General features: G+C 35.6%; 92 protein-coding genes, 1 pseudogene and 1 riboswitch (1 of these 94 running past the window's edge). Of the genes and pseudogenes, 39 read left to right on the top strand and 54 right to left on the bottom strand.

The features are described from left to right. Positions 1-1,478, bottom strand: partial view of a TonB-dependent receptor gene (locus BN1226_RS08925; protein WP_082041923.1) — the 5' portion only. The gene continues 1,084 nt to the left of window position 1, outside the view; only the first 1,478 of its 2,562 coding nucleotides appear in the window; it begins with the start codon at positions 1,476-1,478; its stop codon lies beyond the left edge, outside the window. A 267-nt stretch (positions 1,479-1,745) separates the two neighbouring features. On the opposite strand from BN1226_RS08925, the gene adk reads away from it, so the two are divergent. Further along, a complete protein-coding gene (adk, locus tag BN1226_RS08920; protein ID WP_044470903.1) occupies positions 1,746-2,390 on the top strand; it encodes an adenylate kinase in 645 nt (214 codons plus the stop codon). Between the two features lie 139 nt (positions 2,391-2,529). On the opposite strand, the gene BN1226_RS08915 is transcribed toward adk, so the two are convergent. The 7 genes from BN1226_RS08915 to mepM all read right to left on the bottom strand — a co-directional run bounded on the left by BN1226_RS08915 (position 2,530) and on the right by mepM (position 18,442). After that, complete coding sequence (locus tag BN1226_RS08915; RefSeq protein ID WP_005759995.1) at positions 2,530-3,441, bottom strand: siderophore ABC transporter substrate-binding protein; 912 nt, start codon at positions 3,439-3,441, stop codon at positions 2,530-2,532. A gap of 55 nt (positions 3,442-3,496) precedes the next feature. Further along, positions 3,497-4,258: an iron ABC transporter ATP-binding protein gene (locus BN1226_RS08910; RefSeq protein ID WP_044470902.1), complete on the bottom strand. Its 762-nt coding sequence runs from the start codon at positions 4,256-4,258 to the stop codon at positions 3,497-3,499. Next, on the bottom strand, positions 4,249-5,232 hold the full coding sequence (locus BN1226_RS08905; protein ID WP_044470901.1) for an iron chelate uptake ABC transporter family permease subunit: 984 nt from the start codon (positions 5,230-5,232) through the stop codon (positions 4,249-4,251). The genes BN1226_RS08910 and BN1226_RS08905 overlap by 10 nt, the downstream gene beginning before the upstream one ends. Continuing rightward, entirely contained in the window at positions 5,225-6,178 is a 954-nt protein-coding gene (locus tag BN1226_RS08900; RefSeq protein ID WP_044470900.1) for an ABC transporter permease, read from the bottom strand. Before BN1226_RS08900 ends, BN1226_RS08905 begins: the two co-directional genes overlap by 8 nt. Before the next feature lie 146 nt (positions 6,179-6,324). Further along, positions 6,325-15,489, bottom strand: a complete 9,165-nt coding sequence (locus BN1226_RS08895; RefSeq protein WP_044470899.1) for a YadA-like family protein — start codon at positions 15,487-15,489, stop codon at positions 6,325-6,327. A 669-nt stretch (positions 15,490-16,158) separates the two neighbouring features. Continuing rightward, on the bottom strand, positions 16,159-16,365 hold the full coding sequence (locus tag BN1226_RS08890) for an ESPR domain-containing protein (RefSeq protein WP_044470898.1): 207 nt from the start codon (positions 16,363-16,365) through the stop codon (positions 16,159-16,161). Positions 16,366-16,942: 577 nt separating this feature from the next. Beyond that, positions 16,943-18,442 carry a murein DD-endopeptidase MepM gene (gene mepM, locus BN1226_RS08880; RefSeq protein WP_044470896.1) on the bottom strand — a complete coding sequence of 500 codons (1,500 nt, stop codon included), beginning with the start codon at positions 18,440-18,442 and terminating at the stop codon, positions 16,943-16,945. A 207-nt stretch (positions 18,443-18,649) separates the two neighbouring features. Between mepM and znuC the strand changes: the two genes are divergently transcribed. The 4 genes from znuC (at position 18,650) to BN1226_RS10910 (ending at position 22,735) form a co-directional block, all read left to right on the top strand. Then, positions 18,650-19,444 carry a zinc ABC transporter ATP-binding protein ZnuC gene (gene znuC, locus BN1226_RS08875; RefSeq protein ID WP_005760036.1) on the top strand — a complete coding sequence of 265 codons (795 nt, stop codon included), beginning with the start codon at positions 18,650-18,652 and terminating at the stop codon, positions 19,442-19,444. Between the two features lie 11 nt (positions 19,445-19,455). Then, entirely contained in the window at positions 19,456-20,241 is a 786-nt protein-coding gene (znuB, locus tag BN1226_RS08870) for a zinc ABC transporter permease subunit ZnuB (protein ID WP_044470895.1), read from the top strand. A 315-nt stretch (positions 20,242-20,556) separates the two neighbouring features. Continuing rightward, positions 20,557-21,948: a prephenate-dependent tRNA uridine(34) hydroxylase TrhP gene (gene trhP, locus BN1226_RS08865; protein WP_044470894.1), complete on the top strand. Its 1,392-nt coding sequence runs from the start codon at positions 20,557-20,559 to the stop codon at positions 21,946-21,948. Between the two features lie 235 nt (positions 21,949-22,183). Then, positions 22,184-22,735 (top strand): BrnA antitoxin family protein, encoded by a 552-nt coding sequence (locus BN1226_RS10910; protein WP_082041922.1) that lies wholly within the window; start codon positions 22,184-22,186, stop codon positions 22,733-22,735. A gap of 56 nt (positions 22,736-22,791) precedes the next feature. Here BN1226_RS10910 and BN1226_RS08855 read toward each other — a convergent pair whose 3' ends face one another. From BN1226_RS08855 to codB, 3 genes are all read right to left on the bottom strand, one after another. Then, positions 22,792-23,937, bottom strand: a complete 1,146-nt coding sequence (locus tag BN1226_RS08855) for a 5-methyltetrahydropteroyltriglutamate--homocysteine S-methyltransferase (protein WP_044470893.1) — start codon at positions 23,935-23,937, stop codon at positions 22,792-22,794. Positions 23,938-24,116: 179 nt separating this feature from the next. After that, on the bottom strand, positions 24,117-25,379 hold the full coding sequence (locus tag BN1226_RS08850; RefSeq protein WP_044470892.1) for a cytosine deaminase: 1,263 nt from the start codon (positions 25,377-25,379) through the stop codon (positions 24,117-24,119). A 50-nt stretch (positions 25,380-25,429) separates the two neighbouring features. Continuing rightward, positions 25,430-26,647 carry a cytosine permease gene (codB, locus tag BN1226_RS08845; RefSeq protein WP_044470891.1) on the bottom strand — a complete coding sequence of 406 codons (1,218 nt, stop codon included), beginning with the start codon at positions 26,645-26,647 and terminating at the stop codon, positions 25,430-25,432. 230 nt (positions 26,648-26,877) lie between these two features. Here codB and BN1226_RS08840 point away from each other — a divergent pair, with 230 nt between their 5' ends. Further along, complete coding sequence (locus tag BN1226_RS08840) at positions 26,878-27,699, top strand: DNA ligase (protein WP_044470890.1); 822 nt, start codon at positions 26,878-26,880, stop codon at positions 27,697-27,699. 40 nt (positions 27,700-27,739) lie between these two features. Here the strand turns inward: BN1226_RS08840 and smrB are convergent, their stop codons facing one another. Further along, positions 27,740-28,246, bottom strand: coding sequence for an endonuclease SmrB (smrB, locus tag BN1226_RS08835; protein ID WP_044470889.1), 507 nt, complete (start codon positions 28,244-28,246; stop codon positions 27,740-27,742). A gap of 126 nt (positions 28,247-28,372) precedes the next feature. Here smrB and prmB point away from each other — a divergent pair, with 126 nt between their 5' ends. Further along, complete coding sequence (prmB, locus tag BN1226_RS08830) at positions 28,373-29,326, top strand: 50S ribosomal protein L3 N(5)-glutamine methyltransferase (protein WP_044470888.1); 954 nt, start codon at positions 28,373-28,375, stop codon at positions 29,324-29,326. Positions 29,327-29,433: 107 nt separating this feature from the next. Here prmB and mdh read toward each other — a convergent pair whose 3' ends face one another. After that, positions 29,434-30,372 carry a malate dehydrogenase gene (gene mdh / locus BN1226_RS08825; RefSeq protein ID WP_044470887.1) on the bottom strand — a complete coding sequence of 313 codons (939 nt, stop codon included), beginning with the start codon at positions 30,370-30,372 and terminating at the stop codon, positions 29,434-29,436. Between the two features lie 210 nt (positions 30,373-30,582). On the opposite strand from mdh, the gene argR reads away from it, so the two are divergent. Then, positions 30,583-31,050: a transcriptional regulator ArgR gene (argR, locus tag BN1226_RS08820; protein WP_044470886.1), complete on the top strand. Its 468-nt coding sequence runs from the start codon at positions 30,583-30,585 to the stop codon at positions 31,048-31,050. A gap of 5 nt (positions 31,051-31,055) precedes the next feature. Next, positions 31,056-31,943, top strand: a complete 888-nt coding sequence (locus BN1226_RS08815; RefSeq protein ID WP_044470885.1) for a TIGR01777 family oxidoreductase — start codon at positions 31,056-31,058, stop codon at positions 31,941-31,943. A 53-nt stretch (positions 31,944-31,996) separates the two neighbouring features. Here the strand turns inward: BN1226_RS08815 and BN1226_RS08810 are convergent, their stop codons facing one another. The 3 genes from BN1226_RS08810 to BN1226_RS08800 are packed head-to-tail and all read right to left on the bottom strand — an operon-like array spanning position 31,997 to position 34,469. Beyond that, the gene (locus tag BN1226_RS08810; RefSeq protein ID WP_044470884.1) at positions 31,997-33,352 is read right to left on the bottom strand and encodes an anti-phage deoxyguanosine triphosphatase; all 1,356 of its coding nucleotides are present in this window, start codon (positions 33,350-33,352) and stop codon (positions 31,997-31,999) included. A 5-nt stretch (positions 33,353-33,357) separates the two neighbouring features. Further along, on the bottom strand, positions 33,358-34,044 hold the full coding sequence (locus tag BN1226_RS08805; RefSeq protein ID WP_044470883.1) for a CidB/LrgB family autolysis modulator: 687 nt from the start codon (positions 34,042-34,044) through the stop codon (positions 33,358-33,360). Further along, the gene (locus tag BN1226_RS08800; protein ID WP_044470882.1) at positions 34,044-34,469 is read right to left on the bottom strand and encodes a CidA/LrgA family protein; all 426 of its coding nucleotides are present in this window, start codon (positions 34,467-34,469) and stop codon (positions 34,044-34,046) included. Before BN1226_RS08800 ends, BN1226_RS08805 begins: the two co-directional genes overlap by 1 nt. 132 nt (positions 34,470-34,601) lie before the next feature. On the opposite strand from BN1226_RS08800, the gene BN1226_RS08795 reads away from it, so the two are divergent. From BN1226_RS08795 to BN1226_RS08785, 3 genes are read left to right on the top strand one after another with little or no spacing between them, the layout of a single operon-like run. Further along, the gene (locus BN1226_RS08795) at positions 34,602-35,129 is read left to right on the top strand and encodes a thermonuclease family protein (protein WP_044470881.1); all 528 of its coding nucleotides are present in this window, start codon (positions 34,602-34,604) and stop codon (positions 35,127-35,129) included. Then, entirely contained in the window at positions 35,129-36,331 is a 1,203-nt protein-coding gene (locus BN1226_RS08790; RefSeq protein ID WP_044470880.1) for a cysteine desulfurase, read from the top strand. The genes BN1226_RS08795 and BN1226_RS08790 overlap by 1 nt, the downstream gene beginning before the upstream one ends. Continuing rightward, positions 36,331-36,720 (top strand): SufE family protein, encoded by a 390-nt coding sequence (locus BN1226_RS08785; protein ID WP_044470879.1) that lies wholly within the window; start codon positions 36,331-36,333, stop codon positions 36,718-36,720. Before BN1226_RS08790 ends, BN1226_RS08785 begins: the two co-directional genes overlap by 1 nt. Positions 36,721-36,764: 44 nt before the next feature. On the opposite strand, the gene BN1226_RS08780 is transcribed toward BN1226_RS08785, so the two are convergent. Further along, entirely contained in the window at positions 36,765-37,727 is a 963-nt protein-coding gene (locus tag BN1226_RS08780; RefSeq protein WP_052506696.1) for a DMT family transporter, read from the bottom strand. A gap of 128 nt (positions 37,728-37,855) precedes the next feature. On the opposite strand from BN1226_RS08780, the gene BN1226_RS08775 reads away from it, so the two are divergent. Continuing rightward, positions 37,856-38,857, top strand: coding sequence for a phage baseplate protein (locus BN1226_RS08775; RefSeq protein WP_044470877.1), 1,002 nt, complete (start codon positions 37,856-37,858; stop codon positions 38,855-38,857). A 59-nt stretch (positions 38,858-38,916) separates the two neighbouring features. Here the strand turns inward: BN1226_RS08775 and BN1226_RS08770 are convergent, their stop codons facing one another. The 7 genes from BN1226_RS08770 to thiB all read right to left on the bottom strand — a co-directional run bounded on the left by BN1226_RS08770 (position 38,917) and on the right by thiB (position 45,768). After that, positions 38,917-39,249 (bottom strand): branched-chain amino acid transporter permease, encoded by a 333-nt coding sequence (locus BN1226_RS08770; RefSeq protein ID WP_044470876.1) that lies wholly within the window; start codon positions 39,247-39,249, stop codon positions 38,917-38,919. Further along, entirely contained in the window at positions 39,246-39,971 is a 726-nt protein-coding gene (gene azlC, locus BN1226_RS08765; RefSeq protein ID WP_044470875.1) for an azaleucine resistance protein AzlC, read from the bottom strand. Before azlC ends, BN1226_RS08770 begins: the two co-directional genes overlap by 4 nt. A gap of 9 nt (positions 39,972-39,980) precedes the next feature. Next, on the bottom strand, positions 39,981-40,910 hold the full coding sequence (locus tag BN1226_RS08760; RefSeq protein WP_044470874.1) for a LysR family transcriptional regulator: 930 nt from the start codon (positions 40,908-40,910) through the stop codon (positions 39,981-39,983). A gap of 114 nt (positions 40,911-41,024) precedes the next feature. Next, on the bottom strand, positions 41,025-42,218 hold the full coding sequence (metC, locus tag BN1226_RS08755; RefSeq protein WP_044470873.1) for a cystathionine beta-lyase: 1,194 nt from the start codon (positions 42,216-42,218) through the stop codon (positions 41,025-41,027). A 293-nt stretch (positions 42,219-42,511) separates the two neighbouring features. Beyond that, positions 42,512-43,141 carry a thiamine ABC transporter ATP-binding protein gene (gene thiQ, locus BN1226_RS08750; RefSeq protein ID WP_044470872.1) on the bottom strand — a complete coding sequence of 210 codons (630 nt, stop codon included), beginning with the start codon at positions 43,139-43,141 and terminating at the stop codon, positions 42,512-42,514. Next, positions 43,134-44,759, bottom strand: coding sequence for a thiamine/thiamine pyrophosphate ABC transporter permease ThiP (thiP, locus tag BN1226_RS08745; RefSeq protein WP_044470871.1), 1,626 nt, complete (start codon positions 44,757-44,759; stop codon positions 43,134-43,136). The genes thiQ and thiP overlap by 8 nt, the downstream gene beginning before the upstream one ends. Before the next feature lie 7 nt (positions 44,760-44,766). After that, positions 44,767-45,768 carry a thiamine ABC transporter substrate binding subunit gene (thiB, locus tag BN1226_RS08740; RefSeq protein ID WP_044470870.1) on the bottom strand — a complete coding sequence of 334 codons (1,002 nt, stop codon included), beginning with the start codon at positions 45,766-45,768 and terminating at the stop codon, positions 44,767-44,769. A 57-nt stretch (positions 45,769-45,825) separates the two neighbouring features. Further along, positions 45,826-45,919: riboswitch (TPP riboswitch) on the bottom strand. A gap of 198 nt (positions 45,920-46,117) precedes the next feature. Between thiB and glnE the strand changes: the two genes are divergently transcribed. Further along, positions 46,118-49,063 (top strand): bifunctional [glutamate--ammonia ligase]-adenylyl-L-tyrosine phosphorylase/[glutamate--ammonia-ligase] adenylyltransferase, encoded by a 2,946-nt coding sequence (gene glnE / locus BN1226_RS08735; protein WP_044470869.1) that lies wholly within the window; start codon positions 46,118-46,120, stop codon positions 49,061-49,063. Positions 49,064-49,244: 181 nt separating this feature from the next. After that, complete coding sequence (gene ytfE / locus BN1226_RS08730; protein WP_044470868.1) at positions 49,245-49,925, top strand: iron-sulfur cluster repair protein YtfE; 681 nt, start codon at positions 49,245-49,247, stop codon at positions 49,923-49,925. Positions 49,926-49,992: 67 nt separating this feature from the next. Here the strand turns inward: ytfE and BN1226_RS08725 are convergent, their stop codons facing one another. From BN1226_RS08725 to BN1226_RS08685, 9 genes are all read right to left on the bottom strand, one after another. Beyond that, positions 49,993-51,399, bottom strand: a complete 1,407-nt coding sequence (locus BN1226_RS08725) for an ATP-binding protein (protein WP_044470867.1) — start codon at positions 51,397-51,399, stop codon at positions 49,993-49,995. A 7-nt stretch (positions 51,400-51,406) separates the two neighbouring features. Continuing rightward, positions 51,407-52,069: a response regulator gene (locus tag BN1226_RS08720; protein WP_044470866.1), complete on the bottom strand. Its 663-nt coding sequence runs from the start codon at positions 52,067-52,069 to the stop codon at positions 51,407-51,409. Positions 52,070-52,248: 179 nt separating this feature from the next. Then, on the bottom strand, positions 52,249-52,839 hold the full coding sequence (locus tag BN1226_RS10460; RefSeq protein WP_082041921.1) for a YgiW/YdeI family stress tolerance OB fold protein: 591 nt from the start codon (positions 52,837-52,839) through the stop codon (positions 52,249-52,251). Positions 52,840-53,009: 170 nt separating this feature from the next. Next, positions 53,010-53,294, bottom strand: coding sequence for a DUF1294 domain-containing protein (locus tag BN1226_RS08710; protein ID WP_044470865.1), 285 nt, complete (start codon positions 53,292-53,294; stop codon positions 53,010-53,012). Further along, entirely contained in the window at positions 53,294-54,556 is a 1,263-nt protein-coding gene (gene glyA, locus BN1226_RS08705; protein ID WP_044470864.1) for a serine hydroxymethyltransferase, read from the bottom strand. The genes BN1226_RS08710 and glyA overlap by 1 nt, the downstream gene beginning before the upstream one ends. A 79-nt stretch (positions 54,557-54,635) precedes the next feature. Then, positions 54,636-55,169 carry a hypothetical protein gene (locus BN1226_RS08700; RefSeq protein WP_044470863.1) on the bottom strand — a complete coding sequence of 178 codons (534 nt, stop codon included), beginning with the start codon at positions 55,167-55,169 and terminating at the stop codon, positions 54,636-54,638. Between the two features lie 147 nt (positions 55,170-55,316). After that, the gene (gene purD / locus BN1226_RS08695) at positions 55,317-56,606 is read right to left on the bottom strand and encodes a phosphoribosylamine--glycine ligase (RefSeq protein ID WP_044470862.1); all 1,290 of its coding nucleotides are present in this window, start codon (positions 56,604-56,606) and stop codon (positions 55,317-55,319) included. Between the two features lie 183 nt (positions 56,607-56,789). After that, complete coding sequence (purH, locus tag BN1226_RS08690) at positions 56,790-58,388, bottom strand: bifunctional phosphoribosylaminoimidazolecarboxamide formyltransferase/IMP cyclohydrolase (protein WP_044470861.1); 1,599 nt, start codon at positions 58,386-58,388, stop codon at positions 56,790-56,792. A gap of 613 nt (positions 58,389-59,001) precedes the next feature. Further along, the gene (locus BN1226_RS08685; protein WP_044470860.1) at positions 59,002-60,690 is read right to left on the bottom strand and encodes a protein-disulfide reductase DsbD; all 1,689 of its coding nucleotides are present in this window, start codon (positions 60,688-60,690) and stop codon (positions 59,002-59,004) included. A 193-nt stretch (positions 60,691-60,883) separates the two neighbouring features. Here BN1226_RS08685 and BN1226_RS08680 point away from each other — a divergent pair, with 193 nt between their 5' ends. Together BN1226_RS08680 and ykgO are read left to right on the top strand one after the other, a co-directional pair. Next, complete coding sequence (locus BN1226_RS08680; protein WP_044470859.1) at positions 60,884-61,150, top strand: type B 50S ribosomal protein L31; 267 nt, start codon at positions 60,884-60,886, stop codon at positions 61,148-61,150. 39 nt (positions 61,151-61,189) lie between these two features. Beyond that, the gene (gene ykgO, locus BN1226_RS08675; protein WP_005760152.1) at positions 61,190-61,330 is read left to right on the top strand and encodes a type B 50S ribosomal protein L36; all 141 of its coding nucleotides are present in this window, start codon (positions 61,190-61,192) and stop codon (positions 61,328-61,330) included. Positions 61,331-61,424: 94 nt separating this feature from the next. On the opposite strand, the gene BN1226_RS08670 is transcribed toward ykgO, so the two are convergent. Beyond that, positions 61,425-61,985, bottom strand: coding sequence for a TetR/AcrR family transcriptional regulator (locus BN1226_RS08670; RefSeq protein ID WP_044470858.1), 561 nt, complete (start codon positions 61,983-61,985; stop codon positions 61,425-61,427). A 145-nt stretch (positions 61,986-62,130) separates the two neighbouring features. Here BN1226_RS08670 and BN1226_RS08665 point away from each other — a divergent pair, with 145 nt between their 5' ends. From BN1226_RS08665 to BN1226_RS08650, 4 genes are read left to right on the top strand one after another with little or no spacing between them, the layout of a single operon-like run. Beyond that, positions 62,131-63,111 carry an HlyD family secretion protein gene (locus BN1226_RS08665; protein WP_044470857.1) on the top strand — a complete coding sequence of 327 codons (981 nt, stop codon included), beginning with the start codon at positions 62,131-62,133 and terminating at the stop codon, positions 63,109-63,111. A 1-nt stretch (position 63,112) separates the two neighbouring features. After that, positions 63,113-65,860 carry a ribosome-associated ATPase/putative transporter RbbA gene (gene rbbA, locus BN1226_RS08660; protein WP_044470856.1) on the top strand — a complete coding sequence of 916 codons (2,748 nt, stop codon included), beginning with the start codon at positions 63,113-63,115 and terminating at the stop codon, positions 65,858-65,860. Next, positions 65,861-66,991 (top strand): ABC transporter permease, encoded by a 1,131-nt coding sequence (locus BN1226_RS08655; protein ID WP_044470855.1) that lies wholly within the window; start codon positions 65,861-65,863, stop codon positions 66,989-66,991. Between the two features lie 39 nt (positions 66,992-67,030). Continuing rightward, positions 67,031-68,434 carry an efflux transporter outer membrane subunit gene (locus tag BN1226_RS08650; protein ID WP_044470854.1) on the top strand — a complete coding sequence of 468 codons (1,404 nt, stop codon included), beginning with the start codon at positions 67,031-67,033 and terminating at the stop codon, positions 68,432-68,434. Positions 68,435-68,666: 232 nt separating this feature from the next. Here the strand turns inward: BN1226_RS08650 and BN1226_RS08645 are convergent, their stop codons facing one another. From BN1226_RS08645 to BN1226_RS08620, 6 genes are all read right to left on the bottom strand, one after another. Continuing rightward, the gene (locus tag BN1226_RS08645) at positions 68,667-71,729 is read right to left on the bottom strand and encodes a type I restriction endonuclease subunit R (RefSeq protein ID WP_044470853.1); all 3,063 of its coding nucleotides are present in this window, start codon (positions 71,727-71,729) and stop codon (positions 68,667-68,669) included. Further along, positions 71,726-72,862: an AAA family ATPase gene (locus tag BN1226_RS08640; RefSeq protein WP_044470852.1), complete on the bottom strand. Its 1,137-nt coding sequence runs from the start codon at positions 72,860-72,862 to the stop codon at positions 71,726-71,728. The genes BN1226_RS08645 and BN1226_RS08640 overlap by 4 nt, the downstream gene beginning before the upstream one ends. Positions 72,863-72,871: 9 nt before the next feature. After that, positions 72,872-74,107, bottom strand: a complete 1,236-nt coding sequence (locus tag BN1226_RS08635) for a restriction endonuclease subunit S (protein WP_044470851.1) — start codon at positions 74,105-74,107, stop codon at positions 72,872-72,874. Positions 74,108-74,167: 60 nt separating this feature from the next. Beyond that, positions 74,168-75,175 (bottom strand): virulence RhuM family protein, encoded by a 1,008-nt coding sequence (locus BN1226_RS08630; RefSeq protein WP_044470850.1) that lies wholly within the window; start codon positions 75,173-75,175, stop codon positions 74,168-74,170. A gap of 207 nt (positions 75,176-75,382) precedes the next feature. After that, complete coding sequence (locus BN1226_RS08625) at positions 75,383-76,294, bottom strand: Abi family protein (RefSeq protein WP_044470849.1); 912 nt, start codon at positions 76,292-76,294, stop codon at positions 75,383-75,385. 87 nt (positions 76,295-76,381) lie between these two features. Beyond that, the gene (locus tag BN1226_RS08620; protein WP_044470848.1) at positions 76,382-77,929 is read right to left on the bottom strand and encodes a type I restriction-modification system subunit M; all 1,548 of its coding nucleotides are present in this window, start codon (positions 77,927-77,929) and stop codon (positions 76,382-76,384) included. 190 nt (positions 77,930-78,119) lie between these two features. Between BN1226_RS08620 and BN1226_RS08615 the strand changes: the two genes are divergently transcribed. The 4 genes from BN1226_RS08615 to parC all read left to right on the top strand — a co-directional run bounded on the left by BN1226_RS08615 (position 78,120) and on the right by parC (position 84,517). Beyond that, entirely contained in the window at positions 78,120-79,067 is a 948-nt protein-coding gene (locus BN1226_RS08615) for a bile acid:sodium symporter family protein (RefSeq protein ID WP_044470847.1), read from the top strand. Between the two features lie 141 nt (positions 79,068-79,208). Beyond that, positions 79,209-81,107, top strand: a complete 1,899-nt coding sequence (gene parE / locus BN1226_RS08610) for a DNA topoisomerase IV subunit B (RefSeq protein ID WP_044470846.1) — start codon at positions 79,209-79,211, stop codon at positions 81,105-81,107. A 15-nt stretch (positions 81,108-81,122) separates the two neighbouring features. Beyond that, complete coding sequence (nirK, locus tag BN1226_RS08605; RefSeq protein ID WP_044470845.1) at positions 81,123-82,214, top strand: copper-containing nitrite reductase; 1,092 nt, start codon at positions 81,123-81,125, stop codon at positions 82,212-82,214. A 47-nt stretch (positions 82,215-82,261) separates the two neighbouring features. Continuing rightward, a complete protein-coding gene (parC, locus tag BN1226_RS08600; protein WP_044470844.1) occupies positions 82,262-84,517 on the top strand; it encodes a DNA topoisomerase IV subunit A in 2,256 nt (751 codons plus the stop codon). Positions 84,518-84,568: 51 nt separating this feature from the next. Here the strand turns inward: parC and hypT are convergent, their stop codons facing one another. After that, positions 84,569-85,474 carry a hypochlorite stress DNA-binding transcriptional regulator HypT gene (hypT, locus tag BN1226_RS08595; RefSeq protein WP_005760148.1) on the bottom strand — a complete coding sequence of 302 codons (906 nt, stop codon included), beginning with the start codon at positions 85,472-85,474 and terminating at the stop codon, positions 84,569-84,571. A 228-nt stretch (positions 85,475-85,702) separates the two neighbouring features. Here hypT and cuyB point away from each other — a divergent pair, with 228 nt between their 5' ends. Both cuyB and BN1226_RS08585 read left to right on the top strand, forming a co-directional pair. After that, positions 85,703-86,395, top strand: coding sequence for a cysteate racemase (cuyB, locus tag BN1226_RS08590; protein ID WP_005760132.1), 693 nt, complete (start codon positions 85,703-85,705; stop codon positions 86,393-86,395). Between the two features lie 36 nt (positions 86,396-86,431). Beyond that, positions 86,432-87,739 carry an anaerobic C4-dicarboxylate transporter gene (locus BN1226_RS08585; protein WP_005760124.1) on the top strand — a complete coding sequence of 436 codons (1,308 nt, stop codon included), beginning with the start codon at positions 86,432-86,434 and terminating at the stop codon, positions 87,737-87,739. Between the two features lie 61 nt (positions 87,740-87,800). Here the strand turns inward: BN1226_RS08585 and BN1226_RS08580 are convergent, their stop codons facing one another. Both BN1226_RS08580 and BN1226_RS08575 read right to left on the bottom strand, forming a co-directional pair. Next, positions 87,801-88,499, bottom strand: a complete 699-nt coding sequence (locus BN1226_RS08580; RefSeq protein ID WP_044470843.1) for a tetratricopeptide repeat protein — start codon at positions 88,497-88,499, stop codon at positions 87,801-87,803. Positions 88,500-88,506: 7 nt separating this feature from the next. Then, the gene (locus BN1226_RS08575; protein ID WP_044470842.1) at positions 88,507-89,223 is read right to left on the bottom strand and encodes a YwiC-like family protein; all 717 of its coding nucleotides are present in this window, start codon (positions 89,221-89,223) and stop codon (positions 88,507-88,509) included. A gap of 79 nt (positions 89,224-89,302) precedes the next feature. Here BN1226_RS08575 and BN1226_RS08570 point away from each other — a divergent pair, with 79 nt between their 5' ends. Next, on the top strand, positions 89,303-89,653 hold the full coding sequence (locus BN1226_RS08570) for a RidA family protein (RefSeq protein ID WP_044470841.1): 351 nt from the start codon (positions 89,303-89,305) through the stop codon (positions 89,651-89,653). Between the two features lie 56 nt (positions 89,654-89,709). Here BN1226_RS08570 and BN1226_RS08565 read toward each other — a convergent pair whose 3' ends face one another. The 10 genes from BN1226_RS08565 to seqA all read right to left on the bottom strand — a co-directional run bounded on the left by BN1226_RS08565 (position 89,710) and on the right by seqA (position 102,456). Then, positions 89,710-90,567, bottom strand: coding sequence for an endonuclease/exonuclease/phosphatase family protein (locus tag BN1226_RS08565; protein WP_044470840.1), 858 nt, complete (start codon positions 90,565-90,567; stop codon positions 89,710-89,712). 15 nt (positions 90,568-90,582) lie between these two features. After that, positions 90,583-92,625, bottom strand: a complete 2,043-nt coding sequence (dnaX, locus tag BN1226_RS08560; protein ID WP_044470839.1) for a DNA polymerase III subunit gamma/tau — start codon at positions 92,623-92,625, stop codon at positions 90,583-90,585. A gap of 24 nt (positions 92,626-92,649) precedes the next feature. Next, on the bottom strand, positions 92,650-93,192 hold the full coding sequence (gene apt, locus BN1226_RS08555) for an adenine phosphoribosyltransferase (protein ID WP_044470838.1): 543 nt from the start codon (positions 93,190-93,192) through the stop codon (positions 92,650-92,652). A gap of 101 nt (positions 93,193-93,293) precedes the next feature. After that, positions 93,294-94,244 (bottom strand): lauroyl-Kdo(2)-lipid IV(A) myristoyltransferase, encoded by a 951-nt coding sequence (gene lpxM / locus BN1226_RS08550; RefSeq protein WP_044470837.1) that lies wholly within the window; start codon positions 94,242-94,244, stop codon positions 93,294-93,296. Positions 94,245-94,253: 9 nt separating this feature from the next. Further along, positions 94,254-95,000 carry a TSUP family transporter gene (locus BN1226_RS08545; RefSeq protein ID WP_420835362.1) on the bottom strand — a complete coding sequence of 249 codons (747 nt, stop codon included), beginning with the start codon at positions 94,998-95,000 and terminating at the stop codon, positions 94,254-94,256. A gap of 40 nt (positions 95,001-95,040) precedes the next feature. Then, positions 95,041-95,904, bottom strand: a complete 864-nt coding sequence (gene mepA, locus BN1226_RS08540; RefSeq protein ID WP_044470835.1) for a penicillin-insensitive murein endopeptidase — start codon at positions 95,902-95,904, stop codon at positions 95,041-95,043. A 55-nt stretch (positions 95,905-95,959) separates the two neighbouring features. Continuing rightward, a complete protein-coding gene (gene aroC / locus BN1226_RS08535; RefSeq protein ID WP_044470834.1) occupies positions 95,960-97,039 on the bottom strand; it encodes a chorismate synthase in 1,080 nt (359 codons plus the stop codon). A gap of 23 nt (positions 97,040-97,062) precedes the next feature. Then, positions 97,063-100,425 (bottom strand): mechanosensitive channel MscK, encoded by a 3,363-nt coding sequence (gene mscK / locus BN1226_RS08530; protein WP_044470833.1) that lies wholly within the window; start codon positions 100,423-100,425, stop codon positions 97,063-97,065. A 5-nt stretch (positions 100,426-100,430) separates the two neighbouring features. Further along, positions 100,431-101,816 (bottom strand): o-succinylbenzoate--CoA ligase, encoded by a 1,386-nt coding sequence (gene menE / locus BN1226_RS08525; RefSeq protein WP_044470832.1) that lies wholly within the window; start codon positions 101,814-101,816, stop codon positions 100,431-100,433. A gap of 1 nt (position 101,817) precedes the next feature. Next, positions 101,818-102,456: a replication initiation negative regulator SeqA gene (seqA, locus tag BN1226_RS08520; RefSeq protein ID WP_044470831.1), complete on the bottom strand. Its 639-nt coding sequence runs from the start codon at positions 102,454-102,456 to the stop codon at positions 101,818-101,820. A gap of 94 nt (positions 102,457-102,550) precedes the next feature. On the opposite strand from seqA, the gene BN1226_RS08515 reads away from it, so the two are divergent. The 5 genes from BN1226_RS08515 to gyrA all read left to right on the top strand — a co-directional run bounded on the left by BN1226_RS08515 (position 102,551) and on the right by gyrA (position 107,481). After that, on the top strand, positions 102,551-103,327 hold the full coding sequence (locus BN1226_RS08515) for an alpha/beta fold hydrolase (protein ID WP_044470830.1): 777 nt from the start codon (positions 102,551-102,553) through the stop codon (positions 103,325-103,327). 121 nt (positions 103,328-103,448) lie between these two features. Further along, the gene (gene ybfE / locus BN1226_RS08510) at positions 103,449-103,733 is read left to right on the top strand and encodes a LexA regulated protein (protein ID WP_005760020.1); all 285 of its coding nucleotides are present in this window, start codon (positions 103,449-103,451) and stop codon (positions 103,731-103,733) included. A gap of 8 nt (positions 103,734-103,741) precedes the next feature. Then, positions 103,742-104,266 carry a flavodoxin FldA gene (gene fldA / locus BN1226_RS08505; protein WP_005760108.1) on the top strand — a complete coding sequence of 175 codons (525 nt, stop codon included), beginning with the start codon at positions 103,742-103,744 and terminating at the stop codon, positions 104,264-104,266. A gap of 18 nt (positions 104,267-104,284) precedes the next feature. Then, positions 104,285-104,713 carry a ferric iron uptake transcriptional regulator gene (fur, locus tag BN1226_RS08500; RefSeq protein WP_005760113.1) on the top strand — a complete coding sequence of 143 codons (429 nt, stop codon included), beginning with the start codon at positions 104,285-104,287 and terminating at the stop codon, positions 104,711-104,713. A gap of 119 nt (positions 104,714-104,832) precedes the next feature. Further along, positions 104,833-107,481, top strand: a complete 2,649-nt coding sequence (gene gyrA, locus BN1226_RS08495) for a DNA topoisomerase (ATP-hydrolyzing) subunit A (protein ID WP_044470829.1) — start codon at positions 104,833-104,835, stop codon at positions 107,479-107,481. 102 nt (positions 107,482-107,583) lie between these two features. Here gyrA and BN1226_RS08490 read toward each other — a convergent pair whose 3' ends face one another. Then, positions 107,584-108,990, bottom strand: coding sequence for a YcjX family GTP-binding protein (locus BN1226_RS08490; protein WP_044470828.1), 1,407 nt, complete (start codon positions 108,988-108,990; stop codon positions 107,584-107,586). A gap of 169 nt (positions 108,991-109,159) precedes the next feature. Here BN1226_RS08490 and BN1226_RS08485 point away from each other — a divergent pair, with 169 nt between their 5' ends. The 6 genes and pseudogenes from BN1226_RS08485 to BN1226_RS10905 all read left to right on the top strand — a co-directional run. Beyond that, positions 109,160-110,863 (top strand): ABC transporter substrate-binding protein, encoded by a 1,704-nt coding sequence (locus BN1226_RS08485; RefSeq protein WP_044470827.1) that lies wholly within the window; start codon positions 109,160-109,162, stop codon positions 110,861-110,863. Beyond that, positions 110,860-111,825, top strand: a complete 966-nt coding sequence (locus BN1226_RS08480) for an ABC transporter permease (protein WP_044470826.1) — start codon at positions 110,860-110,862, stop codon at positions 111,823-111,825. Before BN1226_RS08485 ends, BN1226_RS08480 begins: the two co-directional genes overlap by 4 nt. Then, positions 111,815-112,702, top strand: a complete 888-nt coding sequence (locus BN1226_RS08475) for an ABC transporter permease subunit (RefSeq protein ID WP_044470825.1) — start codon at positions 111,815-111,817, stop codon at positions 112,700-112,702. Before BN1226_RS08480 ends, BN1226_RS08475 begins: the two co-directional genes overlap by 11 nt. An 8-nt stretch (positions 112,703-112,710) precedes the next feature. Next, entirely contained in the window at positions 112,711-113,766 is a 1,056-nt protein-coding gene (locus BN1226_RS08470) for a peptide ABC transporter ATP-binding protein (protein WP_044470824.1), read from the top strand. An 11-nt stretch (positions 113,767-113,777) separates the two neighbouring features. Next, the gene (locus tag BN1226_RS08465) at positions 113,778-114,584 is read left to right on the top strand and encodes a peptide ABC transporter ATP-binding protein (protein ID WP_044470823.1); all 807 of its coding nucleotides are present in this window, start codon (positions 113,778-113,780) and stop codon (positions 114,582-114,584) included. Between the two features lie 47 nt (positions 114,585-114,631). Continuing rightward, positions 114,632-114,775: pseudogene (locus BN1226_RS10905) on the top strand (FAD-dependent oxidoreductase); the annotation flags it as partial. Between the last annotated feature and the right edge of the window lie 568 nt (positions 114,776-115,343).

Raw genomic sequence — 115,343 nt, 5'->3', positions numbered from 1 at the left:
TGTTCCAACGCAAAGAAGCTAAGTTGCTTTTCTGTATTTTCCACTAATGGATGTTGGTCATGTTCATTTCGTTCGCCACTTAAGTTATTAATATCATTAGTGACAATAGAAGCTAAACGAGTTACTTTACTCTTTTTAGTTTGATATTGCACGCCCACTAATCCATTAAAATGCTCGGTAGGCTGATGATAAATTTCTAAACGGCTATTAAATCCTTTATTGTAAAAAAAGGCTTCTGGCTTACCTGACATTAACGCTGCAGTATGTAATAAAGCATTTTTATAGCCTTCGGATTCTGTGCCAGTTAAATGAGCTTTTCCATCATGTTTCTCATCATGATAATAATCCGCATACGCTAAAGCGACTTTAATACGATCAATACCCCACATCGGTTGTCGCCATTCACCACGCAAATCGTAACGCTTAGAATGCATATCAATCACAGGTCCTGGTGCAGAAATATCATGCTTATGTCCATAAACATTACTGTGGCTATGTTTTTCACCACTCAATTCTGTACCACAATGGAAATGTAAATTGCCGATCATATCTTCATCACCCATTAAATGAGGATAAGCCAATAAATAAGATTTTACTTTGGTGATATTAAGAAGGTTTGTGGTATCAAATACATGTCCTGAGCAATAATCAAATTCATGATTATGCCCTGGGATACCATAATGATCACGACGTTCATTATAAGAAACGCCTAGATAACCTTTATCACCAACCCAAGACAATCCCACTGTACCAACCTGAGATTTATTATGGCTATCAGGCAAATAATTGAGTTTCTGTCCTAAATCAATTTCAGGAACACGATAATTATCAGCTTTACGTGTCAAACCTTCTACTCGAGCTACGAAATGTTCGCCTAAATTCAAAGATACACCCGCATTCAGCACACGTTCTTTACTGGCAGTATCAAAACGAGAAACCACTTCACCTTCATAGTTTTTATCTTTAACAGAGGCAGTAGGAATGCGTCTATCCACAATATTCACCACACCAGCAGGCGATGCCATACCATACATTAACGTAGAAGTACCTCTCACTAATTCCACTTGTTGTGCTAATAATGTATCCGCGGCAACAACATGATCTGGTGACATTGATGACATATCAATAATATCAGAACCATTTTGCAATAATTTGATTCTTACCCCTTCCTGTCCACGAATAATCGGTGCACTGGAGCCGCCACCAAAGGGACTAGAATGCACGCCTAATTCAGCGGCTAAGGCATTCCCAAGGGTAGCTGAACGCTTTTTAAATTTTTTTCCTTCAATAGACACATCACTCGCTTTACGTCCTTGCTGAAAAGCTAATGACTGCACATCATCTGAAGTGGTGGTTGTCACAACCACTTCATCCAACATGTCATTGTTATCTTGAGCCATACTCACCCCAACATAGCAAGCAGAAATCACCGCTAGTGCAAGCAAATGAGGGCGAAAAATGTATTTTGGTTTATACATATTATTTATTTAACCTATTTTTTACTAATTATTTACTAAACCTTAATTTACAAAGAAAAATAAGTTTAAATATAAAAAACAAAAAATCAATAAAAAAATAAAAAATTATTAAAATATACCGATTTTAAACTGTCTTATTTCATTATAAAAAATAATGATTTTTAATTAAGGTCAAAATAATTTCATTCAATGCTTGAGTTTATTGACATTGCAATGTATGGTATCGCCACCATAATTCATTATGATTAATTATTTATAGAGGTTAAGATGAAAATTATTCTGTTAGGCGCACCAGGTGCAGGCAAAGGGACTCAAGCTCAATTTATTATGAATAAGTTTGGTATCCCTCAAATTTCAACAGGAGATATGTTCCGTGCAGCCATCAAAGCAGGTACAGAATTAGGTAAACAAGCAAAAGCATTAATGGATGAAGGTAAATTAGTGCCAGATGAATTAACTGTGGCATTAGTGAAAGATCGCATTGCCAAACCAGATTGTGCAAACGGCTTTTTATTAGATGGCTTCCCTCGTACGATTCCGCAAGCGGATGCATTAAAAGATTCAGGTGTGAGCATTGATTTCGTATTAGAATTTGATGTACCTGATGAAGTTATTGTTGAACGTATGTCAGGTCGTCGTGTTCATCAAGCTTCTGGTCGCTCATATCATATCGTTTATAATCCACCTAAAGTTGAAGGTAAAGATGACGTAACAGGCGAAGATTTAATTATTCGTGCTGATGATAAACCTGAAACGGTTTTAGATCGTTTAGCGGTATATCATAAACAAACTCAACCTTTAGTAGATTATTATCAAGCCGAAGCAAAAGCGGGTAATACGCAATACTTCCGTTTAGATGGAACAAAGAAAGTTGAAGAAGTCAGCCAAGAATTAAGTACTATCTTAGGTTAATTGGAAATCAAATGAAGAAGGCGAATACAATATTCGCCTTTTTTATTCTTTTTAGACCCTAAAGTGCAGTCTAATTTTCAGAAATTTTTTATTAATACGGATTAGCTGATTCCTTAGAATTCAACACTAATATCAAATCCTATTTCACCGCATTTTCAATTTCAGTAATCATCGTATCCATAGATTTTAAACCGCCAAAAGCTAAATACCAGTTAGCGGCATTTAAATAAACAATATGATTATTTTTAGCGGCTTTGGTAGGTTTAATTAAATCATTATTAAGTACAGTTTGGGCATTATTGACTTTATCGGTAATCGCCGCTGTACGGTCAACCACTAATAAATAATCTGGATTTTTTTCAGCAATATATTCAAAGCTCACACTGTTACCATGAGTTGAAGCAGCAAGGTTAGTATCAATAGGCGTGAAACCAAATTTTTGATAAACCATACCATAACGAGATTTATCGCCAAAAGCACTGATTCGGCTTTCATTAACAATAGTCACTAAAGCTGTTTTTCCTTGAGTCAATTTTGCGAGTTCTGCTACACGAGTATCTAATTGTGCTAATTTTTCTTTTGCTAATGCCTGTTTATTAAAAATTTGGCTCAATGCAAGAATGTTCGCTTGGAAGCTTGGATAATGGTTAGCATAATCTGTGGTCGAGTAAAAAACTGGGGCGATTTCTTTTAATCGGTCTAACACTTTTTCTTGGCGACCTGAAGCAATGATCAAATCAGGATGAACTTCATTAATTTTCTCAAAAGCGGGTTCAGGTAAGGTTCCTACATTGGCATATTTACTATCATCTGCAAATTCCGCAAGATAGTCTGGCATACGTCCTTTTGAGCTAGCTACAATAGCATCTTTTACGCCTAACTCACGTAATGTATCAAGAGTACCGAAATCTAAGACTACAACTCGTTTTGGATTTTCTGGTACCACTTGTTTACCTGCAAAGTTTTCAACCGTAATATCAGCGGCATTGGCAGTTGCCACACCGAATGCTGCAATAAAACCTGCGGCTAATGTAGTGAATGTTTTTTTCATTGTGTTTTCCTCTATAAATAAAATTTGGGGATTGGGTGAATCGAGTTCATCCCACCTATTTAAAGTAGATAGCAATTTTATTATCGTTAATTTCTTCAATTGGAATATGCATACCATAGATTTCTTGCAATACGGAGGTTTGCATAATGTGTTCAATACAGCCTTGTTGTACTAATTTACCGTCTTTCATAGCAATAATGTAATCAGAATAACAAGAAGCAAAATTAATATCATGAATCACAATTACAACGGTTTTATTCAATTCCGTAACTAATTGACGTAACACTTGCATAATTTGTACAGAATGTTTCATATCTAAATTATTCAGTGGTTCATCGAGTAAGATGTAATCCGTATCTTGAGCTAAAGTCATAGCAATATAGGCACGTTGACGCTGCCCACCACTTAGCTCATCAATATATCGATAACGAAATTCCTCTAGGTTCATATAACCAATGGCATTATCAATAAAAGTGCGGTCATTTTCTGTTAAATTTCCTTTGGAATAAGGAAAACGCCCAAACGACACTAAATCTTCAACTGTCAAACGTAAATTAATATGATTAGACTGTTTTAAAATAGCCAATTGTTTAGCAATATCCGCACTTTTTTGTTCATGAAGTAATTTACCATTAAGATATACTTCTCCACTATCTGCAACCAATAAACGGCTAATAATGGATAATAAAGTACTTTTACCCGCACCATTAGGGCCGATAAATGAGGTAATTTTACCTTCTGGAATAATCACTGAAACTGAATCTACAACCTTTTTGGAGCCATAGCTTTTATTAATATTTTTAATTTCTATTGCCATTTTTTATTTGCTCTCAACAGTAAGTAAATGAAATATACTCCACCCACAAAATTTACAATAATGCTCAATGTTGTATTAAAGCTAAACACTTGTGATACCAACACTTGTCCTATGATTAAAGTTAACACAGAAATCAGCATGGCAGCTGGAATCAATATCAAGTGGTGATAACTACGAATAAATTCAAATGTCACATTCATCACTAATAGCCCAAGGAAAGTTAATGGCCCTACAAGCGCGGTGGAAACTGAAGTTAAAATAGCCACAATAACTAACAATTGTCGGATCATACTTTGATAAGGAATGCCTAAATTAATCGCTTGATCTCGCCCTAAAGCTAGCACATCAAAATAGCGCATATAACGTAAACTATAAAAAATCACAATAAGCAATACCGCTAAAGCTAACCATAAAATATTAATATTAACTCGGTTAAAACTAGCAAAGCCAATATCCTGTGCAATTTGGAATTCGTTAGGATCAATCAACACTTCCATAAAGGTGGTGAGGCTTTGAAAGAAAGTGCCAAAGATAATCCCGACTAATAATAAAAAGAAAATATTTTGTTGTTCACGTTTGAATAAGGCGTAATACAAGCCTAATGCAAACAGCACCATTAATCCTGTACAAATGACAAATAAAATAATCGGATCAATTGACTGCAAAGTCTTCGAGCCAAATAAAAAAATAATCAAGGTTTGAATTAATAAATATAAAGAATCTAACCCTAAAATACTGGGAGTCAAAATACGATTATTCACCACCGTCTGAAAAATCATAGTCGCCAACGCAATGGCAGCGCCTGTCACTATAATTGCAACCAAACTCAGTGAACGATGATGTAATGCATATTCCCAACGATTAGGCAAGTGATAAAACAAATACATAGCAATTGCTACTAATGTCAACAAGCCAAGTATAAATAGCTGACGTGCACTTTTATTCTGCGGTTGATTATTTTTAATTTTAAACATGACGATACCGCTTAAATAACAAATATAAGAAAATTGCACTACCAAATACTCCAACGACAGCATTGATAGCAATTTCATAAGGGAAAATCACTGTTCTACCTAAAATATCGCAAGCTAACACAAATACAGCCCCTAAAAGTGCGGTATGAGAAAGAATTTTTTTCAAATTATCCCCTAAATAAAGAGTCACTAAATTAGGAATAATTAACCCTAAAAAAGGAATAACGCCGACAGAGACAATAATAATGGAAGTTACAGTGGCAACAATGGCTAAGCCTAAATAGAGAACCTGTTGATAATTTAAGCCTAAATTAATCGCAAAATCTTGTCCCATACCAATAATCGAGAATCGGTTAGCAAACATATAGGCAACAATTAATGCTGGAATACTGAAATACAAAATCTCATAACGACCTGACATAATCAACGAGAAATCCCCTTGTAGCCAGCCTGCAAGATTTTGTAGAAGATCTTGTTGATAGGCAATAAATGCGGTTATGGAACTAATAATGTTACCAAACATAATCCCCACTAAAGGCACAAAGATAGTATCTTTAAATTTGAGGCGAGATAAAATACTCATAAACAGTAATGTGCCAAGGAAAGCCACCATAATGGCTATACTGGTTTTTAGCAACATTGAAGCGGAAGGAAACAGCAGCATCGCAATTAAAATGCCAAGTCTTGCACTATCCATTGTTCCTGCGGTGGTTGGCGAAACAAATCGATTGCGACTCAATTGTTGCATCACTAAACCGCAAATACTCAAGGCGGATCCAGCGATCAAAATACTCACTAAACGTGGTACTCGGCTAATCAAAAAGACTTGCCATTGTTCCATATTAAATTGCAGTAAACCTTGTAGATTTACTGTACTTACACCGAGAAACAAAGACAAAAGAGATAAAATCAGTAATAATAAAACTAAATATCGACGACGAATCATATTCTGTAATGATAATTATTTTTAACCTTATATTAGCATGTCAATTTTTTCCTGCAAGCCATAAAATAAAAAAGAGTTGATCCAATAAGATCAACTCTTTTATTTTTATTTATGTCTTAAATACATTTTACTGTATCAGGACATCATTACCATTGGTAACCTACACCAACAGAGCCTCCGACGTCACCACGAGAGTTGGTATTACCTTGAAGTTTCAAGACAAGTTTACCATTATCGCTAGCACGTGAATAACCTACTGCTAATGCACTTTCACCACGGTATGCACCTGCTGAAGCTGCTACCATAGATTTACCTGGCATATAAGCTTGTGGTAAACCAGCTGCAGCATTGGCACCTGCAACACCTGCACGTAATTGTTTATCCACTTTATTCACATGGTTATGAACATCAGCTAAACCACCACGTAATTGGCTAACATTAACAGCGTCATGCTCTTCAACACCATTCGCTACATGTTTAATTTGGCTACCGTTCACGCTAACTGCGTTGATAGTTTTACCATTAGCATCTTTACCCGCTACAGAACTAATTGTTGTGCTTTGAGCGCCATTGTTAATAGTCATACTACCACCATTGATGGTTGTAGATTTATTACCTTGTTTAAATTCAGCACTTTCTAAGTTTTTGAGTTTCTTAGCAAGTTGAATTTCAAGTTTTCCTTTACCATCAGCTTTCACATTCACGTTACCAGCTGCACTTTCAAATTTTTCTGAAGCTGCTTTATTCACACCTTCACCTGCAATGGTGACTGTTGAATTAAGTTTTTGTTTATTCACAACTTCATTATTGCCTTTGAAGTTTAAGCCATCATTTAATGTTGCGATTTCTTCTTTTTCGCCGTTTGGTTTCACGTATTCAATACGGGTTTTGCTTTCACCGTTTTTACCATCGTTACCATCAAGTCCTTTCGTACCATTTTTCACGCTGATATTCGCTGAAGCACCATCTTTACCGTCTGCTCCCTTAGGACCAGTTAAACCGATAGAACCATCCTTACCATTAATTGCAACAGATGAACCATCTTTGCCATCGACGCCGATATAACCATCTTTGCCTGGTTTACCATCTTTACCTTTTTCTCCAACAGTCACAGAATCAGCTTTGATATTTTTATCTAAACCAACCACTAATTTACCATCTTCAACGAAAGTTTTGATGTTAGATGCATCATATTCGCTATTAGCTTTAGTACCTTTACCAACGATATCCACTTGATCACCAAGATTTTTCTTAATTGCCTTACCATCAGTATCTTTCACACCAAATGCATCAGTTTTTAAGGTCTTGATTTCATTATTAACAATATCACCAGCTAAGTATTTCACATCACCAATATTAGCACCGTTAGTATCTTTGTTATAGACACGTGTACCATCTTGTTTGATTTCAGTAGCACCAGAGGCTTGATTAATAATTTGCTTATTACCATTATCTAAACCATTTTTGGTGACACTTACATCGCCCATATGAACACCTTTACCATCTATAATGGTTTTATCACCTTCTTTAGAAGTATAGGTTGTGCTACCTGCGGTAATTTCAGTCTTAGAACCATCCACATTCACAATCGTGTTACCTGCTGCATTCATAGTATTTTTATTACCATTGTCATCAACAGTTTCCACGCTGGTCATATTTTTCAAGTCTTTATTAAGATCATGTTTAACCTTACCATCTGCACCAACAGATGCCTTGATATTGTCATTATCACCATTAGTAAAGTTTAAACCGTCCTTTAATTTAACAGACTGAGCGTTTTCACCATTCGCTTTATATGTTAATTTCGCATTTGCAACAATTGACTCACCATCAACTTTAATATCATAGGTGTTTGTTGTTTCATTATGGTCAACTAAAATTGAACTATCACTAGATGTAACTTTAGTACGTCCTTCATCAACATATTTTTTATTGGTTACAGAGTTAGGGTTATTATCAACATTGGTTACATACATATTTTTAGCGGTAATTTTATCACCTTCAATATGTGTGTCGCCCACTTTAATATCACCAGATTTGATAATAGTATCACCAATAGTCACGCTACCATCTTTACCTAATTTTAAATCTTTAGCTAAACGAACTTTTAAGTTGTTTGTACCATCAGATACCACACCTAAATTATCTTCTTTCGTTAATTTAGTTTCATCTGACACACCACCAATAACATTAACTTGTTCGTTAAGTTTTTTCTTGATTTCTTTACCCGTTGCAGATTTACCATTAGTTAAGTTAGCAGCTTCGGCATCACCACCGTAGATTTGACCATCATCCATAGTCGCTACTTCATGGGTAATATGGTTATGATCTTCGTAAACAATACGATCCATGCCATTTTTACCGTTGTTACCATCGGTACCATCAACACCGTTTTTGCCATTTCTTACAGAAATATCTGCAGAACTGCCATCAACTCCGTCTTTACCATTACCACCGGTTAAACCGATATGACCAACACCATCTTTACCATTGATAGAAACTGCGTTAGTACCGTCCTTACCATCTTTACCATATACGCTGATGCCATCTTTACCATCAATGCCTACACCAGATTTACCATCTGCACCGTTTACACCGATTGTACCGTTTTTGCCATCTTTGCCACCAAGATTAACAGTATTCGACAAACCATAAGTCACTGTAGAACCTTCTTCGGTATCTTCTACAGTCGTAGTTAAGTTACCATCATTTGCAAATTTTACAGTTTCGTTATTGATAATTTTTGCTGTTTTTTTACCATCAGTTACATTGAATGCACTCATTGTACCTAATTTAGAAGTATCAACAGATAAATCATAAGTATTTGTATCCTTATCATACTTATATTTTACTGTCTTATCTGTAGAATCTACTTTAGTACGATGTTCATCAAAGTATTTTTTATTGATAACAGAATTATCATTATCTCCATCAACATTGGTTACATACATATTACCAGCATTGATAGTATCACCATTAATTGTTGTAGCAGTTACACTGTTAAGATTAACTAAATTTTTACTTAGCTCAATCATTAAGGTATCTGTACCATTAGCAATCACAGCAATATTGCCTGTCGCACTTTCGAATACACTACCATCAGCTTTATATGCTTTAGTTTTATCAGAACCAGAAGTTGTGCCTTCACCAACAATTTTCACTGTAGTATTAAGTTTATGAGCATTAATAGTATCAGCATTGTTACCTGTAAAGTTCAACCCATCATTTAAGGTTGCAACTTCTTCTTTATCGCCATTTGGTTTTACATACTCAATACGAGTTTTAGTTTCACCATTTGCACCATCGTTACCATCAAGACCTTTAGGACCTTGAACAACTTTCATAGTGGCAGATGCACCATTAGAACCATCAGCACCTTTTGGACCTGTTAAACCGATTGAACCGTCTTTACCGTTGATAACCACAGAAGCACCATCAACACCGTTCACACCGATTTTACCATTAGCACCATCTTTGCCGTCTTTACCTGTTGCACCTTCAGCAGTAATAGTCACACCGTTTTCGCCGTTTTTACCGTCTACACCGATTTTACCATCAGTACCATTCGTGCCGTTTACACCGTCTTTACCACCAGCAGTTAAGGATTTAGTTGCTAAATCATTATCCATCAATACATTGATGGTTGTTTTACCATCAGCATCTTGAACTACGGTTGTCTTGAGGTTTTCGCCAGAGTAGTTAGCAATATCTTTTGTACCAGCACCTTTGATATCAACTTGGCTATTTAATTTATTTGCAACTGGGTTAGCTGTGCTACCTTGAGCTGCTTCATTAGCACCAAATTTCAAGCCATCGTCCATAGTAGCAACTTCATGAGTCACATGGTTGTGATCTTCATATACGATGCGGTCCATGCCGTTTGTACCATTGTTACCATCGGTACCATCAACACCGTTTTTACCATTTCTTACAGAAATATCTGCAGAACTGCCATCAACACCGTCTTTACCATTACCACCGGTTAAACCGATATGACCAACACCATCTTTACCATTGATAGCAACTGCATCTTTGCCATCTTTACCATCTTTGCCATATACGCTGATGCCATCTTTACCATCAATGCCTACGCCAGATTTACCATCTGCACCGTTGACACCGATTGTACCGTTTTTGCCATCTTTGCCGATTTGAATATCATTGCCTAATGCAATATCGTAAGTACGTACATTAGAAGAATCTAAGTCACCACCTGTTAAGGTAATATTAGAATCAGATGTAGTTACTTTAGTATCATATGCATTCACAGTGTAATCATGATTCAATGAACCATCGGCATTCTTACCTTGATCAACAGTTGCATTGGTACCTGCAAATACTTTAGTTGGTACAACTGTTTCAGGCGTTGGTGCTTTGATCTCAACAGTATAAGTACCAGCAGCATCAGTTTTCACTTTCACCGCAGTGCCTTCAATACCTTTGAAATTCACGGTATTGTTATTCACCACTTTACCAACGTTTTTAATATCGTTTTCAGATTCATCATAACCAATATTCCAACCCATATTATCAGCATATTGTTTATTAACTACGCTAGTATTGGTGGTTGGTGCGTTAGTAACATACATGTTATTGGCATTAATAGTGTCGCCATTAATAGTTGTAGACGTTACTGTATTTAAACCTGTAAGGTTTTTATTTAATTCTACAGTTAATGTATCTGTACCATTTGCAACAACTGCAATATTACCGGTTGCACTTTCAAATACACTACCATCAGCATTATATGCTTTTGTTGCATCAGCCCCTGCTTGAGTACCTTCACCTTGTACTTTAACAGTAGTATTCAATTTATGAACATTTTCTGTCGCAGTATTGTTACCAGTGAATTTCAAGCCATCGTCCATAGTAGCAACTTCATGAGTTACATGGTTATGATCTTCGTATACTATGCGGTCCATGCCGTTCTTACCATTGCTACCATCAGTACCGTCAACGCCATTTGCACCATTCTTAACATGTACATCAGCAGATGCGCCATCTTTACCATTGATACCAATGTGACCATCAACACCATCTTGACCGTCAGCACCAGTAGCTGTAATCGTTACGCCATCTTTACCATTAGCACCTTTAACACCAACAGAACCATCTTTACCGTCTTTACCACCAACATTTACATTGTTAGCTAAACCGTAAGTTACAGTAGAGCCATTAGCATCATCAGTTACTGTCGTTGTTAAGTTTCCATCGTTAGAGAATTTAACAGTTTCAGAATCTGTAATGTTAGATGTTACAGTTCCATCTTTATTGGCTACATTAAAGGAACTCATAGAACCTAATTTAGATAAATCAGTGCTTACTGTATAAACAGTATGGCCATCAGTAGCAGTAGATGTATCAACTTTTACATTGTTACCCGCTTTAACTTCTGTTTTTGCTGCTTTTAATTGGCTTACATTAACCGCATCATTATCATCTACCCCATTGGTTACGTTAGTGATTTTTGCACCACCTACGTTAACAGTATTGGTAGTATCACCTAATGTGATAGTTGTATTACCATTAGAAATAGAAGTAATGCTGGTTAATGCAGAATTAAGACTTGCTTTAACCACACCATCAGCCAATGTTTCCATTGTAATATTTGTAGTATTTACAAAATCTAAACCTTTTTTAAGTTTAACAGTTTTATCTGCGCCACCATTATCTTTATAGGTAAGATCTGTATTTTCAGCAACTTTGTCATAATCTACTTTAATATCGTAATTATTGATTTTTGCATCTGTATTGGTATCTACAACAGAAATACTTTTATCAGAAGAAGTTACGGTTGTACGGCCTTCATCAACATATTTCTTAGTTGTTGCATCCGTATCATTAGTAACATCGCCATTAATAGTCACATTATTAGTAGTAATATGATTACCGTCGATAGTTGTAGTGCCACCATTGTTAGTCACATTGACTACTTTACTATTTACAGTATCACCATTCACTGTAGTTGCATTCACTGTGGTAAAAGTGACATCTTTTTTGGTTGCAATAGATAAACCATTATCGCTTTGAGTTAAAGCAATGTTATCACCTGCATCATAATTAAAAGTTTCATCTAATTTAAGATTATCTGTGGTAATCCCTTTATTTTCACCAGTAGATGCAGAAGAGGTAATAGTCAATCCTTTTTCAACTGTATCCACCGCTTTTTTAGTTTTATCAGAAGCAGTAACAGTGATTGTATTTTCTGCTGCACTGGTATCAATATAATCATCACCAGTCACATTCACTGTAGATCCTAGTTTTTGAACATTGGTTGAACCAGTTTCACCAGCAAATGTTAAGCCTTTTTCCTCAACAGTTGTCACAGCATCTTTCACTTTATTGCTGACATCAACTTTAACCGTGTTAGAATCTTCATCTGCGGTAGTTGTTACAAAATCAGAACCTTTCACAACACCAAATGTTGTAGTATCTTTATCCACAGTTAAAGAACCACTGTCACCAGTTACCGTGAATTTAGATAAAGCATTGTCAATCTTAGTTTTTGTTTCATCATTTAAATCGTAAGAAACATCAATACCTGTTGTACTACCATCTGAAGCTGTTTTAGTTGTGGTTGTTGCCGTTGTGCGACTACCATCAATAAAGTTTACCGTATCAGAGTCTTGGATATTAGCTTTCTTAGTTGCATCTTCTGAGCCATTACTTGTAGCGTTGAACCCACTCATACTACCTAATTTACTTAGGTCTGTACTTACAGTGTAAATAGATTCACCATTTTCACCTTTGGTTTCTTCAACCTTAACATTTTGGCCTTGTTTAACAACAGTTTTAGCTGCTTTGACAGTTTCATTGTTCGTAATGAAAGTATTTAAGTTTGTTTCATCAACACTGTATTTCACGCCATCTGTATTGGTTTCAGATTTAATGATGTTACCATCGCCAACAAATTTAACCGTTGGTACATTGTCTTTTGTTAACGTTACATCTTTTTGATCACCAGATTCAGCAGTGACGCCAAATTTTGCACTGATATTTGTTACAGGAGTATTAGTTGCATTGTTGATATTGTTAATAACATTTTCAGTATTCACTGTGTAAGTTACTGTTTTATCAGTTAATGCCACATCCATATTATTATTGCCAGATTTAAATTCTACTGTTGGTTCTGTTTCGCCACCTAACGCAACATTAGTAGTTGTCTCACCTGCTTTTACATTGAAACCTTTTTGTAATTTACTAATATTATTTGCATTGTTAGTAATATTGGTTGTGTTATTAGTAATGGTTTGTTTAGTTTTATCGTTTAAATCAACAGAATAATCTGTAGTGATTGCGCCTGTTGAATCTGCTGCACCTGGAGTACCAATTACAGTCACACCAAAACCATCAGAACCTGCCGTCTTAGCTGAAACAGTTGTTTTATCTGCACTAACAGTATAAGTTGTAGTGTCATTAGCTTCAGTACTGGTTACATGAGCATTTGTACCAGCAGCTACAGCGGCATTTTTAGCTGAAATAGTGATTTTATTTGCATCTTGCTTAATACCAACATTATTACCTGCAGTATAAGTAATGGTTTCACCTAAAGTAATATTATCTTTTCCGCCAGAAACAGTTGTCGAAGAAGTGCCTGAACCGGTTTTGTCAACAGATAAATTGAAACCTTTATTCACCTCATCAACCACAGCATATAATTGGCTGCCGTTGATTGCATCTGTTGAATTAGATGAAATTAAACCAGGCGCTACATTTTGAATACGACGAGTTTCCACAGTAGAAGAACCATTTGAGCCCACAGAAACTACGCCAACATTAGTTGAACCACCAGCAAAGTTATGGTTATAACCATTCACCATACCAGAAGTATAATCTGTAGATAATCCTTCTGTAGAACTACCTTTCTCTGTATAACCAGATTTATCTCCTAAAATCACAGAACGAGCTGCGGTAGAAGATACATTGTTACCTAATACAAAAGTATTTTCAGTGCTAACCGTATTGCTATTACCAATTACCATTGAGTTGCTACCTGTCACAGTATTGGAATTACCTACTACACGAATAGCATCACCAGAAGTGACTTTATTATTATTACCAAAGATACCAGAATTAGTAGCCGCAAATGCCGTGCCTGCATCTTCAGTACCATTGTCATTACCTAAAGAAAAAGATCCCTCACCTGTTATGTCGGTTGGGTCACCGATAGCAACGGCTTTATTAGCAGTAACTTTATTTTTAGTACCAATAGAAATTGAATTTGTACCTGTTGCAATAGCTTGATCACCGATAGCGATAGAAGCTTCACCTTTTGCTTGAGCAGAAGATGTTGTGCTATCATCATCACCACCAATTGCAATAGAATTCTTACCTGTAGCTTGCGCTGCATAGCCCACGGCAGTCGCGCCTGCACCAGTAGCTTGTGCACTTACCCCAGCTGCAAAGGCATTAGCAGCACTTGCTATTGAAGATGAGCCAATGGCTGCTGTATTAACTTCAATAGCTTTTGCATCTGTACCAATTGCTACAGCATCTTCTTTTGTAGCTTTTGCATTTGTACCAATTGCAGTTGAATCTTCTTCAGAGGCATTTGCCCCTTTACCAAATGCCATTGCATGGGCTTTAGCAGCATTCGCTTCTTGACCAAATGCCATTGCATAAGAACCATTAGCCTCAGCTGAAACACCAACCGCTACTGTTCCTAAATCTTTCGCATTAGCGTCAGAACCAAATGCAATAGAATTAGCCTTTGCTGCAGTTGCATTATTACCACCAGCAATACTATTATCACCTTCTGCAGTAGAACCAAAACCTAATGCCAAAGATTCAAATCCAGAAGCATTAGATTGTACACCTAATGCTGAAGCAAAATGACCAGCAGCATCAGCATTACTACCGATAGCAACAGTTTTAAAACCAGATGCATCAGCAAAAGAGCCTAGAGCCATACTATCCATACCATTTGCTTCTGCATGGTAACCCATAGCTACTGTATTGTCACGGCGACCTTTAGCATAATGACCGATTACGACCGCATCAGAACCTTGTACTCCTGTTTCTGTTGTTTCTTTACCAGTAGTTTCATCTACATCACTTACATAACTAATAGACTTATTGATAATTTTACCTGTTGTAGTATTTTGAACAGTTGTACCAGCTGTAGCCCCTCCCCCCATAACTATAGAACGATCACCTAATGCTTGAGCTGATTCAAAAGGTTGATATAACCCAGAAGATGCGGTGGTTGAATATGAAGCAATATTAGCAGAACCAATAGCAATAGACTGTGTTCCTAAAGCTGTTGCAGACTGACCAATTGCATTAGAAGAATTTCCAATACTGTTTGCCATTGAACCAAAAGATTGAGCATAAGTACCAATAGCCGCTGATTGACGACCTACAGCAGTAGATCCATTACCTTGAGCTAAAGAGCCTGCACCTAATGCTGTCGCAGCAGCCCCTTTAGCTACAGAATATGTACCAATGGCTGTAGTAAGACCTGCGTTAGTGCCATTTTTATTAGGTCCACCAATAGAATAAGCATAAGCATAATCCCCAATCGCAACTGAGCCACCTGTAGCTATTGTTTCATTACCTAAAGCAATAGAAGATGCTCCATGTCCCTTTGTACTAGTAGATACATTATATACATAATGTGGACTTGGAAGATTAAAAGTTAAATTAGTAGTACCGCCACCTTCTGCTGTATCAGAATATTCAATCTCATCCTTGCCTGCTAAACTATAATAAGAAGTATATTCTGCGCCAGTGTTAGATTCATAATTGTTACCTGAATAGTACGTACTATATGGGTTACCATAGTTGTATGCATTAATGTAAGTAGAGCTATTTGTATAAGTAGGAACTGTTGCATAATAGCTGTAGCCATTATCAGCAGTTACAGTAGTATAAGTTCTTGAACCGACAATAACATCCGTTCTAGCGGGAGCGACTAAATAAGTCTCTCCCTCCTCATTTGTTATATAATAATTATTTTTATCTACTGTATTTTTATTAAGTTAAGTCCCTCCAGTTAACCCTGTATAAGCAAAAGCCGAAGGCACGGCTAATAAGGCACCTAAACATACAGCTGAGGCTGAAACTGCGGTTAGTTTTGCAGAAATTTTTCTTGTTTGACGGGATTTCACATGCCCCTTAGCAAATTCAGAAACCGCAATAAACGTTTGCGTAGCATGATTGTAGATGACCTTGTAAATATGATTCATAATTTGACCTATTTGAATAAATTGATTACATGTATCAAAGTAAATGTCGTTTAACCACTAAACTACCATGTAGCATAAAACACAATACCCATACTTTAATGAGGTGTGCAATTATATATAAAATAGGCAATCTTTCTTGTTAATTTACATAATTTTACTTAAAAAATAAGAATTTACTCTTTTTGTTAATTATTAAGAAAATATTAAACACAACATCAGGTTAATTATTAACTATCGGTAAATAATAAAACAAAAAATAAGCAAATTATGTTTACAATGCATGCTAATGTAAATTTTTTGTATCAAAAATACCTCAAAAAATCGCATAAAATACGAATTCTAAAAATAAAGCTAATTGGATTAAGTAGTTATAGAAATAATATGAAGAAGAGTGAAATAAAGAAAAGTATCAGAAATTCTTTTTTCTTTGCAAACTTAACAAAAGTTTTCGTTTTTAAAGATTCTCATCTCTTTATGTGCGATAAAACATGAGTTTGAGTAAAAATAAAAGGGCTTTCGCCCTTTTAATTACCTCTTATCATAATACGAAAATAGATTTACTTACTAAGTATTCAGATTACATTCTCAATTGTTGTTCTGCAGACTTGGCTTTGATTAAGAATTGACGGCGTTCGCTATCACGCATTTCACTGCTTGAACCTGGTAATTTCACAGTGAGAGGGTTAACAGGGCGTCCGTTAATGTGGAATTCATAATGTAAATGCGCACCCGTGGAAATACCTGTATTACCTGATAATGCAATACGTTCCCCACGTTTGATATTTTGCCCTGCTTTAACTAGGGCTTTGCTTAAATGCATGTACACGGTTTGATATTCACGCCCATGTCGCATAACAATATAACGCCCTGCACCACCTGGTTGATAAGCAATTTTCTCAATTACTCCATCTGCGGGTGCGATCACTGGGGTTCCAGCAGAAACGCTAAAATCGACGCCTTTATGTGGGCGAATACGTCCTGTCACGGGGTGACGGCGATGAGGATTAAATGGCGAAGAAACTCTTGCTTGACGTTGTAATGGATAACGAGCGAAGCCTTTACCTAAGGTTTCCCCTTGGCGGTTATAATAACGACCATTATCTGCTTGTACAGCATAATAGCTTTTGCCTTCACTGATAATATGAATGGCTTCTACATTACCTTGCCCAGTTAATTCTCCGCCTAAATATTCTCGGCTCACTAACAAGCTAAACTTATCGCCTTTTTTCAATTTTTTCATACTAAACTGCCATTGAAGTGCGGTATTTAATTGGCTAATTTGCCGCCCGTCCAAACCTAAGGCGCGTAAACCTGCGACAAAAGAAGTGGTGACTTGGCCTTTTAACACTTCTTTTTTCCAAATACTTTTCTTTTCTATAACTTGGCGAGAGAATTTGCCATCTTCTAATCGTTCATAAATGCGTTCTTCTTTTTCAGAGACCAACCAGTTTAAATATTCTAATTCGCCATCCTGATCGAGAATCCAATACATTTGTTGACCAGCATTTAAGTTTTTTAATTCAGGATAAGCTTTAATTAGATTCACACTGGTATCAGCCTCTAAACCAGAAAGTTCGAGCACATCTTTTAATTTATCGCCTCTCACAATAGTATGGCTAAATTGATCAGAAATGCGTTTGGCTTGTTCTGCTGCATCGAGCAGATCATTTAAGGCATTTTTGGCATTGTCAGGCAGAGATTCATAAACCTCGTCAGAATCAATTTTGATTTCATCAACCTCTTGATCTTCGCCTGATAAATCATCGTCATAAGAGGTTGCACTATTCACTTCAGATAAATTTTTTGAATTTTCTACCGCACTTTCCTTGCTTACAAGTGTAGCACTGGAGGCACTTTGATTAGTAGTTGAATCTGCGGAAAGATTATTCGGTGTCAATTTCTCAAATTGTTGATTTTGGTTCGCTACATCATAAACATTTTTTTCTTCTACACTGTCTTTTAAGCTAAGCAAAATCCCCGCCATAATCGACAAAATAGCCATAAAAAAAATCGCCGCTTTAATCCGTGATTTTCGTTTACGTCTATCTCTTGCTAATTTTACGTGCTGATGCCCCACTCAGTGTGTCCCTTATAATATCAATGCAGATGCTAAATAATGATTCTTTTATGACATAGAAAAAATTAAAGGGTTCATTATACACAATAAAAAAATTTTTATGGGAATAATTTCCATTATTAGAGGAATTTTTGCCTTTATTTTCTTGAGAACTTCAATAAAATGAGCTATCGTTAAGAAATTTTTTAATACAAATAAACTTTCCTTATGAAAATCCATGCCATCAAAACGCCACTTGTTGAACTTAAACAGATTAATGTTCTGTTTGGCGAAAAAATAGCGTTGAAAAATATCAATTTAACTATTTATCCTAATACGGTGGTAACGATTGTTGGCCCGAATGGCGGGGGGAAATCTACCCTATTAAAAGTGTTATTAAAATTACAAGCTCCAAGTGAGGGAACTGTAACATATAGCGCTAATCTACGCATTGGCTATGTTCCACAAAAAATTCATTTAGATCCGAGTTTTCCGATTACTGTAGAGAAATTTCTTGGTTTGAAAAAAGGGATTCGCCATCAAGATATTCAAGAGGCATTGCAATTACTTTCCATTAAGCATTTGATTCATAACAGTATGCAAAAATTATCAGGCGGTGAAATGCAACGTGTGTTGCTTGCCCGAGCAATCCTCAACAAACCCAATTTATTAGTGCTTGATGAGCCAACTCAAGGGGTGGATTTAACGGGGCAAGCAGAATTGTATCAATTGATTCATGAAACCCGTGAAAAATTAAACTGTGCAATTTTAATGGTTTCTCATGATCTGCATATTGTGATGGCGGATACTAATGAAGTGGTATGCATTAATCAACATATTTGTTGTGCAGGCACGCCTGAAATGGTGTCTAATGATCCTACATTTATTTATTTATTTGGCGATCAGTTCTCTAAAAATGTGGCGTTCTATACCCATCATCATAATCATCAACATAATATTCATGGTGATGTGTGCTGTTCAGGTTCACAGCATTCAGAACAATGTCTTCATCAACATCAATAACGAGATAATTTATGTTTGAAATTATTTTTCCTGCTTGGCTAACAGGAATGCTACTTTCTTTAATTACCGCACCTTTAGGGGCTTTTGTGGTATGGCGTAAAATGGCATATTTTGGTGATACTCTCTCCCATTCTGCATTATTAGGGGTCGCCATTGGGATTTTCTTAAATGTTAATCCCTATCTTGCTATTCTGATTCTTACCCTAATTTTAGCTATTGCCATGGTGTGGTTGGAAAGCCATTCTCAATTTTCTGTCGATACCATACTTGGCATTATTGCTCATAGCTGCTTATCACTAGGCGTGGTCACGGTAGGATTATTGCAAAATGTGCGGGTAGATTTAATGGGATATTTATTTGGTGATTTATTGGCAGTAAATTATCAAGACTTAATTTATATTGGTGTTGGGGTCATCGTGGTGATATCCGTCCTAATTTATCATTGGCGACCTCTAATTTCCACCACAGTCAGCCCAGAATTAGCTCAAGTGGAAGGAATAAATATTCGCCGCATGCGATTTATTTTGATGATTTTAACCGCACTTACCATCGCTTTAAGTATGAAATTTGTCGGTGCATTAATTATTACTTCATTACTAATTATCCCTGCTGCTACCGCTCGTCGATTTGCTAAAACTCCTGAAAGCATGGTATTCATTGCGATTATCTTAAGTATGATTGCAGTGTCATTAGGTTTATTATTATCCGCTTTCTACAATACCGCAGCAGGCCCTTCTGTGGTGATCTGTTCTTCATTTATTTTCTTAATGTCCTTATTAAAGCACTCCACGGAATAGTTTTCTTCTATCCATTGATAAAAATACCATTCTCTTCCTCCTCGGAGGAAGAACTTCGTTTTAAAAAATATTAGAAACAAAATTTTCTAAAAAAACACCGCACTTTTAAACATAAAACCATACTGATAAACAACTCGACTATCCCCTTCACAAATAAGCGTTAGAAATCGCTATTTTTTACAAAGAGCAGTTAGGCAAGATTTCAAGAAATCTCATTCATTGCTTTACAATTTAAGAAATCTCCCTACAATACACATTCCTAACGGTTCACCTTGCTGTGAATCACTGACTTGAAATCAGACAAAAGAGAAATTTATGACTACTCCATTCAAACCAGAATTATTGTCTCCAGCAGGCACGCTTAAAAATATGCGTTATGCTTTTGCTTATGGTGCAGATGCTATTTACGCAGGGCAACCACGTTATAGCTTACGTGTTCGTAATAATGAATTTAATCACGCTACTCTAAAACAAGCCATTGATGAGGCTCATAGCTTAGGTAAAAAATTCTATGTGGTGGTAAATATTGCTCCACATAATTCAAAATTAAAAACCTTTGTTAAAGATATTAAAACTATCGTAGATATGAAGCCTGATGCATTAATTATGTCCGATCCAGGTTTAATTATGTTAGTACGTGAGAATTTTCCTGAGATTGATATTCACCTTTCAGTACAAGCGAATGCAGTTAACTGGGCAACAGTAAAATTCTGGAAACAAATGGGGTTAACTCGAGTGATTCTGTCTCGTGAACTCTCTATTGAGGAAATAGCAGAAATTCGTCAACAAGTTCCAGATATTGAACTAGAAATTTTTGTGCATGGTGCATTATGCATGGCTTATTCTGGACGTTGTTTACTTTCTGGTTATATTAATAAACGTGATCCTAACCAAGGCACTTGCACCAACGCTTGTCGTTGGGAATACAAAATGGAAGAAGGCACAACAGATGATGTAGGCAATATTGTAGCTAAAGAAAGTGTACAAAAATTCGAGCCTGAAATTGAGGTAAAAAATGTGGCACCCACTTTAGGTGAGGGACAAACCACTGATAAAGTTTTTCTTTATACTGAGCCACATCGCCCTGATGAGCAAATGACTGCATTTGAAGATGAACACGGCACCTATTTTATGAACTCAAAAGATCTTCGTGCCGTACAACATGTCGAAAAACTAACCCAATTAGGGGTGCATTCACTGAAAATCGAAGGACGTACAAAATCTTTCTATTACTGTGCTCGTACTGCTCAAGTCTATCGTAAAGCCATTGATGATGCTGCTGCGGGAAAACCATTTGATACCAGCTTAATGGATACTTTGGAAAGTTTAGCACATCGTGGTTATACAGAAGGGTTCTTACGTCGTCATACTCATGATGAATACCAAAACTATGAATACGGTTACAGTATTTCCGAACGTCAACAATTTGTAGGCGAATTTACGGGTCAACGTAATCAACAAGGTATGGCAGAAGTTGCGGTTAAGAATAAATTCTTATTAGGTGATGAAGTAGAAATGATGACGCCTAAAGGTAATATTATTTTTAAAATTGAGCGCATACTTAATCGCAAAAATGAAAATGTAGATGCTGGACTAGGAGATGGGCATTTTGTATTTTTAGATGTGCCTGCCGATATTGATTTAGACTATGCTCTATTAATGCGTAATTTAGTAAATAGTAATACGAGAAATCCACATCAAAAATAAATGTTAAAAATATGTTGTATTTATTAAATTTATGTATATAATGTTTCCCATACCCTAAAAAGTATGACTCCAAATATATTTAGCCCTTTCTATTGAAAGGGCTTTTTTTATGATGAATTTTCTAAATTACGATCTATATCGCAAAAATTCTGCATTTTTCTTCTTTCTTTGCCCGTTCTCTATAAAAATACCCTCTTGCATTTATAGTTAATTGTAAATACAATTTGAGGTAACTGTGTTAATTACATATGATCCGAACAAATCTCTAAAAAATTTTAAAGGGAGAAATCTACCTTTTGAGTTAGTTAGAGAATTTGATTGGTCAACAGCAATCACAGAACAAGATATAAGACATCTTTATCCTGAAGCTAGATTTGTAAGTTTCAGCTACATTAATGAACGACTTCATGTTATTTCTTTTACGCCAATAATGAATGGAATTCGTGTTATTAGTTTCCGCAAAGCAAACAAAAGAAAGATTAGAGATTATGAAAAAAAATTACCACTAACCGATGAAGAAGGTGAAGTTCGAGAATTAACCGATGAAGAACTAGAACAGTTCCGTCCGATTGAAGAAGTGATGTCTCCAGAGTTTATGGCAATGGTACGTCAGCATATGCAAGAACATAGAGTTAAATCTCATCGTGGAAAACAAAAATCACCAACTAAAGAATTAGTATCAATTCGTTTGTCAGCAGAAGTGCTACAAAAATTCCGAGCCATGGGAAAAGGTTGGCAAAGTAAGATTGATAAAGTCTTACTTGATTATATTCATTCAAGTTTGTAATTTTAGAAAACAAAAACACGAGTCTAAGCTCGTGTTTTTTATTTCAGAAAGGAAAATTATTTTCCCCAAACTTCTTCTGCAATGCTACGAATGAATTCTAACTTCGCCCATTGTTGTTCTTCAGTAAGAATATTCCCTTCTTCCGTTGAGGCAAAACCACATTGCGGACTCAAACAAAGTTGATTAATATCCACATATTGTGCCGCTTCTTTGATCCGAGCAATAATATCATCACGATTTTCTAATGTGCCATCCTTAGATGTCACTAAGCCTAAAACCACTTGCTGATCTTTAATAAAACGTAATGGTTTAAAATCTCCCGCACGATCCGAATCATATTCTAAGAAGAAACCATCGACACGGCATGTACCAAATAAAGTTTCAGCGACAGGCTCATACCCACCCGCAGAGAACCAAGTTGAACGGAAATTACCACGGCAAATATGCATGGTTAATGCGAGATCCGCTGGTTTAGCATCAGCAATTTTATTGAGCATATAAACATAATCTTTAGCAATTTGGTCTAAATCAAAACCTCGTTCTTTATAAGTTTTACGTTTATCTTCTGCACAAAATTCGCCCCAACTTGTATCATCTAATTGAAGATTACGGCAACCTAATTTATAGAAGATATTCATTGCTTTGATATAGGCATTAGCAATGTCATCTAATAATAATGAGTTGTTATTCTCATAACGTGGAATTGGCACATAATCCGTTGCTCGTACATTAGTGATAAGATGCAACATTGATGGTGAAGGAATGGTAAATTTTACTTCTGTACCATTGGCAATTTTTTGCACTGAACGAAAATGATCAACAAAAGGATGAGATTCTGAAAAATCAATTTTATCAACAATTTTTAATGTTTTAGGACGGACATCATGATGTTTGAATTGGACTGAAAATTTTTCTGCGTCTATTTCTTCTACACCATCCAGTGCCGCTAAAAAATCCATATGCCAAAATGTACGGCGAAATTCGCCATCTGTTACCGCATGTAGCCCTACATTTTTTTGTTGAGCCACTAATTTAGCGATTTCTTCATCTTCCACTTGAGTGAGATCGGTACAAGATATGTCACCACAGCTACATTGATGACGTGCTTTTTTAATCGCCTCTGAACGTAAGAAACTGCCTACAATATCAAAACGGTATGGCGCTTGTGTACGAGGTTGGGCATGGGGGAATAAGTTACTCATTTTAATTTCCTAGATTTTGTTTTTATTGTTGAAACGATTCTAACAAATATTTCTTGCTAATGGTGATGAAAAATATTCCCTCACAATATGAAAATCATTCATATTGTGAGATAGAGATTAAAACAAAGGCATTTACTGATATTATGCCTTTAAAAAGTGCGGTTTAAAAACAGAAAATTTTAACCATAGGTAACAATTTCTGTATGCTCTAAATGAATCTCGCTTTGTGCAAGCTTCGTCTCTGCGATCACTTTACCCTGACGAATTGAATATCGAGTAGGCACTTGGCGACGTACCGCATCAAAGCCATTTTCTGCTGGCAAAATAATTAAATTAGCTGAATGACCTTCTTTGATACCATAATCCGTTAAACCTAAAGTTTTTGCACTGTTTTCTGTGACCAGTTTTAATCCATCATTAATTTGTCCATAGCCCATTAACTGACAGACATGTAACCCCATATGGAGAACCTGTAACATATTTGCCGTACCTAATGGATACCATGGATCAAACACATCATCATGACCAAAGCACACATTAATATTCGCTTTCAACATTTCTTTTACCCGAGTAATACCTCGACGTTTTGGGTAACTATCGAAACGACCTTGTAAATGAATGTTTACCAGTGGATTGGCGACAAAATGAATTTTTGACATTTTCAATAAACGGAATAAACGTGAAGCATAAGCCCCATTGTAAGAATGCATTGCTGTCGTATGGCTGGCAGTCACTTTTTCACCCATTTCATATTTAAGTGCGAGTGCGGCGACAGTTTCCACAAAACGAGATTGTTCATCATCAATTTCATCACAATGGATATCCATTTGTTTTCCGTATTTACGAGCAATCTTAAATGCAATATGCATTGATTCCACACCGTATTCACGAGTAAATTCAAAATGTGGAATACCACCAACAACATCGGCACCTAATTGCATGGCTTTATCTAATAAGGCTTCACCATTAGGATAAGAAAGAATGCCTTCTTGTGGAAAGGCAACAATTTGCACATCAACCCAAGGCACAACTTCTTTTTTCACTTCAAGCATTGCTTTAAGTGCCGTTAAGTTTGGATCTGATACATCTACGTGAGTACGAACATATTGAATACCATTTGCAATTTGCCATTTTAGCGTTTTCCATGCTCGTTGTTTGACATCTTCATGGCTGAGTAATTGTTTACGTTCCGCCCAACGTTCAATTCCTTCAAATAAGGTTCCTGATTGGTTCCAATTGGGCTGCCCAGCGGTTTGAGTGGCATCTAAATGGATATGAGGTTCAACAAATGGTGGATAGGCAATGCCATTTTCTCCATCAAGTACATCACCTGAAAAATCAATTTGTTCATCATTAGGAAAAATTTTGCTGATTTTGCCATTTTCAATCAAAATCTGCCATAAGCCTTCACGATCTGCTAAGTGAGTATTTTTGATTAACATAGTTTGTTCCTATTAATTGGGCAGGTTAAAAGCTGCCCGATGATCACTTATTATCTTAATTTAGCGAATAATGGATTTAAGATAAAGTATGCTACCGCACCACCTAATACCGCATTTACTGGAATAATCCCCGCAATAAATTGACCACATAAGACACCTATTGCCACCGCTAAAATAGCGGCCCAATTGATAGTAACAAAATTTGCTTTTTCAAAATCTGCATAGGATTTATTGCGTAAAATATAATCCGCAATAATCACGCCTCCCACGGGCGGTATTGCTGCTGATAAGAAAGTTAACCAACCTACGAAGTTATTGTATAACCATAATGCACAGATAGTTCCAATGATACCATTGGCTACAGATAATGGACGGCTACTTAATCCTGTAATATTCGCGAAACCTAATCCTGATGCATAAAGTGCATTATCATTAGTCGTCCAAATATTTAAACCTAATACAATGATCGCTGGAATGATCAACCCTTGAGCCACCATCACATCAGAAATATCTGACATTCCTTTTACTGCTGCTCCTGCAGCACCAAATACAAACATTAAAGTATTGCCTAAGAAGAAAGCTATCATCGCAATAACAATAGCTTGTTTAGCACGTTTACCAAAACGTACAAAGTCAGCAGTTAATGTGCCTGCACTGATAAATGAACCGACAACTAATGCAATAGCTTGTGCATTTGAAATGGTTTCTTTAGGCTGCATTCCTTGTAATACCTCTAAACCACCAACTTCGGTTACCGCTAAATAAACAGAATAGCAACCTAAAATCGCAATCGCAGGAACCGCAATTAATGACAAAATCGTTAAAGCTGAAATACCAAAGAATACGGTTACGGTCATTAATAAACCAGAACCAAAAATAAGATAGTTAACATCGATACCCGTTACTTTGTTCACTGGAATCGCAAACATAGCAACACCAACACCAAACCAACCTACTTGCGTACCACCCAATAATAATGATGGTAACCAAGAACCTTTTATACCGAATGAATAACGAGCGAGAATGTGAGTTGTGAGGCCAGTTTTCGCACCGATATAACCTAAAGCTGAAGTATAGATACCTAACATTAAGTTACCAATAATGACTGCAAACCAGAAATTATCATAAGTTAATTGTGTACCTAAAGTGCCACCTGTCCACATACTAGCGGAGAAAAATGTTAGACCGAGCATAACAAAAGTTAATGCAACAGCCCCTTTCCGTTCACTTTGCGGAACGGGTTTTAAACTATAATTTTCATTACTCATAACGTATTTTTTTATCCTCTCTGAAATAAAATTAAAAATACGAGCGGATTATATACTTAAAGCAAACGTTTGCCCATGCCTTTTATAAAATAAAATTTTCTTATTTTATACCGCACTTTTATTATTCAATATTTTCTCTTTTGCGATAAAGATCGAAAAATTCTCATCACAAACTTCACTCTTTTACAGCAGATGATAAAAAGCTAATTTTTAAATAAGAGAAGAGAATAATGAATAAATGGATTTTAACCTTATGTTTATTAAGTTTAAGTATTGAAAGTAAAACACCTCATCTAATGCTGTTAGGCTCTTACAAAGATCAAAATATTGAAGGCTGGGTGATGAGCGAAAAACTCGATGGTGTCCGAGGATATTGGGATGGCAAACAATTATTCACAAGGCAAGGCACGAGACTTTCAGTGCCAGATTATTTTATTCAAGATTTTCCCCCTTTTCCAATTGATGGAGAATTATTTAGTGAACGCAATCAATTTGAAAAAATAGCTTCAATTACAAGCTCCTTAGAAGATAAAGGTTGGCACCAATTAAAGCTCTATGTTTTTGATGTGCCAGAAGCACAGGGCAATCTGTTTGAACGTTTAGCCATGCTTGAAAATTTTCTCAAAAATCACCGCACTTCTTATATTCAAATAATTGAACAAATTCCAATTAAAAATCAACAACATATTCAGCAATTTTTACAACATGTTGAACAGCAAAAAGGCGAAGGGATTGTATTACGTAATCCTAATGCACCATATGAAAGAAAACGTAGTCATCAGATTTTAAAATTAAAATCTCAGTTAGATGAGGAATGTACGGTGATCGAACATCATAAAGGCAAAGGGCAATTCGAAAAAGTTTTAGGATCGCTTACTTGTGAAAATCATCGAGGAAAATTTAAGATTGGTTCAGGATTTAAATTAGCAGATAGAATTAATCCTCCTAGTTTAGGTTCAATTATTACCTATAAGTATCGAGGACTAACCAAAACTGGAAAACCAAGATTTGCCACTTATTGGCGAGTAAAAGAAGAATTTTCTGAAAAATAACCGCAGTTTCGCTATAACAAGCCTACTTGAGTAGGCTTGTTTAAACTTCAATTAGCACAAGAATAGCTGCATCCCCCCCCCATTCTTTGGGTGCTCTATGTAATGCTCTTACTCTTGGGTGCTGAACTAACCAACGTGGAATTTGGCGTTTTAAGGTGTAAGTCCCATAACCAGTCATAATGCTCGCACAATAAACATGCTCATCAATGCATGCCTGAATTAAACTGGCTAATTCCAATTTTGCTTGTTCTCGAGTTAACCCATGTAAATCTAAAAATAACTCTGGTGAAAAATCACCACGGCGTAATTGTTTGAGCAAATAACTATCTTCTCCTTTTCTTAAATACTTAACTGCATCTTCTTCATTTAATAGCGGTTCATATTCATCGGAAAAATAAAATAAGGTATCGGCTTGCTCACGAATTTCACGTTGCTCTGATTTTTTCTTTACGTTAATTTGTTTTGGCGGAACATAAGTATTCTGTTTAATTTTTTTAACCCCTTGAATACTTTCACGAAACAAATTTATATCTTCATCTTTTAACATTATTGCCTCTAAATACAGATATTTACTGATATGATAGCATATATAGCGTATAATGTTGCGGAATTAATCCTAGATAGAGATTTCTTTAACAGAGATTTTCTCTAATATTTAGCTATAGGTATTATTATGACCACATCTACCTTCAATCAAGAACTTATTGAGTTCATTCAAAACGACGACATCACTAATCAACTACATACTATTAAAGATTATTTCCGTTGGACTTATAGTAATTTTAATCGCTCAGATATTTACTACGGACATGGTCAGGACAATAGTTGGGATGAATCTGTCCAATTAGTTTTATCGGGTTTAGATCTCCCGTTAGATCTTCCTAATGAGTTATATGAAACTCGTCTTACCCTATCGGAAAAACAAGCTATTATTGGGTTAGTTATTGAACGTTTAGCAAAACGTTTACCCGTGGCTTATTTGACTAATTCATCTTGGTTCTGTGGATTAGAATTTTATGTAGATGAACGTGTGATTATTCCTCGTTCTCCTATTAGTGCATTAATTGAAGATCGTTTCCAAAGTTTATTAGGCAAAGAACCTAAACGTATTTTAGATATGTGTACAGGCAGTGGTTGTATTGCTATTGCTTGTGCCGAACAGTTTAAAGAGGCTGAAGTAGATGCGGTGGATCTTTCAACAGATGCTCTTAATGTTGCGGAAATTAATATTGAGCGGTATAACTTGTTAGATCGTGTATTCCCATTACAATCTGATTTATTTGATAATCTTCCTGCTGATAAATATGATCTAATTATTTCTAATCCACCTTATGTAGATCAAGAAGATCTTGATGATATGCCTGAAGAATTTCATCATGAACCTGAAATGGCACTAGGTTCTGGTTTTGATGGATTGGATATCACCAAACGTATTCTCGCTACCGCAGCAAATTATCTTAATGATAATGGTGTATTAGTTTGTGAAGTGGGTAATAGCATGATTCATTTGATAGAACAATATCCAAATGTTCCTTTTAATTGGCTAGAATTACGCAATGGCGGCTTAGGGGTTTTTGCTTTAACTAAAGCACAATTAGTTGAACATCAAGCTGAATTTTTAAAATAAAATTTGTGTTAGATAAAAAAGGGAAACATTTGTTTCCCTTTTATTTTAATTGATAAGAAAAATCACATGAAATTCATCATACAATGTTTTCACAGGTTATGATTTAATTAACCTTTAATGAATTTTTCACCAGATGCAATATCAGCATGTAAGGTTTCTAACATACCTTTTAATGCTTCTTCTTCGAAGGCACTTAATTTGCCTAAAGGTAAGAATTCTTCAACACCTTCTTTACCTAAACGCACTGGTTGTGCAAAGAAACGAGCATATTTCCCGTCACCTTCAACATAAGAACATTCAACCACTTTAGCACCATTTAAACCTTTCACTAATGATAAGCAGAAACGTGCTGCAGCTTGTGCCATTGAAAGTGTTGCAGATCCGCCACCTGCTTTAGCTTCAACAACTTCAGTACCCGCGTTTTGAATACGTTTTGTTAAAGTTTCAATTTCTTCAGCACTTGACCATTCTACATTTTGAACTTGAGATAATAATGGAAGAATAGTTACACCTGAGTGACCACCGATAACAGGAATAGTTACACGAGTTGGATCTAAGCCTTTTAATTCACCGATGAATGTTTCAGAACGAAGCGTATCTAATGTAGTAACACCAAATAATTTACGTTTGTCATAAACTCCCGCTTTTTTCAACACTTCAGCAGCAATAGCCACTGTTGCATTAACTGGGTTAGTAATAATAGCAACACAAGCTTTTGGACAAACCGCCGCAACTTTTTCAATTAAACTACGAATAATATTCGCATTCACATCAAATAAGTCAGCACGTGTCATACCTGGTTTACGAGCAACCCCAGCTGAAATTAAGACAATATCCGCACCTTTTAAGGCATCTGAAGGATCAGTACCTGCAAATCCTTCTACAGCAACCTCAGTTGGAATATGGCTAATATCTTTTGCCACCCCTGGAGTAACTGGTGCAACGTCATATAAGGATAACGCTGAACCTGCTGGTAATTGTAACTTTAATAATAGTGCTAATGCTTGGCCAATACCGCCTGCGGCACCTAGAACTGCTACTTTCATTTGGATCTCCTATTAATTTAAATAACTCTTAACGGTTAGGAGTATAAAATTAATGCTTATGAATTACAAATACAACAATTCAATTTTGAGATCTAGCACAAATTTTTTGTTTTTTTATTCTTTTTTGAAGCCTATTCATAAAACTTTTTATTGCAAATTTTTGCATTTTTATGCAAAATTTAGGCGATTTTACATGTAAGAGAAATGGATATGACAACAGGGAAAACAGATAATTTACTGGCAGTTTTTAAAGATTTATTGTCACAAGAACGTTTTGGCTCACAAAGCGAAATTGTTACTGCATTACAAGAGCTAGGTTTTACTAATATTAACCAGTCAAAAGTTTCTCGTATGTTAAGTAAATTTGGGGCGGTGCGTACACGTAATACTCGTATGGAAATGGTTTATTGTTTACCCAATGAATTAAGTGTACCTAACACAAGTAGCCCGCTAAAAAATTTAGTTATAGATATTGATCATAATGATTTTGTTATTGTGGTTAAAACTAGCCCTGGTGCAGCTCAACTTATTGCTCGTTTATTAGATTCAGTAGGAAAAGCGGAAGGAATATTGGGTACCATTGCTGGTGATGATACAATCTTCATTACACCGACCAAAGGGACTTCTATCAACACCCTGATTGGTAATATTCAACCATTATTTGAAAATTCTTTATAGATAATATGAACATTCTGATTACTGGCGCAACAGGATTAGTAGGAACTGCTCTGATTCCACAATTGCTTGCCCAGCATCATCATATTACTGCCCTAACCCGCTCTATAAAAAAAGCTAAACAAAAATGCTCATTTGCTATTGACTGGATTGAGCAATTAGAAGATTTTACTAATTTAGATCAATTTGATGTCGTGATTAATCTTGCAGGGGAACCTATTTTCAATCGCCCTTGGACTAATGCACAAAAAGTGCGGTTAAAAAATAGTAGAATTTTATTAACTCAACAATTATCAACGCTAATCAATCAAGGTAATCATCCACCTTTATTCATTTCAGGATCTGCTACAGGTTATTATGGCGATGGTCAGCAGAAAATTTTGACAGAAAATTCACCGCCAGATAATTCATTTACCTCAGAATTATGCCAAGCCTGGGAACAATCGGCTTTAAATGCAAACACTCGAGTTTGTATTATTCGTACAGGCATGATAATGGCAACTCAAGGCGGTGCATTAGCTAAAATGTTACCGATTTATCGATTAGGTTTGGGCGGAAAATTGGGTTCAGGACAACAATACTGGCCTTGGATTGCTTTAGAGGATATGGTGGATGGCATTAGCTTTTTACTCAATCATAAAACTGCTTCTGGGATTTTTAATTTCACCGCCCCTAATCCCGTGCATAATAGTGAATTTAATCAAATTTTGGCAAACACATTAAAACGTTTTTATTTCGCAATGGTTCCCGCCTTTCTATTAAAATTCCTGTTTGGCGAACGTGTGCAATTATTATTAGATAGTCAAAATGTGTATCCAACGCATCTATTAAAATTAGGCTATCAATTCAAATTTGAAACCCTAGCGGACTATTTTCAAAAAAAATTTCAAAAATAAAACCGCAGTTTTTTCACTGTCAAAACTGCGGTCAATTCTACAAAAATTTTTGTCTATAATTGATGATAAACTTTCAATGCATAAGCATCGGACATACCCGCAATATAATCGCAAATAATACGATGTTTACCGTCCTCAGGTGCATTTTGCCAACGTTTAACAGTATTGCGAGGCAGTAATCGTTCAGGATCAGAGGTGAACACTTGGAACATTTCTGTTAACATTCGTTGACCTTTATACTCAATACGTTGATTCTCTACATCTTTAATCACATATTTCAATACGAAATTTTTAAATATATTTAGCGCTGTTAAGGCATTTTCAGGTAATTCTGCATTATAACGAAGTAAAGGTTCATCAAAATTATCTGTTAATTTCCATCTTACATGAGTAATAAAATAGTTTACCAATGCACCAATAGCATTTTTACGTAAATAATGTTGATCAGAAAAAAGCTTTTCAGTAATTTGATCAATATTCTCTTTAAACCATCTGGAATCACAGCTTTTAAATTGCTCTACTGCCTCTTGCCACTGATGGCGATTCACTAAACCTACCACCACAGCATCTTCAAAATCATGCACTCCATAGGCAATATCATCGGCTAATTCCATAATACTGCAATCTAAAGATTTAAATTTGGTTTTTAAAGTTTCAGATGGGGATTGACGAGCTCGTTGGAACTGACTAAATAACTCACGATCCGAATTTGATAGCGGACTAAGTAACCAATCAAACATGGCTAAATCATCATAGAATAAGCCTTTACCTGGACGCCAATCATTTATTTTCACCAAACGTGCATCGTGACTGGTCGATAAATTAAGTTTGTGATATTCGGGAGAAGAAATATCCAATGATGTCGGATATTTTACTAAACCTAAAATTGTTCGGCGTGTTAAATTCATGCCTGCATCTAGACTATAAGGTTCAAGGCGAGTGACAATTCTAAAAGTTTGTGCATTGCCTTCAAAACCATGATGCTCTCTCATCATATAATTAAGTGCCACTTCCCCACCATGTCCAAAAGGAGGATGACCAATATCATGGGCAAAGCAAAGGCTTTCAATTAAATCTGTAGTCGGTAATAAATTTTTTAATGCTTGTTGTAATGAAGCTGAATCTTGCTTCAAATCACAAGCTAAATGCGACACACTATCAGCAAATCTCATTTGAGCCACCAGGCTACTACCAATTTGTGCGACTTCTAAAGAATGGGTCAAGCGGGTACGATAAAAATCATTTTCTCCCACTGCATGAATTTGGGTTTTTGCCTGTAAGCAACGGAACGCCGCACTATGTAAAATACGTCCTCTATCACGACAATAGGGCGGACGATGGTCGTTTTCTCTTGCAGGATCAGCTAAATAACGTTGTTGCCAAATATTATTAATTTCAAATTTTTCCATAGTAATCATGACATAAAAAGTGTAACTAATTTAAATACTAGCGGTGCCAGTAATGAACTAATAATCCCACATAATACTAAAGAAATTGAACTATAATTACCAGCTTTAGGATCTACTTCAAAGCAACTTACGGTACCTAAAGCATGGGATACAGAACCGACAGATAACCCGATTGCTTCCGAATGCTTCAATTTCAGTTTTTTCAGTACAACATAACCAAAAATAGATCCTTGTAGCCCTGCAACAATGACACCAACTGCTGCTACAGCAGGAAGCCCACCAATATTTGACGCAATAGCCATAGCAATAGGCGTTGTCACCGACTTTGGTAAAACAGAGGCAACAACTTCTAATGACCCACCTAAAAGAACCGCTAATAATGCACCAGTGAACATTGAAAACAGAGATGATGTAACTATAATTAATAAAATGGCTTTCCAACGTGCAGCAATTTGTGCTGCCTGTTGATATAAAGGCAAGGCTAGAGCCACAACACTCACTCCAAGTAAATTATTAATTGGTGCATTACCTTGCATATAACTATCATAAGGGATTTTTGTGAGAAGTAAAAATCCCACTAACAGGAGAACTGTCACAACAAACGTATTTAAAAAAACAGATTTAATGCGTTTAGTAAATTGCAAAGCACAACAAAAAGCAACAATGGTAAGTAATGAATAAAGATAAATCATTAGAGGACTCCTTTATTCACATTAACATGGCGCTTTTTAATCACTTTTTTACGCAATCGGGTAAAAGAATTTAGTGAGAATAAATAATCCGCAAGAAAGCCTATAACAATTAAACTTACACAAGTACTCACAATATTTGGCAGGAGCAATGAAGTCGCTTGTGAAATTAATAAATCAGAATATTTAATAATTCCCACACTCACAGGCACAAATAACACTGCCATATAACGAATTAATAATGAAGCGCCGAAAAATACCCATTCTAATTTTATCGCTTGTGTAGTTAACCCAAAAAAAAGCAATAATAAGCCTAAAATACTGCCTGGAATACCTAAAGGAATAACTTGAGCAATCCATTCTCCGATAAACAAAATAATATATAAAATAAGCAGAGAGCGTACTAGTAGAAAAAATTTTTGTGTCATAAAATCTTACAAATAAATCGAGTCAATTAATACAAAATCAAGAAATGAGTAATTAGTCTACTCCCATTTTCTTCGTTTTGTTATATTTTTTCAGTAAAATATACCTATATAAATCAATATAATCGTAAATAAATGAAAAACTACTTATCAATAATAGTCCTGACTTTAATTATTTTTCCTTGTTTTGCTCAAGCGACACAAATAATAAACTGTTATGTTATTAAAATCTCTGATGGCGACAGTTTCACTTGTTTAACTCATCATAAAAAAATGTTAAATATTCGCTTACAAGAAATAGATGCGCCTGAACGCTATCAAGCTTTTGGTCACCAAGCACGACAACAGCTTTCTCAATTAATTTTTAAGCATCATGTAAAATTATCGATTTCAGGATATGATAGATACCAACGCATTTTAGCCACGGTATTTAATCAAAAAGGTGAAAATATCAATCTTAAGATGGTGCAGTTAGGCATGGCTTGGGCTTATAATCAATATACTCACACAACCCAATATATTTCCGCACAAGCCAAAGCAAAACAACAAAGAATCGGTCTTTGGGTGGATCCTCATCGGATTTCCCCTAGTGAATTTCGTAAAAATCGCTTTAATCACAATAAATTAAAAAAACAGCTACGACAACAGAAGAATCGAGATTAATTATGTTTGATGTTCAAAAATTTCGCTCCCATTTCCCCTACTTTAATCATTCAGATGCAGTGGTATATTTAGATAATGCAGCGACCTCATTAAAACCACAGACTCTGATTGACGCTACTGTGGAATTTTATCAATCGGCAGGTTCAGTTCACCGTAGTCAATATGATGAAAAGCAAACAACACAATATGAACAAGCACGTACTCGAGTACGTCAATTGATTAATGCTGAAAGCGACAAGGCGATCATCTGGACATCAGGAACAACTCAAGCCATTAACACTGTCGCTAATGGCTTAATCCCATATATTCAAAAAGATGATGAAATCATTATTAGTGAAGCCGATCATCATGCGAATTTTGTAACCTGGTCGGAAATAGCTAAAAAGTGCGGTGCAAAATTGCATATTTTACCTATTTTAGATAACTGGTTAATTGATGAACGCTCGTTACTTTGCTGTTTAAACTCAAAAACAAAAGTCGTGGCATTAAACTTTGTTTCTAATGTAACAGGTACCGAGCAACCAATTCAGCATTTCATCAAACTAATTCGTCAACACAGTTCAGCATTAGTCAGTGTGGATGCAGCCCAAGCAATTAGCCATATGAAAATCGATATACAAAAATTAGATGCTGATTTTCTCTCTTTCTCTGCTCATAAACTTTATGGCCCTAATGGGATTGGTGTGTTAACAGGAAAACTAGCTGCATTAGAATTATTACAACCGCTTCTCTATGGCGGCAAAATGGTCGAGCAAGTATCTAATCAAGCGATTAGATTTTCAGAATTGCCCTATCGTTTAGAGGCAGGCACCCCAAATATTGCTGGAGTAATTGGTTTTAATGCGGTATTAGAATGGTTACAGCAATGGGATCTTGAACAAGCAGAACAACAAACTATCGCTCTCGCTGAACAGGTAAAAGTGCGGTTAAAAAATTATAAAAATTGTTTGCAATTTAGTTCACCACAACCGAGTTCTGTTATAAGCTTTGTGTTTACGGATATTGCCAGTTCCGATTTAGCAACATTATTGGCGGAACAAAATATTGCTTTACGAACAGGTGTACATTGTGCTCAACCCTATCTTGCTCGCTTAGCTCAAAACTCTACCTTACGTTTAAGTTTTGCGCCTTATAATTCACAGCAAGATGTTGATGCATTCTTTACCGCCTTAGATAACAGTTTGGAGCTATTAACTGAATAATGGAATTATTAGAACAACTTAAGAATGCCAAAGGTTGGGAACAACGTTACCGATTAATTATTCAAGCAGGTAAAAATATTTCTCAACCCACCGAACAAGAATTAGCAGAAATGCAGCAAATTGCTGGTTGTGAAGCGAAAGTTTGGTTTAAAATTTTTCAAAATTCTGACCGCACTTTTTATCTAAAAGCCTATAGTGAAGCTCGAATTATTAATGGGCTATTATGGCTTTTAATCCTTGCTGTCCATAATAAAACCTCAGAACAATTACAGCATTTTGATCTCACGGCTTATTACGATGAACTTGGCATTGCTCAACGCCTAAGTTCAACTCGCTTAAATGGTCTAAAACAAATTGAAACAGCGTTTCATCAGTTAGGAAAAATTTAATATAAATCGTATTTAGGGAGAATATTCTATTCTCCCTCGACTCATTACCATAAACGAATTAACGCAACACCAAGGAATAAAATAATTAATCCTAAAATCTGAATTCCATAAACAGGTTTTCTAGGAGCGCCTAATATGCCATATTGATCTACCAATAAACTGCCTGAAATCATTCCTAATAAGGCAAGAATAACCGTGGTTCCAGTTCCAACAATAGGCATTAAAACCACTCCCATAAACACAAAAGCAGCTCCTAATAAACCGCCTAGCCATAACCACCAAGGCATATGTTTTTGTATCGTTTCAAATATCCGATGAAATCTTCCCTCTTTCACTCCGACAAAAATCAACAACGCTAATGCGCCACCAATAAAAGACACCAATGCAGCTTGAAGAGGTGAATGCAATATTCGCCCTAATTGACCATTCACTGCTGTTTGCATTGCACCTAGCATCCCTGCAAAAACGCCAAGCAAACGCCATAACCATATCATATTGGGCTCAGACTTAGATTGAGGTTCTGGATAATAACGAGCTTTACTCATCGTCACCGCGAGAACAATCCCCATAAGAACTAAAATGAGTCCCACACATCGATTCCAACTAAAAGAAATTAAAGGAGCATTAAACCAACCGAAGCTATCAATCAGTATTCCCATAATAATTTGCCCGAATATGGGCATAATCACGGTTTGAACACCTCCTAGATGTGGAAAAAGTAAAATATTTGTAGTTAATGCAATTACTCCAAATAAACCACCCATCCATAACCACCATGGCGTATTTAAAAAGATATCAACATCAATAAAGAAAGGATTGCCCGTGAGAAAAGTAACAAGAATTAAAGAAAAGGTGCCAACCAAAAAAGAAACCATAGATGCAAAAAAAGGAGAACCTACATAACTACGCAATCTTGAATTAATGACAGTTTGAATGGATAACCCACAACCTGCAATAACACAAAGCAACATCAACAACATCAACACCTCCAATTTTAGGGTTTCCATTTTAGTACAAATAAAAATATATCGCTAATCACTTATTGGGATAAAATTCATTGAGTTAGTAAATATTTTAGTCATGAACTTTCCTTTTCTATTTTATTCTAAATAATAAATCACCATAAGGAGTTTATATGACTGATCTATTTTTAAATCGACGAAATTTCTTAACTGCCTCCAGTGTATTACTTTTATCAAGCGGACTCAGTTTTTCTCCATTAGCTTTAGCATTAAAACAAAAATTTAACCCTGCTAGTGATTTTTCTTTCATTTCAAATGCAGAACTTATCAATACGTTAGTACGTATTGGCCCTTCAGCTAATAATGTTGTGCAAGGCTTTGCCATTGATTCTTTAAATAAAACTATGTTCTCTCAACATGTGGGAGGAAAACCTGAAAAATCTTATGTATGTCGTTATCACTTATTAGATGGCAATATTCAAGCAGAAAGTTATATGTCTTTAGAAAATATTGGAGGTCATCAAGGAATTGGCGTTCAATATATCGAAAAAACAATGAAACTTTGGGCTTCAGCAGGTGCAGCTATTACTGATTATGGTGCTTGTGCTATTCGATTTCCTTATCAACCCAATAAAAGTATCGATGAATACGAGGTATTTAAACTGTTTGATACAGAAAACTTTAAGCCAACAGGTACGGTGACACCATGCATTAGTTCTGATAATAAATACTTAATTGTGGTAGGCCATCTAAAGCAAAATCATAATTCTGTGATCCGAGTCTTCGATTTATCTATTTTTAATCAAGGAGGGAATTACACTGAACAATATGTATATCAATGGGAAATTACCGCGTTATCCAAAGAAAAAAGCTTTCCAGTGCAAGGAGTCGCCTCAGATGGAAATATGGTCGTTATTCAATTAGGATTTACGGACCCTAATATTAATAAGGCAACCTTTGTGTATCAGCTAGACGGTCAATTATTATATTATACGCAGGATAATCAAGTGGGTAGAAAAGAAGCATTAACCACTGGACAAGGAAAACACTGGGAGCCTGAAGGTATGTGTTTTGCTCAAGATAGAAAAGGTCAATTACATCTCTACCAATGTATTGTTTGTGGTGATGCTGGGAAGAGAATTGTAAATATTTATCATTCCGTAGTACCAATTTAATTCCTAAAATTATTGTTTTCTTGCTTTGTAGAAAAGTGCGGTCTGTTTAGGGAAAATTTTTAATTAATAAATATATACTGAACTAAGTACATATATAACCCTGTTCCAGCAGCAATAGAAAGAAACATGTTCTTTTTCCAGAAATGCAATACTAATGTGACAAAACCTGCGATGAACTCAGGCAAACCATGAAATTCTGCAAAAATATCAATATTTTTATAGCAGTAAATAACCAGCATGCCAAACATAGCCGCAGGTAAAACTTTACCTAAATAACGAATATATTCAGGAATAGGGCGATTTGCGGGGAAGATAATAAAAGGTAAAAAACGAAAAAAATGGACACCTAAAATTCCCATTCCAATGGTAATAAGCTGTTCTGCTAATGTCATGATGAAAGTCTCTTCAACTTAGTTTCTAATTTAGGTCGGCGGAAAGTTAATATTAACCAAATACCAATTAGTGTTGGGATCAAAAATTGATCTTTACCAACCAATAATAAACTTATTAAGGCAATACCTAACCCCAATAATGAACTTTCATGGGAGGTTTCTTTCATCCAATTTTCCACAAAAATAACGATGAATAATGCGGTCATGGCAAATTCTACTCCCTTTAAATCAAAGGGCATTAAGCCACCTGTAATATTACCTAACCCCGCACCCAATACCCAGTAAACTTGCAAATAAAGGCTGACAAAAAACATATACCAACCTTTATCAATATGATTAGGAATTTTTGCCATATAATTAAGAGAAAAGGACTCATCCACTAATGAGGCGATCATATACCAACGCTTTTTACCAATATTTCCACCATATTTTTCAAGCATTGAAATACCATAAAATAATTGTCTCCCACTGACCATTAAACAAATCAGTAACACGCTTAAAGGAGAAAAAGGAGCAACCAAAGAAGCAGCAACAATAAACTCAACTGATCCTGCATAAATCAGTAATGCCATAAATACAGGAAACAACACACCAAAACCTAATTGCTTCATATACAAGCCGTAAGAGAAACCCAGGAATAGGAAACCTGTAATCATAGGCATGGAATAAGGTAAGGCAGCTTTAGCCGCCTCTTTAATGGAGGTCATGCTCGCTTCTGACATATAGGTGTTCTAACTCTCTAAAATGGATAATCCAGGCAACGTAGAAAAACTTTGCGACTTAACTGTTTCATAAAAATCTTCGAGATAAGCAATCTCCGCATCTTCTTTACGATAAGCTGCATATAAATTGCTATGTAAACCCTGCTTAGTAATCTTACGAGCTACTATATAGCCTCGATCTAGGTAAGGTTTTGCCGCCCAAAATGGCATTGCCGTAATACCTCGTTTACTTGCAACAAGTTGAATAATCGCAATAGTTAATTCACTCGTACGCCGTTCTGGATTAATTCCTGCTGGTTTCAAAACCTGTCGCAATAAATCTAACATATCATCTGGAACTGGATAGGTGATCCAGGTTTGTTCGGCAAAATCTTCAGCTTCCCAAATTTCTTTATTAGCAAGTGGATGATCTTTAGCACATAGACCGACCATCTCATAAGAAAATAATGGTTTATGAATAATCCCATCAGTTTCCTCTATTTCTGAGACTACGGCCCAATCAGCACGATGAGTCATTACAAGCCCTACCGCATCAGTATGAAAGCCTGAGACAATATCCAATTCTACTAATGGCCAATGTTGACGAAAGCTATCCATCGCTGGCATGAGCCAATCAAAACAAGTATGGCATTCAACCGCTATTCGCAACTCGCCTGCTTCGCCTTGTTTTACACGAGAAAGATCGCGCTCTGCGGCAACAACTTTAGGCAAAATATCATTAGCTAATTGAATCAAACGATCTCCAGCAGCAGTAAAACGTAGAGGATTACTTTTACGTTCAAACAATGGCAACCCATATTGATCTTCCAACAATTTTATTTGGTGAGAAAGTGCGGATTGAGTGAGATATACTTGTTTAGCCGCTAAAGAAACAGATCCTGTTTCTTTTAATGCTAATAAGGTCTTTAAATGACGTAGTTCAAGAAATATAGGTTTCATTAAAATAATTCATATAACTTTGAAAAAAGATGAACTATTCTAGCTTAAAATTATTCATAGTTTAATAACCCAAAAGCATAGAAATTAATTCTATGCTTTTATAATTACTAAAACTTATCCTTTTAAGCGTTCAAATCCTGCTTTTAAATCTGCAATAAGCTCATCGACCTGTTCGAAACCAATATGCAAACGGATTAATGTTCCTGTGAGTTTACGCTTAATATTAGGACGAATGGCAGCAATCTCTTCAGGTTGATTATAAAGGATCAATGATTCAAATCCTCCCCATGAATATGCCATACTAAACAATTCAAAATGATCCATAAAACATGATAATTGTTGAGAGTTTAATTTCTCATTAAATTCAAAGGAAAATAAGCCTGCTGAACCCGTAAAATCACGTTTAAAGAATTTATGCCCTGGGCAACTTGGTAATGCAGGGTGATACACTGCTTTCACTTCAGGTTGCTTAGCTAACCAATTGGCGACTTTAATACTACTTTCTTCATGTTGTTTAAAACGGATCGCTAAACTGTGCAAACCTCGAGTGGTAGTATACGCACTATCGGCATCAACCATTTGTCCCATTAAGTATGAATTTTCACGTAATTGATCCCAACAACGCTGATTAGCTACCGCTGTACCAATCATAATATCGGAATGTCCAACAAGATATTTAGTTCCCGCTTGAATTGAAATATCAATATCATGTTCTAACGCCTTAAACAAAATTCCGCCCGCCCAAGTATTATCGATCATAATGATAATTTCTGGATTCACTGCACGAACTGCTTTTACGATTGTTGGTACATCTGGTACTTCCATTGTTAATGAACTAGGGCTTTCTAGAAATAAAACTTTTGTATTATCTTGAATTAGTTTTGCAATTTCTGCACCATCCATAGGATCATAAAAAGTTGTAGATACCCCTAACCGAGATAATACTTGAGTACAAAAATCTTGTGTTGGCTCATAGGCCGCACCACTCATTAATACATGATCACCTTGTTGTACAAAAGCTAAAATACTATTTGTTATCGCTGCTGCGCCACAAGGATAAAGATAACATCCTGCTCCCCCTTCTAACTCACACATTGCATCTTGTAAGGCAAAATGAGTTAAGGTTCCACGACGTCCATAAAATAAAGCTTGTTTAGTACGATTAATTGTCGCTTGCTTTTTATCTGCAATTGAATCAAAAACTAATGAAGAGGCACGTTGTATGACTGGGTTAACACTTCCCTGAGTTACTCTTTTATTCCGACCAGCATGGACTAATGAGGTGGCTAATGAATATTTGTGTGACATAAATACTTCCTATGCTTTTTATTATGATAAGGTAACAATAATTAATTCAATAGATAAAATCAACTATTAACCTTAGGATGATTTTTTTAGAATATAGGTCATCGATTTTGCCTTGTTTAATCACAATAGGCAAAATATTTCTTAAGTTATTTGCAATAGAATAATTAAACGACTCTGGCAAATAAAAAATTAAGATATCACTAACCCATAGTTATCCATAGATTGTAGATTAGCTATATAGGAACTTTTTCTTTCGCCACTCCTTGTGAGTGGCTTTTTTTATATTAAACCTGTTAAACAATATGACCATTTTCAATGGTGAGAATACGATCAATTTTACCCGTTAACTCATTAGGTTGATGAGTCACTATCAGTAAAGTAAGTTGTTTATGCTCACAAATTTGAGATAATAAATTCAACATTTCTAGACGTAAGATAGGATCTAATGCCGAAAAAGGCTCATCTAATAATAGAATAGGTTTATCCCTCAATAAGCATCGAGCTAATGCAACTCGCTGTTTTTGCCCGCCCGATAGTTGATCGGGTTTACGGGTTAAAAATTTTTCTAATCCTACCGCACTTGCTACCTGCTCTACTTGTGCCCATTGTGCCTCATTGAGTTTTAAATGCGGCTTTATGCCTAATCCAATATTTTGTTCAACAGTTAGATGAGGAAATAAATTATTCTCTTGAAACAACATAGAAACTGGGCGTTCACTGGGTTCTGTCAATGTATGATTTTGTTGATTTAACCAAATCTCGCCTGAATTTGCATATTCAAATCCAGCAATAAGATTTAATAAAGTACTTTTCCCCGCGCCACTCGCACCAATAATAACAATCCGCTCCTTAGGTTGAATATGTAAATTAAACTCCATTAACATATTTTTATATTGAAACTGAACTTGATCTAGCTTAATCATGGGGCTTTTCCTCGGTAGGAATATAGGAGCGTTCCACTATCACAAACATCGCGAAACAAACTAATAATAGAATTAATGCCGTAATAGCTGCTTGATCACCTCGGTAACTGCCTAGCTGTTGATACAATAAATAAGGTAACGAAGAAAAATCTTGGCTACCAAATAAAGCGATTGCCGTAAAGTCACCTAATGATAAAGCACAAGCTAATGCAAAGGCATATTTTATCGGTGCTGCCAATGTATGCCATTCAATAAGGCGAAAACGCTGCCAACCTTTAATCCCTAAAGATTGACAAAGTTTCTCATAATATTGAAGATTCATATTCATGGGCACTGCCAAAATTTTCAGCACAAATGGCATTGCTGATAGGGCATTACATAACACCATAATGGCAAATAAATGTGCCGAAGAAAATTCAATATGTTGTAATAATAAAAATAAACCGATGGCCACAATTAAGCTTGGAATGGCTAATACTAACATGCCTAAATTAAGCAATAAATGAGCAAGCTTTTCAAAATAAAACCATGCTAAACGTCGGGATAGCTCTAATAGTGCTATGGACATCAGCAATGCTAACAAGGCAGAAATCGGTGCGATAGAAAAGGAATATGCCATAGAACGCCATAATTGTGGGTCTTGCCATGCATGAAGTGCATCTTTCGCCACTAATGCACTAATGACAATATGAACTAAAGGAGAAAGTATAAATAAACTGACTATAGCAATCATTAAAATTTGCCAAAATTTAACCGCACTTTTCTGTTTGGCGAACCATAATTCTCTAAAACTTAAATGTGTTTCTGGCAATTTACTAAACATGCTACTGAGTGCAAACAATAAGAAACAAACAATAAATTGTAATAGCACAAATAAAGCCGCTTTAGATAAATCAAAATCAAAGATAATGGCTTGATAAATTGCCACTTCAAGGGTGGAATATTTTGGTCCTCCACCTAAACTCAATACGATAGCAAAACTGGTAAAGCAAAGAGTAAAAATCAATACCAATGTAGGTAATAGTTGCTGACGTAAATAAGGCCATTCAATTAATCGAATAAATTGCCAACCTTGCATATTTAATTGTGCGGCGAGTTGTCGTTGTTGATTAGGAATACTATGAAAACTCTGCAAAAACATACGTGCGGCTAAAGGAATATTAAAAAATAAATGGGCGATTAGAATACCTGATAAGCCATAAATATTAGGTTGCCATGAGATATTTAGATAAGTTAAAAGTTGTGCAAGCCAACCAGATGAGCCATAAATTCCTAATAAACCCAAAATTGCTACTAAAGAAGGCAATACAAAAGTTAAGGAAAATAATTTTAATAGCAATAATTTCCCTTTAAACTGCTGATAAAAAAATGCCCTTGCAAAGAACAATCCAATAAGCACTGAAAGCCCAGCAGAAAGACTAGCTTGCCAAAAGCTAAACCTTAATACTTGATATAAATAACTATCTTGCCATAAACTTTGCCAAGAGTGAGCTTCCCCCTGATAAAATACGGCTAATAAAGAGCCTCCATAAATCACCATTAATAAACATAGCACCAAAATCCCGCCCACATAATGGGCAGGAGCTAAATGTTTAATGGAAGGAAATAATAAGGACATAACGCCGTTATTTACTCAATGCTGACTGCCATTGGTTTATCCAAGATTTCAATTGTTCATCACTAATCATCAAGGTATCAATAGTTTTACTTTTCATCACGGCACTTTTTAGTGCATCGTAATGAGGCTCAATATTGCCTTCAACCACTGGCAACATAATCCCTTTAGTGATAATGGTTTTTTGGCTATCTGGTTGCAATAGAAAACTTAAAAAATGATCCGCACAAGCATTATTTTTTCCTGCGATTTTGCCTGCCATATCAATTTGTAAGGTTTCACCCTCTGCAAATTCTGTGGCAGCATAGTTGGAATTATGCTCATTCAGCAAATGATAAAGCGGAGAGGTATTATTACTTAATACCAAATCAGCTTCTCCTTTTAAAAAACTACCATAGGTTTCTGACCAACCTTTGCCAACAGTAACAGTATGTTTCTGTAATGTTTGCCACTGTTGATTAATTTGATCTTGTGGATAAAGCATATTCATCCAAACTAATAATCCTCTTCCAATACTGCTTGTACGAGGATCTTGATAAATCACCTTAAGATCTTCACGTTCAATTAACTCTTTTAAGCTCTTAGGTGGATTTTGTAGTTTAGTTTTATCATAAATAAACGCATATTTTGAAAACTCATAAGGCACAAAATATTGGCTCTGCCACTTAACTGGCATGTTAACATGGTTCAAGCTGACACCATGAGGTGCAAATAAACCTGTTTTTTCAGCAGCTTCTAATTGATGATTATCCATACCAATCACCACATCAGCTTTGGTTTTCTTTCCCTCCAAACGTAAACGATTTAACATGGTGGTACGGCTATCAAAAGGAATCATATTAATTTGACACTGAGGGAAGGCTTTTTCAAAATTGGTTTTTACTTCAGGGCCGGCTCCCCACTGTGCAGCAAAATATTCTTCTGCATAAAGGTTGACCGATTGGTTCTCTGCAACCGCTTGTCCAGACAGAAAAAGTGCGGTTGAAAAAAGAAAAATTTTAGATTTAGGCATAAAAAAATCCTTTAATTGAAATTAAAGGAATTTAAGTGCGGTACAATTTTAGAAAAATTTACTCGCTTTCTCAAATCCCTACGCTGTGATTAATCAGATCAGGTTCTACGGGTTTCTCTCAGCCTCAAATGAAGCACCCCGTTGAGAACGGCAAATAGTTTAATCGCTTTTAAGGGATTTATTCAAGCCATTTTTCTACAGAGAGGTTTAAAATAAGTATGACATTAATTAAGTATCTTATAAGCAACTGCATATTTAAAACATTTCTTCACCATCTAACTTTTTATAATCTTTAAGATTCAGTTACAATACACATATAAATCTACATACCAAAGACTTAGGAACATCTATGAGTATGCCCATTTCTGCCTTTCAAACAACGTTAACCCAACTTGCAGAATTATTAATTGAGCAATTTCCTGATCAATGTAATTCGCAATTGTACAAAGATATTATTGATCAACAACAGGATCTGAATGCCCCAATTGGACGGCTAGCACAGGCTATTGCGATGTCTGACTTTGTGGTAGAAATTTTCAAAAAACAACCGCACTTTTTATGGGAGTGTTGGCAAACTAGCCCCTCATTATCTGATTGTGAAAACTATGCTTCTCGTTTAACTCTGTTATTAAATACAGTAACTGACGAAGCGGGGTTATATAAAACATTACGACAATTCCGTAACCGTGAAATGGTGAAGCTCAGTTTTTGTCAGAGCCTGAATTTAGGCACGGTAGAGGAAATTTTTATTCGTCTTTCACAATTAGCTGAAGCATGCATTATTTGTGCAAGAGATTGGCTCTATAAACAAGCTTGTGCAGATTGGGGAACACCGGTGGATGAACAAGGACATCCTCAACAACTTTATATTCTTGGAATGGGCAAACTTGGTGGTTTTGAACTTAATTTTTCATCAGATATTGATTTAATCTTCACCTATCCTGCTAATGGTGAAACTGTTGGAACTCGTAAACCAATGGAAAACCAAAAATTCTTTATGCGTTTAGGACAAAAACTGATTAATACTTTAGATGAATTTACGGTTGATGGTTTCGTTTACCGTACAGATATGCGTTTACGTCCATTTGGTGAAAGCGGTGCATTAGCATTAAGTTTTAATGGAATGGAAACCTATTATCAAGAACAAGGGCGAGATTGGGAACGCTATGCCATGATTAAAGGACGAATTTTAGGGGCAGATGAACAAGATCCTAATATCAAAACCTTACGCCAACTACTTCGTCCATTTGTTTATCGCCGTTACATCGATTTCAGTGTTATCCAATCTTTACGAGAAATGAAGCATAAAATTGAGCGTGAAGTCCGTCGTCGTGGCTTAGTGGATAATATAAAGCTTGGTGCAGGTGGAATTCGAGAAATAGAATTTATTGTACAAGTTTTTCAACTCATTCGTGGCGGTCGAGAAATTGCCTTACAAAAACATGAATTACTCAAACTTCTCCCTGAAATTGAAAAACTAGGTCTGATTAGTGCTAAGCAACATCAAGATTTAATGCAAGCCTATTTATTCTTACGCCGTGTAGAAAACGTATTACAAGCCATTGATGATAAACAAACACAATTACTACCTAGCAAAGAATTAGATCAATTACGTTTAGTCGAAGCAACAAAATGTTTTACTCTTTGGGATCAAAATCATCAAAGCATTGAAATTCATTATCCTATTACTGATTGGCAAAGTTTTTATCACATATTACAACAACATCAGCAAAAAGTGCGGTCAGTTTTTCAAAATTTAATTGGACAAGATGAAGAACCAGAACAAGATATCAAAGAAAATGAATGGCGTGATTTTCTAGACGCCCATATTGAGCAGAATGAGTTATCTGATATTTTGATCCAACAAGGGATCGGCGAAAATGAACGAGAAGAATTAATCCATAAATTAGAAGCTTTCCGTTCTAGTGTGAAACTCCGTTCTATTGGCATTCGAGGACGAGAAGTGCTTGCTCAGCTTCTACCAAATTTATTATTACAAATTTTTTCTCATGCTGAATACCGCACTTTGTTACCAAGAATGTTAAACATTGTCGAGAAAATTCTAACCCGAACAACCTATTTAGAATTATTACTTGAGAACCCTCAAGCATTAACACAACTAATAGAATTATGTGCAAAATCACAACTTATTGCCGAACAGGTAGCACAACATCCAATTTTATTAGATGAGTTATTAGATCCTAAAGCTTTATTAGATCTACCCTCTTATGAAAATTATCCTTCGGAATTACAGCAATATTTACTCCGTTTGCCTGAAGATGATGATGAACAATTTATTACGGCATTACGCCAATTTAAACAAGCTACGCACCTCCGAGTCGCTGCTGCAGATATTTTAGGCGTATTACCAGTCATGAAAGTGAGTGATCATCTTACTTTCCTTGCCGAGGCCATTATCCATGCTGTAGTCAATCTTGCTTGGCAACAAGTCACTGCCCGTTTCGGCAAACCCGAACATTTACAAGATAACCAAACGGGTTTCTTAGTTGTAGGTTATGGGAAACTTGGCGGGATCGAATTAGGTTATCGTTCAGACTTAGATTTAGTCTTCCTCTATGATGGAACGCATCAAGGTCAAACTATCGGTGGAAAAAAAAGCATCGATAATAGCCAATTCTACCTGCGTTTAGCACAAAAGATCATTAGCATTTTCAGCATGAATACCAGCGCAGGGATTCTTTACGAAGTGGACATGCGATTACGTCCATCAGGTAATGCAGGACCACTAAGTTGTTCATTTAAGGCATTTGAAGATTATCAAATGAATGAAGCTTGGACTTGGGAAAAACAATCTCTTGTGCGTAGTCGTGCAGTCTATGGTGAACCTGCATTAAGAGCTCAATTTAATGAAATACGTACAAAAATTTTATCTACCTCTCGTGATTTACAAACACTTAAAATAGATGTGCGAGAAATGCGTGAGAAAATGTATGAACACCTCGCTAACACAAATCCAGAGCAATTTAATATTAAAAAAGATCATGGAGGCATTACAGATATTGAATTTATTGCTCAGTACTTAGTTCTAGCACATGCACCAGAAAACCCGGCATTAGCTTATTGGTCAGATAATGTCCGTATCTTTGATATTATGGCGGAGCATCATATTATTTCACTTGATCACGCAGAAACCTTGAAAAATTGCTATACCAAGTTAAGAAATAAAATACATCATCTGAATTTATTGGGGGCGCCTTCTATCATTAGCAGTAGTGAATTTACTAAGGAACGCCAATTTATTGATGGCGTCTGGAATACCTTATTTACAGATTAACCTCCATAGGGTAAGCCCTACACTTACCCTTATCATTTACCTATAAACAGGTATCAATTTTGATTTAAATCATTAAAATCACTTGATTTTTAAAAATTACTTTCTATTTTTCACCAAATACCCTACTATTTTTGTCAACTTATTTACTTTTACTCTATCATAAACAAAATCTGAGGTATCTATGACGTTTTCAAATCAAAAATTAAGTGATATTGCCATTTCTGTACCAGGTGCAATTAAATTATTTCGAGAATATGATTTAGATTATTGCTGTGGTGGTTCTGTGGAATTAGCCAGTGCAGCACAAGCGAAAAATTTAGATATAAATGAAATTAACACACGCCTAACTGAGCTACAAAATACACCATCTGAAATTGATGAGACTAATTGGACTGAAGCACCATTTAATGAACTTATTACTTATATTATTGCTCGCTTCCACGATGGTCATCGTGAACAATTACCAGAATTACTGGAACTAGCAAAAAAAGTAGAAGAAGTACATGCTGATCGCGAAGATTGCCCTATAGGTGTAGCTGCAGAATTAGAAAATATTTTTGCAGATCTTTCCCAACATTTAATGAAAGAAGAACAAATTCTTTTCCCAATGATTAATGCAGGGAATTATATGATGGCAACCATGCCGATTCGTGTGATGGAAATGGAACATGATGAAATGGGCGATCAATTAGAAGTTTTAAAATCACTTACCAATAATGTCACCGCACCAGCAGATGCATGTACAAGCTGGAGAACATTATATTCAGGTATTGCTCATTTTATTGACGAATTAATGTTACACACTCATACTGAAAATAATATTTTATTCCCTCGAGTAAGAAAAGCAGCTGGCGTAGAATAGTGTAACGATTTTCAAACTTTCAAGGGCTAGTATTCTAGCCCTTTCATTTGAGAAATTTTTGAATATTTCACCGCACTTTTTCTTCATGTAATCGAATAATCGAGCGCAATCCTAAAGTATTCCCTTGATCATCTTTAATATTTTCTATTGAAAAACTATATCCGTGTAATTCTGCAATACGATAAACAATAGAAATACCTAAACCACTGCCTTTTTCATTTTGACCTGCTGGGCGATAAAAGCGTTGACCAAGCTTTTGAATTTCTTCATCACTTACTCCACCGCCATTATCCTCAATAATCACAGCATTTTTTGTTAAAATTATCCGGATAAAAGATCTCTCCGAACAATATTTAATCGCATTATCTAATAAGTTGCCTAACATTAATGAAAGCAATAACGGCTGACCTTGTTTTTGTAAAGGTATAGATTGTTTATCAAAAAATAACTGCATATTACGCTTCGCCGCATAACCTGATTGAGTCCGCAATACATGCTCTATCAGTTCTTGCCAATTAATGTTTTCTAACTCCTCCAACTCATCTAAATTATCAAGACGGGATAAAGTTAATAATTGTTCCACAAGATTCGTCATGCGACTGATAGCTTCATTTAGATTATTAAGCGCTTCCTGTTGTAATTCAGGTTCATCATTCAGCATTTGCACCAATTCTGTTTGCACTTTTAAACCTGCTAACGGACTACGTAACTCATGAGCAGCATCAGAAGTAAAGCGTCGTTCCCGAATTAATGTCTTTGCACTTCTTGCGATATAGCTATTTAATCCATTCACTAAAGGTAATACTTCTGTAGGCATATTTTCGGTACTAATCAGCATATTATCATCTGGTTTACGTTTTTTAAGATTTTCAGATAATTGCTTTAATAAGCTAAATTCCCTTGTGATGATCCAAACAATAAAACCTAGCATAATAGGGAAAGTCAATATCCATATCAGCAGTTGATCCCATACAAATTTGTTAATTAATGTATCACGATATTCAACTTGTTGACCCACAGCAATTAATAATTCTTTGTCCTTAGATGGAAGCCAAAAAACACGCCATTCTTCATCACTATTAGTTAATCTAGCCGTAGAAAATCCCTGAGTAGGTTGGAAAGGTAAGTATTCGCCATTAGCATCATCGCTGACAACTTTTTCACCATAGCGAGTAAAAATTGCAAAGGCTAAGGCGTCATCATCATATTGTTTTGATGTCACACCTTGCAGGCTTGATTGATCCACAAAACCTCCAGCAGGTGAAATAAGAGAATTTTGTTTTTCATATAAAATTTGTTGTAATGAAGAAGAAGCTAACCGCTTAGCCAATAAAATTTGTCGACTATCAAAAATATGGTTGATCTCTATATGCACATAGTCCCATGTAAAATATCCTATAATCCCCCGAACAATTAAAGATACAAGGGATAAAATAATAATTAAACGAAAACGAATGCTCTTCATATAACGCATCTATATATTATTCACTTTTTCCTAATGTATAACCTACTCCATGCACTGTTCGAATAAAGCTTTTGCCTAATTTTTGACGTAGATTATAAATATGCACTTCCAAAGCATTACTGTTAACTTCGCCTTCCCAACTATACATTTTCTCTTCAATAAATGAACGAGAAAGCACTCGTTCTTTATTTAAAATAAATAACTCAAGTAATTTATATTCACGAGTCGTTAAAAAAACATCTTCTCCGTTTAATAACACTCGATGGTTTGTTGCATCAAATTTTATGGCGCCATGTTCAATAATTGGATTCGTTTGTCCATGATGACGACGAATTAATGCTTGCAAACGAGCAATGACTTCTGAAAGAGCAAAAGGTTTACATAGATAATCATCTGCACCTTGTTGTAATCCTAGCACACGTTCGTCCAACGTATCACGAGCAGTCAATACCAAAACTGGGACATCAATATTATCTTGACGCCAGCATTTTAAAATATCTAAACCATCCATACGAGGTAATGTTAAATCTAATACTACAGCATCATATGGTGCGGCATCAATGGCTTCAAAACCAGTTTTACCATCAGTAAACCAATCAACCAAAAAACCAGATTTAGTTAAACCAACTTTTATGCCATTACCAATTAATAAATCATCTTCTATTAAGAGTATTCTCATCATTATCCTCAAAATTATAGAAATAAATGTAGGGATACACTGCTGCTACTAAAATAACAAACAACATTATTTAGTTCTGGGCAGACGAACGCAGCAGTGTATTCCTATATTTATTATCGTTTATTATAAAAATACATGTTTCTATACAAAAAAAGCGACATCCTGTCGCCATATATCAATTATTGTTCGGTTCTTTCAATATGAGAGGCTTTTTTATCCATATTAAAAGGAAGATTTATATGCTCTCCAAGAGGCTCAATCCGAATTGCTTCCACCTCAATTTTACCCCATGAAGTATCCACATCAGCAATTAATTTCACTTTATCTTGTGCGGTGAAAAGCCCTTTATTCCACGCTCTGCGATCAATCCCTAAGGTAATTTCACCACTATCATCTCTAAATAAATAAGAACGACGCCCCACTTGTTTGACGATATAACCTTCTAACACAATAATTTGATCATCTTCCCATTTTGTCGCATTCGCAACCTTATTCACTCTATTTGATGTGGCCAAATTGCCTTGTGGAGCAGGCATATAACCACCAAACTCCATAGGGGTTAAATACTCTTCTAACATTTTAGCATCCTCTTCTGATTGAGAATTAGGGGTTATTTGAGCATCTAATTCAAGCCTTGGCGGAATAATCGTTTTATTACCAACACTATTAACAGAATCGCTAAATTCTTCTGTTTTGACAGGCTCAACATTAGCCAACACAGACCCTAAGCTTGATAGCAGTAGAATTATGACAAAATTTATCTTATTCATAAATAATAATCTTCGTAATCAAGTGAAGACAATATATAACGGATTATAATGTATAATTTATGCATTGATATTGCAATGAAAATACTTTATAAGACGCAAATATTAGAAAAATTTCTATCTCAACAACCGCACTTTTACATAATAAACAGCGGTTTAATTTAGAAAAATTATTACGATGTCTTCAACCTCATAAAAAATATGATCGGCAAAATAATTAAGAAAATGACCGCACTTATAATAACAGCAGCACGAAATTGCCAATGTTTGGTTTTATGGCGGAAATGTTCCATAGCGAGATGAATACCAATAAATCCACCTGAAAAACACAATGTAAAAAAGACAGATTCTTCAATCCGCCATTCTTTGTTTTGTGCTCTTTGCTTATCTGCTCGCATCAAAAAATAAGCGGCGATATTCACCGCCGCTAAGTAGATAGTTAACGTCCAAATAAACATTATTTAGCGTATACTGGCAAACGTTTACAGATAGCTAATACTTTTGCTTTGGTTGCTTCAATCACTTGTTGGTGATTATCTTTACCCATACTATCTAATACATCACACATCCAACCTGCTAAATCAGCGGCATCATTTTGTTTAAAACCACGACGAGTAATAGAAGGTGAACCTACTCGAATACCAGAGGTAATAAAAGGTTTTTGTGGATCATTAGGAACAGAGTTTTTATTTACTGTGATATGTGCAGCACCTAATGCAGCATCAGCAGCTTTCCCTGTTAAGCCTTGTTTAACAAAACTTACTAAGAATAAGTGATTTTCCGTGCCATTGGATACAATTTCATAACCACGTTGTTTAAATACATCAACCATCGCTTTAGCATTTTGTAACACTTGTTTTTGATATTCCTTAAACGTAGGTTGTAATGCTTCTTTAAAACATACTGCCTTTGCAGCAATTACATGCATTAACGGACCACCTTGCCCAGCGGGAAAGACCGCACTTTGCAGTTTTTTATAAATTTCTTCATCTTTGGCTGATGAAAGAATTAAACCACCACGAGGGCCAGCTAAGGTTTTATGCGTCGTTGTTGTTACCACATGTGCATGAGGTAATGGATTTGGATAAATTCCTGCCGCAATTAAACCTGCAACATGAGCCATATCAACAAATAAATAGGCGCCCACTTCATCGGCAATTACACGCATTCTCGCCCAATCAACAACTTGGGAATAAGCTGAGAAACCTGCTACGATCATTTTAGGTTTCACATCTAACGCTTGTTGGCGTAAAGCATCATAATCAATCAGCCCGTCTGCGTTAATACCATATTGTTCGGCTTTATAAATTTTGCCAGAAAAACTGACTGATGCGCCATGAGTCAAGTGACCGCCATGAGCAAGGCTCATACCTAAAATGGTATCACCTGGATTTAATAATGCCATGTACACAGCCGCATTAGCTTGAGAACCAGAATGTGGTTGTACATTCGCATAATCAGCACCAAATAGTTCTTTTGCACGATCAATAGCTAATTGTTCAACAATATCCACATATTCACAGCCACCGTAATAACGTTTACCAGGATAACCTTCCGCATATTTATTGGTTAATTGAGAACCTTGAGCTTCCATGACGGCTTTGGTCACATAATTTTCAGAAGCAATTAATTCAATATGATCTTCTTGGCGACGATTTTCATTTTGAATAGCGTCCCATAATACTGGATCCAATTCTGCAATTGATTTATTTTCTAACATTAGGCTTTTCCTTGTTGCTGGTGAAAAGTTTTACGAATTGCTTAATACAATAATGTATTAATCTTTTTCGCATGTAACATTAATCCATTCGGTAACATACATTACCAAATCGATGAGTATCAATTTTCTGCTCAAGTAACAGAAACTCACGATTATCAGCTGGACGCTTACCTCGTCCAATAATCATTAAATCAATTAACTCCCCTTCTGGCTTTGAAGGTGGTGATGAGTACAATTTGAATAATTTTTCTTCTGCTGATTTTAAATTTTTATCTTTAGCTAATAATGCGATAACTTTATCTGAATGTTTACGAGTCACTTTATTGGTTGGCATTCGATAAGTTAAAGCATTGCCGTTTAACTGCCAGGTGCCTTTCTGTTCTACACCATATACGAAAACATTGTGATTGATCATCACTCCTTCATTAAATAATGATCCATCTTGATGTATGGTGAGATTATCAACTGTCACTAAATTCATTTCTGGATATTGAGTGGTACAATTCCATTCGCCAAGCAGATCTTGTTTCGTCACAAATACATCCTGTTTATTTTGAGAAGCACAACCTACTAACAATAATCCACATAAAGTAATTAATATTTTCTTTTGCATAGCCACTTTTCCTTACATAATTTTTTACTTTTTTATCACAGGATATTGAAGGGATAAAGCACAAAATACAATTTATCAAAATTTTTAGAAAAATAACCGCACTTTGATGAAATAATTCTCAAATAAAAAGTGCGGTTGCTTTTTCAATTATTTTGATTGCTCACGAGAAACAGCACGGTAACCAATATCTCGACGATAGAAACGACCGTTCCAGTTTACTTGTTCTGCTAATTTTAACGCTTTTTGTTGTGCAGCAAATACAGAATCAGCCAATGCGGTGACGCAAAGTACACGACCAGCATTAGTGACTAATTTTCCTTCTTTTTCAGCAACGCCTGCCAAGAATACCTTTTCGTCACTGGTTGATTGTATCGGAAGCCCTTTGATTTCGTCAGCTTTACGATAATCCCCTGGATAACCTTCAGCAGCTAATACTATACCTAATGCAGCTTGTTCTGACCATTCTGATTTCACTTGGCTTAACTCGCCGTTACAAGCTTTTAAACAGAGTTCTACTAAATCAGATTTCATACGCATCATAATAGGTTGAGTTTCAGGATCTCCAAAACGACAGTTAAATTCAATGACTTTAGGCTGACCATTTTTATCAATCATTAGACCCGCATATAAAAAACCTTTATAAATATTATCTTCTGAAGCCATACCATTGACGGTTGGATAGATAATTTGTTCCATAACTCGCTGATGAATTTCTTGAGTCACCACAGGTGCAGGAGAATAAGCACCCATACCTCCAGTATTTAGCCCTTTATCACCTTCACCTACACGTTTGTGATCTTGTGAAGTTGCCATAGGTTCAACATTCTTACCATCCACCATCACGATAAAACTAGCTTCTTCGCCATCTAAAAATTCTTCAATAACCACTCGACTGCCTGCGTCACCAAAGGCATTACCTGAAAGCATATCTCGCACTGCATCTTCGGCTTCTTGTAATGTCATTGCGACAATAACCCCTTTTCCAGCTGCTAAACCATCTGCTTTAATTACAATTGGCGCACCTTTCTCACGAAGATAAGCAAGCGCTGGCTCAACTTCTGTAAAATTTTGATATTCTGCAGTTGGGATATTATGACGAGCTAAGAAATCTTTGGTAAAGGCTTTAGAGCCTTCTAATTGTGCCGCCGATTGACGTGGTCCAAAAATTGTTAACCCAGCTTTCTCAAATGCATCCACCACACCTACCACTAGTGGAGCTTCTGGGCCGACAATGGTTAACCCAATATTATTTTGTTGAGCAAATGCGACTAATTTTTCCACATCTGTGACCGCAATATGCACATTTTCAACATTTGCTTCCCGAGCTGTACCTGCATTACCTGGTGCGACAAACACTTTATCAGCCAGTGGTGATTGTGCAGCTTTCCAAGCTAAAGCATGTTCACGACCACCGTTACCAATAATTAAAATATTCATTTATTACCCTATCAATGTTGTTAGATTCAATCTTATAGCGTTCTCTTCTTTGCCATCTAAAAAGATTAAAATTATAGGAAAATTTATTGTCTTTTTAACTAGTTAACCACAAAATAATACTTATAAATTTTCCATAAAAATTAAGTTCTTCAATAAGCAAGGCAAAGTCTGAATACTTTTCGGTTAATGACGAAAATGTCTCATTTTAGTGAGAACCATCACCATATTATGTTCATCCGCTGCATCAATAACTTCTTGATCACGCATTGACCCACCTGGATGAATAACACATTCAATTCCCACTTCTGCAGCAGAATCAATACCATCACGGAATGGGAAAAATGCATCTGATGCCATGACACATCCTTTAACCTCTAAACCTTCATCTAATGCTTTAATTCCCGCAATTTTTGCTGAATATACTCGGCTCATTTGTCCCGCGCCAATACCAATGGTTTGGTTATTTTTGGCATACACGATAGCATTTGATTTCACAAATTTTGCAACTTTCCAGCAAAACAGCATATCTTCTAATTCTTGTTTAGTTGGTTTACGTTTGCTAACCACTTCTAAATCGTCAATAGTCACTGTGCCTAGGTCGGCATCTTGAACTAACAAACCACCATTTACTCGTTTCACATCTAAACGAGCTTGAGGTTTCGTTAATGCACCACATTCTAATACTCGAACATTTTTCTTACGTTTGATAACTTCTAAAGCCTCTGCTGAAACAGTTGGTGCAATAATCACTTCTACAAATTGACGCTCAACAATAGCTAATGCCGTTGCTTCATCTAACTCACGATTAAATGCGATAATTCCCCCAAAGGCAGATGTTGGGTCTGTTTGATATGCCCGTTCATAAGCTTCTAACACATTTTTACCTAAAGCAACACCACAAGGATTAGCATGTTTCACAATAACACAAGCAGGTTCATCAAATGATTTTACACATTCAAGAGCAGCATCTGTATCTGCAATATTATTATAAGAAAGTGCTTTACCTTGTAATTGTTTCGCCGTTGAAACTGATGCTTCTTTCACTTCTTTTTCTACATAGAATGCTGCATTTTGGTGGCTATTCTCACCATAACGCATCGTTTGCTTACGAATGAAGTTTAAATTTAATGTACGTGGGAATTGACCACATTTAGCTTCTTTGTCTTCCTCATCAGCAGTAAAATAAGGTTTTACTAATTGACCAAAATAGTTGGCAATCATTGAATCGTATTGTGCGGTATGTTCAAAGGCACGGATAGCTAAATCAAAACGAGTTTCTAAAGTTAAACTATTTTGATGTTGATCCATTTCTGCAAGTACTGCATTAAAATCGGAATTATTGACAACGATAGCAACATCTTTATGGTTTTTAGCTGCAGAACGAACCATTGTTGGGCCACCAATATCAATATTCTCAATAGCATCTTCTAATGTACAATGAGGTTTTGCTACTGTTTGTGCAAATGGATAAAGGTTTACCACAACCATGTCAATACCATCAATACCATGTTTTTGCATGATTTCATCATCTGTGCCACGACGTCCTAAAATCCCGCCATGTACTTTCGGATGTAATGTTTTCACACGACCATCCATCATTTCAGGAAAGCCTGTGTAATCGGAAACTTCAGTGACAGGTAATCCGCTATCAGCAAGTAATTTTGCGGTTCCCCCTGTTGAAAGTAATTTAACACCACGTTTAACTAAACCTTGGGCGAACTCTACAATCCCAGTTTTATCTGAAACACTTAATAAAGCCTGGCGAATAGGACGAATTGACATGAATTTATTCCTCAAATTGAAGCAAATGAAAACGGTAAACATCATAACGCAAACGTTTGCTTTTTTAAAGAGATATTCTAAAATTTCCTATCATTTTGCTAAAATTTAGCCTAAATAAGGTAATAGATAGAGCAAAATCAATAAACGTTTTATCTAAATAATCTGTTAAAAAATATGAAAAATAAGAAATAAAAAAGCCTGCAATTTTTGCAGGCAAATTTGTAAGGAAATTTAGATTTGCAATATAGGGGTTCTATATTATATCTAAGTATTGCTAAGATAAGGGGAATCTCAACAACCTGATCAAGTCTACTTGAAGTTTTTTTTGATAACAATCATCAAAAAAAGAAAAACACTTTTTACTTTTAGTTAATAATTCAATTTATTTACTTTTTCTTTCTTAAAATTATTTATCAAATATTCACAGACACCCTATATAACAAAAGGATTCATCAGATCTAAAACTCCCTTCATATACCATCTTGATTCTATTCAAGAATTTCCTCTAGATTAAAAAAATAATATTAAATTTTTTTAATTTAATTTTTGTGGGCATGAAATTTTATCATTTTTAATCATAAAAATAATTAGCGCTTTTTTAAGAGACTCATTATTAATGATGTGGACTACTCATTAAATGTGGTTTTAATACTTTTAAAAATGATTCCGCATCCATAAATCCAGTGATTCTTGAATTCTCAATTTCCTGCGCATTCTGATCAAAGAAAATAATGGTCGGCAAGCCGAGCACATTTAGTTTTTTCATTAATTGAATATTTTCAGAACTATTTTCTGTCATATCGGCTTGTAACAATAAGATATTTTCGAAATTTTGCTGAACACGAGGATCAGAAAATGTATATTTTTCAAACTCTTTACAAGCGACACACCAATCTGCATATAAATCTAACATTGCAATAGACTTTGGATTAGCTTTTAAAAGCTGTTGCAATTCATCGTAACTGCTGACAACTTGAAAGCTTGTCGTGGATAAAATTTTTTGTTTTCCTACCGCACTATCTGTGAAAGGGAAATGAGACAACTGGTTAACACTAAAGAAAATGATGAATGTGACTAATAAACCAACCCAATATCGTTTAGAAGATACCCAACAACAAAATGCAATTAGCCAAATTACAATAATAGTTGCTTCCCAATCTGGAAATACACGAATGAGTAAAAAAACGGGTAAAAGTAATAAGACGAAACCAAATAGCTCTTTAATGATAATCATCCAGCTTCCTGATTTAGGTAGTATTTTATTGCCGAATACCGTGATCAACATTAAAGGCAATCCCATGCCTAATGCAAGAAGATATAAGGTAATGGCACCTGTTAAAATATCTCCGCTTTGAGCAACATAAAGCAATACTCCCGATAATGGTGCTGTAGTGCAAGGAGACGCCACTAAGCCAGAAATCATCCCCATAATAAATACACCACTGAATACTCCGCCCTTTTGTTTTTGACTAAGTAAGGTTAACTTGGTTTGCCAAGCAACGGGCAACTGTAATTCAAAAAGACCAAACATTGAAAGAGATAAAATAATAAAAAGGATTGATAATCCTATTAACACATAAGGACTTTGTAATGCAACTTGGAAAGGGAGTCCAATCAGCGCAACAATTAACCCTAACAATGTATAAGTTAATGCCATGCCTTGTACATAAACAAAACTTAAAAATAATGCTTTTGAAGTAGATGGACGTTGACCATGTCCAATAACAATCGCAGATAGCAGAGGTAACATAGGTAAAACACAAGGTGTAAATGCTAAACCTAGTCCCAGGATAAAGAACCAAAATACGGAATATTTACTATTAGAAAGCTGTTGAGCAAGATGATCCTGCTCTGATAGAGTTTGTTCTTCTGAGGATATTTGCTTTGAAACTACATCTTTAATGTTGACCAGCTTTGTTTCAGGTGGATAGCAAAAACCTTCCGTACATCCTTGATAAGAAATAGATAATTGGCTGTCATTAGGTATATCCTTAATAGGTACCGCTAATGTAAGATGATGAGTAAAAATCTCTACTTCACCAAAAAACTCATCTTTATGCGATTCTCCTGCTGGAAATACAATTCCTTTCACTGGCATATTTGCAATTTCAACATGAATTTCTTTTTTATATAAATAATAGCCATCGGCAATTTGCCAATGCAAATTCACCTGCTGTTGATTTTGTTCAGCAGAAAAAATAAATGCCTCATCTACTTTTAATGGGGCATGTTTATCAAATAATCCAGCTTTTGCAGTAATAGCGACAAAAAATAATGTCAATAAAAGTAAAAAATGTTTCATATAATCATATATAAAATAAAGCAGAATAATGGACAGTGTATCATAATATGACGCAGATTTAGTATAAAATCATTTATATTCTAGTTGATCAAAAAACTTATTTTAACAAAAAAAATAAGTTTGACTTTAAATATTTTTTATGTAGTATACGCATTACATTTTTTTAATATTATTTAAAATAAAAGGAAAATTTATGAAGAAAGGTATTCATCCAGACAATTATCGCACTGTCTTATTTTTCGATAGTAATGCAAAAAAAGGGTTCTTAATTCGTTCTTGTGCTAGAACAACTGCAACCATGAAATGGGAAGATGGAAAAGAATATCCTGTATTTATGTGCGATACATCTTCTGCCTCTCATCCATTTTATACAGGAAAAACTCGCCAAGTTGGTAATGAAGGTCGTGCGAGTGAATTTAATAATCGTTATGGTAAATTTGGTTCCTTAAGAAGCAAATAATGATCTTATAAAAAATTTATAAAAATTAAGGGGTTTAATATGCAAGTACTTGCTTCTCTCAAAAGTGCAAAAACACGTCATCCAGGTTGCAAAATAGTAAGACGTCATGGTGTAGTTTACGTGATCAATAAGGAAAATCCACGTTTTAAAGCTCGTCAAGGCGGAAAGAAAAAGCGTTAATTGATAATCTGTTTCTTTTATTCCACAAAAAATTTTCAACTGTTTGTGAGTAAACTTATCAATAATCAATAAATTATCCCTTGATCTTTTTGGATTAAGGGATTTTTTCTTCAATAATTAATTGCTTGAACACTTCTTTTATATCTCTTAACACTTTTTCTGCTACAGGTGGTTCATCACGTTCCACAAAATATCTCATCATGCCTAAAATAGTAGTTGCAAAAATATGGGCTTGTAAATCTAGATCAGCATCACTCTTATCAGTTCCTTTTTGCACTTGAGTAATATATTGACGCTTGATTATTTTTTGTAATTCACGATACAAATTAATTTTCGGACTTTCAATTTGTCCAATTAAACGAATAATTTTCTTATTTTGTAGAAATACAGGGGTTACTTTTTGGGCAAATTGTGTGCTAGGAATGGAAAAACGATCTTCAAAATTACCTAATAACGTAGCTTTCAATTCATCAATCAGTTGCAATGCCACTGCATGTTTATTTTGAAAATGTTTATAAAAAGTTGATCGATTAATTTTCGCTTTATCTAAAATATCTTGCACGACTATATTCTCAAAGCTCTTTTCTTCTAATAATGCTAAAAAGCTAATATTAATCTGCTCTATTGTTTTGGTAATACGAATATCTTGTTTCATAAATTTGACCTGATAATGCAAGATAACCAACAATTTATCCAATTTTGTCTAAATAAGCAACATTTTGTTGGTTTTTGATGGTTGAGAATGACATTTCACCTTTCTATACTGAAGAAAGTCAATTTTCTTGAAAAAGGAATACAAGATGAAAGTAAAGTATATTGTGTTTGCCTTGGTTATCATCGGTGCCGCAACATTTGCTATATGGAAAAATGCTCAACTAAAAACAGAAAACCTAGAAGGTATTGCTACTGTAAATGGACGTTTAGAACTAAAACGCCTGGATATTGCAAGCTTATATGCTGGGCGAGTAGAAGAGATTTTTGTCCATGAAGGAGATTCTGTAGAAAAAGATCAAGTACTCGCTCGCTTATCATCAAGCCTTTCACAAACTCAAGTTAATGCTGCAATTGCCCAAAAACAACGTGCTTTAGATGCTGTTAATCAAGCAACTTCTCAAATTGATGCTCAAGAACAGCAGGCTAAAGTTGCAAAACTAGAATTAGATAATGCCACCAAATTACGCCATGATAATCTTATTTCAACAAGTGAACTACAACGTCGTCAGGCTAGCTATCAAGCGGCTATTGCTGGGGTAAATACGGCAAAATCAGCAAAAGCACAAGCACAATCGGCTGTTGCTCAAGCTGAAGCGCAACTTGCCCATGCTCAATCACAAAATGAAGATATGCTAATCAAGGCGCCTAAAGCTGGATGGGTTGAATATCAAATTGCAGAAGTGGGCAATGTTCTGGCTGCTGGCGGACGAGTAATCAGCTTATTAGATCCTAATGACACTTACATCAATGTATTTCTCACATCCGAACAATCTAATCAAATTAGAATAGATGATGAAGCCCGCATTGTTATTGATGGGTTAGATGCTGTATTTCCAGCTAAAATAACTTTTGTTTCTGCAGATGCACAATTTACGCCAAAATCAGTAGAAACAAAAGAAGAACGCGCTAAATTAATGTTCAAAGTTAAATTGCAAATTCCAACAGATGTGGCTATTCAATATCAAAAGTTATTAAAGGGTGGAATGCCAGCATTAGGTTATGTGAAATATAACACCGATGTTCAATGGCCTGAAAATTTAACCATAAGACTTCCTGAGATAAAGTAATATGGAAAACCAAGCACTTTCTGTAAATATTAATCAGCTTTCACATCATTATGGAAAAACAACTGCACTTGAATCTATTCATTTACAGATTCCATGTGGAAAAACAGTTGGTTTAATTGGTCCAGATGGTGTAGGAAAATCAACGTTACTGTCATTAATTGCTGGTGTCAAAATTATTCAATCGGGATCAGTAGAAGTATTTGGTTTAGATATCTCACAAAAACAAAACCGAAATCAGCTTTCTCATAAAATAGCCTTTATGCCCCAGGGATTAGGGAAAAATCTTTATCTCACTCTATCTATTTATGAAAATATTGACTTCCACGCTCGTTTATTTGGACTCAATAAAGCGCAACGCAAAGCTCGTATTGAACGGTTATTAAAAGCAACAGGTTTATCCCCTTTTGCTGATCGTCCTGCTGGAAAATTATCTGGAGGAATGAAACAAAAACTCAGTCTTTGCTGTGCATTAGTGCATAATCCCCAACTATTAATTCTTGATGAACCAACTACAGGTGTTGATCCTCTCTCTCGTCGTCAATTCTGGCAATTAGTGGAAGCATTACGTCAAGAAGAACAAGAAATGACTGTTATTGTAGCAACTGCCTATATTGATGAAGCAGAGAATTTTGAACATGTTATTGCAATGGATGATGGAAAAATTATTGCTGACTCACCGACTAAAAAAATCATCGAGGAAACGCAAAGTGAAAATCTTGAACAAGCCTATGTTAAACTTCTTCCCTCTGAAAAACGTGGTGCAGAAAATGGCTTAATCATTCCACCTTTTGATAGATTACAGCATGAAGAACCTGCTATTGTAGCAAAAGGCTTAACTAAAAGATTCGGTGATTTTACCTCTGTAGATAATGTAAGTTTTACGATTCCTAAGGGTGAAATTTTTGGTTTTCTAGGCTCTAATGGTTGCGGTAAATCAACTACTATGAAAATGCTAACGGGTTTACTTGAGCCCTCTGAAGGCACTGCGACTTTACTCGGTCAGCCAATTGACGCTAGTGATATTGATACCCGTAAACGCGTGGGCTACATGTCTCAAGCCTTCTCTTTATATGAAGAATTAACCGTAAAAGAAAACTTGGAATTACATGCTAAACTGTTTCAGATTCCTGCCACAGAATGGAGCAATTATGTCAATTCAGCAATGGAACAATTTGATTTATCCCACATTGCTGATGAAAAACCTAGCGCCTTACCTTTAGGTATTCGACAACGCTTACAATTAGCCGCTGCCTGCTTACATAAACCAGAAGTACTCATCCTAGATGAACCGACTTCAGGTGTTGATCCAGCAGCAAGAGATATGTTTTGGAAATATTTAATCAAACTATCAAGAGAAGATCACATTACTATTTTCGTCACCACTCATTTTATGAATGAAGCGGAGCGTTGTGATCGCATTTCTTTTATGCATCGTGGCAAAGTATTAGGCATAGGAACACCAGAAGAATTACGCCAAGGTAAAAATACTTCGAGTTTAGAAGAGGCTTTTATTATTTACTTGCAGGAACAAGCTGATGATATTACATCAGCCTCCGCTGAAAAAGCAGAAGATTATAAAAAAAGTGCGGTACAAAATTCAAAAATTTCATCTTATCATCAAGGTTTATGGGCTTGGTGGTCTTTAGTTTGGACCTTTGCTGTCCGAGAAGGGAAAGAACTAATCAAAGATAATATTCGCTTATTTTTTGCATTATTTGGTCCTATCATTATGCTATTAGCGATGGCTTCGAGTATTTCTTTTGATGTTAATCCTATGAAATTTACGGTATTAGATCACGATAATTCATCAGAAAGTCGTAGATTAGTGGAATATTTTTCTGGCTCAAGATATTTTATCCAACAACCCGATATTCATACTTTTGACGAAATTAATACCAATTTACAACAGGGCAACGTCAAATTAGTTATTGAGATCCCTATTGATTACGGAAAAAAATTACTTAGTGCCCAACAACCTGAAGTCGGTTTTTTTATTGATGGCGCTTTTCCATCTACAGCTGAAAATCTTAATGGCTCTGTAATCGGTGTTCTTACTCAATATCAAGGTGAAACATTGAAAAAAATTGGCTTCAATATTTCAACACAACACTTACTCGAACCCCGTTTTGTATATAATCAAAATTTCAAAAGTATTTTTGCAATGACACCAGGAATCATTATGTTGGCGATGGTTTTAGTCCCATCAATGATGACGGCATTAGGTGTCGTACGTGAGAAAGAAATAGGTTCTATTATGAATTTATATGGTTCACCTGCGAGTACCTTACAATTTCTATTAGGAAAACAAATTCCTTATGTTGTACTTTCTTTCATCAGTTATTTGACTACCGTATGGGTTGCCATTGTCATTTTCGGTGTTCCCATTAATGGTTCTGCTTTTGCGATGTTATTCGGGGTAATCACGGCTTTATTTGCTGCCACTGCCTTTGGTTTATTTGTCTCTACCTTTGTAAAAACGCAAATTGCAGCAATCTTTGCCACTGCAATTATTTCTATCGTACCAACCATCAATTTCTCTGGCATGATGTACCCGATTTCAACATTGCCAGACAATATTTATACCCTAGCACATGCATTTCCTGGCTATTGGCTACAACTTATCAGCTTAGGAGGTTTTACCAAAGGATTAGGATTTATGGATTTTCTTAACGGTTACTTAGCGTTATTAATTATCTTTGCTATTTATATGCTATTAGCGGTATTACTCTTAAAAAAACAGGAGGTATGAATGTTGCGTTGGTTAAAAAATGTGATCTTCCTGTCTGGGAAAGAATTTAAAAGCTTATTTAGTGATCCAATTCTTGTGGTATTAATTATTTATATGTTTAGTGCGGCGCTTTATACCGTTGCAAATACTATTTCCACTGAAGTCAAAAATGGTTCGGTAGCAATTATTGATAATGATCATTCTATGCTTTCTTATCGTTTACAAAATAGTTTAATTCCACCTTATTTTCGTAAAGTTCATGAAATTCAAGAAAAAGATGCACATCGCCTAATGGATACTGGAGAATATACCTTTATTATTGATATTCCGCCTAATTATGAAATAGATACTTTAGCAGGGCGAGAGCCGCAAATTCATCTTTCTATTGATGCTACCGCAATGACTCAAGCTGCCATTGGTTCAAGTTATATTACACAAATCTTTATGCGTGAAAAAAACGACTTTTTACAAATAAAAGATAGTTCCCATATTATGCCGATAAAAATGGCTATCAATGTCCTTTATAATCCAAATTATTCCAGCAAATGGTTTATGGGAACCATGCAAATTGTCGGCAACCTAAATTTATTAACGATGCTATTAGTCGGTGCGGCTATTATTCGAGAACGAGAACGTGGAACAATTGAACATCTACTCGTTATGCCTGTACGCTCTAGCGAAATTGCGATTGCCAAAATTATTGCTAATGGTTCAGTGCTATTGGTTGTCGTAGCTCTCGCTCTACAGTTTGTTACAGGTGGATTATTGGGAGTGCCCTTGCCTAAACATGCTTTAATCCTATTTGTGATGGGCGCTTTTACTTTCATTTTTGCCATTGCTTCTCTCGGCATCATGTTAGCGATATTTGCTCCGACAATGCCACAATTTGGGCTGTTGTGCATTCCTGTTTATGTCGTAATGTACTTACTTTCTGGCACCGTTTCTCCTATAGAAAATATGCCAGAAATAGCCCAATATTTGACTCAACTTTCTCCCACAACGATCTTTGGTTCTTATGCACAAGATGTAATCTTTCGAGGAGCTAATTTAACTATGGTATGGGATAAATTACTAAAAATGATTGGGCTAGGTGCTGTTTTTCTCAGTATTGCTTTAGTCCAATTCAAAACAATGCTTTCAAAACAAGGCTAAAAGTGCGGTCATCTTTAAAAAAATTTTATAGGATAAATTATGAAATCAATTTATACCCCTTCCCTTATTGCTATGCTAATAACATTAACTGCTTGTTCAAACACTAATATTGATCTCAATTCACAAGTGAATCTCCCCTCTCACTTTGAACAAACCAATCAAGCAGGAGCCACAACTGAAATCAGTCAATGGTGGCATAACTGGAATGATGCTCAGCTTACGGCTCTAATTGAACAAGCGTTACAGCAAAACTTAGATATTGCCATGGCAAAAGCACGTTTAGCAGAAGCTCAAGCTAATGCAAATTACACTGTTGCAGATTTAGGACCAACCGTAGGCGCCAGTGGAGGTATTGGTGGAGCACGCTTGAAGATTGATAACCCATTAACAGAAGGCTCTACAACTTCATCAAATAATAATCAATATGCTGCAATTAAAGCCAGTTGGGAATTAGATTTATTTGGTAAAAAACAAAGCGATCGTGATGCTGCTGAAGCGATAGTATTAAGTAAACAAGATCAAATTTATGCAACACAAATGCTGATAACTAGCCAAATTGCTGAAAATTACTTTAATATTAATGCATTACAACAACGCCAAGCTATATTACAACAATATATCACTGTGTTAAAAAAATTAAAAAATTATGCACAAGGTCGTTTTAACGCTGGCCAAGCCAATGCCAACGATGTATTACAAGTGGAAAGCCGTATCCATTCAGTTCAAGCAAATCAAACTACTTTAACTAGTCAAATTGATGCTCACCAACGTGCTATTGCAGTTCTGCTAGGAAAAACAGCTCAAGGTTTTAAAATCGCAAAAACAACAAAAAATTTACTAATTAATTTACCTCAAGCCCCTCATGGAATACTACCAAGTGATGTACTTGCTCGCCGTCCTGATTTACATTCTTATAAAAATCAAGTGCAAGCTGCGGCTGCCAAATTGGCGAGTGCAAAAGCAGATTTATATCCTCGCTTTGATATTCAATTCTTAGGTGGCACAGGACGTATAGATATCAATTCAGATATTTCAGAATTAAAAGGTTGGAGTAACTTAATAAGTGCGGGGCTTTCTATTCCAATTTTTACCAACGGACGAATTCAAGCCAATATTGATGCGGCTGATGCTCGCTTAAAAGCGGCATTATTACAATATGACAAAGCATTAATTCAATCTCTTTCTGATGTAGATAACAGCTATCAAGCTCACTTCGCCTTAACACAACAAGCTCAACTATTAGAAAAGACAGTCAATCAAATACAAAAAACCGCACTAAATGCAGGAAAATTATTCCAATATGGTGAAAAAAACTTAGATAATGTACTGTCTGAACAAATAAATGCATTAAATGCTCAAGAACAACTCCTTCAAACTAGATTAGCCCAAGCAAAAAATTTAATAAACTTATATAAAGCGATTGGTGGGGGTTGGGTGAAGTGATAACTAAAAAGTAAGCTTTTTATCAATTTATAATGAATAAATATTACTTAAATTACCCAATATAGAAACCAGCACTCATACGTCATTCTGTTAAAGAGTGCTTAATTTAGTTACATTCAATAGAAATATATAAATTATATTTTTCTAATTTCTTTCTATTCAGTAAGAATCTCTCATTATTAAATAAATTAAGTTCTAAATAACTTCTTGTGAAATATTATGCTTTATGAACTTATAAGTTCCCCCCCACCCCTTTAAACTTCTCTACAAACGCTGCAATTTTTGCAAACACGGTCTGTTTTTTGGTTTTATATTGCGGGTTGAGCGGACTCATTTTCGGCAGGACATTATTTAAATCCGTGCCGTTTTCACTGGCGTATTCCCGTTTAAGGGAAGTGCTGATATAGCGTTTTGCCGCATCGGCATTTAAATTTTCAGATTGAATTAACGCCTCCGCTTCTTTTTGTTGCTCTTTTTGGGCGAATAAGAAAAAGGCATCAATCGCACTGGCTTTATCCGCAATTTGGTCTAAATCAGTCTGATTGATAAAATTCACCACCAGCTCTTCTTTGGCTCGGTTGGCTAAGCTGGAACGGATTGTGCGGCGGATTTCTTCAATCAATGCTGGTTTGTTTTTGATTTTCTTATTGTGTTCAAACACCAATTCCAAAATATAATCCAAATTGATCTCTTGGGATTTTAATAAATCCACTTCAAACACCACATCGCTCCAATCAATTTGCGGCTTGTCTTTGTCGTTATTTTGATTATTTTTGCGTAACCAATCCCGAATATCGTTATAAGTGGAACGATAATCTTGATTTTGGCGATCAGATAAAATCATCGGTGTATTATTGGTTAAATAATCTCCTTGCGGCTCACGAACCACATTCGGATCATCTGGATTATTTTTCAGCTCGTGAAATTCATCGTAATTTTGTAATACATTTTCCAAGCGTAAATATTCGCCAAATAATTTGGAAAAGGCTTTTTTCTCTTTCTCACTCTCAATTTGGGTCGGATCGGGGAATTTCTCTTGTAACTCTTTCACTACTTCCGCATAACCACGCTTAAATTCACCCGTGGCGTTGTCGTTGTAGCCAAACATATAGTCTTTGAAACTGCGTTCCAGCACCACATTACGGGTATTTTTATCGCCGAAAAGAGTAATTGCATCAATGGTATCTTGTTCCAAATCACGGAAAGTCACAATATTACCAAAGGTTTTGGTGGCATCATAAATACGGTTGGTGCGGGAGAATGCCTGCATTAAGCCGTGATAACGCAGATTTTTATCCACAAACAGCGTGTTTAGCGCTGGGGCATCAAAACCGGTTAAAAACATTCCCACCACAATCAGCAAATCAATTTCCTGATTTTTCACCCGTTTGGCTAAATCACGGTAATAATTTTGAAATTCTTTGCTTTCTACGCTGTAATTGGTTTGAAATGCCGCATTGTAATCATCAATGGCAAGAGCCAAAAACTCTTTTGCCGAGCTGTTTAATGCCGTTGGTTCAAAAGTTTCTTCGGAAATTTCGCCAATCGCATTTTGTTCTTCATTGGCAGCAAAAGAAAAGATGGTTGCAATTTTTAGCGGATTTTGAACCGCTTGCTGCTGAATTTTAAACTGTTCGTAATACAATTTCGCCGCTTCCACACTGCTCACGGCAAACATCGCATTAAAGCCTTTACCTGCGGCGTTCAAGCGGTGCGTTTTTTGCTTGAAATGGGTAAGAATATATTGGGTCACTTCCGCAATGCGTTTGGGGTGCAACAAGGCTTCTTTGCTTTCAAGTGCGGTCAGTTTTTCAGGATTTTTCTCGCTTTCAATCTCACGGAACATAGGGCGGACATCATTATAATCCACCTTAAATTTCAGCACTTTTTCATCACGAATCGCATCGGTAATCACATAAGAATGCAATTCACGCCCAAAAACCGATGCCGTTGTTTCCGCCCCCAAGGCATTTTCAGGGAAAATCGGCGTACCAGTAAAACCAAATTGGCAATATTTTTTAAATTTCTTTTTCAGATTTTTTTGTGCTTCGCCGAATTGCGAGCGATGGCATTCGTCAAAAATAAACACCACAGGCTGCTGATAAATCGCCAAGTTCTCTTCCGATTTCATCAGGTTATTTAATTTCTGAATGGTGGTGACAATAATTTTATTGTCTTCTTTGGCAATATTTCGTTTTAAACCTGCGGTGCTTTCCGAACCATTCACACTATCGGGCGAAAACCGCTGATATTCTTTCATCGTTTGATAGTCTAAATCTTTTCTATCCACCACAAAAAAGACTTTATCAATAAAATCCAATTCGGTGGCAAGGCGTGCCGCTTTAAAACTGGTCAGCGTTTTGCCCGACCCTGTGGTATGCCAAATATAACCGCCGCTTTCGCTATTGCTCCAATTTTTAGTTAAATGCGTGCTTTTAATTTTCCATAAAATCCGCTCCGTTGCCGCAATTTGATAAGGTCGCATAATTAACAGCGTATTGCTCACATCAAAAACCGAATAATGCAACAGCACATTAAGCAGCGTATTTTTCTGGAAAAAAGTGGCAGTAAAATCTTTTAAATCTTTAATCAGCGTATTATCCGATTTCGCCCAGTTCATCGTAAAATCAAAACTGTTTTTATCCCGTTTGGTGGTATTGGCAAAATAGCGGGTATCCGTGCCGTTAGAAATCACAAAAATCTGCAAAAATTTAAACAGCGAATTGTCTTTATTAAAACTCTCTTTACTGTAACGATGAATTTGATTAAAGGCTTCCCGAATTGCTACGCCACGCTTTTTCAATTCAATCTGCACCAACGGCAAGCCATTGATTAAAATCGTCACATCATAGCGGTTTAAATAATTGCCCTGTTGCTCAAATTGGTTGATCACTTGCAAAAAATTGCGAGAAATTGACCGCTTGTCCAGCAAATAAATATTCTGAATCCGCCCATTATCAAACACAAAATCATAAATATGATCGTGATGGATTTTTCGGGTTTTATCCAATAAATTTTCCGATGCTTTATCTAAATACTCGTCTAAAAACCGCTGCCATTCCGAATCCAAAAACTGCACATTATTCAATTTTTCAATCTGCACACGCAAATTCGCCAACAACGCCTGCTGACTATTCAAATCAGGGCAGTATTCATACCCCTGAGCCTGCAAATCCGCAATCAACTCACGCTCTAAATCCGCTTCGGTTTGATAATTCGTGCCTTGTTCAATTTTCTCGTATTTGTCTAACACGATGAAATTATTGGTTTCAGTGATGGGGGTGGTTTCGATCATTTTTCTATCTCATTTTCATTAATTAAGTTTTTCTTAAAATGATAGGTTTCATCTAAAACTTGTAATAAGTTGATTAGAATATTCTTTTCTTCATTTTTTAGAATTGTAGTATCTTCATTGGAATGCTTAGAATGATTATAAAAATTAATAATCCTACTTAACCTTGCTTCTGTTGGGTTACTACCATCAGGATCCTTAGGTAATAATTCTCCCCAACGCTCATAACCTAAAAAGGTAGATGTTTTCTCTAAAATATTTCTTAATAAATTAAAATGATATTTTTGCAAGGTATCCGTTTCAATTGCTTTCTCAATCTCTGATTTTAAATATAAATGGTAAGAAAATGGCGAATCGTGTTTTTGTTCTTTTAATTCATATTCTCCATTTTCTAATTTTTCTAACACAAATTTTTTTGCTCCATTTAGCTGATTATGTAGCACATTATAAAAGAGTGGATTATGCGTAGTAATAATAAACTTAACATTATCGGATTCACTTTTCTTAATTAAATCTGATATATCTAGTGCTAATGTAATTAAATGATTTTCATCTAACGAACTAACAGGATCATCAATAATAATATATTCTAATTCATTAAAATCGTTTGTTGATCTATCTTCTATCTCTGGAATATTAAGTTCAGAAATAACAACTTCAAGTAAAGTGTAAAAAATACTCCATACGAAATTTCGCTCTTCACCTTTAGAAATTTTAATATACATTTCAGGGTTATCATCTCCTCGTTGAAAAGAAAAATAAACCTCAGAAAAATCTTGTGAAAAGTTTGGAGTTAATTTTTCATCTGTATAACGCTGAAAATTTGCAATAATATTTTGATCTTGACCTTGTTCTTCTAAAACCCATTTAGTAAAAGAATTTGGTTGGATTTTAAGTTTAGGTTCTCTATCACCATTTAAATCATTATCCCAATAAAATAAATCCTCTGTAAATGCATTGTAGTATAAGATTTTATTCCTTGCTAACTCAGTAGCTTCAGGAGTTTTAGGAACAATAAGTTCTTTAAAATATCGAGAAAGCCTTGTTTTCCCTGTTCCATTAAAAGCATAAATCAACTGAACTTTTTTCTGGCTATTTTTAAGTTCTTGGGCAATTTCTTCTAACTCTTTACTCATACTTTATCCTTATAATTTAGGAAAATTTAATAACTGCCCACGATAGTATTCATATTGTTTGCGTCTTAATGCAATTTCTTTTGGTAATCCTTCGCTGATGGAATGGGTTAAACGGTCAAATTTATCCAAAATTTCTACAATGCGGCGTTGTTCGGCAAGTGGGGGGATTGGGATCTTTATTTTTGCCATATCCGTTGCTGACACATCAATCACTTTTGTTCCTTTTGCTAATTTTCTTTTTTCATCAAAAAAATATTTAGTTTGAGTTACATATGCAAAATATTTCCCTAAAATATCACTACTAGGTTTAAATATTGTAGCGTGTCCACCTGTAACAGCTTGCTCATTTCCTAAATAAACAACAGCTTTTCCAACATCTTCTAGATTTTCACTTGTATTAGTAATTACAACATCACCTTTATTGACCTTTTTTAATTTACTTGCTAATTCAGTTGAAACAAAAGAAATTGTTTTATCAGTTGAAGTACCATAATAAGTATAAATTTGCCCATAATGAATAGCAGGCACACCAGTTTCAGTAAAATCTTTTTTCTGCAAGCCATTACCACGAATAAGCTCGCCAACTTCCCCCAACGCCTTAAACACCACCGAACGACTGCGGTGCAAGGCTTTGGTGATGGCGTTATACCCCCCCATATCTAAATCTTGCGGGAATGTCAATAGGGTTTCTCGGTAATATTGATATTGTTTCTTACGCAATGCCAATTCAGCTTCCAGCGTAGCTTCCAGCGTAGCTTCCAGCTCCGTGAATTTGTCAAGTGTTTTTACAATTTTTTCTTGGATTGGGAGTGGGGGGATTGGGATTAGTTTATTCGCATAATTACTGATCCATTGTCTTTTATGATCATTGTTTTCTTCCATTGGAATATGGTTGATCCAATAAAAAATATATTTCAATAAAGCTACACTTTCATCTTTTGATGTAATCATTTTCATTGCTGACGATTTAGCTTTGAAATCAAAATCAACCCAACGATTAGCTGTTGTAAAATCGTCAAAAATAATAACCGCACTTTTAGAAGCCTGATAAATGCCATCTATTTCATCTGTATAACCTAAAATAAAAGTTTTTCCCGCAGTCAAAACAGGCGTATCAAATTCATCGCTATAATTTGTAGATTTAACTAGATATTTTGTTGGTTGCTCATAATCCGCAACCTCCCCCAACGGTTTCCATTCCACCGTTGCCCCATTTAATAATTTCTCTATAATCTGATTATTCATTTGCAAAATTTCTCTGATTTTTGACCGCTTGTTAGGGGCGAATGTGATTCGCCCATTACCCTACGCTTTTATCCGTTTAATTTCTTGTTGCCACGCTTCCAGCTCTCGTAAATCCTCTTGCTCTGCCTTGATTTTTTTCTGCTCTTGGCGTGCCTGATGAAACCGATCATATTCCGCTTTGGCAAACTGCTCCATTTGCTGATGTGTTCTGCCGCCTAAATTGGCTAACACATTAAAACCGTTAAATGCTAACAAATTATCGACATTATTCCGCCAAAAAGATAAAGTTAAATCTTTCTGATTTTTGACACGCAATTCGGCACTTTCCAAAAAGATCATCACCAAACGGTTTAAAGAATCCAATTCATCGGCGGTTAAATAATTTTTGGCGACAATCACATCGCCTTTTCGCACCACCGAACCTTTCCAAGCCGTCAATCCCATATTAGGCAATTCGGCGTTGGCTCGTTGGCAAATCAATTCGGCAGCGGTTTGCTGCGTAACAGCATAAATCAATTTATTCTGCGCTTCGGCAAAAAACATTTGGGTAGCTTTGTCTGTTTTATCGTAATCACTGGAAAGAGCAAAGAGATCACGCACTTTTTGATAAAAACGCATTTCACTGGCTCGGATTTCCCGAATTTGTTCCAGCAATTCATCAAAATGATCCAAGCGTCCCTGAGGATTTTTCAACCGCTCTTTATCCAGCAAAAAGCCTTTTTCCAAATAAGCCCGAAGCTGCGTATTCGCCCAACGGCGAAACTGCACCCCACGCGGACTACGCACCCGAAACCCGACAGCCAAAATCATCTCCAAAGCATAATGCTTAACTTGATATTGCTTGCCGTCTGTGGCAGTTATAAAGAAATCCTTTATAACTGAAATTTCATCTAACTCATTGTCTTGTAATATGTTTTTAATATGCAAGCCTATATTTTGCACAGAGGTGTCAAAAAGTTCCGCCAGCTGGTTTTGGGTCAGCCACGCTTCGTTATCCGCCACCAATAACGCCACATTGCTTTTACCGTCGTCGGTGTTATAGATGATTAAATCGTTTTGAGTATCCATTTGCAAAATTTCTCTGGTTTTTGACCGCTTGCTGGGAAAATATAATTTCCATCAACCCAATATTCGTTAATAAAATTTAACCGTTTGTCAAGTCTTGATAATTTAAATTATTGACCTTCGGCTCCATTTCGGTATAATGCATTCTCAATAACTCCCCCAGCTTTGCCAACCTAAGTGGTTGGAACAACAAGGTTGGGGGCTTTATTTTCAGACTTTCTGCCACAATTTCCAATGTTTTAAATCGGTAACGATACCCATTTGTTGCAAATGGACCGCATTATTTTCAACCTTTGGAAACTCATCCAATACATTCAGAAATCGTGTTCCCCACATTGAATTAGGGCAAATAACATCTAACATTCGTTTCATTAAGCAAAAATAAACAAAAGGTTGAGCCACATTGAGTGTTTTCCATTGTGGATCAGGTAAACCTTTTAAATTTGCTTTGAAAATAATTGGTTTATTCCATAATCGACTGTGGTGTGCAGAAACATTTCTAATAAAGTTAAATGCATGTAAATGTGTTTGTAAATGCTTTCCATCTTTTAAATGATACATTTTAGCAATGCGGTCTTTATCTTTTGATAGCATTCCCTTATAAAGCATTGACATTGTACCGAAATCCCATACTTCGCAAGCAGCCCAAATTGGCAAATCACCATAATGTTCTAAATGATGTTTAACAAAACTACTCTCTGACTCACGCTTAATTAGGTTTTGATATTTGTCTAGCCATTTTGAGTGATCAAAGTGCGGTTCAAAATACTGCGATTTTTGATAAACCAAAGGCTCATATTTACCTAATTCATAGGCAATACTAACTCTTAATGCAATTTCAATACGCTCTAATGCGTCCAATGCTAATTGTCTGAGTTTTTTATCAAACATATACAAGGCTTTCACATCTTCAAAACGACTAGAAGGAATAAATTGATCAAGACGCATTTTAGGATTATTCGGATCTATTTGTCGGAAAGAATACAAATATCCGCTTAGCCGATAATAACCAATGCTTTTTAGGTAGCCAAGTGCGTGCTTTTCATTATCAATCACTAAGCCCCTTTCTTGCAAAATAGCGAGCTGTTCTTGAAAACTTTTCCAGTTCTTTTGTTGTTTCATTTTATTCCGTTTTGCAAAATGATGTTAAAATCTAGCCACTTGCCCATTTCAATTCAGTTATTGCAGATTTTGCAACAACTGGATCTCTTATAAGTTCTCAATCTCCGCCACGATCAGATCAATTTCCTTCCGCAAGCGGTCAATTTTTTCCACCGTTTTGCTAATTTCATCGTTGAGTTCGGTGATATTGATCACTTCTCGGGTGTCTTTTTGCTCCACATAAGAACTCACGGCAAGATTGTAGTCATTTTCGGCAATGGCGTGGTTATCCACCATTTTAACCAAATGATCGACATCGGTTTTGTCGGCGAACAGTTTCAGGATTTCAGTGATATGCTCATCGGTCAGCACATTGTTGTTGGTCTCTTTTTTGAAAATGCCGCTGGCATCAATAAACTGGGTTTTGTTTTCCGTTTTGTGTTTGGAAAGTACCAAAATGCAAGTGGCAATACTGGTGCCGAAAAACAGGTTCGGTGCAAGAGCGATCACGGTTTCCACAAAGTTGTTATCCACCAGATACTTACGGATTTTTTGCTCTGCTCCGCCACGGTAGAAAATCCCTGGGAAGATGACAATCGCCGCTCTGCCTTTGGATGAAAGGTAGCTCAATGCGTGCAGAATAAAGGCAAAATCCGCCTTAGATTTCGGGGCAAGTACACCTGCTGGGGCAAAGCGGTCATCATTGATAAGTGTTGGATCTTCATCGCCAATCCATTTCACCGAATAAGGCGGATTGGACACAATCGCATCAAAAGGTTTGGCTTCGCCGAATTGCGGTTTGAGCAGCGTGTCGCCCAAGCTAATATCAAATTTGTCATAGTTGATATTGTGCAAAAACATATTCATTCGGGCAAGGTTGTAGGTGGTATGGTTGATTTCCTGCCCGAAAAAGCCTTCTTCAATAATATGATCGTCAAACTGTTTTTTGGCTTGCAGCAATAATGAACCCGAACCACACGCTGGATCGTAAATTTTATTGACCGCACTTTGCCCGAATAATGCCAGTTGGGCGATCAGCTTAGACACATTTTGCGGGGTGAAAAATTCGCCGCCTGATTTGCCTGCATTAGACGCATAGTTGGAAATTAAAAACTCATAGGCATCGCCGAACAAATCAATTTGGTTATCGGCAAAATCGCCAAAATTGAGTGATTCCACCCCTTTCAGCACCGCCGCCAAGCGTTTGTTTTTATCTTCCACCGTGTTGCCCAAGCGGTTGCTTTTGGTATCAAAATCGGCAAACAGCCCTTTGATATCGTGTTCGGACGCATAGCCCACCGCCGATGCTTCAATATCATCAAAAATATCATTCAGCTCAATATTGAGATTTTTATTGTTCAACGCATTAGCCGCTACATTTTTAAACAGCTGACTAGGGTAAATAAAATAGCCTTTGCTTTTTACCGCATCTTCTTTAATGCCAGCCGCATCAATTTCCGCATCAGACATTGCGGCATAATCAATGCTCTCATCGCCATTTTCAATATAATCCGCAAAATGTTCGCTGATAAAACGGTAAAATAGTGTGCCAAGCACATATTGCTTGAAATCCCAGCCGTCCACCGCCCCACGCACTTCGTTTGCAATTTGCCAAATTTGGCGGTGAAGTTCGGCTCGTTGTTGAATGCCTGTCATAAAAATCCTTTCTTAACCATTAATATTAGGTAATAATTATATATTAAATTTTATTAATTGTTCTATGTAATAGCATTCAAAGAAAGTAATAACATTCAAAAATTTTTCACAAATAACTAAAACGATTAACCTAATTAATAAATTTTGTGATATGTTTAAAATCTTTTTAAACCATAAAGGAACAATTAATATGCAAACACTTTTAAAATTAACTCATTTTGTGAGTAAAACTTTTGCTCTTTGGGCAATTGTTTTTGGATTACTCGCATTTATTTATCCACCAACATTCGCTATTTTCGCCCCTTATATTCCTTATTTATTGGGCTTAGTCATGTTTGGTATGGGAATTACCTTAACTTTCCAAGATTTTGGAGAGGTTTTTAAACACCCTAAATCTGTTTTAGTAGGTGTAGTGGGTCAATTTATCATTATGCCGTCTATTGCTTTCTGTTTAGCAAAATTATTTAATCTACCCGCTGATTTAGCTGTTGGAGTCATTTTGGTGGGTGCCTGCCCTGGTGGAACATCATCCAATGTTATGACATATTTAGCTAAAGGCAATACAGCTCTATCTGTTGCCTGTACTACAGTATCTACGTTACTTGCACCATTTTTGACTCCAATAATTTTTTATGCATTGGCGAGTCAATGGTTAGACATTGATGCACAAGCTATGTTTATTTCTGTATTAAAAATGGTACTTTTCCCTATTTTCTTGGGACTCGTGGTACGAGCTTTATTTAAGAAACAAATGCTACAACTCAGTGAAACCATGCCATTGATTTCTGTAGTTTCTATCGTCTTAATTCTTGCCGCAGTAGTTGCTATAAGTAAAGATAAAATTCTTGCTTCAGGTTTGATGATTTTTGGTGTTGTTGTTTTACACAATGGGCTAGGTTATTTAATTGGATTTATAGCTGCACGCTTACTAAAACTGAATATCTCAGATAGTAAAGCGGTTTCTATTGAAGTAGGTATGCAAAATTCAGGTTTGGGGGCAGCCCTTGCAACCAATGTATTAGTTAATCCAGCGGCAGCGGTGCCTAGTGCAGTATTTAGTTTCTGGCATAATGTATCAGGTCCTATTTTAGCCAATATTTTTTCTAATCTTAAAAATAATGATGAATCATCTCAATAATGTGATCCACATTAAATTATGCTAAAAATTACTAAAAAGTGCGGTCGAAATAATCGCACTTTTTTGTTAGAATCTTTATTCATTTTTATAATCCAATATTTCTTCTTATCGCTCATAAGAAACAATTAGATAAAACAAACTATGGCAAATAATTATTCAGCAGAAGATATTACCGTTCTTAAAGATCTTGAACCAGTTCAACTTCGCCCTGGTATGTACACTGATACCACTCGCCCAAATCATTTAGGTCAGGAAGTTATTGATAACAGTGTCGATGAAGCATTAGCAGGTTTTGCAAGCAAAATTGAAGTGATTTTACATAAAGATCAATCTTTAGAAGTTATTGATAATGGTCGAGGTATGCCTGTAGATATTCACCCAACGGAGAAAGTTTCAGGGATTGAATTAATTCTGTCTAAACTTCATGCAGGTGGTAAATTCTCTAATAAAAATTATGAATTCTCAGGGGGGTTACATGGCGTAGGGATCTCTGTGGTAAATGCCCTTTCAGAATTAGTGGAAGTGATTGTTCGCCGTGATGGGCAAGTGTATAAAATTGTTTTTGCAAACGGTCAGAAAATTGAAGAATTAAATGTGATTGGCACCTGTGGTCGTCGTAATACAGGAACCGCAGTTCACTTCAAACCCAATCCAAAATATTTTGATAGCGATAAATTCTCAGTAAGTCGCTTACGCCATTTATTACGAGCAAAAGCGGTTCTATGTTCTGGTTTAGAGATCAAATTTGTAGATAAAGTCAATGACACAGAGGAAAGCTGGTGTTACCAAGATGGTTTGGCTGATTATCTGACAGAAGCAGTAAAAGAATATGCAACACTGCCAGAAACCCCATTTATTGGCGAATTTAAGGCGGATAACGAAGCTGTTAGTTGGGCATTATTCTGGTTGCCAGAAGGTGGTGAACTGATTGGTGAGAGCTATGTTAACTTGATTCCAACTATTCAAGGTGGTACCCATGTAAATGGTTTACGTCAAGGCTTATTAGATGCAATGCGTGAATTCTGTGAATTCCGTAATCTGTTGCCTCGAGGCGTAAAATTAGTGGCTGATGACATTTGGGATCGATGTGCTTATGTGCTTTCATTAAAAATGCACGATCCTCAATTTGCCGGTCAAACTAAAGAACGCCTTTCCTCTCGTCAAAGTGCGGTATTTATTGGAGGAGTTGTTAAAGATGCATTCAGCTTATGGCTCAACCAAAATGTTGAGATGGGTCAACAACTAGCTGATTTAGCAATTAATTCCGCCCAACGTCGTTTGCGAGCATCAAAAAAAGTGGTTCGTAAAAAACTTGTGAGTGGTCCTGCACTTCCTGGTAAATTAGCTGACTGTTCACAACAGGATTTGGATAAAACTGAATTATTCCTCGTAGAAGGTGACTCTGCGGGCGGTTCAGCTAAACAAGCTCGTGATCGTGAATATCAAGCGATATTACCCTTACGTGGAAAAATCTTAAATACTTGGGAAGTCTCCTCTGACCAAGTTCTTGGTTCGGAAGAAGTCCATAATATCGCAGTGGCATTAGGGATCGATCCTGATAGTGATGATTTATCACAATTGCGTTATGGTAAAGTTTGTATTCTTGCGGATGCGGACTCGGATGGTTTGCATATTGCTACCCTACTCTGTGCCTTATTCTTACGCCATTTTCCAAAGCTCGTACAAAATGGTCACGTTTATGTGGCAATGCCTCCACTTTATCGTATCGACTTGGGCAAAGAAGTTTATTATGCTCTTGATGAAAGTGAAAAAGAAGGCATTTTAGATCGTCTAAAATCTAAACGAGGCAAACCTAATGTACAACGTTTTAAAGGTTTGGGTGAAATGAATCCATCACAATTACGTGAAACAACTATGGAACCCAATACTCGTCGATTAGTTCAACTGACTTATGAACAAGATGAAAGCAATATGACTGAAACCCTCGAATTAATGGATATGTTATTGGCTAAAAAGCGCGCCGAAGATCGTAAAAACTGGTTACAAGCAAAAGGTGACCAAGTGGATCTCCAAGTTTAAGTTGAAGGAAAAATGATGAAAAAAACATTTTTAGCACTTTTATTAAGTAGTACATTAGTATTTTCAAATACTCTTTTGGCAGAGGAAAATTCTAATAAAATTTCGGCAAAAACAACCGAACTTTCAGCTGAATTACCTATTGTCAACGCTGAATTGACTTTTGCCCCAAATGTCCCTAAACCTATTACACGTAAAACACCAGCTCGTGTGGTGGTTAACTTAACAGCATTAGAAAAAGTAGATGAAATTGCTACTGGTGTTAAAACTAAATTCTGGACCTTCAATGGCGGCGTTCCTGGCCCATTTATTCGGGTGCGTGAAGGTGACCAAGTAGAAGTTCACCTATCAAACTCGGCTAATGCTCGCATGCCGCATGCCTTAGATTTTCATTCTTCTGCCGCACCAGAAGGTGGAGCTCAAGCGAGCTTAACTAACCCAGGTGAAACTACTACCTTTGCTTTTAAAGCCTTAACTCCAGGTCTTTATTTATATCATTGTGGAGCAGATCCTGTGGCATTACATATTGGTAAAGGAATGTATGGTTTAATGCTAGTTGAACCTAAAGATGGTTTAAGCCCTGTAGATAAAGAATTCTATATTATGCAAAGTGAACTCTATCTCTCAGAAGGGAAAAATAAACAAGATATTTATATCTTTGATATGAATAAAGCTGAATATGAATTACCTGATTATGTGGTCTTCAATGGTAAAGTAAATTCGATGATGGGTGACAATGCACTAAAAACCAAAACTGGTGAAAAGATCCGTTTATATTTAGGAAATGCTGGACCCAATAAAATTTCTTCATTCCATGTAATTGGTAAAAACTTTGATACTGTTTATGTGGAAGGTGGCTCGCTACAAAATCATCATGTACAAACCGCCTTAATTCCTTCTGGCAGTGCATTAATGGCGGAATTAAAAATTGATGTTCCAGGGCAATACCCTTTTATTGATCATTCAATTTTTAGAGCCTTGAAAGGCGCAAAAGGCATGTTTATGGTTGAAGGCCCAGAAAATCCTGAAGTTTTCCAAGGCAAAATCAAAACAGAAAAATATACTGAAACCAATAAAGATGCCGATGTAGATACGGGTTATAGTCATTAAAATTTTTAGAAAAATTACCGCACTTTTGTGCATAAAAGATAAACATTATGTCTGAAATTAATTATGAAGGTATTGAACAAATGCCTCTCCGCACTTTTACTGAAAGTGCCTACTTAAATTACTCAATGTATGTCATCATGGACCGTGCATTACCTTTTATCGGTGATGGATTAAAACCTGTTCAACGACGTATTGTCTATGCGATGTCTGAACTTGGTTTAAATGCTGCGGCTAAATATAAAAAATCAGCTCGTACGGTGGGGGATGTATTAGGTAAATTCCATCCTCATGGAGACACTGCCTGTTACGAAGCGATGGTATTAATGGCTCAACCTTTCTCTTATCGCTATCCATTAGTAGATGGACAAGGGAACTGGGGAGCCCCTGATGATCCAAAATCCTTCGCGGCAATGCGTTATACAGAATCTCGTTTATCTAAATTCTCTGAATTATTATTAGGAGAATTAGGTCAAGGTACTGTAGATTATCAACCAAACTTTGACGGCACGATTGCTGAACCTCAATACTTACCTGCTCGCTTACCACATATTTTATTAAATGGTACAACAGGTATTGCTGTAGGCATGGCGACAGATATTCCACCACATAACATTAATGAAATTGCTAATGCAGCAGTAATGTTATTAGATAATCCCAAAGCTACTTTAGATGATATTCTTACAGTAGTTCAAGGCCCAGACTTCCCAACTGAAGCAGAAATTATTTCACCAAAAGATGAAATTCGTAAGATCTACGAAAATGGTCGTGGATCCATAAAAATGCGTGCGGTTTGGAAAAAAGAAGAAGGTGAAATTATCATCACTGCTCTACCTCATCAATCTTCTCCATCAAAAGTCATTGCGCAAATAGCAGAACAAATGACAGCGAAAAAACTCCCTATGGTAGAAGATATTCGTGATGAAGCAGATCATGAAAATCCTGTTCGGATCGTATTAGTGCCTCGTTCTAATCGTGTAGATACTGATTCACTAATGGCTCATTTATTTGCCACTACAGATTTAGAAAAAAATTACCGCGTTAATATGAACATGCTAGGTTTAGATCGTAAACCTGCGGTTAAAAATTTACTAGAAATTCTAACTGAATGGCTTACATTCCGTCGTACGACAGTCACTCGTCGTTTACAATATCGTTTAGATAAGGTACTTTCCCGCTTACATATTTTAGAAGGGTTGATGATAGCTTATCTAAATATTGATGAAGTCATTCATATTATTCGTAATGAAGATGAACCCAAACCTGTCTTAATGACACGTTTTAACTTAAGTGACGAACAAGCGGAAGCTATTCTAAATTTACGTTTACGTCACTTAGCTAAATTAGAAGAGCATGAACTACAAGCTGAAAAAACTCAATTGGAGGAAGAGCGCCATTATTTGGAACAAATCCTTGGTTCTGAACGTCGTTTAAATAGCTTAATTAAGAAAGAAATGCAGCAAGATGCAAAAATCTATGAAAGTCCTCGTCGTTCCCCAATAGTGGAACGTACTCAAGCAAAAGCAATCTCTGAAAGTGATATGATTCCTGCGGAACCTGTGACCGTCATTCTTTCTGAAATGGGTTGGGTGCGTTGTGCAAAAGGTCATGATATTGATGCAACCTCTTTAAGCTATAAAGCAGGTGATAAATATCTTGCTCATGCTTATGGTAAATCTAGCCAGCCTGTGGTTTTTATTGATAGTACTGGTCGTAGTTATGCACTAGATCCACTTTCATTACCATCTGCTCGTTCACAAGGTGAGCCATTAACAGGCAAGCTCACCCTACCAGCAGGGGCAAATATTGAACAACTTCTAATTGAAAATGACAGCCAAGCGCTATTGATGGCATCTGATGCTGGTTATGGTTTTATTTGTAAATTTGAAGATTTAGTGGCGCGTAATAAAGCGGGTAAAGCAGTAATTAGTTTGCCTGAAAATGCGAAAGTTTTACCTCCGAAAACAATTCAAGATGAGAACGCATTATTAGTCGCATTAACTGCTGCAGGACGTATGTTAATCTTCCCTGTTAAAGATTTACCTTCATTATCTAAAGGTAAAGGAAATAAAATTATTACTATTCCAGCGGCGGCAGCGAAAGAACGTAGTGATTTCTTAGTTAAAATTCTATTAATCTCTGAAAATGCAAGTTTAATCTTTCACTCTGGTAAACGTAAAATCACTTTAAAACCTGAAGAGCTACAAAAGTTTCGAGCTGAACGAGGTCGTAAAGGTACACAGCTTCCTCGAGGTTTACACAGTGGTGTCGATATTGAGGTTATTGAACCTGAGACTACAATATAAATATCAATAAACCCTGTCCCTAATATCGGCAGGGTTTATTCGTATAATTGATTATTTTATCATTGTTCTAATTGATTCCATTCCTTTTAGAAATTCCCAGAATTGTTCTGCATAACTATTTAATCGGGTATTCATACGATATACATAACCTTTTATAGGAATACTCATCTCTTTATCATTCAAAATCATTAATTTCCCATCTTTTAGCTCATTAATAATTGAATATTCGGGTAGCCAAGCAATACCTTGCCCATTTAATACCATATTTTTCAGTAGCTCTGACATCGACGAAATAAATTTTGTCTGTAAATTTAATTGAGGATATTGCACTAACTTACGATTGACTAATCGTCCCATATAAGAATCTAATGTGTAATTAAGTAAAGGTAAATGCGCATCATCTAAGCTAAATAATGGATTACCAAAGGCATCCTTTAATGTTACAGGATAAATTTTTGACTCCAAAATTTCAGTGTATAAAAAAGGTTCTTGCAATAATTTTTCATCATAAAAGGAAAAAATAAAATCACATTTTCCATCAAGTAAGGTAATGATCGTTTCATCCACATCAATAGATTCAACTAAATAAATAAACTTATCACTTTGTAATGAAAGTTTTTGAATTAATTTAGGCATAATAGATAAAGATAAAGAATGTGCCGCAGCAAATTTTATATTAGGAGAATTACTTCGGTGCCCTAATAATTCATCCAAATTTAGTTGTAACTGTCGCAAAATATTACGAGCTTGAGAATGAAATAACTTGCCTTCTTCTGTAAGCTGTAAAGGAGTAACCAACCGATTAAATAATTTCACCCCTAATGATTCTTCTAATGCTAATATTCTTCGACTAAATGCTGATTGAGATAAATTTCTCGCTTCTGCAGCTTGTGAAAAATTACGATAGGCTTCTAAAGTAAGAAAATCATCTAACCATTTTGTTTCAATATTATTCATTTTCACCTCTACTCAATGCATATTTTGCAACATAAAGTTGTTTTTTGCATAATAACTCTTTATAAGTAATTATACAATTACTTGATTTTATATAGGAAATTATAATTTATTCGAATTTAAATCGTTTTTTTGCATAACATAAAGAAATTTTGCATTTCTTTTTTGCATAACTATTCGCTATAAAAGGCACAACATATGGCAATATTATCAAACAAAGGAGTGCTAACGATGGCCAAAAAAATCATTGGTATTTTAGGTGGAATGGGGCCTGCTGCAACAATGGATATGTTCCAAAAATTTATTCAGCTTACCCCTGCAACTTGTGATCAAGAACATATACCTCTTTTAATTTCTTCTATTCCTGATATTCCTGATAGAACCACATGTATTTTACATAATGGTGCAAATCCAGGCCCTATACTCATAGAACAAGCAAAACGTTTAGAAAGTGCGGGGGCAAATTGTATTATTATTGCCTGTAACACTGCACATAATTGGTTTGATGAAATTCATAAACAAGTTAATGTTGAAATGATCAGCATGATCGAAAGTACTGCTGATGCAGCTGTTTCAACAGGTAAAAAGCGAATTGGTATTCTTGCCACAGATGCTACTTTAGAAACTGGGTTATATAAGAAAAAAATTGAAGAGTTTAACTTGGATTATATTGCTCCAGATCCTGATAGCCAAACACAAGTCATGCATAGTATTTATCTTTATAAAGCAGGAAAAATTGCTGAATCAACTGAAATTATGATGAAACAAAAAGATGCCTTAATAAAGAAAGGGGCTGAAATTATTATTCTAGGCTGTACGGAAGTTCCAATGATTTTAATGACCGATATCAATATTTCGCCAGAATTATATGTAGATTCTACGTTATGCCTAGTGAAATCAGCTATAAACTGGTATAGAATGTGACGCTTTTCTAAACAAAATAATAAAAAGGAGTTATCTATGATTTGGGTAGAAATATTTGTGGTACTTGGTGCCATTTTTATGGGATTGAGATCAGGGGGAATTGGTATAGGTCTATGGGGTGGTTTAGGACTCGCTATTCTCACATTAGGTCTTGGTCTTCCTGTAGGAAGCATCCCTGTTGATGTTATTCTCATTATTATGACGGTTGTTCTTTCTGCTGCAACGTTACAGGCTTGTGGTGGTATGGATTTAATTGTTCAATATGCAGCAAAATTAATGCGGAAAAATCCAAAATACATTACCTTCATTGCCCCAGCAATTACATGGTTGATGACAATCATGGCAGGAACTGGATTCATCGTTTTCTCTACATTACCTGTTATTGCTGAAATTTCTCGAGAAAGTGGCGTTCGTCCATCTAAACCATTAGCAGCGTCTGTCGTTTCATCACAAATGGCTGTTGCTGGCTCACCACTTAGTGCTGCAATGGCAGCCATGGTTAGTGTCATGGAAAATAATGGCGTAACGTTCTTTCAAGTCATGGCTGTATGTATTCCAGTTTCATTTGTTGCCTCTATGGTGGCTGCATTCATTTCGTCTTTACAAGGTTGTGAATTAAAAGACGATAAAATTTATTTAGAACGCTTACAAGCGGGGCTTGTCACAAAATCTGAAACTAAAAAAGATACTGTCTTTGGAAGTGGCTCAAAATTATCTGTAATTATATTCTTACTAGCAACTATTTTGATCGTTTTAATTGCCGCTGTACCAGGATTAAAACCTGTATATGAAAATGGTAAATCATTAAGTTCTCGAGATCTTATTATTATCGTCATGTTAGCATCAGCGTGCTTAATGTTATTATTTGGAAAAATTAAACCTGATGCAATCACAACAAGTTCTATTTTCCGTTCAGGTATGACATCCGTTGCGGTTATTATTGGTATTGTAACTTTAGGAACAACATTTGTTGACTACCATTTACCTGAAATCAAGGCGGCAGCTGGTGATGTATTGACGGCTTACCCATTATTACTCGCACCAGTTCTTTTCTTAACTTGCGCATTGTTGTATTCTCAAGGTTCAACTGCACCATTAATTATTCCTTTAGCTGTTGCTTTAGGCGTTCCAAATTGGACAGTATTAGCTTCATTTATTGCAGTAACTGGTATTTTTATTCTTCCTACTTATCCTACAAGTTTGGCAGCTATGGAAATCGATACCACAGGATCAACCCGAGCAGGTAAATATCTCGTTGATCATCCATTCTTCTTACCAGCCTTAATTGGGGTTGCAGCTGGAGTGGGATTTGGTTTTGTTATTGCACCAATGATTGTTGCATAAAATTTATATTCATGAGATAAAAAGGCCGAACTATCAGTTCGGCTTTTATCTATTACAACAGTTAATTTTCTAATGCAGATAAACGTTCCTGAGCGTATCTTGCTATCTTATCATTCGCTTTTAATGTCGTTTGATACCAATAAATTGCTTGTTTTTTATTTTTTACCGTACCTTCCCCTTTTTCGTACATCATACCTAATTTAAACTGTGCTTCACTCACCCCTTTCATTGCTGCACGTTCAAACCATAAGAAAGAAGCATGCAAATCCTTTTGCATATAATAAGCATTTCCTAAAGCTAACATAGCACTAGGATAATTTACTTTACCTGCTTGTTCTAAAATCTTAATAGCATGCTTAATATCTTTTTTTACTCCTGCGCCATCAAGATACATTAACCCAATATAAGTAATTGCTTTAGCACTACCCTGTGCGCCTGCCTCGTTAAACCACCAATAGGCTTGATAAAGATCTTTTTCTACATAACGACCAGAAAAATACATGATGCCTAAGTTAACTTGAGCAATCGCATTACCTTTCTGAGCTAATGGTAACAATAATTCATATACCTGCTTCCAATCGCCTTTATCCGCAGCTATTTGTGCCTGATCTTGAATCTGCTCATCTGTCAACCTTTCTGAAAGGTGATTGATTACATTAGAAGGCTTAACTAAATTGCTTGAAACTTCCTCTACCGCTAATAACTGAGTAGAAATACTGGCAAATAATAATGCAATACATAACTTATACTTTAATTTCATATCAACTCTACAGGGTTGCACATAGCAACATAATGAAGAAAAACAATGACACCGCCATTTCAATTAGTCCCACTTGTTTTATTGATAATTTTTTATGTGGTAACCAAATAGCACGAATAAATGGAACAATAAATGCGAGTGCTAAAAGATATTGTTGCATACAAGCAAACATCACAATACAAGCGAGATGAAAAATAATGGAAATTCTTAAATAAACTGGATTTTTACGTTCCCTCATCATGGACTTTACATAAAATGTTGTACCAATAAAAAAGAGACTTGGATAAGTTGCTATCCAGTAAATTTTTTCATTCCAATCTGAATTGGCAAAATAATAACTACACATACCCGCAATTGCAAAAATAAGAATTCCATTAAAATCATTTAATAAAGAGCGTTCATCTTTTCGCTTCACATAATAAATACTAATAGGAGATAGTAAAATAATTGCTATTGCAAAGTACAAAATACGCCAATTATGCAACACCGCAGGAATAGCAAAAATAATGACCGCACTAAAATAAATGACCGTCCATTTTTTATATAGTTCCAAATTACGTCCTTTAAAAAGATTCAAAAATGGATAAGTCATTAAATAAAGTGAAAACCATGCTAATAATAAAAATCCATGTTGCCAAATCGGTGTTGACAATAACATACCATAGATAAATGGCATTAAAGCCATCACTATTGCGCCGTGTTGATTGGAAATGAGTAATTTCATATAAATCCGTTTATAATTAAATAAATCTAAATGGGTTGGTATAATACTCTAACCTAAAGATGAAAAAAAGGAAAAGAAAATGAGTTCTATTCAATATTTACATGTGAGCAAACGCTACAGCGAAGTGATAACCCATAATGGTGTAGCTTACTTCTCAGGACAAGTGCCTGAACAAGCTATTCATGATAATGCTTATGAACAAACTAAAGAAGTTTTACGACAAATTGATCAGCTACTGGCTGAAATTCATTCACATAAAAGCCGTATTTTAAACGCCCAAATATTTCTTGCAGATATGGCTGACTATGCACAAATGAATCAAGCTTGGGATGAATGGGTTGATAGTCATCCTCCTTGCAGAGCAACCGTACAAGCTAAACTTGCGGATACCAATTGGAAAGTAGAAATTGTCATTACCGCAGCGATATAAAGTGCGGTCAATTTTAAAAAAATTTAGGATTTTAGAGTAACTTTATCTAAAATCCTTTAATTTTCTAACTCTACATCAAGCACAATAGGATTATGATCGGAACTCGTCGTTTCAAAACTGGTACTTTGTAAAACTTTTACGCCTCTAACAAAAACATGATCTAATGGATTGCCCATAAAACGTAAACGTACATCTTTTTCATAATCAACTTCTTGTAAGCCATGTTGATAGGATAATTTATTGAGTAAATCTAAACGCCCTTGATTCCACGTATTAAAATCACCCGCTAAAATGATAGGGCCTTTATGCTTAGAAACTAATTGCATAATATTTTCAAGTTGGGCTCGGTAATTAGTGGGCTGAAGTTCAAAGTTAACTAAATGCAAATTAACCAACAACAATGATTCTCCATTAATTAATGGAAATAGCATCGCACTTCCTACTTTAGGAATAATAATCCAAGGTTCTTTTTCTGATTTTGCACAAACGATATTAGGCATTTTTTTAGACAAGATATTGACGCCAGATTCATTATTTAAATAAGAGAAGGCACTTACATAAAGCGAAATTGGAAATTTATCATAAAGTATTTGTGCGAGATTTTGTTTTGTTGAAACTTCTTGTAAGAAAAAAAAATCAGCAACATCCGCATAATTTTGAATGACGTTTTTCCAGCCTGCATCCTCGCCTTTATGCACATTCCAAACTAATAACTTAAATTTTTTCTGCGTTAACGGTAATTTATCATCATTAACTGATATACATTGATCATGATAAGTGGAAAATGCTGTGTGCTGAGCAGTTGAAAAAGTCATTTTCGGTGCATCAAAAATTTTTATGCTATAAAAACAATACCCACCGATAAATAGTAAAAGCGCACCAATAACCAATAAAATAGAAGAGAATTTACGCATAACTTAACCTGTTTATTATACTGGACGAATACTATCCATATCTAACTTAGCATCAAAGATATCTTGTAACAGCTTAATTTTCTTATCTTTTAATAAATTTTGTTTAGCTTGCTCGCTTAGCTCATGATAAATCTGACGACGATAATCTAAAGGTGTTAATAGACTTTCATCATCACAAAAATCAATAGTCAAAGAAATTGGGCAAGCATAAAATGTGGTTAATGTTTGCTGTAAAATCTCAACCGATTTTTCAGTAATCAAATGTTTCTGTGCAGAACGTAAACCTAATTTAATTGTATTATCGGTTTTTTCTAGCAATACTGAATTTAATGCAATTTGCTTAACCAGTTTAATACTATCAAGGTTTAGTTGACTAATGGTTTTACCCCACTCATCACGAGTTTCAGCCATAGCAATTACTTTTGCTATCACTTCTGGGGTTTTCTCTTGTAAAATGGCTTGCTTGATATCAGAGGGTCTAATACCCGTATTATCTTGTGCCAATTCAGGATTCGACCATTCCCAACGATAAGTTTCCGCTAAATTTGTTTCCTCATCTTCACTGGGTTCCACAGGCTCTTCTAATTCTGGTTTATCTTCTGTTTTAGGATTAGAAAGGCTCACTAAACGATCTAATAGATCTGTTTGTTTTTTTAATTTATGAGATACCACTGGAAGTGCGGTAACATTTTGAGAAATTTCTTCAGAATTTGAACTTAAAGTGGTTACAGCTACGCTAGTGTTTTTTTTTTCGTTATTCTCAGAAGCCTGAGAACGTAACTTTTGAAGTTGAGCTAAGGCATTCATGGCAGCGGAACCTGTTGCTTGAGCAGGTGCTGTTTGAGGTTCTACTGGTGATTGTGAAGCGGTTTGATATTGAGCCTTGATAGATTGAGAGACGACAGGCATATCAACTAATTTTTCTGATTTTCTAACCGCACTTTGTTCAAACTGGTTAGCAATTTCAACTGGCTGAGATTTAATTAATTTAGGGTGAAATGCTAAAGCACGTAATAAGGTCATTTCTACCCCAACTCGAGGATTAGGGGCAAATGCTAATTCTTTACGTCCATTCACTACAATTTGATAAAAAAACTGCACATCTTCAGGGGAAATATGTTTGGCTAAGAAAGCAATTTGTGATTCCTCATTATTATTAGCTAACAACAATTGTTGCATAGCAATTTGATGTAATACATCACTAACTTCAATCAATAATTGCTCCCAATCCCCACCCTTATCAGCAACGGATTGAATCACTTTCATTAAGTTTTCGCCATTACCTTGTTGTAAGGCATAAACCACTTCAATCGGTTGATTGTCATCTAATAAGCCAAGCATGGTACGCACAATATCCAATGTAATGTTACCATTTGACATAGCAATAGCTTGGTCAGTTAAACTGAGTGCATCACGAATACTTCCCTGTGCAGCTTTTGCGAGCTTATCAAGTGCGGTGGTTTCATAAGGAATTTGTTCTTGTTCAAGAATGTATTCTAAATGCAGAGCAATTTGTTGTTGCTCTAAAGCTTTCAAATGGAACTGCATGCAACGAGACAAAATCGTCACTGGTAATTTTTGTGGATCGGTTGTTGCAAGTAAGAATTTCACATATTCAGGCGGTTCTTCTAATGTCTTCAATAAAGCATTAAAAGAATGACGAGAAAGCATATGAACTTCATCAATCAAATAAACCTTATAGCGACCTTGAACAGGCTTATACTGTACATTATCCAATAATTCTCGAGTATCTTCTACCTTGGTACGAGATGCAGCATCAATTTCGATCAGATCAATAAAATTGCCTTCTTCAATGGCTTTGCAATGTTCACAAACACCACAGGGTTCCGCTGTTACACCATTGACACAGTTAAGTCCTTTCGCAAATAAACGGGCAATAGAGGTTTTTCCTACGCCACGAGTGCCAGAAAAGAGATAAGCATGATGTAAGCGATTTTCTTTTAATCCATTAGAAAGTGCAGTCAAAATATGCTCTTGACCGACAACTTCGGAAAAGGTTTTTGGCCGCCATTTTCTTGCTAGAACTTGATAACTCATTGCTTATCTCTTATTAACTATAATTTAGTGACCTTCAAAATCCACTAACGTATAAGGTTCAACGCCTAACTTACGTAAACGCTCTCCACCGCCTAACTCTGGAAGACTAATAACAAATGCAGCATGTTTTACTGTACCGCCTAAGCGTTCAATCAGTTTAATCGTTGCTTCAACGGTTCCGCCTGTTGCTAATAAATCATCAATAATTAGGACATTGTCTCCTTCAGAAACGGCATCTTCATGCATTTCTAGAGTATCTTGACCATATTCTAATTGGTACGTTTGTGAAATTGTTTTACGAGGTAATTTACCAGGTTTACGCACTAAAATAAAAGGTAAATTTAATCCTAAAGCCACTGGAGCACCAAAAATAAAACCTCTAGATTCCGTTCCTGCCACTTTAGTAATACCTTTATTTTTAAAATGTTCTACCAATAATTGAACTACAGTGGAAAATGCTTCTGGAGTTTCAACTAAGCTTGTAATATCACGGAAAATAATCCCCTCTTTCGGATGATTAGGAATGGATTTAATAGAAGACTTAATAAGTTGTAATTTTTCGTTCATTGTATTGCCTAAAGTGCGGTCTAAAATCTGACCTTTTTTATTAAAAATCAAGGGGGTGAATTTAAAGTAAATTAATTTAGATTGCAAGTCATCTAGATCAATTAATCGTAAATATCTTGACCATCTTTACGAGTTTTAAGTAAACGTAAGACCCAAACATACTGTTCTGGGGTTGGTGTAACAAAACTTTCAATTTCCTTGTTCATTGCACGTGCAGACTGAACAGGATCTTCACTTAATTCCATCGCGGGATGAATTTCCATTTCATAAAGCCCAGTATCTGCGTTATAGCGTGGAAACATGGGAATAACTACCGCTTTAGCTAATTTTGCCATTTTATTCAATCCTGGCAAAGTAGCTTTATAAGTCGCAAAAAAATCCACAAATTCACTGGCTTCTGCACCATAATCCTCATCAGGCAGATAATATCCCATATCGCCTTTGCGAATCATATTTAAAAAAGGTTTAATGCCATTCTGGCGAGCATGCATTTTACCACCAAAACGCTGACGAGTAATTGTCCATAACCAATCTACTAATGGATTACGATGAGGATTATACATGGATGTCATCGGCAGACCATGAGTATGTAAAATAATTCCTGAAGCATCAATTGCCCAGCCATGAGGCACCATCAGAATAATATTATATCCCTGTGCCTTAGCTTGTTTAATATGTTCAATTCCCCAAAATATACTACGACTTTGTAAATGTGCTTTAGAACGAATAGCAATCTCGCCAATCCCTAACATCACTTGAGTGACCGTAACAAACATCTTATCAATCACTTTTTCACGCTGTTCTTCCGTCCATTGAGGGAAACAATATTGCAAATTTACACGTGCTTTATGACGAGGTTTTTTAGCCTTACGCCCAATGAAAACACCAAGTTTTGCAGCCATTTTATCTCTTAATCGAAAAGGAATATACGCAAGGATCAACAAGGCAAATATTCCAAGCCAAATTCCCCAATATTTTGGCATTAAGTAAGACCAAGAAAATGCAGGTTCATACCCCACTCTTGCTGTTAATCGTTTATTTTGTTCTGACATACAACACTCTTAACTAAACCAACCTTGATCATAAGCCATTTTAGCCGTCATGATAAATGACATAATAACAACCATAGGTCTAATAATTTGTTTTCCTTTTGAAAGCACAACTTTCGCGCCTAAATTAGCTCCGATGAATTGTCCAACCATCATAATTAAGCCTACAGACCACAATATTTGTCCACCTAATAGAAAAAAGAGGAAAGATCCTATATTCGAGGCAAAATTCATAACCTTAGCATGTGCGGTTGCTTTAGCAATATTAAAGCCTAGTAGCATAATTGCTGCCACACTAAATAACGAACCTGCACCAGGTCCAAAAAAGCCATCATAAAAACCGATAGGAAAAGAAGCAAAAAATGCAAATAATAGGTAAGAAACTCGTTGTTCACGATCTTCATTGCCTAATTTGGGCATTAAAAGAAAATATATGCCTATGGCAAAAACAAGAAAAGGAATCAATTTTTTAATCATACTACTATCAATTTGTTGTACTGCAATAGCACCAAAAACTGATCCCATAAAGCTCATTAACACTATTAACCAAATATTTTTTAAATTGACGGTCTTATGGAATAGAAAATACAAACTCGCAGATAGGGAACCACCACAACCTTGTAGTTTATTAGTCCCTAATGCTAAGGTTGGTGGCATACCTGTCATTAATAAGGCTGGAATCGTAATTAATCCACCTCCACCAGCAATGGCATCAATAAATCCAGCTAGCATTGCAACAATAAATAAAATACTTAACATTTCAACGGTAATATCCACGCTGATTCCTTTTAACAATGAATTAATCTACCCATTCACTACGATTTGGTGAATTTAATACTTGCTGACATAAGAAAGGCTCTGGCGGCAGAACTTTCTTTTTCGGTGTAGTAGTTGATGGCTGTTTCGGTTCAAACCATGAATATAGTTCAGCACCACAACCATCGCCTAAAGGAACAGGATCTTGATTTTCACAATAACTCGCTCCCTGAGGGCACAGAATACGCACATGGAAATGGGAATCATGCCCGTACCAAGGACGAATCTTTCTTAACCATCTGCGATCACCATGCTCAGTCTGGCAAAGTTTAACTTTAATTGCTGGGTTCACAAAAATACGCGCAACATTATTATCCTGAGCAGCTAACTTGATTAAATTAAAATGGTTAACATTCCAGATATGCTCATCTACTCGCTGAGTGGCTGGATTAACCACAAGTAATCCTTTACCATCTGAATTTTGAGCATCATTATCAGATAAACTCCCCATTCGTAACCAAATATCCGCATCTAAGCCCATTTGATGACTCGCATGCCCCGTTAGAAACCGCCCCCCACCAGGCATAGCAATATCGCCAATTAACATGGTTGGTAAACCTGCTTGTTTTACTTTTTTACCTAATCGTTCTAAATAGCTAATCATATCAGGGTGTCCATAGAAACGATTTTTATTCATTCGAATCACTTGGAAACCTTCACCTTTTGCTGGCATTGGTACTGCACCTAAAATGCAACCATTACTGTAAGAACCTATAGGTTGGGGCTTACCATCATTAGTTGGAATCGGACGTTTGATATTTTGCCAATCTTGTGGCGTCGCCTGTATTGAGCTCACTAAGCCAATTAGTGCGGTCAAAAAACAGAAAATTTTTATATATCTATTCATGATTTATTGGCATCTATAAATATGCGGAAAATAACCGCACTTTTTGCTAGTTTGTTTATTTTAAGCCACATTGTCCTTTATGTCTAAGAAGGTGGTCTAATAATACAATCGCCACCATAGCTTCCGCAATAGCTACAGCTCGAATGCCGACACAAGGATCATGACGACCTTTAGTGATCAGCTCGACTGGCTCATTATTTAAATTCACAGTTCTACCAGGGATAGTAATACTTGAGGTGGGTTTTAACGCGATTGTGGCAATAATCGGTTGACCGTTACTAATTCCACCAAGAATACCGCCTGCATGATTTGATAAAAATCCTCCAGGAATCATTTCATCACGATGCTCTGTGCCTTTTTGCTCAACCACATCAAAACCATCACCGATTTCTACAGCTTTTACCGCATTAATGCCCATTAATGCATAGGCAAGTTCAGCATCTAAACGATCGAATACAGGTTCACCTAAGCCTACAGGCACATTTTCTGCCACCACCGTTAGCTTAGCACCAATAGAATTGCCTTCTTTTTTAAGCTCACGAATTAAATTTTCGAATTTTTCTACCGCACTTTGATCAGGGCAAAAAAATGGATTGTTATTTACTTGTTCCCAATCAATCTTAGTGAGATCCTGTTTTTCAATTTTAATCGGACCTATTTGTGATAAAAAGCCACGGACTTCAATAGCAAAATTGTCACGTAAATATTTTTTTGCAATTGCCCCAGCAGCCACGCGCATAGCGGTTTCACGAGCTGATGAACGACCACCACCACGATAATCTCTAAGACCATATTTCTGCTGATAAGTATAATCCGCATGTCCAGGGCGGAATTTATTCATAATATCCTTATAATCGTTGGAACGTTGATCAGCATTTTTGATGATCATTCCAATGCTAGTACCCGTAGTTTTGCCTTCAAAAACACCTGATAAAATTTGAATTTCATCAGCCTCACGGCGAGCTGTAGTATAATGCGACGTTCCAGGTTTACGGCGATCTAACTCGAGTTGAATATCTGCCTCTGAAATTGCTAATCCTGGTGGCACACCATCAACAATGCAACCTAATGCTACGCCATGAGATTCACCAAATGTTGTGACTCTAAATAATTGACCAATACTATTTCCTGCCATGTTGTGTTCCTTTTTTTATAAGATTATAGATTTTTTAAGGGAAATTTTTCAGATCCAACTTTCACTTCTTCATTGGTCTCTTGATTTTTAATAAACACATCTAATTGGTTAAATGCGATTTCAATATTATGTTCTGCAAATAATTCATGAATACGTCTATTTAAGGCATCAAGGGTTCTCGTACGATCAATCAAATCGCCCACATAAACACGTAATTCATGATCTAGCGTACTTGCACCAAAAGTTAAAAAATATGCCATAGGTTGTAACGCTTTAGGCTCTTTCAATACCTTGTCGTTTTCTTCAGCTGCTTGTAATAATAAATTACGAACTAATTCAAGATCTGATCCATAAGCCACACCGACTGAAATCACCACTCTTGTCACAGAAGTGGTCAATGCCCAGTTAACAATACGCTCAGTCACAAAAGCTTTATTAGGAACAATAATTTCTTTCTTATCATAATCAATTAAAGTTGTGGCACGAATCTTAATTCTTGATACGGTTCCTGTAAATTCGCCAATAGTAATCTGATCGCCAATACGTACTGGACGTTCAAATAAAATAATAATCCCTGATACAAAATTAGCAAAAATCTCTTGCATACCAAAGCCTAACCCCACAGAAAGTGCGGCAAATAACCATTGTAATTTCGACCAAGACATTCCTAAAGTGCCGAAGGCTAGGCTTGCACCTAATGCAATAATAATATAGGTCAATAATGTGGTGATGGTATATGGAGTACCTTGCGATAATTCCAAATTGGAAAAAACAAAAACTTCAAGTAACCCGCCAATATTGCGAATTAAGACATAAGTTGCAAAAAGGACTAAAACTGCAATCAGTAAATTAAATAATGTCACGGATTCCATAACCGTACCAGTTTCAGTAACTACCGATTGTTTCCATAACGTTACACCATCAAGATAATAGGCTACAGTGACGAGATCCGACCAAACCCAATACATCAAGCCAAATAATACAAACCATAATAAGAAATCCGTAATTTTGGAAATTTGGTGTTTAACTTCACTGACTGCTAAGGTTTCCTCTTTAACTTCTAGTGCGACTTCTCCACCATCAGACTCCGCATTTTCATTTGCTTCAGCACGTAATCTTGCTTGTTCTCGTTTTTCTTGTAAACGTTTTGCTGCCAAACGACGAGCAGTCACAGCAAATCCACGTCTGACAATGTTGCGGAAAATAACCCAACTCATAGCAGCAAAATAGGTTGCTACTAAATGTTCAATAATCACTAATCCCGTATAGTAATAACCACAAGCAATCAGCACAATTAAAATAATCGGTGCTAATAACAAAATCGCTCGGACGGCATAAAGAGAATAAACCGCAGCGCTTTTCTTTTCTTCTTTTGTTTCTTTTTGGTAATCGGAAATCGCTTTTCTAAATGCTGGTGCAACAATAAAGATGGTGACCACTAACATAATAATTGTCATCACCTGACCAATGACATCGTAAGTTACCCCCATATCCAAATTGGTGAAAATAGAGGTATTCAACATTAATGCAATGACCCATACTGAACGTTTTAGAATATTACGGAAGGTTTCATTACTTTGTTTCGGCATTCCAAAATGACTATAGGCAATTCCATTTGGACGCAACATCGCTAACAAAAAGGCAAAATATAACCAATAAAAGGACATCTTCAATCCCCAAGGCCATGCTGGGGCAGGATCTTGAAAACAAATATAGGTAACAAAGATAAATACAGCCAAAAACATAAATGTACTTGGCAGACATAAAATTAATGTCCAAAAAATTGCCAACGGTGTATTCCAATGATTATCAGTACCAATGGATTTAATTTTATTATTAATATGATTTAATCGTTGCTTAATTGCATTTTTCTTTCTAAGAATAAGCATAGTTAAGACGACTAATAATAAAATCCAAGACATGGCTGGGGCAAGATTGTCTTTCCAATTGGAAAAATCAAAAATTTTGCCAATTTCTCTCAATTGAAATTTAATTAGTAGCGGTGCTTCTGAAAACCATTTTAAATCAATATTATTATTGCTTTTCACCCAAAAGCTTTGCTGTTTTAATTTTTCCTGTAAAGTATCACTAATAGTTTGTACTTGTTGTTGATTTAATTCCAAATTAATTGATACATTTAACTGGCTATTTAACTGTTTTAACAGATCAGTGAGCGATTTCTCACGGCTCAACAAAATCTCTTGTAATTGTTTTTTCTCACTGTTAGTGAATGTGACCTTCTCTGATTTTTCAAGATTTGCAATATAGGTTTCCGTATTTCCTGAATTGTTTTTAAACTCCGTCACATCAAAAATTCTTACACGAAGATCAGCAATTTGTTTTGACAACCCTTTAATCATTGAGTCTTGTGGTAAAGCTTGTTTTTGCTTATTGATAATACGTGAAAGTACCAATGTCCCTTGTAAAGCACTGATCTGTTCTTCAATATTATGTTGAGTTTGCTGTAAGTTATCTAAAATGCCTTTAATACGTAAATTATCTTGCGATAATTCATTATATTTACTGGTTTGTTCTAAAAGCTCTTTAGTTACAATCGTATTAAGTTCTAATTCATGTACTATGACAGGATTCGTATCTGTAGTGACATTTTTTTGTTGAGACTCCGCCGCTTTCTCTGCTTGCTGTTGAGATTGCTGTAAATTTTTCTCGTTGATAGCATCCTGTAATGCTGTTAATTCAAGCTGGAGTTGCTGCTGAGCTAAATTCTTTTCGTTGACTTGGCTAGTATATAATGCAGTAAGCGCCTCATTTCCTGATAGCAAAACTTGATTATATGCATTTTTCGCTTCGGCTAATGCTTGTTCAGTGATTAATTTAGTACGTAAGGTGTTATCAAGATTTGCATCAGACAATTTTTCATTAATCGTTTGAATATTTTTTAAATTTTCTGCCAATGCTGCTTGAGTACGTTCTGGTGCAGTCTTTTGACTAGATAAATTTGCATTTAGTGAAGTCAATTGCGTTTGCAAGCTTTGCAACTCATTTAATGTATCGACACTTTTAGCTTGTAATACTGATGTACTTAATTTTGAAAATTCAGCTTTTAACTGCTCAGAAGTTTTCTCTTGTGCAGTTAATTTTTCAATATTACTTTTACTTTCAGCTAAAGATTTTGCTGAATTATCAATATCTTTACGTAACTGATCGGTATCTGCTTTTTGCTTAGTAAGCTGAGTTAACAAATTTTGCGTATCTTGCAAATTTTGCAGAGTACTCTTAACCGTTTCAGTCTGCTCTTCTTTTTGTAAGGTATCTATTTGTGATTGTAATGACTTTTCAGTGGGAAGCTCAAGGGCAAAAGCATTGCTTACAAAAGCAAGCAATAAGCCAATACTAAACAAAAAGGAACGAGAATGTTTTAACATGGATTTTAATTTCCTAATAACTTAACTAATTCAGCTTTAAGCAAACTACGTGAAATTTTGATATTACCTTGTCGCTGATATTTTTCTACATCTAAAGGGAAATAGATTATAGGTTGTTTAAATTTTTCTATTCTATCTGATAACCAAATTTTTAAATTTTCTACCGCACTTTTAAATTCATAAGCGGGATGAAATTGAACCATCGCTACAGGTCGTTGCCCAAATTCAGGATCGTCTTTGGGTAAAATAAACACTTGAGCAACGGAAACATGACGTTGAATACATTTTTCAATATCTTCAGGTTGAATATTCTCACCGCCAGAAATAAACATATTATCTAAACGCCCTAAAATAACTAGTTCATCATCAAGCCATTGTGCTTTATCTCGGGTCTGAAACCACCCTTGAGGATTAGTCAATGATTGAATATAATTTTCTATCCAATAACCACTGGCAAGCCCTGCCCCCTTCAACCATACTTCTTGATCTACCAATTGATATTCACGCCCTTTCAACGCTTGACCAACACCAACCTTTCCATCACTTTTTTTAGCAAATACCGTAGATGCCATCTCGGTCATACCATAACCAGAATAACACTGAATACCAAATGACTTAACTTGAGAAGTTAAGTCAACTGGAATTTGTGAGCCCCCTAATAAAATATGTTTAGTATGATATTTATCAATTTGGGATGCTGAAAGATAAGTTAACAAACGCTGTAACTGTGTTGGTACTAAAGAAACATGTGTTGCATGTAATACTGAAGCATAAAAATCGCTTCCTGCTAAATGTAATTCAGCACCAACATTCAACCAACGCCAAATGACACCCTGACCAGAAACATGATACAAAGGTAAGGACAATAACCAACTATCTTGGCGACCAAAATGCATTAATTCACATACACCTTCTGCATTTGCCAAATGAGCATCAATATTATGCACTACTGCCTTAGGTAAACCTGTTGAACCTGATGTTAACGTGAGAGTATATCCCTCGTTTAAGTCAAAACTGCGGTCAGTTTCAGAAAAATTTTGGGTTGATTCAAGTCTGTCTAATTGGGAGCTAAAAAAAAGGCAATAAGTTATTTTATTAACTTTACATAATTGGCTAATTTTTTCCGCTGTAAAAGCAGGATTAAGCATTAATACACGTAATCCTAATTGCAAACCTGCTAAATAATAACATACTATATCTAGGCTATTTTTGCCACACAATGCAATGCCTTGCCCAGATTGTAAGGAATGCTCTCGCAATATTTGTAAAGCACTTTGAATACGGTTATTAAGCTGTTGCCAAGTAAAAACTTCGCCCTGCGAAAAATCTCGCAAGGCGATTTTATGTTTAAACTGTTCTAATTCAGCATATTGCTGCCAAAGAAAACTCATACTAATTTGCAGTAAAAAATGGTCTCACTTGATCGATCAATTGTTCGGGCAAATGCATAAACTGCATTGCACGTTCCAACATCAACATTTTACGTCCACTATTAGTATTGGTGATTACCCAATATGGCGTATCAGGAATTTGACGAGGTTTAGTATGGTTACCCGCAGCTAACAAAGTTGCTTCATCACGAGCAAAATAAGTCCGTGTACGACCTTGCGAAGTTTCTTGCTCTGTAGCCTGAGCAAAACTCTCTGGGTTAGTACGGTAAAGAACAGACAAAATAGCTAAGAAACGTACAACAGCCTTTGACTCTTCTTGAAAACTTTTTGAATCTAACAAATTTTGAACTTTAGTCACAACCTGTTGAATAGATTGTTCTGATTGTTTTTTCGTTGTCACTTTCACAGGTGCTTCAACAGTCACCTTAGAATCATCTAGCTCATGGGCTTTTTTGGTCAATAACGCTTTTTCTGCCACTATTGTATCTTTCGGTTGAGCAAAATCAAGAGCGGTAGAACTTACGCTAGATGAGGATAAATTTAACAGCCGACGTAAAATATCAGAGGCACTTTCACCAATTGATTGTGTCTGACTCGCAATATATTGATAAAGTTCTTCATCTACTTCAATAATTTTCATATTATCTTCTCTCAACAAATGACTTGATCCAAGACGGAATTTTTATCATTATAACCATTTATTTACAAATTCTCTATGCAAAAATTATCAAACTATGCAATTACTTAATCATAACTTTCATCAACTAAAACAACCTGCTAATTCACAAACTATAGTCTTTATTCATGGTCTATTTGGCGATATGAATAATCTTGGTGTAATTGCACGTGCTTTTAGTGAGAATTACAATATTTTGCGCATTGATTTACGTAACCATGGACATAGTTTTCATGCACCAGAAATGAGCTATGATGTAATGGCTAAAGATGTCATTTTTCTCCTTGAATATTTGCAAATTACACATTGTATTTTAGTAGGGCATTCCATGGGCGGAAAAACAGCTATGAAAGTTGCAGATTTACGCCCAGTTCTTATTGATAAACTGATTTGCATTGATATTGGACCGATCGTCTATGGGCAAGGTTGGCATGAAAACGTATTTGCTGGATTAAATGCTGTAAAACAAGCTGAATCTCAATCTCGTCAACAAGCCAAACCGATTTTAGAACAACATATTGAGGATCAGAATATCATTCAATTTATGTTGAAATCTTTTGATGCTAGCGCAACTGAAAAATTTCGCTTTAATTTGACCGCACTTTATCAAAATTATTCCTATATTATGGGCTGGAATCCTGTCTATTTTGATAAGCCTACACTCTTTATCAAAGGTGGTAATTCTAACTACTTATTACCAGAATACACTCAACAAATTCTACAGCAATTTCCTCATGCGACCTCATTTACTATTGCTGGTTGCGGGCATTGGATACATGCAGAAAAACCCCACTTAGTAATAAGCACAATAGAACGATTTTTAGCATTAAATTAATCGGTAAATCCTATTTAATTTGTATGGATTTTATGATATAGTTCGACATATTTTCATAAAGAAGAAAATCATTCTCAAAGTGAGAATGATTTGTTCTTTGATAATTTCAGTGATTTGAAATATGGCAAAACAAGACTCAGATTGCATAACTTTAGATCTGTTCGCTAACATTCCGAAAGTTGGACGCCCTAAAACAAATCCACTGAGTCGCGAACAACAAATCAGAATTAACAAACGTAATCAACTTAAACGTGATAAATCTAGTGGTTTAAAACGAGTAGAATTGAAATTACATACTGATTTAGTTCAGCAATTAGAAGATTTAGCATCTCAACTTCGCCTTAGCAGAGCGGAAGTGATTGAAAAAATTTTACAAAATTATTTTAGTATTGAAAAAAATAGGTAAGAAAAAGAATGGCTATTGTTGGTTTATTTTATGGCAGCGATACAGGCAATACAGAAAATATTGCTAAAATGATCCAAAAACAATTAGGTAATGAATTAGTTGATATCCGTGATATTGCAAAAACAACAAAAGAAGATATAGAAGCATATGATTTTCTAATGCTTGGCATTCCTACTTGGTATTATGGAGAAGCTCAAGCAGATTGGGACGATTTCTTTCCTACTTTAGAACAAATTGATTTTACAGATAAATTAGTAGCTATTTTTGGTTGTGGAGACCAAGAAGATTATGCTGATTATTTCTGTGATGCAATGGGTACAGTGCGTGATATTGTTGAACAACGTGGAGCAATTGTAGTAGGTAATTGGTCAACAGAAGGCTATACATTTGAATCTTCACGTGCATTAATTAATGATAATACATTTGTTGGTTTATGTATTGATGAAGATCGCCAACCAGAATTAACCAATGAACGCGTAACTACTTGGGTTAAACAAGTTTACGATGAAATGTGTTTAGCAGAATTAGCTTAACCATATGGGGAGAATAAAATGTCTGAAGAAAATATACAACTATTAAAAAAGGCTGGTTTAAAAATTACAGAGCCTCGTCTCACTATTTTAGCCTTAATGCAAGAACATAAAATGCAACACTTCTCTGCTGAAGATGTATATAAAATTCTTTTAGAAAAAGGCGAAGAAATTGGTTTAGCAACGGTATACCGTGTATTGAACCAATTTGACGAAGCTCACATTTTAACTCGCCATAATTTTGAAGGTAACAAATCAGTATTTGAGCTGGCTCCAACAGAACACCATGATCATATTATTTGTGTAGACTGTGGTAAAGTTTTTGAATTCAATGATGAAGTCATCGAACAGCGTCAACAAGAAATCAGTAAAGAACATGGTATTAAATTACAAAATCATAGCTTATATCTTTATGGCAAATGTTCAGATATTGAGAAATGTGGTAAATGACTAAATCTGAAAATTAAAGCCCGATTTATTCGGGCTTTTTTTACAAAATTATTTTAGAGAAATGATGCTTTTTGTGCTATAATTTGCCTAATTTTTCATAAGAAAATTAGGATATGTAAATGACTGAATTAGTCCAAGATATAACCCCTGTTAGTATTGAAGAAGAACTAAAATCTTCCTATCTCGATTATGCAATGTCTGTTATTGTCGGACGTGCATTACCCGATGTGCGTGATGGTTTAAAACCCGTTCACCGCCGTGTTTTATTCTCTATGAATCAAAGTGGCAACACTTACAATAAAGCTTATGTAAAATCCGCTCGTGTGGTAGGTGATGTTATCGGTAAATACCACCCTCATGGAGATAGTGCGGTATATGATACTATAGTGCGTATGGCTCAGCCATTTTCACTTCGTTATATGTTGGTCGATGGTCAAGGTAACTTTGGTTCAATTGATGGCGATGCCCCTGCTGCAATGCGTTATACTGAAGTACGCATGCAAAAAATCACACAAGAATTACTTACTGACTTAGATAAAGAAACCGTTGATTTCTCGCCTAACTATGATGGCAAAGAAATGATCCCTGACGTATTACCAACAAAGATCCCCGCTTTATTAGTAAATGGTTCTTCTGGTATTGCTGTTGGTATGGCAACCAATATTCCACCACATAATTTAGGTGAAGTCATGGATGGTTGCTTAGCTTACATGGATAACGAAAATATTAGTATTGACGAATTAATGCAGTTTATTCCGGGCCCAGACTTCCCTACTGCGGCATTAATTAATGGTCGTAAAGGTATCGAAGAAGCTTATAAAACGGGTCGTGGTAAAGTTTATGTACGTGCAAAAGCAAGTGTAGAAACTAACGATAAAGGTCGTGAACAAATCATCATCACTGAAATTCCATACCAAGTCAATAAAGCCAAATTAGTAGAAAAAATTGGCGAATTAGTTCGAGATAAAAAAATTGAAGGTATCAGTGGTATCTTAGATCTTTCAAGTAAAGAAGGTATCCGCTTAGAAATAGATATTAAACGTGATGCCGTAGGTGAAGTCGTTTTAAATAACCTTTATGCATTAACGCAAATGCAAATCACCTTTGGTATTAACATGGTAGCATTAGACCATGGGCAACCAAAACTTTTCAATTTAAAACAAATTATTGAAGCTTTCGTAAAACACCGTCGTGAAGTGGTTACTCGACGTACTGTATATGAACTACGTAAAGCGCGTGAACGTGCTCATATTTTAGAAGGCTTAGCTATTGCTCTCGCCAATATTGATCCTGTTATTGAACTTATTCGTGCTTCGAAAACTGCGGATGAAGCTCGTGAAGCATTACTTGCTCGTTCTTGGAATTTAGGTAATGTTGCCCCAATGTTGGAAGCTGCTGGCGTAGACTCATCTCGCCCAGATGGCTTAGCCGCTGAATTAGGTGTACATAATGGGCAATATTTCTTATCTGATACTCAAGCTCGTGCTATTTTAGAATTGCGTTTACATCGTTTAACAGGTTTAGAACATGAAAAAATTGTGGAAGAATACCACGAAATTCTTGTTCAAATTGGTGAGTTGATTCATATTTTAACGAGTGCGATTCGCTTAAATGAAGTGATTCGAGAAGAATTAGAACTTGTCAAAGACACTTATAATGATGCACGTTGTACTGAAATTACTGCGGCATCAGGTGATATTAACCTTGAGGACTTAATTGCTCAAGAAGATGTTGTTGTAACACTTTCTCATGAAGGTTATGTGAAATATCAACCACTTGCTGACTATGAAGCTCAACGTCGTGGTGGTAAAGGTAAATCTGCAACGAAGATGAAAGAAGAAGACTTCATCGAACGTTTATTGGTTGCTAATACGCATGACACAATTCTCTGTTTCTCAAGCCGTGGGCGTTTATACTGGCTAAAAGTATATCAATTACCAGAAGCAAGTCGTGGCTCACGTGGACGTCCAATCGTCAATATTCTTCCTTTAGAAGATAATGAACGTATCACTGCAATTCTTCCAATTGCAGGTTATGATGAAGATAAATTTGTGGTTATGGCAACTGCTGGCGGCATAGTGAAGAAAACTGCCCTAACTGAATTCAGCCGTCCTCGTGCAAATGGTATTATCGCCGTGAATTTACGTGATGAAGATGAATTAATTGGCGTAGACATCACTGATGGTTCAAATGAAATTATGTTGTTCTCATCACAAGGCCGTGTAGTACGTTTTGCAGAAACTGCAGTTCGTGCAATGGGCCGTACGGCAACGGGTGTTCGTGGTATTAAACTTGCCTTAACTAATGATTTATCTGATGATGAAAGTGCGGTAGAAATTGAAGAAATTTCTGATGATAATGCAGAAGAATCTTTAGATCTAAATGTTGATAAAGTAGTTTCATTAGTCGTGCCAAAAAATGAAGGTGCAATATTAACTGCGACACAAAATGGTTACGGTAAACGTACTCAACTGGCTGAATATCCAACGAAATCACGTAATACTAAAGGTGTAATCTCAATTAAAGTCAGTGAGCGTAATGGTAAAGTTGTGGCGGCAACACAAGTTGAAGAGACGGATCAAATTATGCTGATTACTGATGCAGGTACTTTAGTTCGTACTCGTGTAAGTGAAGTAAGTATCGTCGGTCGTAATACTCAAGGTGTGCGTTTGATCCGTACCGCAGAAGAAGAACATGTGGTAAGCTTAGAACGTGTTGCTGAAGCAGAGGAAGATTTTGATACTGTTGACATTGATGTCTCAGAATAAGATCCTAAATCTAATAAATATTATCACTCAAAAGGCTAGTATAAACTAGCCTTTTTCTATCATAAAAGTGCGGAACAAATTTTTAAAATTTTGACCGCACTTTTAGCGCAATTTATCTGCCAGTAAAAACTGTAGTACTGAATCCATTCTTAAATGAGGAATAATATCACCATTTTCTAGGCGCTGTGGTTCAAAATGATCAAATTCAAAACGTTGCGTTTCCCAAAAATCAGCACTTGGTAATTTACTTGGAACTGAACCAGGATAGATTGTAATCTTTTGTTTATCTTTAGAACGAACACCTTGCACAGCTTTTATGCTCTTACCATTTTGATTCACAATAACTTGTTGAGTCGCACGAATTGCAGCAATCGCTGTATATTCTGTTTCAATACCTTCAAATTCTGCATGACGCCCACCATCTTGTACTAGTTGACGCATTAAACTGACTAAATTAGGCAATTGATCAGTGGTAATATGATCAGCTTTCGTAGCAATAAACATTAGTTTGTCTATCCGTGGTGAGAATAACCGATTAAGCAAAGTACGTTTACCATAGTGAAAATTCTTAAAGAGTTGTTGTAGCCCTTCTTGCATATCTGTAAAGGCTTGATGACCATGATTAATTGGCGTTAAACAGTCTGCTAAAATGACCTGCCGATCAAAATTGGCAAAGTAATTTTCATAGAAACCTTTTACTATTTTATTGCGATAATAGTCGTAACGTTGAGTTAATATACTAAAGTAACTATTTGATTTACAAATATTTTTTAGATGATGCCATTGTTGCTCAGATAAATGTGATAAAGGAAAAAATTGTAATGCTGGAGCCCCTTCTAATTCACCAGGAAGTACAAAGCGACCAGGCTGAATAAAATGCAAACCTTGTGCTTTGCAAGCTTGTAAGTAGTCGGTGTAATCTTTCGCAATTTGAGCCAACATATCTTCATTAGCAATTGCCGTTAAATCCAATTCTTTGACTTTATTCAACCAAACTTGTGAAAGCTCAACACGTCTACCTTGATATATGTGCGCTTGTTCCATTGACCATTTTTGATAATTTAAATCTAATAAAGGTAAATCTAATAACCATTCTCCAGGATAATCAAAAATATCCACATATAATGTCCCCTTTTCTTTAATGTGGCTAAGAATTCCTTGATTATAATATCGAATAGCTAAACGAGTTTCACTTACTCCACGTGTTGATTCTGGCCATTTAGGCGGTTGACTCATCAGGGCATTGAGATTACTTTCATAATCAAACCGAGGAATACTCAAATTCACTTGAGGTATGCGTTTCACACCAATAATATTTTTATTGCGTACAGCTTCAAACAATGGCAGATGTTGGTTTGTGATCCCGTCAATACTCGTTAATTGATTAATTAAGCTAGTAATAAAAGCCGTTTTACCACTTCGACTCAGACCAGTAATCGCAATACGCAAAGTTCGATCTAAACCGCGATTAATAAATTGATTTACTTCTCTTTGAATGCTGTGAAACATATAAATATTTTTCCCAAACTGTATCAATAAAAAATGTCAGATGATTTATTCGCAATCTTATAAAATGCTTTAAAATACCGCTTTTCCGTGAATTCCAATAGATTAAAGATAGCCAATTTCATCAATATATTTTAAAATTCTCCTATAATTTATCACGAATAACTTTGATATGCTTATTAGAAAAATTGCTTTTATTCATTTTCTGTTTCTTTTTATTAGCTTACCATCAATTGTATTAGCTGCACCTCGTGTACCTGAAGAATTAACAGAAAATGGACTAGTTTACTGTACACATAGTTCTGGCTTCTCATTTAATCCGCAAACTGCGGATGCAGGAACCAGTATGAATGTAGTCACAGAACAAATCTATAATAAATTATTTGAAATCAGAAATAATAGCTCTCGACTTGAACCATCACTTGCTGAATCTTATAAAATTTCTGAAGATGGTAAATTAATTACTATTCATTTGCGTAAAGGGGTTAAATTCCATAGCACTCCTTGGTTTACACCTAGTCGTGATTTTAATTCAGATGATGTTGTTTATTCCTTAAATCGTGTTTTAGGTCATGATACTTCATTACCTGAATTTGATAACAGTAATGAAGAAAATAATACTAATCGCCAATATCAAATTTTTCATGAGCTAGCTAAAAAAACAAGATTTCCCTATTTTGATAGCATAAAGCTCAATAAAAAAATTGAAAAAGTTACCGCACTAGATCCTTATACCGTACAAATTCAATTATTTGCACCAGATGCATCTATTCTGTCTCATTTAGCCAGCCAATATGCTATTATTTTCTCTCATGAATATGCACTTCAATTAAATTCGGATGATAATTTAATTCAATTAGATTTATTGCCTGTAGGAACAGGTCCATACCAATTAAAAAATTATTTTCGTAACCAATATATCAGACTTATCCGCAACGAAGACTATTGGAATAAAGAAGCTAAAATTCAAAATATCATTATTGATTTATCACCAGATCGTACTGGACGTTTGGCAAAATTCTTTAATGGAGAATGTCAAATTGCAGCCTTTCCTGATGTCAGCCAATTAGGTTTATTGCGTCAAGATGGAGAACGTTTCCAAACAACATTAACAGACGGTATGAATTTAGCCTTCTTAGCATTTAATTTTAAACGTCCACAAATGCAAGATATTGAATTGCGTAGAGCAATTTCGCAAGCAATTAATCGTCATCGAATTATTAAAGATATTTATTACAACACTGCAAGTGTTGCAAATAGCATTATCCCAAGTGTTTCTTGGGCAGGTATTGCGGACAATCCAACATTTGCTTACGATTATTCGCCAGTCAAAGCTCGTAAAGTTCTTGCTAATCAAAAACTCACCTTAGAAATGTGGGTATTAAATGAAGATCAGGTTTATAATCCTTCCCCGATAAAAATGGCCGAGCTTATAAAGTATGATCTAAAACGTGCGGGAGTTGATGTAAATGTGCGGTTAATTTCACGTAATTTTTTAATGGAACAACTACGTAATAATAATGAAAATTATGATCTAATTTTAGGTGGCTGGCTTGCTGTTAGCCTTGATCCAGATAGCTTCATGAGACCTATTTTAAGTTGTAGAACAACAAATGAAATTACTAATATTTCAAACTGGTGTTCAGCAAGTTTTGAAGAAATCCTTGATCGAGCATTGATCAGTTCAAATCCCAATTTACGTGCTATAGATTATCGTCTTGCAGAACAGCAAGTTTTATCTGAATTGCCGATAATCCCAATTGCTAGTGTAAAACGAATTTTAATATCTAATACAAAGGTTAAAGGCGTGAGTATGAACCCATTTGGTAGTATTTCATTTGATAAACTCTCCTTAGAAAAAGGAAATAAAAAATGATTTACTCTCTATTACGCCGCATATTTCTATTTATTATTATCTTATTTATTTTAAGTTTAGTTAGTTATACTATTTTTATGCGGGATCCTGTTAATCAAGTCTTTGCTGAACCTTATTTTTATTCAGGTTACTTAGTTTATGTAAAAAACTTATTACAAGGTGATTTTGGAATAACATACAATGGTGGTGATTCCCTACTTACCCTGATTCTTACTGTGCTTCCTCCCACATTAGAATTATGTTTCTTTGCTATGTTTTTAGCCCTTTTATTTGGTTTACCTTTAGGTCTGGCTGCAACGTACTTAAATAAAAACTCATTTGGTAAAACGATCAAAGTACTTTCTTCTTTAGGTTTATCCGTGCCGATTTTTTGGATCGGACCACTATTACTCTATGTCGCTGCGATTTATCATTGGGAAATTTCTGCGGTAGGCCCTTTCAATTTACTCTATGAAATTCCCACAATCACAGGATTTACTGCTATTGATGTATGGTTTATAGATGAACCTTATCGAATCAAAGTTATCCAAAATGTATTCCAACATTTAGTTTTACCAACTTTAGTACTATCCATTTCACCGACCATGGAAATTACCCAATTTGTACAACAACGGTCAGAATATATTTTGTCACAAAATTATGTAAAATTATCACTAACCCAAGGTTGGTCTCCATGGAAAATATTAACCAGATATATTATTCATAACACATTACCCGTTCTTATTCCTCTAATGCCACGCTTGGTTACATTTGTATTGGCACAAAGTATGTTAATTGAGGGAATTTTTGCTTGGCCGGGGATTGGTCGTTGGATGATGGATGCTGTTGCACAACAAGATTATAATAGTATCTCTGCAGGAGTAATGGTTATCGGCTTATTTATTATTTTAATTAATCTATTTGCTGATATATTAACATTCATTCTTGATCCATTTAATAAGAAGGGCTGGTATGCAAGATAAAGAGCCTTATGAATTCCGTAATACAGAAGCTGTAAAAGCTATCTGGTATATTTTTCGACGTTCTCGAATTACCATGTTTAGCCTTTATGCTTTTATTGGTTTAATTTTATTAGCGATACTTAGTCCATTCATTACACCTTACAACAGTAATACACAATTTATAGGACAAGAACTTATCCCGCCATCTTGGTTTCCAGATGGTGAAGTCATCTATTTTTTTGGTACTGATGATATAGGACGTGATCTTCTAAGCCGTTTAATTGCTGGTGTCACATATACCTTTGGTTCCGCAACAATTGTTATTATCTTTACAGGAATTTTAGGTGGCATATTAGGCATCATAGCGGGAATGTCTACAGGAATAAGATCAAGAATTTTAAGTCATTTTCTTGATGCTTTTTTATCAGTTCCTATATTATTAATTGCTATGATTATTGCAACACTCATGGAAGCAAGTCTATTCAATGCAATGCTAGCTATTTTTTTAGCTTTATTACCGCACTTTATCCATGAAATTTATCAAGCGATTCAGCAAGAGTTAAAGAAAGAATATGTACTTATGTTACAACTAGATGGTGCATCTAATATAGAATTATTAAAAGAAACTATTTTGCCGAATATTAGCGTACACTATATTAAAGAACTTACACGTGCATTTGTTGTCGCTATTCTTGATATTAGTGCTCTCAGCTTTATTTCCTTGGGTGCACAGAGACCAGCTCCTGAATGGGGTGCAATGATTAGAGATTCATTAGAACTCATTTATCTCGCCCCCTGGACTGTGATCTTACCAGGTATTGCAATTATAACTTCTTCTCTCATTGTTATTATTCTAGGAACAGGCATAAGTAAAGCCATTGAAAAATATTATAAATAGGTACAAATATGGCATTATTAGATATCAGAAACCTTAGTATTGAAGTTGATACGCCAAATGGACGAATTAAAATTGTTGATAACGTTGATCTCACCTTAAATGACGGCGATATTTGTGGACTCGTTGGAGAATCAGGCTCAGGAAAAAGTATTATTGCAAAAGTCATCAGTAATTCATTTAAAGATAGCTGGATTATTACTGCCGATAGATTTCGATTTAACGACATAGAATTACTCAAACTAAGTCCTTATAAACGTCGCAAATTAGTCGGTAAAGAAATTTCAATGATCTACCAAGAGCCACTTACTTATTTAGATCCAAGTAAAAAAGTGGGAAAACAAATCATCCAAAATATTCCCTCCTGGACATTTAAGGGGAAAGTTTGGCACTGGTTTGGATGGAAAAAGCGTCGTGCCATTGAATTATTACATCGTGTCGGGATAAAAGATCATCAAGACATTATGAATAGTTATCCAAATGAAATTACTGAAGGTGAAGGTCAAAAGGTTATGATTGCGATTGCAATAGCTAATCAGCCTCGATTACTTATTGCTGATGAACCAACTAATTCATTAGAACCAACGACACAGCTACAAATATTTAAATTACTGTCTAGTATGAATCAAAATAATGGAACCTCTATTTTATTAGCTAGTAATGACATTTCTGGAATTAGTGAATGGTGTAATACTTTCACTGTACTTTATTGTGGACAAAATGCAGAATCAGGACCAAAAGAAAATATTTTAGAAACACCACATCACCCATATACGGCTGCATTATTACATTCAACACCAGATTTTACTCAACCATTACCATTAAAAAGTAAATTAAATACTTTAAAAGGAACTGTACCATTAATAGAACAAATGCCTATTGGGTGTAGATTAGGCCCACGTTGTCCTTTTGCACAAAAGAAATGTATTACAAAGCCACCTTTACGTCATATTAAACAACATGAATTTGCCTGCCACTATCCACTTAACTTATTGGAAACAGCACCTCGCAAAGAAAAATATATAATGAGCCCATTAACATTAAGCTCTGAAAGTAAAATTAGTTAAAAGAGGAAAATATGAGTTCATTATTACAAGTTCAATCATTATCTAAGTCTTTCGGACGTAAATCTAAACTATTCGGTAAAAATGATGTTAAAGCTGTGCAAAATGTCAGTTTTACTCTAGAAAAAAAGCAAATGCTTGCAATTATTGGCAAAAATGGTTCAGGAAAATCAACCTTAGCTAAAATGATTGTTGGTATCACTGAGCCAACTTCAGGAAATATATTGTTTAATGGTAGTTCCCTTGTATATGGTGATTATCAACGCCGAGCAAATCATATTAGAATGGTATTCCAAGACACTAATAATGCATTTAACCCGAGATTAAATGTGGGGCAAACCTTAGATGACCCTCTAAGATTGCTCACAACATTAAATGAAAAAGGCAGAAATGAACGTATATTTGATACATTATACTTAGTGGGCCTATCAGCTGAACATGCTAATATTCCTATTCACACACTAACAATGAGCCAAAAACAACGTGTTGCTCTTGCTCGAGCAATCATATTAGAGCCTGAAATTATAATAATCGATGATGCTATTGGTTTTCTAGATGCCTCTGTAAAAACTCAGCTAACTAATTTATTACTAGATTTACAAGAAAGATTAGGACTTTCTTATATTTATGTAGGTCAACATTTAGGCATTATCAAACATTGTGCAGATCAACTGTTAGTCATGGATAATGGGGAAATGATTGAATATGGTTTAACTAGAGAAATTCTTACTCATCCCAAAAATGATATAACAAAACGCTTAATTGAAAGCTATTTTGGTAAACTACTTACTGATAGCTCATGGCAAAATACACAAACTTAGCCTATAAAAATATGCTGATATATCTATCTAATATAGATATAAAACTAATTGAGGGGCGCCTTACTAGATTAGCCTATATATCTCTCTATCGCTCACATCAACAAAAACTACATGGTTGCTTTAAAACGGGTCTTATTATTCTTATTGGTCGTTTAAATCGTTTTATCCACCCATCGTTAAAACTACACTAAAACGATAAAAGAGAGCTTATGCTCTCTTTTTAATTGACGAAAGTGCGGTATCATATTCTAAAATTTTTATTAATCATACCGAGATGAATATTAGCGTTTTTCAGTATTTCACTTGGTTAAAATTCTCTAAAAATATACCACACTTTGCCTATTTTATAAGCCTCTATCATCTTGCAACTTTGTTGCGCTAGCTTGGCTCTATTTTTATCTTCTTTTTATTTTGGCTTTATGGCTTTTATTTTTTAGTTGTTATTTTACTTCCTTATTTTTTATTGCTTTTATTCTCTTAATTTTACTATTTTTTTATTTCTTACTTTCTTATTTTTCTTTTTTACTCACTTGGTTTTATGGTTACTTACTTTCTTTTTTTGCTTTCTTACTTTTCTTGATTTTTGCTTTTTACTCTCTTATTTTTTTCTTTTTACTTGCTTTTCACTTTCACTTCAACCTTGATTTGTGCTCACCAGCCCAAAAAACAAAAAAACCGTTAATCCCTCGATTAACGGTTTCCTTCGGCTATTTGCCTAATTATGACCTGGCGGTGACCTACTCTCACATGGGGATCCCC

The sequence above is a fragment of the Mannheimia massilioguelmaensis genome (assembly GCF_000940515.1).
Taxonomy (GTDB): domain Bacteria; phylum Pseudomonadota; class Gammaproteobacteria; order Enterobacterales; family Pasteurellaceae; genus Basfia; species Basfia bettyae.
This window is presented reverse-complemented; position numbering and strand designations above follow the sequence as displayed.

Bases quoted from the DNA above. Each gene is read 5' to 3' on its own strand.
- adk (WP_044470903.1), top strand. From the start codon at position 1,746: ATGAAAATTATTCTGTTAGGCGCACCAGGTGCAGGCAAAGGGACTCAA.
- BN1226_RS08915 (WP_005759995.1), bottom strand. From the start codon at position 3,441: ATGAAAAAAACATTCACTACATTAGCCGCAGGTTTTATTGCAGCATTC.
- BN1226_RS08910 (WP_044470902.1), bottom strand. From the start codon at position 4,258: ATGGCAATAGAAATTAAAAATATTAATAAAAGCTATGGCTCCAAAAAG.
- BN1226_RS08905 (WP_044470901.1), bottom strand. From the start codon at position 5,232: ATGTTTAAAATTAAAAATAATCAACCGCAGAATAAAAGTGCACGTCAG.
- BN1226_RS08900 (WP_044470900.1), bottom strand. From the start codon at position 6,178: ATGATTCGTCGTCGATATTTAGTTTTATTATTACTGATTTTATCTCTT.
- BN1226_RS08895 (WP_044470899.1), bottom strand. From the start codon at position 15,489: ATGGCAAACAGTATTGGAAATTCTTCTAATGCAATTGGTCAGTCTGCA.
- BN1226_RS08890 (WP_044470898.1), bottom strand. From the start codon at position 16,365: ATGAATCATATTTACAAGGTCATCTACAATCATGCTACGCAAACGTTT.
- znuC (WP_005760036.1), top strand. From the start codon at position 18,650: ATGAAAATCCATGCCATCAAAACGCCACTTGTTGAACTTAAACAGATT.
- znuB (WP_044470895.1), top strand. From the start codon at position 19,456: ATGTTTGAAATTATTTTTCCTGCTTGGCTAACAGGAATGCTACTTTCT.
- trhP (WP_044470894.1), top strand. From the start codon at position 20,557: ATGACTACTCCATTCAAACCAGAATTATTGTCTCCAGCAGGCACGCTT.
- BN1226_RS08855 (WP_044470893.1), bottom strand. From the start codon at position 23,937: ATGAGTAACTTATTCCCCCATGCCCAACCTCGTACACAAGCGCCATAC.
- BN1226_RS08850 (WP_044470892.1), bottom strand. From the start codon at position 25,379: ATGTTAATCAAAAATACTCACTTAGCAGATCGTGAAGGCTTATGGCAG.
- codB (WP_044470891.1), bottom strand. From the start codon at position 26,647: ATGAGTAATGAAAATTATAGTTTAAAACCCGTTCCGCAAAGTGAACGG.
- BN1226_RS08840 (WP_044470890.1), top strand. From the start codon at position 26,878: ATGAATAAATGGATTTTAACCTTATGTTTATTAAGTTTAAGTATTGAA.
- smrB (WP_044470889.1), bottom strand. From the start codon at position 28,246: ATGTTAAAAGATGAAGATATAAATTTGTTTCGTGAAAGTATTCAAGGG.
- prmB (WP_044470888.1), top strand. From the start codon at position 28,373: ATGACCACATCTACCTTCAATCAAGAACTTATTGAGTTCATTCAAAAC.
- mdh (WP_044470887.1), bottom strand. From the start codon at position 30,372: ATGAAAGTAGCAGTTCTAGGTGCCGCAGGCGGTATTGGCCAAGCATTA.
- argR (WP_044470886.1), top strand. From the start codon at position 30,583: ATGACAACAGGGAAAACAGATAATTTACTGGCAGTTTTTAAAGATTTA.
- BN1226_RS08815 (WP_044470885.1), top strand. From the start codon at position 31,056: ATGAACATTCTGATTACTGGCGCAACAGGATTAGTAGGAACTGCTCTG.
- BN1226_RS08810 (WP_044470884.1), bottom strand. From the start codon at position 33,352: ATGGAAAAATTTGAAATTAATAATATTTGGCAACAACGTTATTTAGCT.
- BN1226_RS08805 (WP_044470883.1), bottom strand. From the start codon at position 34,044: ATGATTTATCTTTATTCATTACTTACCATTGTTGCTTTTTGTTGTGCT.
- BN1226_RS08800 (WP_044470882.1), bottom strand. From the start codon at position 34,469: ATGACACAAAAATTTTTTCTACTAGTACGCTCTCTGCTTATTTTATAT.
- BN1226_RS08795 (WP_044470881.1), top strand. From the start codon at position 34,602: ATGAAAAACTACTTATCAATAATAGTCCTGACTTTAATTATTTTTCCT.
- BN1226_RS08785 (WP_044470879.1), top strand. From the start codon at position 36,331: ATGGAATTATTAGAACAACTTAAGAATGCCAAAGGTTGGGAACAACGT.
- BN1226_RS08780 (WP_052506696.1), bottom strand. From the start codon at position 37,727: ATGGAAACCCTAAAATTGGAGGTGTTGATGTTGTTGATGTTGCTTTGT.
- BN1226_RS08775 (WP_044470877.1), top strand. From the start codon at position 37,856: ATGACTGATCTATTTTTAAATCGACGAAATTTCTTAACTGCCTCCAGT.
- BN1226_RS08770 (WP_044470876.1), bottom strand. From the start codon at position 39,249: ATGACATTAGCAGAACAGCTTATTACCATTGGAATGGGAATTTTAGGT.
- azlC (WP_044470875.1), bottom strand. From the start codon at position 39,971: ATGTCAGAAGCGAGCATGACCTCCATTAAAGAGGCGGCTAAAGCTGCC.
- BN1226_RS08760 (WP_044470874.1), bottom strand. From the start codon at position 40,910: ATGAAACCTATATTTCTTGAACTACGTCATTTAAAGACCTTATTAGCA.
- metC (WP_044470873.1), bottom strand. From the start codon at position 42,218: ATGTCACACAAATATTCATTAGCCACCTCATTAGTCCATGCTGGTCGG.
- thiQ (WP_044470872.1), bottom strand. From the start codon at position 43,141: ATGATTAAGCTAGATCAAGTTCAGTTTCAATATAAAAATATGTTAATG.
- thiP (WP_044470871.1), bottom strand. From the start codon at position 44,759: ATGTCCTTATTATTTCCTTCCATTAAACATTTAGCTCCTGCCCATTAT.
- thiB (WP_044470870.1), bottom strand. From the start codon at position 45,768: ATGCCTAAATCTAAAATTTTTCTTTTTTCAACCGCACTTTTTCTGTCT.
- glnE (WP_044470869.1), top strand. From the start codon at position 46,118: ATGAGTATGCCCATTTCTGCCTTTCAAACAACGTTAACCCAACTTGCA.
- ytfE (WP_044470868.1), top strand. From the start codon at position 49,245: ATGACGTTTTCAAATCAAAAATTAAGTGATATTGCCATTTCTGTACCA.
- BN1226_RS08725 (WP_044470867.1), bottom strand. From the start codon at position 51,399: ATGCGTTATATGAAGAGCATTCGTTTTCGTTTAATTATTATTTTATCC.
- BN1226_RS08720 (WP_044470866.1), bottom strand. From the start codon at position 52,069: ATGAGAATACTCTTAATAGAAGATGATTTATTAATTGGTAATGGCATA.
- BN1226_RS10460 (WP_082041921.1), bottom strand. From the start codon at position 52,839: ATGAATAAGATAAATTTTGTCATAATTCTACTGCTATCAAGCTTAGGG.
- BN1226_RS08710 (WP_044470865.1), bottom strand. From the start codon at position 53,294: ATGTTTATTTGGACGTTAACTATCTACTTAGCGGCGGTGAATATCGCC.
- glyA (WP_044470864.1), bottom strand. From the start codon at position 54,556: ATGTTAGAAAATAAATCAATTGCAGAATTGGATCCAGTATTATGGGAC.
- BN1226_RS08700 (WP_044470863.1), bottom strand. From the start codon at position 55,169: ATGCAAAAGAAAATATTAATTACTTTATGTGGATTATTGTTAGTAGGT.
- purD (WP_044470862.1), bottom strand. From the start codon at position 56,606: ATGAATATTTTAATTATTGGTAACGGTGGTCGTGAACATGCTTTAGCT.
- purH (WP_044470861.1), bottom strand. From the start codon at position 58,388: ATGTCAATTCGTCCTATTCGCCAGGCTTTATTAAGTGTTTCAGATAAA.
- BN1226_RS08685 (WP_044470860.1), bottom strand. From the start codon at position 60,690: ATGAAACATTTTTTACTTTTATTGACATTATTTTTTGTCGCTATTACT.
- BN1226_RS08680 (WP_044470859.1), top strand. From the start codon at position 60,884: ATGAAGAAAGGTATTCATCCAGACAATTATCGCACTGTCTTATTTTTC.
- ykgO (WP_005760152.1), top strand. From the start codon at position 61,190: ATGCAAGTACTTGCTTCTCTCAAAAGTGCAAAAACACGTCATCCAGGT.
- BN1226_RS08670 (WP_044470858.1), bottom strand. From the start codon at position 61,985: ATGAAACAAGATATTCGTATTACCAAAACAATAGAGCAGATTAATATT.
- BN1226_RS08665 (WP_044470857.1), top strand. From the start codon at position 62,131: ATGAAAGTAAAGTATATTGTGTTTGCCTTGGTTATCATCGGTGCCGCA.
- rbbA (WP_044470856.1), top strand. From the start codon at position 63,113: ATGGAAAACCAAGCACTTTCTGTAAATATTAATCAGCTTTCACATCAT.
- BN1226_RS08655 (WP_044470855.1), top strand. From the start codon at position 65,861: ATGTTGCGTTGGTTAAAAAATGTGATCTTCCTGTCTGGGAAAGAATTT.
- BN1226_RS08650 (WP_044470854.1), top strand. From the start codon at position 67,031: ATGAAATCAATTTATACCCCTTCCCTTATTGCTATGCTAATAACATTA.
- BN1226_RS08645 (WP_044470853.1), bottom strand. From the start codon at position 71,729: ATGATCGAAACCACCCCCATCACTGAAACCAATAATTTCATCGTGTTA.
- BN1226_RS08640 (WP_044470852.1), bottom strand. From the start codon at position 72,862: ATGAGTAAAGAGTTAGAAGAAATTGCCCAAGAACTTAAAAATAGCCAG.
- BN1226_RS08635 (WP_044470851.1), bottom strand. From the start codon at position 74,107: ATGAATAATCAGATTATAGAGAAATTATTAAATGGGGCAACGGTGGAA.
- BN1226_RS08630 (WP_044470850.1), bottom strand. From the start codon at position 75,175: ATGGATACTCAAAACGATTTAATCATCTATAACACCGACGACGGTAAA.
- BN1226_RS08625 (WP_044470849.1), bottom strand. From the start codon at position 76,294: ATGAAACAACAAAAGAACTGGAAAAGTTTTCAAGAACAGCTCGCTATT.
- BN1226_RS08620 (WP_044470848.1), bottom strand. From the start codon at position 77,929: ATGACAGGCATTCAACAACGAGCCGAACTTCACCGCCAAATTTGGCAA.
- BN1226_RS08615 (WP_044470847.1), top strand. From the start codon at position 78,120: ATGCAAACACTTTTAAAATTAACTCATTTTGTGAGTAAAACTTTTGCT.
- parE (WP_044470846.1), top strand. From the start codon at position 79,209: ATGGCAAATAATTATTCAGCAGAAGATATTACCGTTCTTAAAGATCTT.
- nirK (WP_044470845.1), top strand. From the start codon at position 81,123: ATGAAAAAAACATTTTTAGCACTTTTATTAAGTAGTACATTAGTATTT.
- parC (WP_044470844.1), top strand. From the start codon at position 82,262: ATGTCTGAAATTAATTATGAAGGTATTGAACAAATGCCTCTCCGCACT.
- hypT (WP_005760148.1), bottom strand. From the start codon at position 85,474: ATGAATAATATTGAAACAAAATGGTTAGATGATTTTCTTACTTTAGAA.
- cuyB (WP_005760132.1), top strand. From the start codon at position 85,703: ATGGCCAAAAAAATCATTGGTATTTTAGGTGGAATGGGGCCTGCTGCA.
- BN1226_RS08585 (WP_005760124.1), top strand. From the start codon at position 86,432: ATGATTTGGGTAGAAATATTTGTGGTACTTGGTGCCATTTTTATGGGA.
- BN1226_RS08580 (WP_044470843.1), bottom strand. From the start codon at position 88,499: ATGAAATTAAAGTATAAGTTATGTATTGCATTATTATTTGCCAGTATT.
- BN1226_RS08575 (WP_044470842.1), bottom strand. From the start codon at position 89,223: ATGAAATTACTCATTTCCAATCAACACGGCGCAATAGTGATGGCTTTA.
- BN1226_RS08570 (WP_044470841.1), top strand. From the start codon at position 89,303: ATGAGTTCTATTCAATATTTACATGTGAGCAAACGCTACAGCGAAGTG.
- BN1226_RS08565 (WP_044470840.1), bottom strand. From the start codon at position 90,567: ATGCGTAAATTCTCTTCTATTTTATTGGTTATTGGTGCGCTTTTACTA.
- dnaX (WP_044470839.1), bottom strand. From the start codon at position 92,625: ATGAGTTATCAAGTTCTAGCAAGAAAATGGCGGCCAAAAACCTTTTCC.
- apt (WP_044470838.1), bottom strand. From the start codon at position 93,192: ATGAACGAAAAATTACAACTTATTAAGTCTTCTATTAAATCCATTCCT.
- lpxM (WP_044470837.1), bottom strand. From the start codon at position 94,244: ATGTCAGAACAAAATAAACGATTAACAGCAAGAGTGGGGTATGAACCT.
- BN1226_RS08545 (WP_420835362.1), bottom strand. From the start codon at position 95,000: ATGTTAAGTATTTTATTTATTGTTGCAATGCTAGCTGGATTTATTGAT.
- mepA (WP_044470835.1), bottom strand. From the start codon at position 95,904: ATGAATAGATATATAAAAATTTTCTGTTTTTTGACCGCACTAATTGGC.
- aroC (WP_044470834.1), bottom strand. From the start codon at position 97,039: ATGGCAGGAAATAGTATTGGTCAATTATTTAGAGTCACAACATTTGGT.
- mscK (WP_044470833.1), bottom strand. From the start codon at position 100,425: ATGTTAAAACATTCTCGTTCCTTTTTGTTTAGTATTGGCTTATTGCTT.
- menE (WP_044470832.1), bottom strand. From the start codon at position 101,816: ATGAGTTTTCTTTGGCAGCAATATGCTGAATTAGAACAGTTTAAACAT.
- seqA (WP_044470831.1), bottom strand. From the start codon at position 102,456: ATGAAAATTATTGAAGTAGATGAAGAACTTTATCAATATATTGCGAGT.
- BN1226_RS08515 (WP_044470830.1), top strand. From the start codon at position 102,551: ATGCAATTACTTAATCATAACTTTCATCAACTAAAACAACCTGCTAAT.
- ybfE (WP_005760020.1), top strand. From the start codon at position 103,449: ATGGCAAAACAAGACTCAGATTGCATAACTTTAGATCTGTTCGCTAAC.
- fldA (WP_005760108.1), top strand. From the start codon at position 103,742: ATGGCTATTGTTGGTTTATTTTATGGCAGCGATACAGGCAATACAGAA.
- fur (WP_005760113.1), top strand. From the start codon at position 104,285: ATGTCTGAAGAAAATATACAACTATTAAAAAAGGCTGGTTTAAAAATT.
- gyrA (WP_044470829.1), top strand. From the start codon at position 104,833: ATGACTGAATTAGTCCAAGATATAACCCCTGTTAGTATTGAAGAAGAA.
- BN1226_RS08490 (WP_044470828.1), bottom strand. From the start codon at position 108,990: ATGTTTCACAGCATTCAAAGAGAAGTAAATCAATTTATTAATCGCGGT.
- BN1226_RS08485 (WP_044470827.1), top strand. From the start codon at position 109,160: ATGCTTATTAGAAAAATTGCTTTTATTCATTTTCTGTTTCTTTTTATT.
- BN1226_RS08480 (WP_044470826.1), top strand. From the start codon at position 110,860: ATGATTTACTCTCTATTACGCCGCATATTTCTATTTATTATTATCTTA.
- BN1226_RS08475 (WP_044470825.1), top strand. From the start codon at position 111,815: ATGCAAGATAAAGAGCCTTATGAATTCCGTAATACAGAAGCTGTAAAA.
- BN1226_RS08470 (WP_044470824.1), top strand. From the start codon at position 112,711: ATGGCATTATTAGATATCAGAAACCTTAGTATTGAAGTTGATACGCCA.
- BN1226_RS08465 (WP_044470823.1), top strand. From the start codon at position 113,778: ATGAGTTCATTATTACAAGTTCAATCATTATCTAAGTCTTTCGGACGT.